Consider the following 111,524-nt stretch of genomic DNA (forward strand, 5'->3'; position numbering starts at 1 on the left):
CCGCCGAGGTCTGCGAGAGGAATGAGACAACGATGGAGGATCGGTCTTCCCGGCGCATGCGAACACTGGTGACCCGAATGGCCCGTTCGAGGCCTGTCCGCTAATTAGCTCGAATGCGCGCTGATATCCATGATGGCCCGGAGCACAACACGCTCCAATCAGAGGCCGGATACATTGATGCAAGACCGCATCTGCCAGGTTGACGAAACCTCTTGCAACGCGCGGCCGGACCATACATGTGGGTCAAAATGCGAAGAAGAGCAAATCTGGTCCGCCATGCCTCACTGAGCGGACCTCAACCGGTGCGTTGCTACTTCGCTGATGGGCCAGCAGCGGTCAATCGGCCGAGTCGGCCCAAGTCGTCCTGACAGGCTGGGCCAAAGAAGCAGCTGCACTGACCTTTGTTGAACTGTTGTCGTTTTTGAACCTTCGCTCGAATTGCAGGACTCACGTCAGTAGACGATGGGGATGGACTATGCCATCACAGCGTCGAGCGATTTTGGCTACCGTCACTCATCAGCGGCAGTTGCAAAGGACTTAGTTTCCGGGTTGCCAGCCTAAGCCGCACCAAGCCAGCGGATCGGCCGGTGAATATCGCGGAGGCAAAGAGATGTTTCCAGCGAAACTTGCGGCATCGTTGCTTGGCTCAGCGTTGCTACTGACACCCGTACTGGCACGTGACGATGGCCGATACGACCACTCTCCGCTGAAGCCATGGTTCGAAAGCTTGCAGAGCGAATTTGGGAAGTGCTGTACCGATGCCGACGGGTACATAGTGTCCGATGCGGATTGGGAGTCCACTCGTGGGCGTTACCGCGTCCTCATTGACGACGAATGGGTGATCGTACCTGATGGCGCGGTTATCACAGAACCAAACCGTTTCGGCCGCACAATGGTCTGGAGGCACTACATAGACGGCCATCCGCGCGTCCGATGCTTCATGCCTGGCAGTATGACTTAATGCCCTTTGAAAGGTAATCCGCTTCGGTCAAAGGCTGCCCTCTCCAGCCAGCATGGCCTTGGTCGGGTCAGTTGCCCGAAGCGGACATGCCCGCGCTCCGGGCTGAGGTCAGCCACGGGCCACAACCAGACCTCAGGGCCGACATTGGCGAGCGATGCCAGGGATCTTTCCGAGCAATCAGTTACCGCGCCGGGATCGCCAAAACCTGATGCCAGCAGATACTGCCCTGTCGTAAGCTGCGAGGGCCGCGTCGGTTGATATCTCGACCATCTCTCGGAACCGTGCGTCGCTCACCTGCGTGAAGCTTTGGCTTATGGCGTCGGTGAGTTCATCATCGCTGACCGATGGCTCCTTGGGGATTGTTCGCCCCGTGAGCTGACAGAGCAAATTTAGCCGGTAGGTGTCTGCCGCAACTTGCGAAGCCCAGTCTTGCAGGTCCACTGCCTTCCGCATCTTTCCAGCTGCCCAGAACGGTCGATCATTCGGTCAGAATATCCTCAAACTTTCCCATATCAACTATAAGGTTCTCATCCGTTTGGCCCAGGCTAAGCAACGACTGCCGCCATGTCGTCAATGCGTCTAACTCTCGGCTCATCTTCTTCCGGAAGCACAAAAGCTCTCGCATCACACGCTGAAAGCCGAATTGAAATGTTCGCTAAGAAAGCATCGTTGCCCAAGCCAAATTCACAGTACTTGACCTAGACACGCCCTTTTCAAGGTGGTCAGCTTCCATGTCGAAACGCTTTTCCTAGCGATAGTCAGGTCATCTGTCGTTTTAATCGCGGGGTAAGCCTACTGAGTCACGGAGCCTACCCGCTAGCGCGAGGCCAGTCCCTATGGTTTGATCTCTTGGCTTAGATCATAGGGGTCCTTCGTGGCGGGCGAACGCATCGAGCGTCGACTAGCAGCTGTTGTAGCCGCTGACGTGGCGGGCTATTCGCGGCTTATGCACAAGGATGAAGAGGCGACGCATACCAGGCTGGCATCTCTCTTAGCGGAGGGTGTAGCCCCCGCGATCGCGGAGCATCGGGGCCGCTTCGTGAAGAACACCGGTGACGGTTTCCTGGCGGAGTTTCCAAGCGCGGTTGAGGCGGTTCGAGCTGCTTTGCAGTTCCAGACTCGAACCAAGGAACTTACAGCCGGTGAGATTGAAGAAAGACGTATAGCTTTCCGTGTGGGCGTCAATATTGGCGACGTAATCATCGAGGCCCATGACATCTTTGGAGACGGCGTCAATATCGCGGCTCGACTTGAGAGCATCGCGGAACCCGGTGGCATTTGCATCTCGTCTTTTGCCTACGATCAGGTTCGTGGCAAGGTCCCGGTTGAGTTCGTCGATCTAGGCGAGCAGAACCTTAAGAACATCGACCGGCCTGTTCGTACCTACGCAGCAAAATTGAAGGATGGAGCGGTTTCTGTGCCCGACCCATGGGCCAAGAAGCCGCTGGCGCTGCCCGACAAGCCTTCTATAGCTGTCCTGCCGTTCGAGAACATGTTGGGCGGTCCCGGCCAGGAATACTTCACGGATGGTATGGTCGAGGACATCATCACCGCGCTCTCTCGGTTCAGATCGCTGTTTGTGATCGCCCGCAACTCGACCTTCATTTACAAAGACAGAGTCGTCGACATCAAACAGGTCGGACGTGAATTGGGCGTGCGTTACGTACTTGAAGGGAGCGTTCGAAAGGCAGCTGGCAGGATTCGCATTACAGGACAACTTATAGACGCCGTCACTGGTTCTCACTTATGGGCGGACAAATTCGACCATCACGTTGCCGATGATGTTGAGAATATTTTCGATCTACAAGACGGCCTTGTCGCTCGGGTAGTAGGCGCCATTGCGCCTCGGATAGAGCAAGCCGAAATAGAACGAGCGAAGCAGAAATCCACCATCAGCCTTGATGCTTACGATCTCTACCTGCGTGGACTCTCGAGCTGGAATCGCTGGACCAAGGATGATAATGACCAAGCAAAGAAGCTTTTCTACGCGGCGATCGATCATGATCCTGAATTTACAACGCCTTACGGGCTAGCAATTTCTTGCTACATTATGGATCGATCAAGCCATTGGTCCAACCATCAAGATAAAAGAGAAATTGCGCGGCTAATTCATCGAGCGCGAGACATTGGGATGGATGATCCAATTGCGCTTTGTTGGGCGGCGCATGCGATGGCGATGTTCTTCGGTGAGAATGACGAGGCCATCTCCCTGGTTACGCGGGCCACCGAGTTGGATACCAATCTTTCTGTAGCATGGGCCCGCGCTGGATGGATCAACGCGTACGCAGGCGATGCTGACCGGGCGATCGACAGTGTGCATCGTGCTATAAGGCTCAATCCCTTAGATCCGCGTATCTTTCTTGCTTATTCCGCTATGGCATTCGCTCACTTTATTGGACGAAGAGAAGCAGAGGCAATTGAATGGGCTATCAAGGCGTTGCGGCTGAAGCCCGACTGGCCTCCGGCGCTTCGAGTGATCGCGGCCAGCAATTCGGTACTTGGATTTTACAGCGAGGCACAACGAGCCATTGCGAAGCTGTGTGCATTGATTTCCGATGAACGGATCTCCACAGGTTTAGTCAACTATCTCAAGAGACAGCAAGATAAGGAACATTACTCCAACGCGCTGCGTAAGGCCGGCCTCCAAGCGTGAGACGGAGCGAAATCCTAGCCGTGGGTGACGATGCACGACCGGAAGAGCCAGTTCCTGATAAAGAACCCGATCAACCGTTACTTGATCAACTCTCCAATGTTGTCGGGTGAAGAAAGACGCGGGCGGCACGGTGACGCTCTACATCCAAAAAGACAGCCCCGGTGCGTACAAGGAAGCAAACTGGCTCCCGGCTCTAGACGAGGGATGGCTCCAGCAAAGTCCAATCGACTTGGTTGTCGTTGTCAGGGGGGGCTGATAGCTCCTGCATTCCCGCTTAGTGGCGCGTGGCGACGGAGGCGAACAGACAAAGCGCCCCGTTCACGACGCCGAACGCGGCGCGACGGAGGATGTATCAAGCGTAATGGAGGCACACCGCGGGCGCTTCGCTCAACTTCTTCCACCAGATCTCGAAGATCTTGCAACTCTGAGAGCTGAGAAGCGAGTTCGCTAAGTCGTTCGTAAAGGATTGCGCGAGATCCTCGCATAAATGTCCTCCCCACCACAAAAATCACTATCAGGACAGCATCAGAGCAAATGAGAAGACTAAATCAGCGACCGCGCTCGGCTTCATTAAAGCATGTGAATCCCGTCTGCGAACCCGAGTAGTTCCGGAAATTCGGAACCCCACTGTCTCCACTCAGGTAGGGGGCTGCCGTCTGCTCAAAATGAATTTCTTGACTGCTTCAATCGTGCGAGCAAGCTGTCGCGGCCGGCGCGACCTACGCGGCGGAGTGACTAGCACAACGAAGAGCAGGTTCAGCAGCAGCCAGCAGCCGACCGCGATGAAAATGTACTTCATAACTCCTCAGAGGTACCCTCGGCGCGCCTGCGCCCGACTTCGCGATCGCATCCGACGTGAGGGATGTCGACTGGAGTAGGCTACGGCAGGTCGCCGATGGCGCCGACCCGCCATCAGCTCTTGGCAATCAATGGCGTTCAGCGCGGATCTCTCCTGACACCTTCTAGCTCACCCCACGGAAGTCCCTCGCCATTGCACGATGAGTTCACCGCTACGCTAATGACGGGCGTAATGTGCTTAATCAATCCAAGCTCGCGAAGAAATTTGGACCAAAAGTAATCGAGTACTGTCCAGAATACGGGCTGTTGGACGTACACCGTGCCGCGAAAGACAACGAACGAACGATCTGTACCTGCAGCAAGATGCCGAATGAGATCCCGGTTCGAGCCATCGGGAATAAGTGTCGCGATCTGCAGATGGCACGAGGCTCTGCTCGCCCGGATAATCGGCGTGTAATTCACGACCTCGTCGGTCACGACGACGTCGAAGTGGTTGCGTTCAAAGAATTTGATAAGGTCGTCCTTTAAATAGTTTTGAGTTTCGGGCTGGCTTGCGATCTTCCATCCAATCGTCAACAAAAGCACGGCAGCAATAGACCACCTAAATGCGCTGGAATAGTTCACGCCTCACCCCAAGAACACTGAAGCCGACTATTAGGCCGAGTATGATTGTGTTGCCGACCGTGTCTCCCCATGATCCATGGACGGTGGCGTAATGCCATTGGCTCAAACCCATCAAACTAATCCGCGCGACGTTCACTGCTATTACTGAAACGCAGGCCAAAAGGCACCACAACACGTCGTAAGCGGATTTCTTGGAGCCCGCTAATTGGCTCACGGTAACCCAACACAGTACTGCAAGAGACACGTTCGCAAGCGAAGAACAAGCTGGCCAGATTACAAGAACTCCGGATCCGTCAGCAAATTCCACGATGTCCCCGGTCCGATGCGTCCCCAGTATCCAACCAACGAGGGACGCGTCGATTTGCAATATTAGGTTGGCAAAAAACTGAAATAGCAACCGGCTCCAAAGCATGGGCACGGTGATAGCCAGTAATATGAAAGCGCCCCGTCGAGATGAGACGACATCGGCGGAGATAATGATGTAGAGACTAAGAGCGGTTACTGCGAGCCAGCTCAGGGCTCCGATCGGAAGAACGACGAGAAAGAGAAAACCTGCCCCCAGGGCCAGCTCTGACGGACGCACCCCAAACGTTCGGTCTCGATGAACAAGAGATACCCCGGCGGCACACGAGATCCACACAATTATGCTAATCCCGAAGGTATTGAAAAGTGCCTCCGCCCATCCAAGCCGGTTAACTGATTGGATGATGCGTGATGCGAGGCCACTTACACAACCGAGAGCGAATAGTCCCGCAAAGAATTCTCCGCGTGACAACTGCCTCGATATTCGCAATGTACCACGTGCAATCCACTCCTTTGAACATGCGACCACAATCCAGTGCCTCGCCTCGTTTCAGCCGCCGAGTGTTTCCCAGACCACGATAGAGCCTTGCTTGAGAACCGAAATCCCTTGAACTCTGGCGTAGACGAAAGCGGACACAACGATTTCGTCCGGCTAGTATCAGCGGAGATTGCGATTAGCTAACTGCAACGCCTCGCCTGCGCGGCGTGCTCATTATAACAGGCTAGCAATCGCTCTCTTCGGGATTGGCGTGCACCCCCTTGCGACCGCTTGAAGTACCCACCGAAATGTCAGGTAAGACAGGCTGCCCCGGGGCAGGCGAGCTACCAATGTCAGCCAACCTTACGACGGCGTTTAACCAACCAGTAGACACCGTAGCCAATGGCGAGAATCGGAAGGCCGGTGCCAGCAATCGGACCGGGGGCTCCCTTCACTTGGCCGGGCGCGTTTTCGCAATTTCCATTGCCGTTGCAGGCTAGGGCGGGCGGCGCAGAAATTATTAGAGTGAAGGCCAGAGCTAATGCAGACAAAACTCCCGAGGCGATCTTCATTGTTCTGCTCCACATTTTTAAACGGGTCAGATCTTGTTTTGCGCATTTATTGCGAGTTAATTTGCATTTATTTATAATTAATGCCTACCACAACGTCAATAGCTGGAAAACCCCCGAGTGGCAGTCATGCTGACCTTTAAGCGGCTCCTGCAGGATATCGCCTTTAACAAGATGTCGATTGGAATCGCGCATGCGCATCGTTTCCCCCTGCTGCATGAGAAGCATGCGCTCCGCGAACTGCTCGTCTATCTCGACGCCGATTGCGTTTTTGACGTTGGCGCAAACGAGGGGCAATATGCCGAGTTGCTGAGGTCTATCGGTTATGATGGCCAGATTGTTTCGTTCGAACCTATCCCGCAACTTGCGAAGGCGCTGCGCGAAAAAGCTGTCTACGATGCGAGTTGGTATGTTGAGAGCGTTGCGTTGGATTCAACGCGACGGCATGTCGAGTTTAATGTAGCATCGTCGCATTCCCTATCGTCTCTGCATACGCCGCTGTCGGGTGGCGTGTTTGAGCGGGATATAGCCGCGTCAGAAAGAATCGGCATCGACACAGACACGCTCGATGATTACTTTCGCAAATATCAAAAAGCGCTTGGGTTCAAGCGTGCCTTTCTGAAAATGGATACTCAAGGGCATGACCTCTCCGTTGCCGCGGGAGCCGGCGAGATGCTCTCAGAATTCTATGGCCTCCAATCCGAAGTGGCAATCGCTCCGTTGTACCAAGACCAACCGAGCCTGAGAGAAGCCGTAACATTTTACGAAGAACGGGGCTTTGCCGTAAATGCAGTCCTTCCCACGCACTACGCCTTTCCCACGCTGATCGAGGTCGATTTCCTATTCATAAACAGGCGTCGCATCCACACTGGCCCAACAACGAGCTATCGACGGCAGCGCCGTAAATCCGCTGAGGTATGGGCAGGCGCGAACGAAACTGACAAGGTCGGATAGGGGCCCAGTCGTTTTGGCAGCCTTCAGCGGTGGTCCTTCCGCACGGTAGATCTAAACCATTCAACTGCAGGCCGCACCAGCTGCCATCCTCGCAACCCAAGAACCTTCTTGCAGGCGAGAAACCACCAGAAGCGGGCGGGACCGGCTGAACAAGAAACGGCTGGGAGTGAACTTTCGGGCTACTGCGAGCGCGCTGCTCTCGCACGTTTCAAGCGCGATCTTCTGGGCCAGCATGACGTCTCCAAGCACGTACACTTCCATTGGATTCAGCGGATATGAGGAGCCAACAATTAAGCCGGCAGTGTCCCACAGCGCATCAATGTGCGTAATGTCATGGACTGTCAGATTGGGAAGGCAACTAGAGATTTTCTCAAGAATGCCTTTTACACGCTCCCGAAACACGATGAACGAGGTCTTTAGGCGAGTAGCCTTCTCGACGTCCTTCGGGTCGACATTTTTGAAGACGCGGCTCCAAATTTCACACTCTCTAAAATCGCTTGTCATCGAATCATTGACCTACCGTCTGCAGTCCAATCTGCCGAACCCAACCTAAACGGGCAAGCCGCTGCCCAAGCAGGTGACCTACAACCTTCGAACATGCGAACCCGCTCGGCGCTTCGCGAGCTATGCATCACGGGCTCACGATTCCAAATTAGCTCTACGCTCTCACGTCACAGCCTCTTCTTCTATCCATGCAGAAACGAATCGCTGGGATTCCAAAGTGGGCATTGATCCACTGCCCATATTCGTATCAATTTCTCAGGAATGACGTACGTTTGTTCGGCATAGGTAAGGCGTTCGCTTTTGAGGACCTCTTCAGCGGCCAACATTGGCGAGGACAAGGACAGCGGCCGAAGACAGCTGCAGGCCATGAGCGTTTTGCGAAGCGCGCCGGCATCGACCTCGTCGGCACCTATCATGATGAGGCTGTGAAGGTCTCCGACCCGATAGACACCCGGCTTGGGTTTGCCGAGATGCTGGAGGCTTTGGAGGCCAGCGCGGGACCTTATGGTTCAAGAGGTAGGTTCGCGCCGCTCAAGGCGCGCGGCTTTGATCTGATCGCTGCTGATTTCCCTCGCCGAAGAGACGCGCGTTGGCTGGACCGTCTGGCTCACCAGCTCAGCAACGTTTACCCCGCCGTGTACCCCACGCCGGCAGGCCTCACTGACCCGAGCTAGGTTTCCTAAGTAAGTCCTTGAAAATGCTGGCAGGAGTGGCAGGGCTCGAACCTGCGACCCCCGGTTTTGGAGACCGGTGCTCTACCAATTGAGCTACACTCCTACGGACCCTGCGTTGCCGCCCGGATCAGGCCGCTTTGAAGCACAGGGGGCGGCCGGATTGCAAGGGTGAAGCGCGCTGGCCTCGCTTGTTTGTGCCGCGCCTTCTGGGCCACAGTCCGCTCCGAACAATAATAAGCAACTGGGAGTGCCCATGACTGCCCAAGCCTTTGCGACTGCCCAAGCGTCCGCGACAGCCGCCCACCGCCCCTCGACCTCGCCGAAGACCCCGCCTCTGCCGGAATCCCGCCCTGAGACGCTGGGGCTGTCGCGCACCCGCCTCCAGGCCATGTCGGACGCCTTCAAGCGCGAGATCGACAAGGGAACCGTGCCGGGCGTCACCGTGCTGGTGGCGCGGCACGGCCAGGTCGGCTGGTTCGAGGCGCTCGGCAGGCAGAGCCCGACGGGCTCGGCGCCGATGGCGCATGATTCGATCTTCCGCATCTTCTCGATGACCAAGCCGATCGTGTCGGTCGGCATCATGACGCTGGTCGAGGACGGCCACCTGATTCTTGCCGACCCCGTCGCGAAATTCATTCCGGAGTTCGCCGATCAAAAGGTCGGCGTGGTCAGCGGCGGCAAGCTGGAACTGGTTCCGCCGAAACGCCCGATGACGGTGCAGGATCTTCTCCGCCACACCTCTGGCCTGACCTACGAGCACCAGGGCGACGGCCCCGTGCACAAGATCTACCAGGAGTCGCGGGTGCGCAGCCGCAAGATCACCAATGCCGAGCATGCCACCCTGGTGGCGAGCTTCCCGCTGGTCTGCCATCCCGGCGACGAGTTCAACTACAGCCGCTCCACCGACATCCTCGGTCGCATCATCGAAATCGTCAGCGGCAAGTCGCTCGGCACCTACCTCTCCGAGCGCATTCTCGCGCCCTTGCAGATGGCCGAGACCGGTTTTGCGACAGCGGAGGCCAATGTCGGCCGGCTCGCCGAGCCGTTCGCGGCCGATCCCTGGACCGGCGACAAGGTCGCGCTGTTCAACATGCTCGAGCAGCCAATCATGGAGTCCGGCGGCGGCGGCCTCGTCTCCACCACCATGGACTATGCCCGTTTCGCGCTGATGCTGCGCAATGGTGGCACGCTCGACGGCAACAGGATCATCGGCCGCAAGACGCTGGAGCTGATGGCCTCCGATCATCTCGGGCCTCACGTCGTGACCAACGGCACTCTGCTGTCGCCCGGCCACGGCTTCGGCCTCGGCTTCGCGGTGCGCCGCGAAGCCGGCATCGCGCCCTTCCCCGGCAGCGTCGGCCAGTTTTTCTGGAGCGGAATTGCGGGGACGTTCTTCTGGATCGATCCGAAGGAGGATCTGTTCGTCGTGTTCATGAGCCAAGGCCCGGGACAGCGCGATTTTACGCGGACGCTGGTGCGGTATCTGGTGTACGCGGCGGTGGATTGAGGGCTTCGCCTGATCGCAGCGTCGCACCTCCACACTCTCTGTCATGCCCCGCGAAGGCGGGGCATCCGGTACTCCGTGTCGGATGTGGTGAGAGCGAGCTCTCCAACGCAGGCCGCGGAGTACTGGATCGCCCGCCTTCGCGGGCGATGACAGCTACTGGGGCCTCAACTGATCGTCGCGCCGCCGTCGATCACCATGGTCTGGCCGGTCATGAAGTCGCCGGCCTTCGAGCCCAGGAACACCGCAGCGCCCGCGATCTCGTCGGGGATGCCGATGCGCAGCAGCGGCGAACGCGCGGTCGAGGCTTTCAGATTCTCCGGATTGTCCCACAACGCTTTCGCGAAATCGGTCTTGATCAGACCGGGCGCGATGCAGTTCACGCGGATGTTGTGCGGGCCGTATTCGCAGGCCAAATTGCGCGCGAGCTGCATGTCGGCGGCTTTCGAGATCGCGTAGGCGCCGAGGATGGTCGAGCCTTTCAGGCCGCCGATCGAGGAGACGATGATGATCGAGCCGTCCTTGCGCTCGATCATCTGCGGCACCACCATCGAGATCAGCCAGTTGTTGGCGACGATGTTGTTGTCCAGAATCTTCCTGAACTGATCGTCGGAGATGCCGGCGAGCGGTCCGTAATACGGGTTCGACGCGGCGTTGCAGACCAGCACGTCGATCTTGCCGAAGGCGCGGTTGCTCTCGTCGATGAGGTTTTGCAGGTTTTCCTTCGACGAGATGTTGGCGGCAATCGCGACCGCCGTGCCCTTGCCGAACTTGTCGTTGATGCCCTTCGCGACCTGGTCGCAGACGTCGGCCTTGCGCGAGGAGATCACCACCTTGGCGCCGTGCTCGGCCATGCGCTCGGCGATCGCAAGCCCGATGCCGCGCGTCGAGCCGGTGATGACGGCGACTTTCCCCTTCATGTCGAACAAGGTCATGTTTCTCTCCCAGATTGATCTTCGTGTTCATTGTCATTCCGGGCGGCGAGGCCGAACCCGGAATGACTGCTCAGTCAGGCGAGCTTCTTGACTTCCGGTCCCGCGGGTTGATGCATCGCCGCGTGCGCATCGTCCGCGATCCACGGCTGCTGGTTCACCATCGGCAGCCGCCAGACATTGCGCTCGGGGCTTACGAAATAGTCGAGCCGCGTCACCGAGCAATTGTCGATATCGAACGCGAGCCCCCGCTCCGGCTGATTGTCGAGCGCCAGCCCCAGCGCCGCCTTGATGGTGCCGCCATGTGCGACGGCGATCACGTCCTGCCCGGCTGCCTCGAGATTGATCCGATCGATGACGCGGCGGGCCCGGTTGTAGAGATCCATGAAGCTCTCACCGCCGGGCGCGGGCTCGTTGATGTCGGCAAACCAGCTCGATCCAACGGGACGGCTGGCGATGAACTCGGCGCGATTCATGCCCTGCCATCGCCCGAGATTTTGTTCGGCGAGGTCCGCTTCCCATGTCATCGCCGCAGGCCTCGGGAAGCCGGCCGCCCAGATGGCTTCGGCGGTCTGATGCGTGCGCATCAGATTGCTCGAATACCAGACCGCCTTGCGTGGCAGCACCTTGGCAACAGCATTGAAGACGTAGGTATCGCTGGTGTCGCAGGCGAGATCAGACTGACCGTAGATGTTGCCGCCGTCATTGCGCACGGGCGCGTGACGGACCCACCACCAGCGTGTCGTCACCACTTTGGGCTTGTCTGCACCTGCCATCGAAACCCTTCCATCCCGTTTGATGTCGCTGTACGTCAGTAGCGAACGTGTCTCAAGACACTTTACCGTTTGAAATCTTGTTTGAAATTCCGTCGCGCGGCAAGCGTCGCGTGCGAACCAAAGGGAGAAACCGCATGGGCCGTCTGCAAGGCAAATCCGTCATCATCACCGGTGCCGGCAGCGGCATCGGCCGCGCGGCCGCGCTGCTGTTCACCAGAGAAGGCGCCAAGCTGATCGCGGTCGATCGCACCGAGGCGGTGAAGGAGACCGTCGACGAGGTGAAGAAGGCCGGCGGTGTCGCGGAAGCGATGATCGCGGATGCAGGTTCCGAACAGGACGTCATGGCCGTGATCGACAAGGCGGTGAAGACGCACGGCCGGCTCGACGTGATCTGGGCCAATGCCGGCGTCTCCGGCGGACTCGTCCCGCTCGGCGAGCAGACCGTCGAGCAATGGCAGGAGGTCTTGCGCATCAATCTGATCGGGCCGTTTCTCGCGGTGAAGCATGCGATGCCGCACATGGTGAAGCAGCAGTCCGGCGCGATCGTGCTGACCGCGTCCGTGGCGGGCCTCAAGGCTGGCGCCAGCGGTCATCCCTATGCCGCGAGCAAGGCCGGCGTCATCTCCCTGGTGCAGACCACGGCGTATTCGCTCACCGGCACCGGTGTGCGCATCAACGCGGTGTGCCCCGGTCTGATCGAGACCGGCATGACCAAGCCGATCTTCGACCGCGCCAAGGAGCGCGGCACCGCCGACAAGATCGGCCAGCTCAATCCGCTCAAGCGCCCCGGCCAGCCGCACGAGCTCGCCGCGATGGGATTGTTTCTGGCCAGCGACGAGGCGTCGTATGTCAATGGCCAGGCCTTCCCGGTGGACGGCGGACTGACGGCGTCGATGCCCTATACGGGAAAGCCGGTTTAGTTCACGCGCTCTCGCGTCGCGGACGCGCCGCAACGTTCTTGGCGTTGCGCAGCGTCCGCGGCACGAGACAGGAGTTTTGTCGCGCAACTGCTTCAGCACCGTCATTGCGAGCGCAGCGGCGCAGCGAAGCAATCCAGAGTCTTTCCGCGGCCGCCCAGCGTTGACCGACAATTAGGGAGTTTTGCCCGACGGGCAATACAACGTCTCGTAGCCCGGATGAGCGAAGCGACATCCGGGATTCCGACTACGAGCTGTCCCGGGTATCGCTTCGCTCACCCGGGCTACGGGACCGACATGTTGATTTGCTCACAGGAGCACGACGTTGGTATGGTTCGTGCAAGCATCTCAGCTTCCATCCCCCTGACAAGAACGTGAAAATGCCGAGCTCAAGACCCGACCGTATTCGCAAGCTGCTCGCCGACCTCGTCGGCTTCGACACGATCAGCGATCGCTCCAACCTGCCCCTGATCGCGCATATTGAAAGCTATCTCGCCGCGCATGGCGTCAAGGGTGAGCGCATCGTCGACGAGACCGGACAGAAAGCCTCGCTATGGGTCACCATTGGACCCGAGGACCGCCCCGGCCTGGTGCTGTCGGGCCATACCGACGTGGTGCCCGTGGTCGGCCAGGACTGGAGCCACGATCCGTTCAAGCTGGTCGAGCGTGACGGCAGGCTCTATGGCCGCGGCACCACCGACATGAAGGGATTCGTCGCGGTGTGCCTTGCCATGGTGCCCGAGATGCTGGAGGCAAAGCTTGCGACGCCGATTCATCTCGCCATTTCCTATGACGAGGAGATCGGCTGCGTCGGCGTGCGGCCGATGCTGCACGAGGTCGCAAAAAAACGGATCAAACCGCTCGGCGCCTTCATCGGCGAGCCGACCGAGATGAAGGTCATCATCGGCCACAAGGGCAAGCACGGCGTGCGCGCGACCTTCAAGGGCCTCGCCCGCCACTCCTCGATCGCGCCTGAGGGCGTGAATGCGATCGAATATGCGGCCGAGCTGATCGTCGAAATCCGCCGCCGCGCGCTGCAACTCGCAAGCACGAAAGCAACGAACAGCCTCTACGACGTTCCGCACTCGACGCTGCTCACCAGCATCGTCCATGGCGGCGCCGCGCTGAACATCGTGCCGGATAGCTGCACGGTGGATTTCGAATGCCGCGGCATCGGCATCGCCGAGTCGCGGGAGGTCACGGATGCGATCGTCGCCTGGGCCAAGGCGGAGATTGAGCCGGCGATGAAAAAGCAGAATCCGGAGTGCGGCATCGATTTCGAGGAGATCCTCGACTACCCCGCGCTCGACACGGCGGCCGATGCGACCATCGTCACGCTGGCCAAGAGCCTTGCGGGGCGCAACGACCACGCCAAGGTCGCATTCGGCACGGAGGCAAGCCTGTTCGCCAGCATGGCCGATATCCCGTCCGTCGTGATCGGCCCCGGTTCGATCGCACAGGCTCATACACCGGACGAGTTCGTGGAAATCGCGGAGCTGGAGAAATGCGCAGGCTTCGTGGAGAAGCTGATCGCGCATTGCGCGAAGGGGTAAAGCTTCTCCTCGTCATTGCGAGCGAAGCGAAGCAATCCAGAATGGTTCCGCGGGGGCAGTCTGGATTTGCTTCGTTGCAAGAGCTCCTCGCAATGACGGGAGTATGTGGGGCAGCGCGTATCCCACGTGAGCGGTGCGCCTCATCGCTCCTGCAACGCCAGCCGCACGCCAATCGCGCAGTAGATGGTCCCGACCACCTTGCCCTGCCACTTAACCACGGCTGGATGGCGGCGTAGCAAATTGCCGAGGCGGCCGGCGCCGACGGCGAACACCACCGTGCTGACGAGGCCAAGCAACACGAACACAGCGCCGAGCAGCGCGAGCTGCAGCGTCGTCGAACCATGTTCGGGACGAACGAACTGTGGCAGGAACGCAAGGAAGAACAACGCGGTCTTCGGATTGAGCACCTCGGTCAGCACGGCCTGCCGGAATGCCCGCGCCGCGCTAATCGCGGGCGCGCCGCCATTCACCTCGAGCGGCGTCTTGTCGAGCATGGCGCGAATGCCGAGGTAGATCAGAAAGCCTGCGCCCGCGTATTTGACGACGCTGAACAGCAGCGCTGACGTTGCGATGATCGCAGAGAGGCCGACGATTGCCATGGTGGTGTGGACCACGTCACCGGCCGCAATTCCCGCGCCCGTCGCGATGCCGACCCTGGTGCCCGAGCTCGCGGCACGCGCCATGGTGAGGAGTGTCGCCGGTCCGGGAATGAAGACGAAGCCGAGGACGATGAGGATGTAGGTGATGAGGGTGGCGTGATCAATCATGCGGCCAGCTCTCTCGTCATTCTGTCCCGTGTCCCGGACACGAGAGGAACGCAAGCAAAGGCGCGGCCATCAGCCGCGCCCCTTCGGATTCCTTAAACTGCGCCCGCCTTCTGCGCGTATTCCCATGACGACTTCGACAGCGGCACGGTGCGCTTGGCTGACTCCAGCGCCTTGGCGTTCGCGGCGGTGCCGTCGCGGACCCGGCCGGCGATTCCTTGCGTGATGCCGGCGAGGCGGAACAGGTTGTAAGCAAAATACCAGTTGAGATCAGGCACCGTCATCTTGGTGACGTTGCAATAGATCTGCGCGGCCTCATCCACGCTCGGAATGTTGAGCGCCTTGAGGTCGGCGCCGTCCAGGCCGGGCATGACCCACTGCATCAGCAGATAGGTGAAGTCGGCCATGGGATCGCCGAGGGTCGACAATTCCCAATCGAGCACGGCCTGCACGCGCGGTTCCGTCGCATGGAAAATCATGTTGTCGAGGCGATAGTCGCCGTGGACGATCGAGACGCGGGCCTGCTCCGGCACGGTCTTCGGCAACCATTCGGCGACCTTCTCGAACTCCGGGATGGTCTGGGTCTCGGACGCGCGATACTGCTTCGTCCAACGATCGATCTGGCGCGCGAAATAATTGCCGGGCTTGCCGAAGTCGCCAAGACCGATTGCGACGGGATCGAACATATGGAGCTTGGCCAGCGTCTCGATCTTGCTGGCGAAGATTTTTCGACGATCTTCCGGCGTCTGGCTCGGCAGTGTCGGATCCCAGAACACCCGGCCGTCTTCCATCGACATGATGTAGAAGGCCGAGCCGATGATGCTGTCGTCCTGGCACAGCGCATAGGCCTTCGCGACCGGAAAGCCCTGCTTTCCCAGCGCCGCGATCACCCGATATTCGCGATCGACCGCATGCGCCGACGGCAACAATTTGCCGAACGGTTTTCTGCGCATCACATAGGAGCGGTTCGGCGTGTCCAGCCGATAGGTCGGGTTGGACTGGCCACCCCTAAACTGGAGGACGACCAGCGGTCCCTCATAGCCTTCGACGTTGTCGCGCATCCAGGCTTCGAGCCGCATCTCGTCGATACGATGACGCTCCTCGACGGGCTTGGTACCCGAGAATTCTTCGTCTTTCCTGACGCCGTCAGCCACGATGACGCTCCCTCTTCAGTCCGGACATGATCCTAATCGGTAACCCCCAGCGCACTTGCGTCAAGCGGTCATCCGATCACGGATCATGCCCTGTCGTTTCTTCAAATCGGGAGCGCCAGCATGCTCTCCCGCTTAATGACTGGAAGAGTTTGCATACTTCCGAACCTCGAGCCTGGCAATGGCGCGATTGTGCACCTCGTCCGGGCCGTCGGCGAGACGGAGCGTGCGGATGTGGGCGTAGTCCTTGGCAAGGCCGGCTTCGTCCGAGACGCCTGCACCGCCAAAGGCCTGGATCGCCTCGTCGATGATCTTCAGCGCCATGTTGGGGGCTGCGACCTTGATCATGGCGATCTCGGCCTGCGCGGTCTTGTTGCCGACCTTGTCCATCATGTCGGCGGCCTTGAGGCACAACAGCCGCGTCATCTCGATATTGGTGCGGGCCTCGCCGATGCGCTGCTCCCACACCGAATGCTCGACGATCCGCTTGCCGAAAGCGGTGCGCGAGGTGAGCCGCTTCACCATCTTCTCCAGCGCCTCCTCGGCCTTGCCGATGGTGCGCATGCAGTGATGGATGCGGCCGGGACCGAGGCGGCCCTGTGCGATCTCGAAGCCGCGGCCCTCGCCGAGCAGGATGTTCTCCTTCGGCACCCGCACGTTCTCGAGCAGCACCTGGGCGTGGCCATGCGGCGCGTCGTCGAAGCCGAACACGGGCAGCATCTTCTCGACCTTGATGCCGGGGGTGTCGAGCGGAACCAGAATTTGCGACTGCTGCTGGTGCTTGGCCGCCTTGAAATCGGTCTTGCCCATCAGGATCGCGATCTTGCAGCGGGGATCGCCGACGCCGGACGACCACCATTTGCGGCCGTTGATGACGTAATGGTCGCCGTCCTTTACGATGCTGGTCTCGATGTTGGTGGCGTCAGACGAGGCCACCGCCGGCTCCGTCATCAGAAAGGCGGAGCGGATTTCGCCGTCCATCAGCGGACGCAGCCATTTGCGCTTCTGCTCCTTGGAGCCGTAGCGCATGAACACTTCCATGTTGCCGGTGTCGGGCGCGGAACAGTTGAAGACTTCCGAAGCCCAGGAGATGTGGCCCATCTGCTCCGAGAGCAGCGCGTATTCAAGATTGGTCAGTCCCGCGCCGCGGAATTCGTCGTCCTCATGCTCGTTCGGCGGCATGAACATGTTCCAGAGGCCTTCGGCCTTCGCCTTCTTCTTGAGATCCTCGAGAACCGGGATCACCTTCCAGCGTTCGCCCGTGCGATCCTGCTCATCATAGACCGGCACCGCCGGGCGCACGTGCTTGGTCATGAAAGACCGCACGCGGTCGAGCCATTCCTTCTGCTTCGGCGACAGATCGAAATCCATGGGACGCTCCTCGTCTTTGCCAACTTGTTTTGGCGAACTTGTTTTGCGCCGGACTGTCCACCCGCATTGTGCGACCCGCAAGTGCGAATGCGCGGCTTGCGGATGCTCCGGAACCCACTCGCGCATTTGCGAACGAGTCCCGATTGCGGATTGACTTTGCCGACCTTCAAACGATAGTTTCATACAACTGTTTGAATTGCAACTCCCTCCCCGAGGGGCTCCCATGGCCAGCGATCATACCCGGACTGCCATCCTCGCCGCCGCCGAACGGCTCTATGCCGACCGCGGGTTCGGCGACGTGACGCTGCGCGACATCGTCGCGGAGGCCAACGTCAACCTCGCGGCGGTGAATTATCATTTCGGCTCGAAGGACGAGTTGATCGCGGAGCTGTTCGTGACACGCTCGATCGCCACCAACCGCGAGCGCCTGCGCGAATTGAAGGCGGCGGAAGAACAAGGCGGCGGCCGCGCGCCGATCGAGGTGATCCTGCATGCCCTGGTCGGCCCGACGCTGCGCGGCTGCCTTGGCCCCGAGAACCAGCGCTCGACCGCGGCGCGCTTCATGATCCGCGCCTCGATCGAATCCGTGCCGCCGATCCGCCGCATCAAGAATCGCGAGATCGACCATTTGCGCAAGTTCGCCGGCGCGATGCGAAGGTCCCTACCCGACCGCAGCGACATCGATATCTACTGGGGTCTGAATTTCGCGCTCGCCATGGCGCACCACACTATACGCGAGAGCGAGCGGCTGACGAAACTGTCGGAAGGCAAATGCGATCTCGACGATGTCGAGGACGTGGTCGCGCGCGTCGTCAGCGTGGCGACGATGGCGCTGACGGCGGGACGGACGGAGGCGAAGGCACCGTCACGGCTGGCTGCGCGTTAGCGCAACTCGTTGCCGCACTAACGGTGCGCTCCCTCGCCCCGTTCTTACGGGGAGAGGGTTGGGTGAGGGGCCTCTCTCCGCGCATGAGATCGTCGAGGGACCTGCACCCCCTCACCCGGATCGCTGACGCGATCCGACCTCTCCCCGCGAGCGGGGCGAGGTAAGTAAGCGCGGTCACATCATCGCGATGCAGTCGATCTCGACGTCGAAGGGGCCGAACCATTCCGGCGTGCAGAGGAAGATCCGCGCCGGCGGATCGCGCGGGAAATAGCGCGCATAGACGGCGTTGAACGCGGCCAAGTGTTTGGTCGAGGTGCAGTAGACGTTGCACTTCATGACATTGTCGAGGCTCGCGCCCGCCGTCTGAAGGCACAGCTTCATCTGCTCCATGATCAGTTCGCTCTGCCGCTCGATCGGCACGTCCGCGATCTCTCCCGTCTCGGGGTCGAATGGCGGCAGGCCGGCGACGAAGATCATGTTGCCGGCGCGCGTGACCGGCGAGACCGGGGCTTTCCAGCGGTCAAGGAACGTCGAGATCGGGTCGACGTGGAGCGCTTCGCGTTTAATTTCGAGATTCATGGGCGGTCACCTTCGGTGCAAGCGAGATGACGGCTTGCTACATCATCATGCAGCCGTCATGCTTCGCTTCTGATCGAAGTTTGCCCGCCGAGCCGCCTAGGCGTGCTGCGGCATCTCCTCGGCCTCTTCCTTGGCGAGCAGCAGCAGCATCTCGATGCCCATGTCGCCTTCCTGCGGCGAGCGGATGAACTTTATTTCGTCGGCGCTTTGCCGCAATGCGGCAACGATCGCGACGGCTTGGTTGGCCGTTGCCGCCTCGGTCGCCAGAATTGCCTTCTGGTTCTTGGCCTGAAACCCGATCGTGTAGGACATGCGTTCCCTCCCGGACTGAGTGGACCGATCGAATCTGAGTCGCGCGCCAAGCGGAAGCCTGTGTGAGTACGGACCGGGATTATCTGGGGATTGCGCGCAAGGCTCGCACAAGGCCGCAGGCGCGTCATGCTGACGTCACTTTTTTATCCAAATGGCGATCAGGCCAAACTGCGAGGGCCGCTTCGCCGAAGCTAGATAATGCCCTGCTGCTTCAGTGCCTCGATCTTGCCGGCATCGTAGCCGAGCTTGCCGGCGAGCACCTCCTGGGTGTGCTCACCCAGCAGCGGCGGGGCGCGGTAATCCTTGATCGGGGTTTCCGAGAGCGTCAGGGCGTTGCGGATCAGCGAGAGATCGGGCTGGAAGGGATGGTCGACCTTCACCCGCATGCCGCGCGACTGGACGTGCGGATCCGAAAACACCTGCTCGAAATTGTTGATCGGGCCCGAGGGAACGCCGGCCTCCTCCAGCCTGTCCAGCCAGTAGGCGACCGGCTGCTTCAGGAACAGGCCGGCGAAGATCGCCATGATCTCCTTGCCGTGTACGACACGGTCGTTGTTCTTGAGGAAGCGCTTGTCATTGGCGAGCTCGGGCTCGCCGAGCACGGCGCAGGTGCGCTGGAACTGGCCGTCATTGCCGACCACCAGCATCAGCTCGCCGTCGGTGCAGCGGAACACGCCGGCCGGCATGCCGCCATTGCCCCAGGTGCCGCGGCGCGGCGGCGTCTTGCCGTTGACGAGGTAGATCTGCAGCCAGTGCGACAACGATGCGATGACGGTGTCGAACAGGCAAACGTCGATATGCTGTCCCACGCCGTCATTGGCGTCGCGATGGTAGAGCGCCGAGAGAATCCCGATCGAGGTGTTCATGCCGGTCATGTAGTCGACGATCGAGGGGCCGACCTTCATCGGGCCCTCGCCGGGCTCGCCGTCGATATGGCCGGTGACGCTCATCAGGCCGCCCATCGCCTGCAGGATGGCGTCGTAGCCGGCGCGCGGCGCATAGGGGCCGGTCTGGCCGAAGCCGGTCACCGAGCAATAGATAATGCCGGGATTGATCGCCTTGATGGTCTCGTAGTCGAGGCCGTAGCGCTTGAGATCGCCGACCTTGTAGTTCTCCATGAAGACGTCGACGTCCTTGGCGAGCTCACGGATGATCGCCTGCCCCTCGGGCTTGGCGATGTTGACCGTGACCGACTTCTTGTTGCGGTTGGCGCAGAGGTAAAACGAGTTGTTGTTGTTGGTTCCGCCATCAGGGTCGGTCAGATAGGGCGGGCCGAAGGCCCGCGCGTCGTCGCCGGTGCCCGGCCGCTCGATCTTGATCACCTCCGCGCCCAAATCGCCCAGCATCTGGGCCGACAAAGGCCCGGCAAGCACGCGGGTGAGGTCAAGGATCTTGATGCCTGAGAGCGGCAGGGCCGACATGTCGAATTCCTCCGGGAACTGGATCTTGGCGCGGCCGCGAGATCGCGGGCCGCGCTCCCTGCGGATACACCATTTTGGCGGCCCGAGCACTGCACTGTGGGCATACGGCCATCCGCCCGCCCGCCCGGCGCAGGTCATCCGCCCGGTGAATTTCCGCCGCGCGAATATTCTCAGGTTACGGCCGCTGCGGCCACCTGCGGCCGTCGGCGGCCGAGCAGGACCAGGATCAGCACAGTGGCGCAGGAGCAGACCAAGGTGAGACCGAGCGCGCCGCGGCTGCCGAACTGGGTGAGCAGGCCGACAAGGAGCGGCGGCGAGAGCGCGGAGGCGAGATTGAGCGGCAGTGCGATCATCGACATGGCCTTGGCGAACTCGGTCTGATCGTAGAACACGAGCGGGATCGTCGCCCGCGCCACCGCCATCGCGCCGCTGCCCGCGCCATAGAGCAGGATGAAGGCCGCAACCGCCCAGGTCGCGCCCTCGCTCGTCATCAGCAGCAGCATGGCGACCGGGAGCGCCGTGCCGGCGACGAGCCCGGTCGTGATTCCGTCCCACCGCCCTCCGCCGAGAAAATCGAGCCCGCGGGCGCTGACCTGGATCACGCCCAGCATTGAACCGAACGCAAGCGCCTGCGCCGGGGGAAGCCCCTCCGCCCGGAGCAACTCGATCATGATGGCGCCGATGCCGAAATTGACGAAGGCGTTCAGTGTGATCGCGGCGGCGACGAGGCTGAAGGTGCTCCTGGGAATCGCAGGCGGCGGCGAGGATTTCACCGGCTCACCGCCATGATCACCGGCGATTTTCCGGCGCGGTGCGAGGAATGCGTAGAGCGGAAGGTTGATGACGATCATCATCGCCGCGTAGACGAGGCACGTCCCGCGCCAGCCGAGCAGACCGCTGAGGAACGACGTCGTCGGCCAGAAGATGCTGCTCGACAGGCCCGTCACCAGCATCAGCGCGCCGATGGCATTCTTGGCCTGCCGCCCGGCGACCTCGTTCAGCATGATATAGGCGCCGGTCGAAAGCGTGGCGCTGCCGGCGATGCCGAGGACGATCCACGCCGCGAAATACAGCAACGGCTCGCGCGCGAGGGACAGCAGGATGAAGCCCGGCACGGTGAGGACCGTACCTGAGATCATCACCTTTCGTGCGCCGTGCCGCGCAAACGACTTGGCGAGCCAGGGCGCGCACAGCCCCATCGACCCATAGAGAACGGACGTCCCGGCGAACACCGCCGGCAGGCTCATGCCGAGATCGGCCGCGAGATCGCGTCCGACAATGGCGGGAAGGCCGATCGTCCCCCACCCGACAAGCTGGGAGACCGCGAGCACCAGCAGGACCCCGATGAGCCTGCTGTCAGATTTCAGAAACCGCATTCCAACTGTCGCCTGCCCGGCAGGCGCAGATCACGCCTGTGACGGCAGTCTTACCCGGAGACTCAGCGCACGGAAACGCCGGCCGACGAATGGCAGCAGGCGGCCGGGAGCATGTCAGGAGGCGGCAGGAGCTCCCTGCCCCGCGAGCCCGAGCAGGGATCGCGCCTCGGCCGCAGTCGCCACGCGCCGGCCGTGGCGCGCGACAGCCTCACCGGCGATGGCCACGAGCTCCGCGTTGCTGGCCGCAAGGCGTGCCTTGTCGATCCTGATATTGTCCTCGAGTCCGGTGCGGACCGCATCGGCGCCCCGCGCCAGCGCCCAGCCCATGACCTCGGCCTGGTGGCGTCCGATCCCGGCTGCCGTCCACGTCGCCTTCGGGATCAGGCGCCTGAGCTCTCCCAGCAGGATGTCGAGGACATGCTCGTCCGCAGGCATGGCGTTCTTGACGCCCATGACGAACTGCACGTGCGGATGCTGGTCGATCAGCCCCGCCTCGATCAGACGGCGAGCGCCATGCAGATGCGACAGATCGAAGATCTCGATTTCCGGCCGGATGCCATTCGCCTTCATCCCGGTGGCGAGCGTCTCGACCAGCGCGGCACTGTTCTCGTAGACGATGGTCGGAAAGTTCACCGATCCCGTGGACAGCGAGGCCATGTCCGGCTTCAGGTAGAGCGACGATCCGCGCGCCGAGGGATCGCGGCCCCGCCCGCCGGTCGAGAACTGAACGATCATGTCAGGACAGTGCTTCTTGATCCCCGCCTGCACCAGGGCGAAACGTTCGGGATCGGAGGACGGCGTCTCGTCATCGTTGCGCACATGGATATGGACGAGCGTGGCACCGGCTTCGAACGCCTGGTGCGTCGACTCGATCTGCTCGGACGGCAGGATCGGGACGGCGGGATTGTCCTTCTTGCGCGGAACGGAGCCGGTGATTGCGACGGCAATGACAGCAGGGTTCATCTTGCAACCTCATATTGATTGCGCTCACGCGCACAAATTCGGATCGGCAGCCTGACTATGCAGTGAGGCCCTGCCGCCGCGAACATCATCGATCGCGGCGGCAGTTGCCTCTATCATACGCGTCAGGTCCGAACCGTGGCAGCCCCGCTCACCGCATCGCCGGCGCGCTGACGGTCATAATCTGCCCGCGGCATCGGAACAGCATTGGGATTGCCGAGATCGTCGATCCTGATCCGATAGGTTTCCCGCGCGGTCAGGGCCGCCAGCGCGGCGATGATCGTGATAGCGAAGGCAATCGCCCCCACCGTCAACGGAATGTTGGTCGAGCCGGGAGGCGCGACGGTCGCAAACAGGGCGGGAAGCAATGCAGTGATTGTCGTGCCGATGTTCTGCGAGATCGCCATGGCCGACACGCGGGTGCGGGTCGGAAACAGTTCGGGGTAGAAGCTCGGGAAAATCGCGTTGTAGCCCTGATAGACGACGCCCCACATCAGCAGCGACACCAATATTGCGAGCGGCACATTCCTGATGCTGATGGCATAGAGATAACAAAAGGCGAGCAAACCGGAGAGAAGCGCGCCGACGATGATCGGAGGCTTGCGGCCGACCTTGTCGGAGAGATTGCCGACGAAGGGAATGACGAACACGGCCAGCATGTTTCCGAGGACCGGGATCCACAGATAGACGTCCTTGGCAAAACCGATCCCGTAGGCCGGCTGCACCGCATAGGCCGCGCCGAAGATGGTTGCAACGACAGGAATGACATTCATCAGCGCCATGCAGATGACCCTGAGCATGTCGCGCCAGCTCAGCTTGATAGCCTGAACGATGGGCGCGCGCGGAGCTTCTCCCCGCTCGCCCTCGCGGGCAAAAGCAGGGGTCTCGTCGACTTCGCGACGAATGATGTAGCCCGCGACGATGACGAAGAAGCTGAGGAGGAAGGGAATCCGCCAGCCCCAGCTGTTGAAGGCCTCGGTCGGCATATAGGCCGCCAACGGCAGGAAGATTGCTGCGGCGAGGATCTGTCCGGCCTGCACCCCCTGAAGGGCGAAGCTGGCATAGAAGCCCCGCCGACCGAACGGCGCGTGCTCCAAGATCATCGAGCTTGCGCCTGAGATTTCGCCGGCAACGGCAAATCCCTGCACGAGGCGCAGAATGACGAGCAGAATTGGCGCCAGGATGCCAACCTGCTGGTAGGTCGGCAGGATACCCACGGCCATCGTCGAGATGCCCATCAGGAACATGCAGATGATGAGAACCGTCTTGCGGCCATGGGTGTCGCCCCAATGTCCGAGCACGAAGGCACCGATGGGACGAGCCACATAGCCGACGCCATAGGTCGCCAGCGACGCAACGATCGCGACGGTGGGATTCTCCGACGGGAAGAAGATTTGCGGGAAGATCAGCGACGCGGCGGTCGCGTAGATGAAGAAGTCATAATATTCGAGAGCCGACCCGATCCAGCCGCTGGCAGCGGCTTTCCTGGACTGACTCATCTGATGGATCGCGGTCATCTCAAGATTCCTCCCTTGGGTTTTGCTGACGTCCCGTTGACGGGCTTCGCTCAAAATTGGGCAGCACTCTCCGGCCGCTCTGCGGAGTTTCGCGAGCGCTTGTCATTGCCGATGGGTGTCTGCTTGGTGGCGACGATAGGCTTTCGCCGGGCTAACACAATTACCCAGTTATGCGACAAACCTAACATGATGTTATTTGCGCGCCAGGCGCAGATCACGCCTCTAAGGTCCTCTTAGCTGCAAATCGCAGAATAGAGGAATGTCGGTTCCGAATGGTGTGGAGCGCTCTTCGCAGAACAGCGGGGTGAGGCGGTTGACATTGGACCATTGCATGGTCCATTTTATGAAACTTGAGGAAGGACAATGAGATGCGGGTCTCCGTCACCGACGCAAAAGGACAATTGACCGATCTTGTCCGCCGCGCAGAGGCCGGCGACGAGGTGATCCTGACGCGGCATGGACATCCCGCGGTGCGGCTCGTCCCGGTCAGGCTTCCGCCGGACCGCGCCGCCCGCCGGACCGTGCTCGAGGCGGCGCGAAGGACCGGCGGGGCCAAAGCTATCCCCGGACCGAGCGCCGCGCGCAGTCAGGACTTTCTTTTCGGCGATGACGGACTGCCGGAATGATCGCGCTCGATACCTCCGCGCTGATGGCGATCGTGCTCGACGAACCGCAGGCCGATGCTTGCATCACCGCGTTGGAAACCGCCGACGAAATCCTGATCTCGGCGGCCTCCATTGCAGAAAGCCTGATCGTCGCGGCACGGCGGGGCGTCGACGAAGAAATGAACAAGCTGATCAACGATCTCGGTTTGAACGTGATCTCGGTGACCCAAGCATCGGCCGAACGCGTGGCGCAGATCTACTCGCGTTGGGGCAAAGGCATTCGTCCTGCCGGTCTCAACTTTGGTGACTGCTTCGCCTACGATGTCGCCAAGGAGCATGGCTGCGCACTTCTTTACGTCGGCGACGACTTTGCCAAGACGGATATCGTTGCGGCGGCGTAAGTCGACGACTGCCGCGGCGGCGACTTACCGGCCGAACAGAAAAGCCGCGGGGCACCCGTCAGGCTGTATGGCCGGGATCGACGTGCTTCGGCGTTTTCTTGTCGCGTTGGGGCGTCATCTTGGCCGGATCCGGCGCATCCGGCACGCCACGCGGCCCGAGCTGGTCGCGCTGAATGTCGTCTTCGGAGCGGGAGGGTTCAATGCCGTTCGGCTCACGGGGCTTGGTCATCGCAGCCTCCTGAAGTGTTCTGCTCGGAGTGTCCGGTCAAATTCCCAGCGCGTTCTCGCCGGCTTCGCGGCCGGGCACGCTGACATGGACTTCGTGTCCCTCGCGAAGCGCCAGCGATGCTGCGGCAACCGCCGACTCGAAAGCCGCCTCCTTGGTGCTGTATCTGTTCTTGACGTCGCCGTCGTGCAGCACGCCCCATTCGTCCTGCACCGGCACGATCGTGTATTGCGCGAGGCCCATGGTGTAACTCCTCGAGATCTATCGCTGCGTGAGCTGCGGGTGCGCGGCGGTCACGCGCCAAACCGTGTTGCCGCTGTCGTCGGCGACCAGCAGCGCGCCGGTCTTGTCGATGGCGACACCGACGGGCCGCCCGCGCGCGTGGTTGTCGCTGTTGAGGAAGCCGGTGACGACATCCTGCGGCGGGCCGCTCGGCTTGCCGTCCGTGAACGGCACGAACACGACCTTGTAGCCGTTCAAGACCTGCCTGTTCCAACTGCCGTGCTCGCCGACGAAGGCGCCGCCGCGATAGGCGGGCGGCAAACTCGCGCTCGTGTTGAAAGCCATTCCAAGCGGCGCGACATGCGAGCTCAGCGCGTAGTCAGGCACGATCGCTTTGGCAACGAGGTCGGGTCGCTCCGGCTTGACGCGAGGATCGACGTGCTGGCCGTAATAGCTGTAGGGCCAGCCATAGAAGCCGCCGTCCTTCACCGATGTCATGTAGTCCGGCACGAGATCGGGACCGAGCTCGTCGCGCTCGTTCACCACCGTCCATAGCGACCCGGTCTGCGGCTCGAAGCTGAGACCGTTGGGATTGCGCAAGCCGCTCGCGAAGATGCGCCAGCGGCCGCTGGCACGGTCGACCTCGAGGATCGCGGCGCGATTGTGCTCGGCCTCCATGCCGTTCTCGGTGATGTTGCTGTTGGAGCCGACGCCGGCATACAACTTTGAACCGTCGGGGCTCGCGACCAGGCTCTTGGTCCAGTGATGGTCAATCGGTCCGCCCGGCAGCGGCGTCAGTACCGTGCCCGGCGCGGTGATCTTGGTATCGCCTTCGGTGTAGGGATATCTGACGATCGCATCGGTGTTGGCGACATAGAGATCGTTGCCGACCAGCGCGACGCCGAACGGCGAGTTGAGATGGTCGAGGAAGACGCTTTGCGTATCCGGGACGCCGTCGCCGTTGCTGTCGCGCAGCAGCGTGATGCGGTTGCTCTCGCCGGTGTCGCCGCCGGATGTCGCCCAGGACTCGACATATCCCATCACGATTTCCTTGGGCCGCTTGATCGGAGCACCCTTCGGCGCCTTGGATTCCACCACCAGCACGTCGCCGTTGGGAAGCACGTAGAGAAATCGGGGGTGCTGCAAGCCGGTCGCGAAGGCCTTGGCCTGCAAGCCCTGCGCAACGGCCGGGGTCTCGTCCTTTTTCCAGCCGACGATGCGGGCGATGTGCATCGGGGGCAGCCAATATTGCTGGATGTCGGGCAGCGTCGGGTTGGCGCCGGTTTGCGCCTTGGGATCGCCACTGCCGTCATTGCAGCCGGCGAGACACAGCAGCGAGGCGCACAACAGCGCCCTAGCGATTGCGGAGTTCATCGCGCAACTCCTACACCGTGGCGATACACCATGGCCCAGCCGAGCCAGCCGGTGACCGGCAGGATCAATACGGTGATGGCTGAAAGAATGAGCCCGGTCGGCCACACCGAGGTCCAGGCATCGCGCGTGTGGATCAACGCATTGATGGTTGCCAGGATCAGCGCCAGCGCGTTGCCGATCAGATGCGGCCAGGCTGGCGCTTGTGCCCGCACCAGGCGGTTGCCGAGGAAATCGGTCAGGCCGGCGATGGCGGCCAGCACGCCGAAGATGACGCCGACGACCAGAAGCCAGGCCGAAAAATCCGCCCACATGATCTCGGCACTGACGACATAGGCGATGTCGGTCAGCAGCGCCCCGATGAAGCACGCGATTGGGATCGGCACCAGCATCGGATGAATCGGATGGCCTGCGATTTGCGCGGTCGAGCGCACACGCAAATTGTCTTGCACGATTGACCTCGTGTGACTTTCGCCCCGCCCGACGGCCAACTCATGCTGGCGGTGAAGGTTCCTACGCTTGCGCAGTCACCGGCGTGCCGCCTGATACGCCGCGGACGCCCGCTTCCCCGGGCTAACCGACGATTTGCATCAGATGCACGCAGGCATCCGCCATGTCGTCGCGAGCTCGTGCCCTCGAAAAACGCAACGCAATTTGAACTCAGTGATCCCCGATCCCCGCAACGCCGATACCGGTTATCGCAATGCCGCCCACACCGTCACCGGCCGTCCTGTCGAAATGCCAAGCTCCAGCCGACATTGGGACTGACCTGCCCCCGGAGAGGGTCGGTCCATCGAGATGCAACAATTGTTGGGATGGAGCGGGTGAAGGGAATCGAACCCTCGTATTCAGCTTGGAAGGCTGCTGCTCTACCATTGAGCTACACCCGCGACAGGGGCTCCCTAACACGGCCGGGCGGCGGTCTCAACTGCCCAAGATCAACGGCCCAACACAAGATCAACTGCCCAAGAGTCGGCTTTCCAGCGCCTTCCCGGCCCTGCGAACAGCCGCTGGTTCCTCCCGACCCGCCTCCCCTTAACAACACCGGAATTGCTGCCTATATTGAAATCTTCCGCAACCAACGAAAGGAGGTGATCCAGTGTCTTTTACCAAGCGCTGTCACCTCGCTGGGATCGCCCGCTAAGCTTTGAATAAAGGCTTGGCATCGGGGCGCTCTCAGCCCTGGACCAGCGAGCAACAAATCGGGCGCGACGGGGGCCTCTCCGCCGCGCCTTTTTCGTTGGCATCGCGCCTGCTGTTCAGGGGAGCGCCTCGCCGGCGAGCACCTCGCGGATCCTCAGTGACAGGTCCGCCTTCCGGTACGGCTTCCTCAGCAACGCAACGCCGGAACCGAGATGACCCTCGTGGTCGAGGGCGTTGTCGGTATAGCCGGACGTATAGAGCACTCTCATCCCCGGGCGGAGGCGCCGCACGGCCTCGGCCAATTCCTGCCCGTTCATGCCGCCGGGCATGATGATGTCGGTGAACAGCAGATCGAATTGGGCGCCCTGCTGCACCAGCGCAAGCGCGGTTGCGCCGTCGCCGGCCGCGAGGGTGCGATAGCCGAGGCTGCCAAGCTGGGCGATGACATAGCCCTGCACCAGCGGATCGTCCTCGACGACGAGAATCGTCTCGTGCCCGCGTGCCGCCGCGGGCGCCTGCAGTGGCCCGGTCCTCGTCTGCGCTCCGCCCGCAGATCGCGGCAGAAACAGCCGAATCACGGTGCCGCGGCCTTCCTCACTCTCGATCGCAACGCTGCCGCCGCTCTGCTTGGCGAAGCCGTAGACCATGCTGAGGCCGAGCCCGGTGCCGCGACCGACCCCTTTGGTGGTAAAGAACGGCTCGAACACGCGGTCGCGGAGGTCGGCGGGGATGCCATGACCGGTGTCGGCCACCGCGACCATGATGAAGGCGCCGCACGTAGCGTCGCCGTCACCAGCACCATCCAATTCGCGGTTTGCCGTCTCGAGCGTCAGCGTGCCGCCGCCAGCCATCGCATCGCGCGCATTGACGGCGAGATTGATGATCGCCGACGACAGCTGCGACGGATCGGCCATCGCCGCCCAGGCGTCGTCCGCGAGGCGGGTGACGATTTCGACGTTTCCGCCCAGGATCGGCTTCAACAGCTTCGCCGTCTCGAGCACGAGGCCGTTGACGTCAAGCTCGCGCGGCTCCAGCGGCTGGCGACGCGCAAAGGTCAGGAGCTGTGAGGTGATCTCCGCGCCTCGCGCCGCCGCATCGTCGATGAGCTGGGCGATCGCGGCGAGGTCGGGCTTGTCCGCCAGCCCCTCACGGATGATCTCGATGGTGCCGGTGATGACAGTGAGCACGTTGTTGAAGTCATGCGCGACGCCGCCGGTGAGCTGGCCGATCGCATCCATCTTCTGCGACTGGCGAAGCCGCTCCTCGGTCTCGTGCTGCTCGGTCAGATCGGTGGCCGAACCACGATACCCCATGAAGCGTCCGTCGGCGCTGAACACCGGCCGGCCGTTGACGCTGAAATGGCGCGCGCGGCCAGCCGCATCGCGGCCGCGATATTCGAACTTGCGGAACGGCTCGTGGCGATCCAGCGTCGCCAAGTGAGCGCGCCATTTCTGGGGCTCGGCATCGCGGTCGAAGGCGGCGTCTGAACGGCGCCTCCCGATCAGCGCCTTGTGGTCCATGCCGAAAGCATCGGCCCGATCTGAAATGTAGGTGAACACGTGATCCGGGCCGGTCTCCCAGAACCAGTCGGATGCGGTCTCGGCATAATCACGGAAGCGCTGCTCGCTCGCGCGGGCGTTCTCCTCGGCGCGCTGCCGGATCTTCAGGTCACGCTCGAGATTCCCATTGGCCTCGCGCAGCTCGCCATAGGCATGTTCGAGGTTGGCGCACATGGCGTTGAAAGCAACGACCACCTTGTCCAGCTCGTCGGCCTCGTAAGGCGACCGGCGCTCCAGGCGCAGCGGCGGCGGCGGCCGTCCGAGGCTGTATTTGCCGACGTACTCGGCGATGGCGACGAGATGCCGGGTCACCAGCAGATGAAACATGTAGATGATGAACAACGAGACGAGGAACGTCTTTGCCGCCTGGCTTGCCAGAATGACGAGGGCCCTGTTCAGCAATTGCTGATAGACGTCGGTCAGCGTCGCCTCGACCCGCAGCGTGCCGATGGCGCGCGAGGTCCCCTGCACCATGGTGCTCAGCGGAAATTCCCGGGTCATGATCGAACGGGTGTTTCGCTCGCCGACTTCGACACGGATCGGATTGGGCCGATCGACGATCTCGCGGACCTCCGCCGCACGGATGTCAGGCAGCCGCAGAATGCCATCGAGCTGGAGCTTGAGCTGGTTCTGGTCGAGATTCCATAGGCTCTCTCCGAGGCTGCCCGTGGTGCTGCGGCCGATCTCGTCTAGCCGCGTCTCGATCAGTCCGACCTCACGATTGTAATCCAGATAGAGCTGGAGCGCAGTCAGGGTCAGCGTCACGACCGATGAGAACAGCAGCACGGCGGCAAGCAGCCGGGGCCCGACGCCGCTGCGCGACCAGTTGAAGATCCGCGACAGGAGCGCCGCGAACATCGGAGGCGCGAGCGCGGCGCCGATGCCGGTCAAATCCTGCTTCGCAGCCACCGGCGCAATGGCGCGGCGGCGCTTGGTATCATCGTCACCTGCGTTGCCCATGCACCACGTCCCCGAAAATGGCGGCACCTGCTCAGCCGGCCGACCGCAACCGCGAGCAAAGTGAACGGTTGAGGCCCTGCCTCAGCACGCGGTGCGCGTGGCGATCCTGTCGGCCGATGATCCTATCGGCCCTTGATCCTGTCGGCCCTTGGGCGGCCTGAGTTCGACGGGGTCATATCTTGCGCCCAGCAGCAGGATTCCCGGGCAAAGTACCACCTCGCGTGCTAGAATGACATCGGTGAAAGTCCGGAGCTCGCCCGCACAGCGGGAACGTGCTGTCAACGTTGCGGACTGGCGCAGCTGCCATCTCCGGTAGATCGCGCGGCCCCGGAATCCGATGTTAGCAGGGCACGCCCAAAAGGCATGGCCAGGGAGATGCGTCATGAGGCGGATAGTCGTGGTCTGCCTGTTGCTGCTCGCGGCAGGCCCGTCGCAGGCGCAAGAAGTCATCCGGCTCGCACGCATCGCCGATATTCCCGACCAATATGTCGGCGGCGAGATGCTCCGCGCGGTTTATGCCAGGCTGAACATCAAGCTCAAATTCGAGGATGTCCCCGGCAAGCGCGCGCTCGCGCTGTCGAGCACCGGCCAGGTCGACGGCGAGGTCCAGCGGATCGGAACGCTCTCTCGCGACTACCCGACGCTGATCCAGGTGACACCTGCGATCAATTACATCGAGCCCGCTGTCTTCACCACGAAACTGCAGTTCGACGTCGCCGGCTGGAATTCAATCAGGGACTACAGCATCGGCATCGTACGCGGCGTCGGCTCGTCGGAAGCCGGTACGCGCGGCATGACCCGGGTCACGGCGACGACAAGCCTCGACAACATGGTCAAGATGCTCGATGCCGACCGCTTCGACGTGATGGTCACCGACCTCTTCAGCGGGTTGGCTGCGGTGAAGAAACTCAATCTCCAGGCCAGGATCCATCCGCTCTCGCCGCCACTCGAGCGCATCAGCATCTACCACCATCTGCATGAACGGCATCGCGATCTCGTGCCGAAGGTCGGAAGGATGATCGAGCAGATGGAGACGAGCGGCGAACTCGCCCGGTTGCGGGAAACCCTGATCAAGCAGGTGCTGAGCGGGATGTGAGACGCGGTCAGTTCGTGCGAGTCTGCTCCCGCACCGCAACCGCGTCGGGTCTAGAAGCCGCAAACGCTCATTGCGCGCGGGCGCTTGCCGCGCCGGCTTTCGAGGATGCGCTCGCCGCCGCTCTCGGCCGAGCTGCCGTAATAGCGGTGGTGGCCGCTCTGGTCGTGCAGATCCGCGGCGTCCGACTTTCCCGCCCGACGCGCGTCGCAGATGATCTTGCAGATGATCTTGATGGTCGACATGGCCGCCTCCGAAGTGTTCTTAGTGGCCATCAGTCGCGCCGATTTCGAGCGGCGTTCACACCTTTCGGCCGCAATCGGGTTTCGGGAAGGTTTCGTCGCCGCACCCCGCGACGCAATATTTTCCTCAAGCCCATTGTCGGCTGCGACGGTGGTGATACGTCCTTCGGACGCGCGCAGCGAAAATCAACGAGGTGACGATGCTTTACGCCATCCTGGCCTATCACGTGGAAGACGAGATCTTGTCCTGGACGCCCGAGAAGGACGCCGCGGTCGTGGCCAAAGTCATCGAGGTTCAGGCACCGCTGCGGGCAAGCGGGCATTTTGGCCCGGCCGCCCGCCTGGATGAGACCCGAAAGGCCCGCACCTTGCGTGGCCCCGGCGCGGGCGTCGTGCTGGACGGCCCGTTTGCCGAGACCAAGGAGCAGCTTCTGGGCTTCCACCTCGTCGAATACGACACGGACGAGGAGGCGATCGCGGCCGCGCGGACGCTGCGTCAGGTCAATCCGTCAGCGGTCTACGAAATTCGCCCGGTCAAGCTTTACGTGCCGGCCGACGGGTTCGGCACGACGCAAGGCTGAGCCGCGGCCCTACGCGTCCGTCCCGGTCGGCCCGACATAGAAGCGCTGGATCAGCAGGCCGCCGAAGGCGATGAACCACACGAACGGCGCGACCTGCGGCGCGAACGCCGCAACGACCGTGCCCGGAATAAACACCAGCAGCGGAAACAGCGAGGCCATGATCTCGTGGCGCCAGCCGCCCAGGATCCTCCACCACAGCCAGGCATTGAGGCCGGCGATGGTGGTCAGGTGCAGGCCGTAGAGCACGGCGACCGCACTGCTCGTGGGGTAGTTGGTGTAGAGGCCGTTGGTCACCGGCAGCAGCACGATCGACAGCAGGAAAAACAGATTGAGGATCACCGCGCCGCGGCTGCCGACGGGCTGGCGCGCCAGCCGGCGGTGATGGCTGATCCAGAACACGCCGGCGATGATGAAGCTGAGCGCAAGACCCGCGAGCTTGCCGGAATAGACCCGGGCCAGATCGTTCCAGTCGGGCGCGCTTGTGAAGACCGCGGCCCTGGGCAGATCGTAGGCGAGCAGCGTCATGGCAACGCCAAAAATGGTGTTGCTGAGCGATTCCAGCCGTCGCATCTCGAACTGGTCGGATTTGAGCTCGGTCATGCCGGGTGGCGCTTTTCGGAATGGAACCTTGGGCCGTCTTGTCCCTAGGTCTTAACATCGGTCCCGTCCAGACGCATTGCGATTCGCAGCGGGATCGCCGAGTCTGGCTGTTTCACCGGGGCGATTCGTGGCGACATATCTGGACACGCTCAATGCGGAGCAGCGCCGCGCCGTGGAGCATGGTGTGGCCGATGGTGCGACCGTGGGCGCGCCCCTGCTCGTCATCGCCGGTGCAGGCTCCGGCAAAACCAACACGCTGGCCCATCGCGTCGCGCACCTGATCGTCGCGGGCAGCGATCCGCGCCGCATCCTCCTGATGACGTTCTCGCGGCGCGCCGCGGCCGAGATGGCCGGCCGGGTCGAGCGCATCGCCCGAAAAGTGCTTGGCGAGAACAACGCCGCGATCATGCGCGACGCGCTCAGCTGGGCCGGCACGTTCCACGGCATCGGCGCACGGTTGCTGCGCGAATATGCCGAGCGGATCGGCGTCGATCCTGCCTTCACCATCCACGACCGCGAGGATTCCGCCGATCTGATGAATCTGGTCCGGCACGAGCGCGGATTGTCGAAGACAGAGAGCCGCTTTCCCGCCAAAGGCACCTGCCTGTCGATCTACTCCCGCTGCGTCAATGCCGAGATGGAGATCGAGAAGGTTTTGGGGGCGCATTATCCCTGGTGCGCAGGCTGGGCGCCCGAGCTGAAGGGCCTGTTCGCGGCCTATGTCGAGGCCAAGCAGGCCCAGCACGTGCTCGATTACGACGACCTCCTGCTCTACTGGTCGCAGATGATGAGCGATGCGACGATCGCGGAAGAAATCGGCGGCCGCTTCGATCACGTCTTGGTCGACGAATATCAGGACACCAACCGCCTGCAATCCTCGATCCTGCTGGCGCTGAAGCCGGACGGGCGCGGCCTCACCGTCGTCGGCGACGACGCGCAGTCGATCTATTCGTTCCGCGCCGCCACTGTCCGCAACATCCTGGATTTTCCGCAGAGCTTCTCGCCGCGCGCCGAGATGATCACGCTCGACCGCAATTACCGCTCGACGCAACCCGTGCTGGCAGCGGCCAACGGCGTCATTGGCCTGGCGCGCGAGCGCTTTACAAAGAACCTCTGGACCGACCGCGCCGGCACGCAAAAACCACAGCTCGTCACCGTGCACGACGAGGCCGACCAGGCCCGCTACATCGTCGAGCAAGTGCTGGCCACTCGCGAGCAAGGCGCGCTGTTGAAGCACCAGGCGGTGCTGTTCCGAACGTCCTCGCATTCGGGCCCGCTGGAGATCGAGCTCACCCGCCGCAACATTCCCTTCGTCAAGTTCGGAGGGCTCAAGTTTCTCGATGCCGCGCATGTCAAGGACGTGCTGGCACTGCTGCGCTTCGCTGAGAATCCGCGCGACCGCGTCGCCGGCTTTCGCATCCTGCATCTGTTGCCGGGCATCGGACCTGCGACGGCGCAGCGTGTGCTCGACCAGATGGCGGAGAGCTCCGATCCGCTCGCCGCGCTCGGCCAGCTCCCGGTGCCGCCGCGCACCGGCGCGGACTGGACCGGCTTCGTCCGCACCATCGAAAATTTGCGCTATTCGGAATGGCCGGCTGACCTCGAACGCGTGCGGCTCTGGTACGAACCGCATCTCGATCGCCTGCACGAGGATTCCGAGACGCGCCGCGCCGATCTGATGCAGCTCGAGCAGATCGCGAGCGGCTATGCCTCGCGCGAGAAATTCCTGACCGAGCTCACGCTCGATCCACCGGATGCGACCAGCGACAAATCCGGGCCACCCTTGCGCGACGAGGATTATCTGATCCTCTCCACCATCCACTCCGCCAAGGGCCAGGAGTGGAAATCGGTGTTCGTGCTCAACGTCGTCGACGGCTGCATGCCGTCGGATCTCGGCGCCGGCACCAGCGCCGAGCTCGAGGAGGAACGCCGCCTGCTCTATGTCGCGATGACGCGCGCCAAGGACGACCTGCACCTCGTGGTGCCGCAGCGCTTCTTCACCCACGGCCAGGCAGCCAAGGGCGACCGCCACGTCTACGCCTCGCGCACCCGCTTCATCCCGGAGCAGCTGGTCTATCTGTTCGAGCGCACTGCCTGGCCGAAGGCCGGGGCAAGCGCAGCGCGCACCGCCGCGCAAGGCCCGAAGGTCGACATCGGCGCTCGAATGCGCGGAATGTGGCGGTAACGCCGGCTACGCGCCCAGCCGGTCGAACTGGACCTTGCCTGCCTTCATCACCATCGGGATGTGCTCGCCCTGGCCGAGCAGGCAGGCAACATCGCGCAGCGGATTGCCGTCGACCACCAGCAGGTCCGCAATGGCTTCGGGCATGATGCGCCCGAGCTTGCCCTCCATGCCGAGCACCTCGGCGCCGACCAATGTCGCGCTGGCGATGACGGCGCGCGGACCGAGAATCTCGGCGCGGATGCGGAATTCGTCGCTCTGCAGACGCTGCGACGGTCCGAGCAGGTCGCTGCCGAACCCCATCTTCACGCCGGCATCGCGATAGATCGTGAGCGAACGCAGGCCGGCGTCGCGGACATCGGCGATCTTGGCCACGCTTTCGGGCGGCAGGCCGTATTGGGCGCCCTCGTTGGCCAGCGCCTCGTAGGTGACGAGCGTCGGCACCACATAGGCGCCCTTCTCGGCCATCAGTTGCGCGGTCGGAGCATCGACCAGATTGCCGTGCTCGATGGTGCGCACGCCGCAGCGAATGGCGCGTTCGATCGCAGCAGCGGTGTAGGCGTGGGCGAGCACATAGGTCTGACGCCCGCGCGCCTCCTCGACGATGGCGCGGATCTCGTCCTCGGAGTAGCCGAAGGCGCCGACCGGGTCGGTCGGTGAGGCGACGCCGCCGGAGGCCATGATCTTGATCTGGTCGGCGCCCATCTGGAGCTCTTCGCGGGCCGCCCTTCGCACGCCATCGACACCGTCGGCAACGCGCGCCAGCGCGCCGACACGCACGCAGCACGGGCACGGTGCGTCGCTGGCGAGGTAGTCCGAGCGGGCCCGCATGTCGCCGTGGCCGCCGGTCTGGCTGAGCGCACGTCCCGAGACGAACAGCCGCGGTCCGTCGGTGAGCCCGGTCTCGATCGCCTGCTTCAGCGCATGGCCGGCACCGCCGGCGTCGCGCACGGTGGTGAAGCCCCGCCGCAGCATGCCGCGCAGCAGCAGCGTCGAGCGTAGCGTCACCAGCACGTTGGGCATGTGCACCTGCTGCGCCAGATTGAGTTCGACGGCGATCGCATGCACATGCAGGTCGATCAGGCCGGGCATCAGCGTCTTGCCCTTCAGATCGATCGTGCGGTCGGCTTCCACCTGGAGCGGCCGATCGGAGACCTCCTTGATCAGACTGTCCTCGACCAGCACGTGATGTCCCTCCAGGAGGTCCGGCTGGAGCGGATCGAGCAGAGCGGCGTTCTTGAAGAGCACACGGGACATGACGACTTCCTGTCTGATCAGGACTGGATGAGCAGCGCGGGCAGAGCGAGCTGGGCGAATGGAAGACACGCAGCGACATCGTCCTCGCCGTACCAGCCTGCTTCATGGAGCAGATTGAGCGAGCCGAGCGTGCGCCCGCGCCAGCGCACGGGCATGTTGAGCACGCTCGCGCAGCCGAGCGAAGCAATCAGCTCGTGATCGGAAAACACCTCGCGCAGATCGTCCCGGGTGCGGCCGATATAGGCCTCGCCGCGGTCCAGCACAGCCTCGGTCCACGGCCCCGGCGCCAGGCGTTTGCGTCCGCCCGCCGGGTAAGGTCCGGGGAGATTGGAATACACCCGCGCTGCTTCCCTCGTGTCGTCGTCATAGGTCAGGATCGTGAACAGCTTGTGGCCGATCGCCGATTTCAAGGCGTCGTCCAGCGCCGAGTACAGGGCATCCGGCTGATCCGCCCTGCCCTGCGCGGCCGCCACGGCGCAGAGCAGCGGATCGGACCGGCGTTTTGTTTCCCTCACGCGACTTCACCCGCCGCAATCTCTTCCAGCGAACGGCCGCGCGTCGGCACCCCCATCAGCACCACGGTGAGCGCGCCTAACAGCAGCACGCTTGTGGTGAGGCCGAAGACGCCGGCGAAGCCGAAATTGGGATAGAGATAGCCGACCAGGATCGGCGAGACGATCGCACCGATGCGGCCGATCGCGGAAGCGAGCCCGGCGCCGGTGGTTCTGACCGCCGTCGGAAATACCTCGGCGGTATAGGCATAGACGCCCGCATAGGTGCCGTTCATGAAGAAGGACAGTAGAATTCCCGCCACCATGATGTGCTGGTCGCTCTGCGCGAAGGCGAGGCCGAGCGCGCTTGCGCCGCCAAGCACCATGTAGGAGGCGATGGTCGCCTGCCGGCCGATGCGCTCGTTGAAATACGCGGCACTGAAATAGCCGGGAATCTGCGCGCAATAGATCGCGATCGAATAGGCGAAGCTCTTGGTGATGCTCATGCCGTTCTGGACCAGAAGGCCGGGGATCCAGACGAAGAAGGAATAGTAGCTGAACGTGATCGCAAGCCACATGATCCAGGTCATGATGGTGATGCGCGCCTGGCGGCCGGCGAGGAGCGCGGCGAAATTGGCAAGCAGCGTCCCACCAGTCACGGCAGGCGCCGCGGCTTCGACGACCGGTTGTGGCAGGACATGGCCTTGGCTCGCAAAGCCGGCCTCAATCCTGTCGAGCACGGCTGCGGCTTCCTTCTCACGGCCCCGGCTTTCCAGCCAGCGCGGCGATTCCGGCAGCGCCCTGCGCCACCACAGCAGCATGACGACCGGCACCGCGGTGATCACCAGAACGATGCGCCAGCCGTTCTCATAGGCTGGCACGATGAAATAGCCGAGCAAGGCCGACGCCACGAAACCGAAGGAGAAGAATCCGGCCAGCGCGCCGGTAAAGCTGCCGCGGTAACGCCGTGCGACGAATTCCGCCAGATAGGGCGCAATGATTGCGCTCTCCGCGCCGGTGCCCATGCCCGCGACGACCCGGGCGGCGAAGAAGGACGACCAGTCGTTCACCGCCGCGCTGACGATGGATGCGACGCAATAGAGCGCCAGCGCCGACATCATCACCGCACGACGGCCGATCAGGTCACCCAGCGTGCCCGCCAGCAGCGCGCCGAACAGGAAGCCGATATAGGTGCTGCTGCCGAGCACGCCGATCTGCACGCTCGACAGATTCCAGGTCGTGCGCAACACCGGCAGGATGAACGCCAGCACCGCTGCATCCATCGCGTCGAATGTATAGCCGAGCCCGCCCATCAGCAGCAGATGCTTATGGAAACGCGCGAATGGAAGGCGCTCGATGCGCGCCGAAATCATCGACATGAAAGTCCCCCTCTGTCTGGCGGCCGGCACTCCGCTCATCCCTGGGGGAACCATAGACAAGGAGATATTATCGTCATAATTTATAATCATGATCTAGTACATTACTGTGGTGAATGTTCTGTCGTTCCGAAAGCTCGACCTCAACCTGCTGAAAGTCTTCGAGGCCCTGATGACCGAGGGCAGCGTCACGCGCGCCGCCAACGCGCTTCTGATGACGCAGCCTGCGGTCAGCAACGCGCTCGCACGCCTGCGGGACGCGCTCGGCGATCCCCTGTTCGTCAGGTCCGGCACCGGCATCCGTCCGACCCAACGCGCCGTGGTGCTGTGGGAGCCGATCGGCGAAGCGCTCGAAACCGTCCGCGGCGCGCTCGACGAGCAGGTGTTCGACCCGCACCGTGCGCAGACAGAGTTCAGCCTGTCGATGTCGGATTACGTCGCCTCGCTGGTGATGCCGAACCTGCTGAACCATTTCGGCAAGGTCGCGCCCAAGGCGCGAATCCACACCGTTCCCAACACCGTCGTGGAGATCGCCGACCAGCTCGAGGACAATCGCGTTGATTGCGTGCTCAGCGTCTATGTCAACGAGGCGCAGCAACCGGCCGCCATCCGCTCGCGCTCGCTGTGGACCGTCGACTACGCCTGTTTCATGCGGCGCGGCCATCCGGTCGCGGCGATGAAGCGGCTGAGCACGCGCAGCTTCCTCAACGCGGGGCATGTCGATGTGAGCCTCGCCGGCAAGACCTTGCCGTCCTACGACCTCTTCCTCGCCTCGCGCGGGCTATCGCGCAACCTGGTCGCGACCGTCAATCACTACAGCGCCGCCTACGAGGTGGTGCGCCAGTCCGACCTGATTGCGGTGCTGCCGAGCGATTTGCGCTCGCAATCCCGGCACGCGCCGTTCCTGCTCGCCATGCCGCTTCCGCTCAAGGCGCCGCCGCGCATCGTCAGCCTGTTCTGGCACCAGCGCAACGACACCGTGCCGGCGCAGCGCTGGCTGCGCGAGACCCTGGTCGAGATGTTCGCCAGGTCCGACTGAAGCCGCGGCCCCCCCCGACACCAAGAAGAAAGGGAAACAATGGGTTTCTCGAAGCAGCATTGCGCATCAGACCCGGCTGCTTAGCTCCAACCAAACCAATCCCCTCCCCCAGTGACAGGCGCGCAAGCCGCGCCCGCAGAGACCTCATCAATGACCGCACCGCTTGAATTCGGACTGGACACCTTTGGCGACGTCACCACAGATACCTCCGGCGCGATGCTTCCGCACGCGCAGGTGATCCGCAACGTCGTCGACGAAGCGGTGCTGGCCGACGAGCTCGGCCTCGACTTCATCGGCCTCGGCGAACATCACCGCGCCGACTTCGCGATCTCCTCCCCTGAGACCGTGCTGGCCGCCATCGCGTCGGGGACCAGGCGCATCCATCTCGGTTCGGCCGTGACGGTGCTGAGCTCGGATGATCCGATCCGCGTCTTCCAGCGCTTTGCCACGCTGGACGCGCTCTCGAACGGGCGCGCCGAGGTGATCCTCGGCCGCGGCTCATTCACCGAATCCTTTCCGCTGTTCGGTTTCGACCTGCGGGCTTACGAAGCGCTGTTCGAAGAGAAGCTCGATCTGTTCGCAGCGCTGCTGTCGCAGAAGCCGGTGACCTGGGAAGGCAAGCTGCGTCCGCCGCTCAAGGGACAGCTGGTCTATCCCCCGGTCGCGAACGGCACGCTCAAGACCTGGATCGGCGTCGGCGGCAGTCCGCAATCGGTGGTGCGCGCCGCGCATTACGACCTGCCCTTGATGCTCGCGATCATCGGCGGCGATCCCGCGCGCTTCGCGCCCTTCGTCGATCTCTATCACCGCGCGTTCAGGGAGTTCGGCCGCCCGGCCCAGCCGATCGGCGTGCATTCGCCCGGCTATGTCGCCGAGACCGACGAACAGGCGCGCGAGGAGCTGTGGCCCGACTACAAGGCGATGCGCGACCGCATCGGCAAGGAACGCGGCTGGCCACCGATGGGCCGCGACGAGTTCGTCAATGAGGCCGAGCACGGTTCGCTCTATGTCGGCTCGCCGGAGACGGTCGCGCGCAAGATCGCCAAGACCGCCAAGGCACTCGGCATTTCGCGGTTTCAGCTGAAGTATTCAGCGGGCCCGCTGCCGCATGGGAAGCTGATGAAGAGCATTGAGCTCTACGGCCGGAAGGTGGTGCCGATGGTGCGCGAGATGATGGGGTAAGGCGATCGGATCCGCTCAGTCCGTCTTCGCCCTACGGGCTTCGCCGGACACCACGCTCCGTCCTTCGCGCATCACGTTGGCTGCGCCACGCGAAGCCCGAAGGGCGAAGCGTGGTGGGGGAGGCAGGACTCGAACCTGCGAAGCCATAAGGCGGCTGATTTACAGTCAGCTCCCTTTGCCACTCGGGACACTCCCCCGCTCGACGGCAGCACAATCGGGCCGGACCTTGCCGGCGACCGAAGACGGCCATGGAACGTGAAGGCCGCGACAGCCCGGATGGGGGCGCGACCGGGCGCGGTTATCGGCGAAGCGATGGGGTAAAGTCAACCGAGGCGAACAGCTAAAATCGCCCCCGACACCACCCAAATTGCCATATTCCGGGACCCGTGACACAAGCGAGCCCATGAAGGATCGAAAATTCAACCCGAGGGGCCCCCGCGGCGGGTCTAAGCCCTTCAACAGGCCCGGAAAATCGGCCGGTCGCCCGGCCCGGCGCGATCGCGATTCGGACACCGACGGTCCCGTCATCCTCTATGGCTGGCACACCGTCACCATGGCGCTCGCCAACCCCCAGCGGCAGATCCGCAAGCTGACGCTGACCGAGAATGCCGCAAGGCGTCTGGCGGACGAGAACATCGCAACCCGCATCACGCCCGAGATCGTCCGGCCCCAGGAGATCGACCGGCTGCTGTCGCCCGACGCGGTGCACCAGGGCCTGCTCGCCGAGGCCGATCCCCTGCCCTCGCCCGACATCGAGGATTTAGAGCAGGACGGCATCGTGCTGGTGCTCGACCAGATCACCGATCCGCACAATGTCGGCGCCATCCTGCGCTCGGCTGCGGCCTTCGCCGTGAAGGCGATCGTCACCACCGCGCGCCACAGTCCGGAAGCGACCGGCGTGCTGGCCAAGGCCGCCTCCGGCGCACTGGAGCTGGTGCCGATGGTGACGGTGCAAAACCTCGCCCGCGCACTGACCACGCTGAACGAGCTCGGCTTCCAGACCGTCGGGCTGGACAGTGAAGGCAGCGCGGATCTCTCCGAGGTCACCCTGCGCGAGCCGCTCGCCCTGGTGCTGGGTGCCGAAGGCAAGGGCCTGCGGCAATTGACGCGCGAGACCTGCAGCGTCGTGGCGCGGCTCGACATGCCCGGCGAGATCAAGAGCCTCAACGTCTCGAATGCCGCCGTGCTCTCGCTCTATGTCGGCGCCAGCCGGCTCGGGCTGATGAAGCGGTGACAAAACAAAACGCCCGTCCGCATCGCGGACGGGCGTCTCGTTGGTTTAACCGATCAAGCGATCAGTAATAGCGACGCAGCACGCGGTGGCCGCCGTAGTACGGCACATGGCGCGGGGCGTAGCCGTAGCGCGGACCGTAGCCGTAATGCGTGCGCGGCAGATAGCCGGCGCGCGGGCCGTAGCCGTAGCGATACGGACGGTAATACGGGCGGCGGTAGGGATAGGCGGCCGGGGCTTCGACCGCGGCGGCGCGATAGCCATAGCCGTGCCCATAGCCATAGCCACGGCCGTAGCCGTAATTGGCGGGCGCAACCACCGCGTCCTCACGGTAGGTCGGATACGGCGCGAAGGTGCCCGGACCGGTGTAGGTCGGGCCCTGGTTGACGTGATAATATTGCGTGGTGGGCTCGGCGAGACGCTCATAGGCGCCGTAGCCGTAGCCGTAGCCGGCCCCATAACCGCCGCAGCCGGTGTTGCAGCCGGAATAGACCGGCGCGACCGGCTGGCACGGATCGAAGCCGCAGGCCGCGGCGGGCGCGGTGGCGGCGAACATCACGGCAGCCGCCGCGACCAGTCCCGAAATCATCTGACGCATTACTCTCTCCTGTTGATTTCCGTTTTTTGGATTTTGTCGTTTCTTAACCCGGCGGTCTGCCGGGCATCTCTGTACGCGGCCGCGGCCGAGGACGCCGCGGATAGTCGTTGATCTCAGGCGCGAGGATCACCGGCGGCGGATTGACGGGCACGTCCATCTGCGGCGGCAGCGGCGCCGATTGCGCGCCCCAGCTCTGGTGATAGCTCTCGGCCGGCTTGGGCATTTTGCGGTTCGCGGGCGGCTCGACCTCGAGCCGGCCATAGCCGGGCCGCAGGCCCAGCGTCGGGTAATAATGGCCGACGTCCTCAGGCTGGCGCTCGGCGATATAGCGGCCGCCATAGATCGTGGGCTGCACCTGCACGTTCTTCCCCAGGCCCCAGGTCCCCTCGACCACGGCATAGGACGCGTCGATGTTGTTGATGATGATGGGCACGCCGGGGCGACCGGGAACGACGATATCGAAGCCGCCGCCGGCAAACGCCGACGCGGGCAGTCCGATCAGAAAGGCGGCGAGCGCAGATGCGCGCATGAGAGGATCCCATTTATCCGGCGACAACCTACCCGATGGCGACGCAGAGAGGGTTAAGGCCCTCTCTCCAATTGCCGGTAAGCCTAATGTGTAAGGATTGCGCGCCGCTCAAATGCTGCAAAGCGAACTAGTGAAGCATTAACGCCGCCGGACCCTGCAGTCCGGAACCATCGCGCGTGCTCACTTCCGTTTGACTGCCGCTCACGAAAATCCGCCGGTTTCAGCGGAACGTCCGGCGTCTTCGGCGTTTAGCCCCCGTCAACAAAACGGGAGCCAAACAATCATGAACGTCAAACTTCTCGGAGCCACGGCGATTGCGGCGACCCTCGTGACGGGCTCTGCCATGGCGCAGGCCGTGATCACCAATCCCGGCCGCTGCGCGGCGCAATTCCCCAACGCCAACTGCCAGAACGTCGGACCGGGAAATCCGTACACCGACAGCGGCTATCGGCATCGTCGCGTGTCCTATCGCCAGACCAACAACGGCGACTGGAATAACGACTGGAACAGGAGCCGCACCGGCTTCTGGCCGACCGACGTCGCCGCCGGCGCGGTCGGAACAGCCGCTGGCGTGGCCGGCGCAGCCATCGGGACTGCAGGCGCAATCGCAACCGCCCCGTTCCGTGCCACGAACGACGCCTACGCCTACGACAATGGCTGGGATAACCGCGGCTGGGACAATCGCGGTTGGGACACCCGCACCTACGCCCAGCGCAACGGCTTCGTCTGCACGCCCGGCACCTGGTTCAAGGGCGAAGACGGCCGCCGGCACATCTGCCAATAAGGCGATTCAACCGAACGCGACAGATCAGGCGGCCTTCGGGCCGCCTGATTCGTGTCTGCATCGGGCATCGCGGGTTCTGGCACTTTCCGGTCAAGTCTGGTATTGCGGCGCGCACGGGTGGACGGCTCCGGCGTATGCTGGTCCCTGCCCGCTTCTCCAGGCGTCGCCGGCTTAGCTCAGCGGTAGAGCAGCGGTTTTGTAAACCGAAGGTCGGGGGTTCAATCCCCTCAGCCGGCACCAGCCTTTGAGCGCAACGCTCACTTCGAATGCTTCGGTGCGCTGCTTTGCTGGAAGTGCTCAGCGCCTGATATTTCCACCCAGGCATGTTTCGACTGTTCGAAAACCGAGCGGATGGGCGCCGGGTAGTTCGGATCCGCGGTAGCGCCGACGGCAACGCCGACCATCGCAGGCAGATTGTCCGCCTTCCAATAGACCGTCGAACCGCACTCGGGGCAAAAATAGCTGCGGACCTTGCCGCCGCTTGCGGCTGTCCGGACGTATTCGTTCGACGTCCCCGAGATCGTGACGCCCTCCGCCGGATAGAACGCACCGACCCCGAACGGCGCGCCGGTTCGACGCTGGCAGTCAATGCAGTGGCAGGCGACGACGAGGCTGGACGGTCCCGGAAGCGACAGCGTGAGCGCGCCGCACCTGCATTGGGCATCGATCATCGGAATTCACTCCACTCTCGTTGGTCCTGTGGTTCGGATGGAGCGCAGCGCGAGCCGGGCTACAATTGATCCAGCGCCCACAGCCCGAGGCTCTTGTCGCGCCAGCCGCCACCGCCCTCCTCGCAATGCTCCTTGATCAGCTCGCGCGGTGCCGGCCAGTCGAACGGCGCCTTCTCCATGTTCAGCGCGCGCCAGTCGCCGTCCTCGCAATCGCGATTGTCGTCCCATTCGGGAAACGTCGTGACCAGCAGGAAATGCGCGCCGCTGGCGCGAAAGTTCGCGACGGCGCGGGCGATATTGCCGAAACTCAAATGCACCAGGCAGTCCCGGCACAGAACGACATCCGCGCGCGGCAGTGCATCGCGCGTGATGTCGGCAACGAGAAACCGGCCGGACAACTCGCCGCCCGCCACGCGCTGGCGATTGGCCGCGATCAGCGACGGAACGATGTCGATGCCGGTGTAGTCGAGATCCAGCCTCACGCGGCCGATCCAGCCCGCGTCCCCGCAGGGCGCATCGAGCAGCGAGCGCGCGCCGAGCCGTTGCAGCAGTGGAGGAAGCACCTCGCGGACCGCTGCGGTCGCGGGGTCCTCCGAGCCGAGGCCCGACACCGAACTAGCCGCGCCCCACAGGTTGGTCTGCTCGATCCGCTCGAACCGCGCGGCGAGGCCGAGGCCCGCGAAATTGTCGCGGTCGGCGGCGAACCGCTCATGGGCGAGCACGGGTGGACGATTGGCGGTCGTCGGGCGGACCTCAAATCAAGATTCCGTCGCGAACACACTAGCAGTTCAACTGCGCGTCCGAAATCGCAGGCCTCGTCCCTCAAGCCGGCTTCTGCCACTCCATGATGTGGAAAAAGGGCACCCGGCGATGACGGGCAATTCTGTCGGGATCACCGCCCGTAGGCTGCGGCTCAACGAACAGGCGCAACTGGAGTCCGTGATCGAGCAGCAGCGTCATGTAGGTGGAGAGCGGACGATGCCAGTTCTGGACGCGAATGCCGCGCCATGTCACCCAGGTCGGCCGCTCGTCCATGTAATGATCGATGACGAAGCGCAAGACGCCCTCGCCGTCACGTGTCCAGCCCTCGGACGGACCGGCGGTGTTGAAGCTGGTCAGGTTGGCGAACAAGAGCGTACCGCCCGGCCGCAGCGCCGCCACCATCCTCGCGACAGATCCAGCGAGATCGGGCATGTCTATCAAACTGAGATAGCTGACGACCAGATCGAACTCCGCGCCGAAATCCATCGTCTCGGCTCGGCCGAGCCGATAGTCGCCCTGCGGGTCTAACTCCATGGCACGCGCGAGCAGCGCTTCGGTTGGATCGACGCCAGTGGTGCGGATACCGGCGCGCTGCATGATGCGACAGAAGCGCCCCTCGCCGCAGCCGACGTCGAGCGCATTGCGGAAGCCTCGCCCTTCGATCCGCGCCCGCATCGGCGCGTCCAGCACGAAGCGTCGGCCATAGTCGCCGTCCTCGCCCTGCTCGACGATCCAGGCGACCGCGGACGCGGCCCAGCCGTCGCTGACATCCTCGTTCATGGATCGACCTTCCGGAATGCATGTTGGCCGCGCGTGTCGCGGGCGCGGCTACTGACCATAGATTGGATCAGAGTTCAACATGAGGTAGATTGCAGGACCGATGCGCCCCACCGTCAAAGAGAAGGCCAGGATCGCCGCCGGCGCGACGGCGGCCGTCGTCATGACGGCCGTGCTGTTCGCATTCGCAATGGGATTTCTGCTGGCGCGATGAGTGCGCAGCGCGGCGGACGAAGCCGCCGCGCCGGACTCAGGCGGCGCGCACCGTGTGGAGGAATTTCCCGACCTCATCCTTCAGCCGGTTGCTGTCGGTCGCCAGCATCTTGGCGGTGGAAAGCACCTGCGAGGAGGCCGAGCCGGTCTCGGCTGCACCGCGCTGCACGTCGGCGATGTTGGTGGAGACCTGCTGGGTGCCGTGGGCGGCCTGCTGCACGTTGCGCGAGATCTCCTGGGTCGCGGCGCCCTGCTCCTCGACGGCCGCGGCAATGGTCGACGACACTTCCGAGAGCCGCTCGATCGTCGCGGAGATGTCGCGGATCGCGTTGACGGATTCCTGGGTCGCGGTCTGGATACCGGAAATCTGCTGGCTGATCTCGCCGGTCGCTTTCGCGGTCTGCTCGGCCAGCGTCTTCACCTCGGCGGCGACGACGGCGAAGCCGCGGCCGGCCTCGCCGGCACGTGCCGCCTCGATCGTGGCGTTGAGCGCCAGGAGGTTGGTCTGGCCGGCAATGGTGTTGATCAGCTCGACGACGTCGCCGATGCGCGTCGCCGCAACCGAGAGCTCGCTGACGCGCACCGTCGTGGTGCGAGCCTGGGTGACGGCCTCGCCCGCCATCCGCGCCGATTCCTGCACCTGGCGGCTGATCTCGTTGACCGAGGAGGACAGCTCCTCCGTGGCCGTCGCAACCGACTGCACGTTGCTGGTCGCTTCACCCGACGCGACCGCGACGACCGAAGTGAGCTCCTGCGCACGCTGCGCGGTGGTGGCCAACGTCGAGGACGACGCTTCGAGCTCGGTGGACGCCGAGCCCACCGTCTCGATGATCTCGCCGACCGCGCGCTCAAAGCCGTCGGCAAGGTTGACCATGTCGCGCTTACGCTGATCGGCGGCCTGCTTCTCCACTTCAACCTGCGAAGCCTTGAGGCGCTCGACCTCGATCCCGTTGGTCTTGAAGATTTCGACCGTCCTGGCCATGTCGCCGATCTCGTCGCGGCGGTCCTTCTCGGGCACTTCGGTCTTGAGATCGTTGCGGGCAAGGCCCTCCATGGCGAGCTTGAGGCGGGCAATCGGCCGTGACATCGCATTGAGGCCGATGAACAGCGCGATCGCGATACCCATGATCAGGCCGCCGGCGCTGACGCCGATCACCGTCCAGGTCGCGGATCTGGCGTCGCGGTTGATGGCGTCCTTGCTCTTGGCGACCGCCTCTGCGGTCTCGCCCACGAACTTGGCAACGCGCCCCAAGGCCGCATCCATCACCGGATCGCACTCCTTGTGCGCACGCTCGGCCGCCTTGGCATTCTCTTCCGGGCTGCTCGCGAGCGAGCCTGCCTTCAGCACCGGATCGCAGCCGGCGAACACGGCTTTCAATTGGTCGCCGATACTCTTGATCTGGCTCGCGCGCGCGGGATCGTCCTGTTCGGCTGCCTCGAGGTATTGGCGGATCTCGTCGCGGTTCTGGGTCGCGGTCTTGAGGCGGTTGGCGTTGCCCGCCTCCGTCGCCTCGGTGAAGACCGCATAGAGCGCGGCATGATAGGTCTCGGCGCGGCGCTGGGCCCGCGTCAGGTTGAGCGCCGAGGATTGCGCGGCGGAAAGCTCGGCGAAGCCGTCGACAGTTGCCGAGAGTTCGCGCGTGCCGAAGCCGGCGACGGCGACCATGGCAAAGCCCATCACGGCGACGATCAGCGCGACCTTCCACACGATTTTCAGATTGTTCAAAACGCTCATTGCAGCCGCCCCAGTGATTTTCTGCCGATGCATATTCCCAGCACCGTGCATTGGAACCAGCTGACGTTAAGATTTGATGCCAAATGTCCCGGGTAGTCTTACGGAAAACTAACTATTTTGGCTTCCGCCGTAAGCTTCGCGTAAGCTTCGGCCTATTCCGGGGCGCGAGCCGGGCGTGGAATGCCGGAACCGGTCGCCGGTGTCCTCCGTTGTCGGCCCATGCGGATCAGGGAAGAAAACCGAAACATGTTTCTGCTGGCCACCGTGACGCTGTGCTGTAGCGCCTTGGCCGCGGCAATTGCGCTGTTCGAACCGGCTCCGGCAAAGCGGCAGGCTGAAACGGCGGCGATCGACGTGCCCGCTTCGACGCCGGTTCGGGTGGTCGGGGCTCCGTTCCGGCCCAACCTCAATCCGCGGGAGCGCTAGCCCTCACCCCGGCGAGACGTCGGCGCCTTCCTCGGGACGGCGTTTGGCGCGGGCCAACTCCTCAACGAACGCGATCACCTCCGCCCGTTTGTCGGGCGGCAGCGAGAGGAACGCGCGGACGAGCCTCAAGCCCTCGGCTTCGGCTGAATGGTCTGCTTTGGCATCCATTCCCCACTGTCGGGCGGCCGGGAAAAATATGCAATCCCCCACGCAACAGCTTCTTGATTCGGCCGGCCAGCTTTGCTGGAATAGCCCCGACAGGGGTGCACCATGAAGTGGATCACGGAACGCGACGCGCTGATCGCGCAGACAATGGCCTTCGTCCAATCGGTCACCGGCAAAAAGGATGACTTGCATCCACCGGAGATCCCGATGGCGACAGTGGCCGCGTCGGTGCAGATCGTCCCCGCCAACACCGTCGTCGAGACCGAGCCACTTCAGGCCGCTCCGCCGCAGCCCTTGCCTCTCCCGCCGCCGCGGGTGGCGAGCCACGACGTCCGCACCGAGATGCAGGCCCGCATCGCCAATTTCCGCAAGCATCAGGAGCGGTTCGAGCGCGAGCGCGAGGAATATTGCGCGGCCACTTTGACCAAACTGCGCGCCGCCATCCGCGACCCCTCCTCCCGTCCACCGGCTGACAAGTAAAGCCGGATCTCCCGTCGCTGGCCTAAAGCCAGGACCACACCAGCCAGAGATTGGCCGCGCAGGCGCCGAACAGGGCCAGCGTGAGGGGCAGCAGCATGCGCCCGCAAGAGGTTTTCAGGTCCGTCGTCATGGCCGAAAACATCCGCTGATTCCGCCAAACGAGTCCCGGGGATTCTTTTTTTCGGGATTCAGGACTCGTTAAGGACTCAGGACCCGACGACCCCGATCACGGCCGCGTGATCGACCGTCCGACCGGAACCCCTCCCCCGCAAAGTCGTTAATGCGCTTTCCGGGAGCGGGAAGAATGCCCTACGCCCTGTTCTGCAACGACGCCCAGATCAGCAAGGCCTATCCTGACGAGTCCGACGTCTGGAGCCTCGCGCAGCGAAGTGGCCTCGTCGTGGACGTAACCGCGGATGACGACCGCCCCGGGCCACGCCGGGTGCTCGACAACGATTACGAGATCAAGCCGTGCCAGGCCGCACAGGGCGAGGACCCCGCGAGGAACAAGGCGGAGGCCGATCGCCAGGCGAGGATGGAGCTCGAGCTGAATTCGTAAAGACGGATCGAAGCTGGGAAGCCGGAGCTCAGGAAAGCTCAGGGCGTCGCGGTGGCCAGCGAGGCCTGCTCGCCCGCCAGAGCCACGCAGGCCTTCCGGCGATGCAGCCCGCGGATCGCGCCGGTGACCTTCAGCACCTTGCCGGAGGAGCACGAGGCGTCCTTGACGAAGGCCACCTCATAGGGTGCCAGCATCAGAGGCTCGGATTTGAGGATTGTTTGGGCAGCGCACGGCAAACTGACGAAGCACGAGAGCACCACAGCCGACACCAAGATACGCATGTCCGTCGTCCCACCAGCCCGGTAATTCTCATATAACGCGTTCCGGCGCGCGAGTTCCGTAAGCTGCAAAAATTATTTTTGCTTTACCCGAGCTCCATGACGCGCGTGAGAAAGCGCGCGCCAAAACGTTTGCTTGCAAATGACGCGCCAGATGGTTGACGCAATGCAAACGACAGGAGGTGGCAACCGGAGCCCGGCAAACGAAAGGCCGGCGGGAGCCGGCCTTTCGTCAGATCGTGGTTGTTGGTGGCGCGTCAGTAGCGCGAGGCTGCCGGACCGCCCCAGCCAAAGCGGTAGTTCACGCCGACCTTGACGGTATGCTCGTCCTCCCGGCCGCGGACGCCGACAACGTCGACCGGACCGGAGGTGATCGTCGTGCTGCCGAAGTTGTAATACTGGTACTCGGCCTTGGCGGACCAGTTCGGCGCGAACATGTATTCGAGGCCAGCGCCAACGGTATAGCCATCCTTGCTGTTGCCGGTGGCGGTGAAGGGCTGCGGCACCCCGGCAATATTGACGCCGAGGCCGCCATTGCGCCAGGCATAACCGCCCTTGGCGTAAAGCAGCGCCGGACCCCAGGTGTAGCCGATGCGGCCGGTCACCGAGCCGAGCTGGTCGGTATTGGAGGTCACCTGCGTGCCCAGCGGGAACGTAGCGCCGCCGTTGTTGGTCGGCAGCCAGGAATACTGGGCCTCGACACCCATGACCCAATTGGGCGCGAACTGGTAGTCGAAGCCGCCCTGAACACCGCCGAGGAAGCGCGCGTCGCTCGACTGGAAGCTGCTGTCGCCGGCAAAGGCGCCGCCGACATGGCCGCCGATGTAGAAGCCGGTCCAGTTGTAGATCACCTGCGGCGGCGTGTAGGCCGGAGCCTTGGTGTAGGTGCGCGCCTGCATGTCGGCTGCTGCAGCCGGCGCGGCCAGCGCAAGCAGGGCAACTGCACCCAGCAAAATCCTTTTCATGATCATCCCCGTTCTTTCAAATTCGACACTCAGGAAACAACGTGGCGTGAATTGGGTTGCTTCGAGGCGATGCCGGAACGTTGATCGTTCGTGACTGTGACGGAGCGGCAACAACGCGATTTTGTTCCGTCCCGCAGGCGCGTGCCGACGGTTTTTTTTCCGTCGGAAACAGAACCCGCCGTAACGATTAGTCGCAACGCAAAACCACTTCGTTCAAAGCTCCCCGAAATGTGATCCGGCAGCTCCGGCGGGCTCTGTCCTATCACCAAGCGATGAAGGTGGGCTTTGCGCTACCGCGTCATCTTTTCAAGTTCCGGAAAGGGTACGTAAACCGCGCCCGCGCACAGCTCGCTGGCACGATCAACGACGCGGTCCGCCCGACCGTTGACGAAGATCACGGCGCGCTCCCTCATGGCCTTGTACGTGCCGTCGGTCTCGCGTGGGGTGAAGTGCAGGCAACTGACATAGAACTGCCGGCCTCCGACCTCGCGCTGCACCGGCTCAGCCATGCTGGCGTCACGCACGCCGACAGGATTGTTCAAATAGCTGCGCATCAAGGCCAGCGTGTCGCCACGGAAATTATCCGGGAACGGTTGTGGACCTCCGGCCTGAGTCCCGTCCATCAGAGTTGGACGGTCACCATCGCTGCCGAAACATCCCGTGAGCGCCAGCGGCAGTGCCAGCATCAACGCCAAGCTCACTGCGCGTTCCGCTAGTCGCCGCACCGCTTACGCTCTCCGCTCGATCAGTCTCGAAGACGTTCCAGCCCCAAGGTTGCAATGATGCATGTCTACAGGTGTTTTGCCCGACGAGTCAAACGGCTTCGTAAAATCCGCAGATGAGCCACCCGTCAAACCATTGATTTATCTACGACCCGCTACTGTGCATGGGGTTGTTTTTCGAGGTTTTGTTTGCGGCCGCCAAACCTGGGGCGTTGCTTGCGGGCTTCAGCATGGTCGTACCGGCCCGCCGCCAGCACCTCGAGCTTTCGCCCAAGGCGTGACGAACGGGCCGGTCCTGAATTCCTCACGCGGCGGTTGGGGCAATGCTAGGACGCCGCCGCGCAGGATCAGTCGTTAGCTGCGCTTCTCCATCGTCGCCGGCTTGGTCACGTCCGGCTGCGTCTTCAGCGACTTCTTCGCTGAGAGATGCTTGTGGTGGTGGCGATGCGTGCGCACGGTCTTGTGCTCGTCGGGAGTGACCGCGGCGTTGGCGTTCATCGCCTTCGACTTGGTGTCCACCTTGGCGTCCGCCTTGACGTCCGAAGCCTTGACGTCTGAAGCCTTGACGTCTGAAGTCTTGACGTCCGAAGCCTTGGCACCGGCCTTGAGGCCGGCATCCGGTTTCGCGGCGGTGGTCGACACCTTGGTCTGGCTCTGGTCTGCCTTGATCACCGGCGTGGTCGTGGTGGTCTTGCCGGCCTCGGCTGCGAAGGCCGGGGCTGCGATCACGGAAGCTGCGAGCAAGGCTGCGGAAATGGTCTTCAACATGGTTGGTCTCCTCTTGGAAGGATCTTGAGGCGGGCGCCCTCTCGCCAACCCTTTGATCGTAGGTTGGAGCCTAGGGGGCACGCACTGAACCCAATCTGAAGCCCGCAGCAGGCTTCCGTTCATCTGGATGACAAGTTTGTCATCCGCCCGCAGGGCGAATAGGCCAGGATGCCGGGAATGTTTTTGCCTGATGGGTGTTCCGGTCTTTGGGCAATCGTGTAGGATCGCCACGTTCCATACCGGAGAACTTAGATGCGCAAACTCTCAACGCTTCTTGTGCCGGGACTTGTCGCCATGACATTGGCGGCCGGGCCGGCTCTGACCAGCGCTTATGCCGCAGGTGGCGACACCCCCTCGTCGCCGCCATCGTCGGACACCTCGACCAAGAAGGGCAAGAAGAAGAGCTCCTCCATCAGCGATCCGAAATTCCTTGCTGCCTATCGCACCGCCTACACCACGATCTATGACAATCACGACTACACCGGCGCGATCGGCCAGCTGAAGTCGCTCAAGCGCGACGACGTCGCCGACGTCGCCAATCTGATCGGCTACTCCTATCGTAAGCTCGGCGATTACCAGTCGTCGAAGATCTATTACGAGCTGGCGCTGAAGGACGATCCGAACCACGTCCGCACCTGGCAGTATTACGGCCTCTGGCAACTCGAACAGGGCAATCGCGAGCAGGCGCAGTATCACCTGAACAAGCTCGCCTCGCTCGCCGGCACCGACAGCTCCGAGTATCGCTCGCTCGCCGCCGCGCTCGACAAGCCGACCGGGGCGACCCTCGTCTATTAAACGCATCGCATCTTCGCACGAGGCGAACGGGCACAACCGCAGGGTTGTGCCCGTTCTGCGTTCTCGGCTAGCTTGCCCACCAAACCTCCCCTCGCAAACCGGTGCGCAATGGACAATTGGCTGCGATCCGCGATCGACTACATCGGCTTCTGGATCGAATTCCAGCACACCACAATCCAGCAGCCCGGCGTCGTCATCGCATTCGCCCATCGCGGCGAAATCGTCGCCGAGCACGCGTTCGGCCTCGCCAATCTCGACACCGGCGAGAAGCTCACCCCGCGCCACCGTTTCCGCATCGCCTCGCACTCGAAGAGCTTTACCTCGGCCGGCATCATGAAGCTGCGCGAGCAGCGCAAGCTCCGGCTCGACGATCCCATTGGCCAATATGTCGGAGGCCTGCATCCGCGCGTCGCGGAAACGACGATTGCGCAAGTGCTGTCGCACAGCGCGGGACTGACGCGCGACGGCGCCGATTCCGGTCAGTTCATCGACAGCCGTCCCTATCTCGACGCGAGCGAGCTGCTCGCGGAATTGAAGCTGCCGACCGTAATCGAGCCGGGCACACGCTTCAAATATTCCAATCACGGCTTTGGGCTGATTGGTCTCATCATCGAGGCCGTGACGAAGGAGCCCTACCGGGTTTGGATGAAGCGCGAGATCATCGAACCTGCGGGCCTGCGCGAGACCGAGCCGGACGCGCCGCTTCCCAAGGGGGCGCCGTTCGCGCGCGGCCACACACGAAGGGTGCCCTACGGAGAGCGATGCGTGATCCCCGGCGACAATCCCACCCACGCGATGGCTTCCGCCACGGGCTTTGCCGCTACCGCCGCCGACACCGCCCGCTTCTTCGCGCAGCTCGCGCCCAACGCAAGAAAGAGCCTGCTGTCGGTCGCAAGCCGCCGCGAGATGACGCGACATCATTGGCGCATACCGCAGAGTTTCGAGGCCTATTACGGCTTGGGTATCGGCGCCGGCAGGCTCGACGGCTGGGACTGGTTTGGCCACGGCGGCCATTTCCAGGGCTATATCTCGCGGACCTGCGCCATTCCCGCCTGCGAACTCGCGATCAGCATCATCAGCAACTCCATCGACGGCGCAGCGCCGTTCTGGATGGACGGCGCGATGCAGATCCTGCGCGTTTTCCAGACCCGTGGCGCACCCGACCGCCGCGTGAGCGACTGGACCGGCCGCTGGTGGACGATCTGGGGCGCGACCGATCTGGTACCCGTGGGCAACCGCGTGCTGGTCGCCAATCCTCAGTTCAACAACCCGTTCATGGATGCCGGCGAGATCGAGGTCACCGGCCGCGATACCGGCAAGCTCGCCTGGGCCGCCGGCTACTCCAGCCACAGCGAGCCGGTGCGCCGCGTCCGCGACAAGCGCGGCAAGGTTAGTGACGTCTGGATCGCTGGCGCCAACATCAAGCCTGCGGCCGCCGTCGCCCGCGAGATCGCGCGGAGATACAAGCCGCGCAAGCGCCCGCCTACTCCCGAATGAGAGTCTCGACCTCGCTCCGAAGGGCCTGCCGCGAGCCGTCGCGCGAATAGAACATGTGGCCGCCGGGATAGACCACGAACTTGACCCGCTGCGTTGCGAAGGCCGGCAACTGGTCGAGCACCCGCTTCGATCCGAAATAGGGCGTGGCGAGATCGAACAGGCCGTGCGCGACCAGCACGTTCAGCTTCGCATCCGTGGCGAGGATCTGGCGCAGCTCGGAGACCGACTGCGGCGGGTTGATGCCGCGGCCGAAATCCCAGTGGCCTTCGATGGCGCCGTTCAACACCTCGTAGGAGCCATCGGGCCGCCAGTTGAGCTTGTGCGTCAACAGGTCAACCGCAGCACTCGTTAGCGGCGCCTGCAGCGCATCGCCGGAGGGATCACCGAACCGCGAGCTGCTGGAATCCGGATAGGGATCGAAGCCGCGCACCGAGGCGTCGTAGCGCCCCGTCACCTTGCCGTTCTTGCGGTCGAATTCGCGGCGGAATTCGCCGACGTCGAAGCGGCCCGCAAGCCGACGGCTCACCGACTGGTCGATGCCGGTGAGCTCGGCGACCTTGTCGGCAAGACGATTGGTCGCTTCCTTGTCCGCCTCACCCTTGACGAGGTCGGCCAGGAATTCGCCGCGCGCGTAAGCCTCTGCGTCGGCGAGATCGGCGCGTTTGACCGGACCTTTCGCCTCACGCGCCACCGCGACATAGCTCGGCAGCGTCGCGACATATTGCAGGAGGCTGGTGCCGGTGAACTCACGGAAGTCCAGGAGCGGCGACACCAGAATCAATCCCCTGACCCCGACGCCGTGCTGGAGCTGCAACTGGCGCACCACCTTCGGCCCGCGAATGCCGCCATAGCTTTCGCCGGCGACGTATTTCGGCGAGGTCAGCCGGTCGTGCTTCTCGAGCCAGCGGCGGATCACGAGCGCGATCGAATTGACGTCACCATCAACGGAGTAGAACGATTTGCGCGCGTCATCGCCGGTCGCGACGAACCGGCTATAGCCAGTGCTGACGGGATCGATGAAGACGAGATCGGTGAAGTCGAGCCAGGTCTCCGCGTTCGGCTTCACCTCGGGCGAGGCGGACGGCGACAGCGCTTCGCCATCGAGCGGCAGCCGCCAAGGCCCGGCCGCGCCGAACTGGAGCCATGCCGAGGACGCACCGGGCCCGCCGTTGAACAGGAACGTCACGGGGCGCGTCGCACGGTCGGCGCCGTCGAGCTCATAGGACGTATAGGCGATGTCGGCCACAGGCTCGCCCTTGCCGTCGAACACGCGGATCGATCCGGCGGTCGCTGCGAAATTGAGGGTGCGGCCGGGAAGATCGAGCGTCTGCTTCGTGGTCGAATCCGACGGAAGACGGTGCGGCTCGGCGGATGACGATGAATTTTGCGATGCGCCTTGTGCACCGCCGCGTCCGCCCTTCTGTCCGGCTGGTGCCGCCGCCTCGGCGCGCGGCTGCGGCGGATCGTCGGCGCGCGCCAATCCTGCGAGCGCGAAGGCCGACACCGCCAGCACCAGGGTCGCGCGGCGGAGCGCCGGCATATTCGTGGCCATGATCGTTCTCCCTGTCCGGCGACGACCGCCGGTGCGGACCGTAAGGGTAGCGCGGAATTGCGACGGTTTGGGGGATCATGGCTCCGGTGGTGCCTGAAGAGCCCGGTTGGGCACAAACCGACCCGGTTTCGTGCTCAAATCGGAATCGGCAGTTGCCGGTCTGCTGTGAAGGGCGGTCATCCTCGACAATCGGGGGCGAGATCGTTAGACGAGCCCGGCGGAACTTTCTCCAGCCAGCGGCCCTGCCCGGAAGCCATGACCAAGCCAGCGCGATACGACCGGATCGCCTTCGTCGCCAGCCCGAGCAGCGAGGCGCAAGCCGCCTTCGGCCAGCTCACCAGGGACTTCGGCAATTGCGATCCGAAGGACGCCGACATCGTGGTCGCACTCGGCGGCGACGGGCTCATGCTCCAGACGCTTCATCAGCACATGCATACGGGCAAGCCGATCTACGGCATGCACCGCGGCACCGTCGGCTTCCTGATGAACGAGTACTCGACCGTCGATCTTCGAGCCCGTCTCGAGGCGGCGCAGGAATCCGAAATCCACCCCCTCCTGATGCGCGCGACCGACGCCAACGACCGCGTCCACCTGCATCACGCCATCAACGAGGTCGCCCTGTTCCGGCAGACCTACCAGGCCGCGCGCCTGCGGATCCTGATCGACGAGCGCGAGCGCATGTCCGAGCTGATCGCCGACGGCATCATGGTGGCAACGCCGGCCGGCTCGACCGCCTACAATCTGTCCGCCCAGGGACCGATCCTGCCGATCAACGCCGCGCTCCTGGCGCTGACGCCGATCAGCGCCTTCCGCCCGCGACGCTGGCGCGGCGCGCTGCTGCCGAACACGGCTTATGTCGTGATCGAGGTGCTGGAGGGCGACAAGCGCCCCGTGGCGGCGGTCGCCGACCACGACGAGGTCCGCGACGTTCGCCGCGTCGAGGTGCTGTCCGACAGGACCATCTCGATGCGCATGCTGTTCGACCCCGGTCACAGCCTGGAAGAGCGCATTTTGCGCGAGCAGTTCGGCTCCTGAGCCGCCTCGCCGGACTGCCGATCGCAACCCTTCATTAACCCCCGGCGAGATATGGTTAACGAAAGTTGACCGCTCCGGCCCGGGCTCCATGTTCCGCATCGATTTCAACAAGCTGCGTTTCCTCGTCTGCGACGACAATCCGCACATGCGCCGCATCCTGCGGACGCTGCTGCATTCGTTTGGCGCGCGTGAAGTCTACGAGGCCGAGGACGGCGCCACGGCGCTGGAAATGTACAGCCATTACGTGCCCGACATCGTCATCACCGACTGGGCGATGCCGATCTTCGACGGGCTCGAGCTGGCGCAGATGATCCGGCAGCCGGAATCCAAGGGCAATCCCTACGCGCCGATCATCATGCTGACCGGCCATTCCGAGAAGCGCCGCGTCACGGTGGCGCGCGATGCCGGCGTCACCGAATTCCTGGCCAAGCCGATCTCGGCCAAGGGGCTCTACCAGCGCATCCTCAACGTGGTCGCCAGTCCCCGCCCCTTCATCAAAACCAAGACCTATTTCGGCCCGGACCGGCGCCGCAACATCAACTCCGCCTATATGGGCCCCGAGCGCCGCGTCGGCGAAAAGCACGAGGTGCTGCAGCAGCCCTCGCTGCTCGACAAGGCCCGCTCCACCATCTAGCGCAACGTCTCTCACGATCGAGGCCGATATCATGGCGAAGAACAGCGCAAGAGACATCGAGATCAAGGCCTTCGCCACGCATCAAATCATCACGCAGCCCAACCCGCTGCGGTCGGTCCTGCGCCGCGTCGAAGACAAGGACATGGACGATCCGGTCGGCCGCGCCGAACAGGCGCTCGCGGGCCTTGCCGGCGAGTTCAAGGACTGGATGGCGACCGAGATCAACCGGCTGTCGGCGGCCTACGTCGCCATCCGGCACGACGGCTTCACCAAGGACAGGCGCGACGAGTTGTTTCGCGCCGCGCACGACATCAAGGGCGATGCCGCGACTTTCGGCTATCCGGCGGCGGCGGGCGTAGCCGAGAGCCTGTGCCGCGTCATCGAGCACGCGCCCGATCTCGAAAAGGTGCCGGCCGAGCTGTTCACGCACCACATCAACGCCATCCTCGCCATCGTGCACGAGAACACCAAGCTCGACAGCATCAGCGTCTCCGCCGAGCTCAGCCGGCGCCTGCGCAAGGTCGCCGACGATTATCTCGCCGACGCCAACCGCGATCGCCCCGAGCATCTCGAGGTGATCCTGGCGCCGAGCATCGCGCCGGCGGGGTAGCTTCGCCGTTCGCGAGGTGTGGTAGGGTGGGCAAAGCGAAGCGTGCCCACCAGTCGCCATGAGTTGTGCGGAGAGACGGTGGGCACGGCGCAATGCGCCTTTGCCCACCCTACGTCGTCTCGTTACGCTGCAATCAGCTCGCCATACACCGGATCAACCATCTCCTCCGCGACCAGCTCGTCGCAGAACAGCCTTGCCTCTTCGCGTGCGGATTCGGTGGCGAAGCGGCGCAGCAGGACCATCAGCGGCTCGGTCGCGCCGCGGTCGGTCTCGCAATGGGTGAGCACGCGCTCGACCATGCGGCGGCGCAGCCTCGCCGCATTGTCATCGCTGTCGACGAAGCCCTGCTCGTGGCAGGCATCGAGCGCGACCTGGAAGGCCGCAAACGTCGCCTCGGGAAGCCCGGCGCGGCGGAGCAGCGCGTGCAGGCTATTGCCGCCGCGATCGTGCAGCAGCGCGGACACGCGCGCCAGCGGCAGCTCGGCGAGCTCAGCCAGCGCCGCATGGAAGAGATCCAGATTGCTCGACAGCAGCGCGCGCAGAATGAGACCCGCGGTGAGCTGGCCGGTGATGCGCAGGTGCCGAACAAGCCCTTCCATGTCTTCGCCGCGCGAGCGCGCCGCGATGTTCATGGTGGAGCGATCGCGGGCCTCGGTCGCGATGCGCTCGGCGCGGTCGGCAGTCAGCCAGTTCCGGGCGACGACGAATTGAGCCAGCGTCTCCGAGAGTTTTGCCACCAGCGCGGCGCGCGTTGCGGACGGCAGATCCTCCAGCACCAGCATCGCCTCGCGGATCGCGGCGAGATGGCCGTGACGCTCGACGATGCGATCCCAGGAGAACGGCGCAAGCTCGGCATGAGGATTTTCGATCAGCTCGAGCGCTGCCGCCGCGCAGCCGACTTCGGCAATGGCGGCGCAGACCGATACCGGCAGCGCGATGCGGCGCGCGACTGCGCACTGCACCTCGTCGTTGCCGGTCGCGACGATGTCGACGAGATCGGCGTCGATCAGCAGCGGAGAATGTTCGAGCACGGGCAACGCGACGGTCGGCTGGTCCCCCGACAGCGCCCGCACGATCGACGCGGGCGCCTCGGTACTGCGCGCAAACGCCTCGGCCATCGCCTGCCGCACCAGCGGCGAGGGATCGTCGAGCAGCATCAGAAGCGCGCCTTCAGCGGCAACACGGTCATCATGGGAAAGGTCTGAGATCAGCCAGGCCCGGGCCAGCGCCCGCGTTGCCTCGGCCCGCTCGCCAGCGGGCGCCGTCCTGATCCAATTGATGAACTGCCGAACAATCATGGTGCTTCCGGCTTACGCAACGAAGACGAAGCGGTGACGGCTTGTCACCTGCAACACAAAATAAACCACGACGCTTAACAAAGCGTTCACCATAACTGGCTGGTTTTATTGACGTTTTGTTAAGGGAACAAAGGCGGCCCGTTCACGCACCGGGACCTGCGCGCAGCGTTCACGCTGCGACGTATCCGAGACACGGGCGCGCGAATTAGCTTGAGAACGTGCCGCTGCGATCGCTGAAGAGATCAAGAGGCTGCGGCGGCCGGACGTCGGGCGTTGCCGACGCGGCCGAGGTCGCGGGTGCGACCGAAGTGAGCGAGGCATTGTTGCCCCACAATTTCTGCACGGTCGTCGAGACCGGCTGGGTGGTGTCGCCGGGCTGATAGATCGAGCGAAACACCGGCGTGCTCGGTGCATTGTCCGCGACCGTCGTCGGCGCCGTCGCGCTGACCGGCGTCACCGCGCGTGTGTTCGGAAAGGACTGGAGATACGCGGCATTGTCGATCAGCGGCGCGGCAGGCTGTACGCCGTTGGCGCTCGCGACCTGCGTGGTCGACGGCGTGCCGCCATACATCGCCATCGCGCTGCGGGTGGTTTTCGAATTTGCCGCGCCGGCGTAGCGTGCATCCAGCACCGAATAGACCTCGGAAACGCTGCGCGCGCGGCCGTCCTTGGCGTAGAAGATAGAGCGATTGGCGGACGCCGCGTTGGGAAACAAACGCGCGCCGACCGCTTGCGGATTGTCCTCGGCATTGGCGATCAGTTTCGCGGCGCCGCCGACGCCCATGAAATGCGCCATGTAGAGTTCGCTGTCGGACGGCCTGCGGCCGAGCAGGCCGGTGAGCTTGAAGCTGTTCGACTGCGTCAGCGCCGCCGCCATGCTGGAGGCGGCCTCCGGATCGTCGCGCAGCTTCATGATCGACCGCTTCATCGCGGGATCATCGACGGTGTAGGTGCCCGACGACGTCCTGGTGATGGCGTCGGAATAATTGCCATAGCCGAGCTGGGTGCCGGCTTCCTTCACCGTGCCGAGCCAGGTCTGGTCGATGAACTGGTAGAGCCCGTGCGCGGATGACGTAGTCGCCGCCGCCGTGGGATCGAAATCCGATTCCATCTTGGCGGTGGTCAGCATGTACTGGAAGCTGATGCCGGTCCGGTTGGAGACCTGATTGATCGCACCGGCGACGCGTGCCCGCGACGGATCGAGAACCGCCGTCTGAGAGGCACTGGAGTTGTCGACCGACATAATGAAGTGCCCGCACCGCACGGCGTTGAGTGGCGCCGGCAATTCGGCGCCCTGTCGTCTCACCGTGGGACAGGTATGGTTAATGCGGGGTTAATTCGGCCGTCAGCCCTACCCTCAATGACGGCAGGATTATTTCTTGTACACCGCGTCCGGATCGAACAGCCTGTCCGCATCGACAAAGACGAGCCTGGCGCCGCCGCCTTCGGCCTCGACCTTGCGGTAGAAGCAGGACCGGCGGCCGGTGTGACACGCCGCGCCGATCTGCTCGACACGGAGCCAGACCGCATCCTGATCGCAATCGGTGCGGATCTCGACCACGCGCTGGGTCTGACCTGAGGTCTCACCTTTTCGCCACAAGGCATTGCGCGAGCGGCTGAAGTACCAGGCCTCGCCGGTCGCGATGGTCTTGCGCAGCGCCTCGTCATTCATGTGCGCGACCATCAGCACGTCGCCAGTGGCGACGTCGGTCGCGACGACGGTCACGAGGCCGGCCGCGTCGAACCTGGGAAGGAAGGCGAGACCTTCCTCGGTTTCATGGGAGTGAGCAGACACAACGCCCTCGCCGGTCTATTCGCGAGGTCAGCGCTGCAGACCTCGCACCAGGGACAGAAAACGAGCCTGCTCCGCCGGATTGTCGCGGAACATGCCGGTGAAGCGGCTGGTGAAGGTGGAGGCGCCATGCTTGGCGACGCCGCGCACCGACATGCAGGTATGCTCGGCCTCGATCAGCACGGCGACGCCGCGCGGCTTGAGGATCTCGTCGATCGCCGCCGCGATCTGCGCGGTCATGTGCTCCTGGGTCTGGAGCCTGCGGGCGAAGATGTCGGTGAGGCGCGCAAGCTTCGACAGCCCGACCACGCGTTCCACCGGCGTGTAGGCGATGTGCGCCTTGCCGTAGAACGGCATCATGTGATGCTCGCATTGCGAGGTGAACTCGATGTCGCGCACAAGCACGAAATCATCATAGCCGGCGGTCTCGCCGAAGGTGCGATCGAGCACTTCGGCCGGGCACTGGTGATAGCCCTGATAGAGTTCGTCGAAAGCCTCGACCACGCGGCGCGGCGTGTCGAGCAGGCCCTCGCGGTTGGTGTTCTCGCCGATATAGGCGAGCAGCGTCTTCACTGCCTGCTCGGCCTCGGCGCGCGCGGGGCGCGGCTGGTCGGCCCGGACGGCGGCGGCGAGGAATTCGGAAGGATCAAGCTCCGCCGGACGGCTCTCGGGCTGCCGGTCGGAGGGCTTGTTGGGGCGGATGGATTTGATGGTAGCGTCCATGTCGACTCCGTTCGACGGCCTTGCGGCCGGAGTGTCACCGGCAGACGGGGCGGCGAACCGCCGGACGCCTGAGAGAACAGTTTCGGCGAAAAAATCTGCAAGCTGTAACGCCGGCAGCAGGGTTCTGCATCACACCACTGCTGCAGCGCTGGACTGTTTTTCCGCCAGTTCCGACCCTATATAAGGCCGTGGACGGCGCACGCCAAGGCCGATCCTGCTGGACTCCATCACATGCTGAACGACATTTATAACAAGCGGATCATCGAACTGGCCGGGAATATTCCGCGGCTCGGGCGGTTGCCGGATCCCGATGCCACCGCCACCGCCCATTCCAAGCTGTGCGGCTCGACCGTCAAGGTCGACCTCAAGATGGAGGGCGAGAAGGTCACTGACTTTGCCCACGACGTGAAGGCCTGCGCGCTGGGACAGGCTTCTTCATCCATCATGGCAAGTCAGATCGTCGGATCGACTGCGAGCGAACTCCGTGAGTTACGCGAAACTGTTCGCAAGATGCTGAAGGAGAACGGCGCGCCTCCTGAAGGCAAATGGGAAGAGATCAAGTTCCTCGAGCCGGTCCGCGACTACAAGGCGCGCCACGCCTCGACGCTCCTGACCTTCGATGCCGTGGTCGATGCCATCGGCCAGATCGAGGCGAAGGCGAAGCAGCCGGCTGCGGCGCAAGGCTGATTCCGGCGGAGGTTGATCCCGGGCTCGTCGCTGGGCCCGGATATAGATCAGAGATTCCGAGGCTACTTCTGCGATGCCGCGACCGGCGTGGCCACGCGGCCCGTCGGCACCAGGGCTTCCGCCGTCTTGGTCGACTTGGCAGGCTGCTCCGGTTCCGCACCGAACCTCGCCTGGGTCTTCGGTGCAAGCTCCGCCATTGCCGGCGCGGAGATATCGACATGCGGCAACACGTCGGCCACGAGATCCGTCGTCACGAGATTGGTAAGCTTGAGCTCGCCCGCATCGAGCTCGTGCAAATCTTCCCACGGCGGGACGCTGAGCGCGAGCGACAGCAGGTCGCCGGCACCGCCCATGTCGAACGTGTATTTGGCGAGCCGGCCGATATCGCGCTCCACGATCATCAGGTCCTGCGCGCTGTAGCTCGCGGCCTTGGCATCGTCGGCGCGATCACCCATCCAAATCTGATGGACCCGCACATGGGCCGCTTCCGGCACGTAGCGCTTCTTGCCCGCCAGCAGCAGGAACACGCACATGGATTCGCAATAGGCCTCGGGCGCGACCGCCGGCCGAACCGTCTGCCCGCCGCGGGTCTGAACGCTGATACCGACCGTGGTCAAAAGTCCGAGATTGCGAAAGCGCCGGCCGAGCGTGATCGCGTCGTTGACGGAACCGCCACTGGAATCGAGCACCACGGTGGCGCCGCCGAGCTGGCGTCCGCGGGAAAATTCTTCGAAGTCCCGGGGCGTATCGGCGGTGATGATACCCACCGCACTGACCCACCCGCGGCAATTCGGTTCGCAGGCGACCCAATTGAACTTCATCGGCAGCTTGCGTTCTTCGAGGGCAGCACCGGCCCGAGCCGACGACCCGAGCGTCGCGACGGCGCCAGCCAGCACGACCCCACAAGCGGCGGTTCCTACCAGCAACCAGCCGCGAAGATTGAGCGCCTTCAGAAGTTTCAAACTGGTCCCTTCCCCAAGCCCAAAGCAATAAGCCAAAGCCGATTCAGGCAAGCCCCGTTCTGACGTTCCATGAGTCTCACATGGGCGTCACAAAAATGGTATCCGGGGGAATACAGATCGTCCATAGGTACTTGCTGCACTGCTCCCAAAAAGCACGCAAAATATGGCGTGCAAACAACAGCTTACAGTTCCCTGCATCGGAACCACGCAAAACCTCGCCCACGATCTCTGCAAAGCGCCCATGAAGCAATCAGCCTGCGAGCACTGTTCCAATTCCGTCGCGGGCGCGCTCCGGCTTCCGCGCAGATTCGGCCGCGCGCTGATCTGGATCTACCGCCACACGCTCTCGCCCTTGGTTGGCTACAATTGCCGGCACCTGCCGACCTGCTCCGCCTATGGCGACGAGGCGATCGAAAGGTTCGGGCTGTGGGCCGGCGGCTGGATGACGCTGGCGCGCCTGCTCCGTTGCAATCCCTTCGGCACCTCGGGCATCGACAACGTGCCCCTCACCGCGCCACAGGGCGCGCGCTGGTACTCGCCCTGGCGCTACGGCCGCTGGCGCGGTGTCAATGCATCCTAAGCACGGCGCGGCGCCTCACGCGTCGCTACCTTGAGTGGAACCGAAATTCTCCCCTCGCGTTGATGTGATGCTCCCGCGGGAGGAAAAACAATGCGCTGGAAAATCAGCCCTCATTTTCACTTCAGGTCTGGACCGGATTCGCGGATTGGTTCGCGAGGCCACGATCCCAGAACCCTCGACATGCTCGCCATCATTGTCCTCTTGATGCTCGCGGTCGGCTCCGGCTGGTATCTGGCCACGAGCACTGCCACGCCGCCCAGTACGACGGCGTTCATCGTGCCGAGCCAGAGCGTGCACTGGTAGAGCTAGACTTTAGAGGTCCAGCACCAGCCGGTCGGCATCCGATCCGGCGACGCAGATCATGAGAAAGCGTTCGCGCTCATACGGCGACAAGACGCGGTCGCGGTGCACGGGCTTGCCCTCGATCCAGCCGACCCTACAGGCGCCACAGATACCGCCGCAGCAGGACGTCGATATATCGATTCCTCCTTCCTGCAAGGCCGCCAGCATGGTCTGGCCGGCGCGAACCGGGATTTCGGTCCCCGTACGCGCCAGCAACAGCGTGAAGGGCTTTGCGTCAGGGTCGATCACCGGTGGCGGCGCGACGAAACGCTCGATGTGAACATTGGCTGCGGGCCAGGCTGCGGTCAGGCGCTCGAACTCGTCGGTCATGCCTTCCGGCCCGCAGCAGGCGACCATCGTCTGCCCCCCAACTTCGCCGACCAGCGAAGCGAGATTCGGACGCCCGGCGCAGGACGTGCGGTGCACGACGACACGCCCCTCATCGATCAGCGGCGCGAGGTGTGCGGCAAGCGGCACCTCCTCGCGCACGATGAGGTGCAGCACAAAGCCTGTATTGCCAATCTGCAGGAGGTGACGGGCCATCGACAAGAACGGCGTTACACCGATGCCACCGGCGACGAACACATGATGCGCAATGTCCGCACCCGGCTCCAGCCCGCCGCGCGGCAGTGACACGCCGATGACGTCGCCTATGCCAACCTCGTCGTGAAGCGCGCGCGAACCGCCGCGCCCATCGGCCTCGCGTTTGACCGCGATGACGTAACGCGAGTTGTCGGCGGGCTCGTTGCACAGCGAATAGGTCCGCACGAGACCGTTCGGCAGATGCAGGTCGATGTGGGCGCCGGGCTTGAACGGCGGCAGGTCCCAACGGTCGGGATCGGCCAACGTGAACACCTTGATCCCCGCACCGGCCTCTTCGATGCCGGCGACAACCGTCTTGATCGTCGTTATCGGCCGTGCGCTCATGCCATGTTCCGCACGGTGTCGCCGACCCTGACGATGCCGCCTTGCAATATCCTGCAGTTGAGGCCCGAGCGGTTGATGAGCGGATCGAAGATCGCCTTGCCGGTGATCTCCTCGATATGCCGGCATGGGATCGATAATCGGGTTGCTTCCAGCAAGGTCTCACCTAACCAGAAGCGGCGGCCGACCAGATGGTTCAACGGCACGCCCTCGACCGTCACGTTGCGGCGATGCTCCTCGGGACTGAGTTCGATTCCCGCGTCGCGCTTGAGCGCAACCAAGGTTTCGAGCTCGAACAAGGTGACCTGCCGGCCCTCTTCGGGCTTGTGCGAATAAAATCCTTCCTCGCGCCCGATCATGTAGCGGTCGCCTTCTATCCCTTGGCCGGCGACGAGAACGAGCTGCTCCATCGCGCGCATTGGCAGGAACGCGCGTGGAGCGAGATGGAGGAAGCGGACCAAGCCAGTCCAGCCGAGGCGTGCTGTGCTATCGGCCGAGCCGGCGCCTATCTCATCGAGCATGACAAAATCCTTGTGAGAAGCGATGGCGCGCCGCCGGCAGCGGCGCGCCGCGGGATCAGGTCAGTTCCTTGTTCGCCATTTCCGGCGCGAACGTGGTCGCGGTCGCCGTGATGGCGGCGCAGCCAATCAGCAGCAGCGAAACCGGCCAGGTGGCGCCGCCACTCCAGCCCATCAGAGCCGCCGCAATCAGCGGCGTCAATCCGCCACTGATGGCGGCCCCGACCTGGAACCCGAGCGAGGCGCCGCTATAGCGCAGCCGCGCGGAAAACAGCTCGGAGTACCAGGGCGCGCCGATGCCGAACATCACCATCTGCCCGAAAGTAATCGCCACCACGATGGTCCAGATGACGATGGTGGGATCGCGGGTGTTGAGCAGCCAGAACAGCGGAAAGGCAAACAGCGCCGAAAACAGACAGCTCGCATAGAACATCTTTTTGCGCCCGACGATGTCGGACAGCCAACCGAACAGCGGAATGGCGAGCAGCGCGACCAGCGATGCCGCGAAGGCGCCGTTCAACACCACCGTACGCGATAAGCCAAGATTCGCGGTGGCGTAGGACATCACGAACACGCCGCCGATGCTGGCATAGGCGATCTCCGAGATCTTCAGTCCGACCGCGGTAAAGAAAGGACGGCGGTGATGCCTGAAGATCTCGACCAGCGGCAGACTTGCGACCTCCTTTTTGGCCTGGACCTGGCGGAAGGCCACGGTCTCTTCCATGTTGAGGCGGATGTAGAGACCGACGCCGACCAGCAAGATCGAGATCAGGAACGGAATGCGCCAGCCATAGGACATGAACTCACTTTCTGGCAGGCTCGCCACCAGCGCAAACATGCCGATCGCGGCGAGATTGCCGATGGGATTGCCGACCTGCACCATGCTGCCGAGCAGGCCGCGGCGGTGCGTCGGACAATTCTCCACCACCATCAGCACCGCACCACCCCATTCGCCGCCGAGGCCAATGCCCTGGAGGAATCGCAGGCCGATCAAGAGCAGCGGCGCGGCGATCCCGATCTGCTGATAGGTCGGAAGCAAGCCGATCAGAAAGGTGCCGATGCCCATCACCATGATCGTGATCGCGAGCATCGCCTTGCGGCCCACCCTGTCGCCGTAGTGACCGAAGATCGCGGCGCCAAGCGGTCGCGCCAGAAAGCCGACCGCATAAGTGCCGAAGGCCGCGATCGTGGCGAGCGCGGGGTTGCCGGCAGCGAAGAAGACCTTGTTGAAGACCAGCGCGGTCGCCGTGCCGTAGATGAGGAAGTCGTACCATTCGACCGCGGTGCCGATCACGCTCGACCACACGATCCGCCGCAAGCTCGCCGCCTCGTCCGGGGCTACGTTCAGGGTTACGTCGTCTGCTACGGTCATCGATGTCTCCAAAAAGTACCGGCGCCAGGGAAAGCAGTTGGTTCTGTCCGCGGAGCCCATCGGCAGCCGGACGGTAAAAATCGATCATGTTTACTGTTGGAAATCAACGGTGCGGAACGCGGCAAATGCCGTCCGGAGCGGCAAAGCACGCTTATTGCCCTTTAATTGAGCTGATTTAGGCGATAAACCAGAGTCTTTGCTTACAATATCTGCGACCTTGCTCTAAATTTCTGCACATATGTTTTCCTTTGGAATACAGCCGGCGCGTACACGGAAGGGACAGCGCGCACCCGCCGGACTGGCAGTCGAGCGGCATCTGTTGCAAAAGAGACGTCAGCAATTCGGGAGACTCATGCGTGCTTGACGTCAGCAAAGCGGCAGCCGTCGGGGCCAACATTCGCCAGGCGCGCATCGCCAAGGGCCTGACACTGGACCAGCTTGCCAAACAGAGTGATCTCACGCGCGGCTATATCTCGCTGGTCGAGCGCAACCTGAAGATCCCTTCGCTCGCCGCCCTGCTACGGATGGCAGCCGCGCTCGAGGTCAACGTCGCGACCTTCTTCGACCCGAACGCCGAGCCCGCGCCGCGCTACACGCTGTTCCGCCGTGAAGGCGGCAGCGTGCCGCTGTTTCAGGACACCTTTGGCGTAGTGCCACTGGCAACCGGCCGCACCCGCAAGATGATGGAGCCGTTCCTCCTGAGCCCGCCGCACAAGTCGGCGACGCGCGCCTCGCATGCGGGCGAGGAGTTGCTGTTTGTCATCAACGGCAAGATCGCGATCAAGCTCGACGGCGAAGAACTCGTCCTCGGCAAGGGCGATTGCCTATATTTTTCAGGCGAGACACCGCACGAGGTCAGGAGCCTCGGCCGACAGAAGGCGGAGGTCCTGGTTGTGGTCGCCCAGAGCCCGGCGGCGTAACGCCGGCCGAGCACCAGGTTTAGCGGGACCAGAAAAAGCGCCCGGGTGGCGGCGGGACCGGCTCGGGCGGACGTGGCCGCTTCGGACGCGGTGGTTTCGGCGAGGGCTCGGCGGACGAGGTGGTCTCCGCGCCGGGGGCTGTCTCGCTTGCCGGCACCTTCACCGCCAGCAGCAAGTTCGATTCGTGCATCCGCCAGCGGTAGCCGACGCCGAAATCGATCGGCTGGGCGCGCGTGAACAGCGCGGCGTAGCGTTCCTGGTAGCGGCCGGGAAATTCGCTGATGGGTCCGAGATAGCGGCCGAACGGGAAGAAGCGCCATTGCCGCGAATTGTAGCTCGAAAGCGGAATGCCGGAATCGTCCTGGACGATGGTCGCGCTGTTGGCGAGCAACCAGTCGCGCGCGACGGTGAAATTGCCGGAGTGCAGCAGATAAGACGCGCTCTTGATCAGGCTGTTGCCGGGGCCGAGCGTCTCGCAGAACTTCAGGAAGCCGGCTGCGCGTGCACCTGAATTGGAGAGATCGGTCGAGAAATAATACAGCGTGCGCGCCTCGCCGTCGGGGCCTGCAAAGGTGATGCGGGCGCCGCGCGTCGCGTTCGGTCCGGGGTTGTCGTTGCCGACATGCATCCCGCCCTTGTCGTCGAGTGCAACCATTTCGACATTGCGGATGGTCTTGCCGGAGCGGACGAGGAAGACGTAGAGGATCGGCAAGGTGCCGTTGACCTGGTTGGTGTGCAGGTCGACCTTCATTTGCTTGGTGATGAAGAAGGAAAAACTCAGGATCGAGCCGAGCGAGCGCTCGACATTGTAGAGCGCGGCGCCGACCGAACCGCGTGGCAATCGCGTCAGGTCAGCCACCGCACCGACCGGCTCCAGCGCGCCGAGCACGTAAGTGCTGGCCTTCGAATAGAAGGCGTTGGCGTAGAGGAAGTCGGGGCCGCTGAACAAATAAAACATGGTCGGTCTGGGCGCCGCCAGATTGACGTCGGCCCAGTTGCGGATCTTCGAGAGCTGGCGCTCCTCAAGCTGGGCGAAGGCGCCGTCGAAGAATCTCGCGTGGCGCTGCCAGCCCGGGTCCTTTGTGAGCGGCACCAGCGGCGAATCCGCCGAAGGCTGCATGCCCGCGAGGAAGCGCGCGGTGTCGTCGAAGGTTGCCTCGGCAGCACGTGCGGACGGGACGGCCGCAGCCAGCAAGGCGAGAGCCACGGCCGCAATTCTCATGGGTCGAAACATGTCTATTCGCGATTGTGTGACGTGCCAGCGGCGACCGGCCGCCTGCGGAAAACAGCATAAATCAACAGGCCCGAGAGCATGACGAGCATCCCCGACAGCGATTGCACGAGCCGCTCGGTCAACAAATAGTACATCATGAACCCGGTCACGAGCAGGAAAACGAGCGGCGTGAACGGGTATCCCCAGGCGCGATAGGGCCGCGGCAAATCGGGATCCGTGATGCGCAGCTTGATGACGCCGGCGACCGTGAAGAACGAGCAGAACAGCAGCGCGAACTGGATGAAGTCGAGCACGGCCTCGAAGCTGCGCGTGAACAGCAGCAGATTGGCGACGGCGAGCTGAAACAGGATCGCATAGGCCGGCGCGCCGCGCACCGATCTCTGCGAGAACACGCGCAGCGCCGGAATGTCCTCCCCCATCGTCATCATCACGCGCGGGCCGATCCACATCATCGCGCTGATCGAGGAGATCAGGCCGAAACAGATCATCGCGCCGACGATCCGGCCGCCGAGATTGCCGAAAATCGCGCTGCCGGCGACGCTGGCGACGTCGAGCTGACCCGCGAGCGCGCCGACCGGCGTCGAATGGAGAAACACCGCATTCAGCGCGACGTACAGCACGAGCACGATCAGCGTGCCCGCGAGCAGCGCACGCGGCAGGTCCCGCTGCGGCATGTTCATCTCGCCGATGATGTAGGTTGCGGCATTCCAGCCCGAGAACGAATACATCACGAAGACGAGCCCGATCGCGAAGGGCGCGCTGACGATATGCGCGAGATCGCCCGCCTGCGGCGTGAAGGCGATCGGCTGCGGCACGCCGACAATGAATCCTGCAACCAGGAAGGCAACGATCAGCACGACCTTCAGGATGGTCGAGATCAACTGGAAGGTCGAGGAGTGCCTGACCCCGGTCAGTTGCACGAGCGAGACCAGCCACACCACGGCGATGGCAAGCGGGATCGGCGGCACACCGGGCACGACCGATTTGGCGTATTCGCCGAAGGCCATCGCGGCGAGCGCGACGGGTGCTGCAAAGCCAACGGTCGCCGACACCCAGCCGGCGAGAAAGCCGAAGGCGGGATGATAGGCGCGGCCGAGGAAATTGTACTCGCCGCTCGAGCGCGGAAACATCGCGCCGAGCTCGCTGTAGGAGAATACCCCGCATAGCGCGACGATGCCGCCGACGGTCCACAGCAAGAGGATCGAGAAGCCTGAGGGGATGTCCTTGACCTGGAAGCCGAGGCTGGTGAAGACGCCGACCCCGATCATGTCGGCCACGACGATGGCGGTTGCGACCAGAACGGAGACCCCCGACCCGCGTCCGGTCAGCCGGCCGGTCCAGGGTGCAGTACCCGCATCTGATGCCGTCATCGCCGTCCTCAACCTCAGGCGTCACGCCTCGTGGGAAGCATCGTGCAGCTCGGTCCAGTCAATTCAAGCAGGGTTAACAAGGGTTAAATGAGGCGGGGCCAAATCGGTACTGCAGCACCATTAATGCACCATCCGGGCAATAAAGCTTCGTAAACACCGGGACATCCCGCCTCCCCCCCCCCACAATCACGACACGATTGCGTGGTCCCTTCGAGCGTTCCGGATGTGGGGAAGTTTCTCCGGACACTTAACGTCGCCTAAACGCCCGTCGGCTCAATTGCCTTAATGATTGCCGATGGACTTGTGGTCATGACTTGGGGTCATGGGTGAATGGTCGGGGCCGTTCCGAAACCGAGAGCTGACATCCGCGCCGACCGGACCACGTCCGGCGCACGCGGTCGTGCGCTTCGGACCGCTCTGATCTCAGCCTTGGTGCCGTTGTCGCTGACGCTGGTTCAATGCGGCAAGGCGCCCAATCCGGCAGCGCTCGCGGCGAACTCGCAGGCCAATGTCCAAGGCAACGTCCCAGCCAACGTCCAGGTCGTCGCGAAGACAAGCCAGCAAGTCGCAAGCGGCGACACGTTCGAGGATCGCTTCCCGGCCCCCCAGTTCAAGGAGCGCTTCCCATCCGCGAGCGAGGGTTTTCTGCAACGGCAGATGTCCGACTTCTCACCCAAGCGCGCCGTGCAGCAGCAGCCGGAGCAGGCGCCCTACAAGGTCGCTTCGCTCGCGCCGCAGGCCCCCTACCAGCGTCCGCCACGCGAGGACCTGACGACGCTCGTCAGCATGAAATCGTCAGCTTTCCCCTATTTCGGCAACAACCCTGCCTCCGACGCGCCATTCCTCAACATCTCCAAGGGCGACCGCCGCGGCCACCGCAGCTATTCCGGGCGCGTGTTCTGGCAGGACGAGACTTACAACGACAACCGCGTCTTGATGCACGTGCCCGAACATTTCGACGTGCGGAAGCCCGGCGTGATCGTGGTGTTCTTCCACGGCAATGGCGCGACGCTGGAGCGCGACGTGCGCGACCGCCAGCTGGTGCCGCAACAGATCACCGATTCCGGCGCCAATGCCATCCTGCTCGCACCGCAGATGGCGGTCGACGCCGCCGATTCCAGCGCAGGAAAATTCTGGCAGGCCGGCGGCCTCAAGCGCTTCATCGACGAGTCGGCGAACCATCTGGCCCGGCTCACGGGCGATCCCAACAGCGCCCGCGCCTTCGCCAACATGCCGATCGTGATCGTCGGCTACAGCGGCGGCTTCCTGCCGACCGCCTGGAGTCTCGAGGTTGGTGGCATCAGCGACCGCGTCCGCGGCGTCGTGTTGCTCGACGCCGTCTATGGCGAGATGGACAAGTTCGCCTCATGGATCGAGAGCCACCGCTCCGGCTTCTTCGTCAGCTCCTACACCCGCTACACCGCGCGGCGCGACCGCGAACTGATGAGCACGCTGCGGCAGAAGGGCATCACCGTCTCCGAAGACATGGACGGCCCCTTGCGTCCGGGCAGCGTGGTGTTCGTCGAAACCGGGGACGGCATCACCCATCGTGACTATGTCAATCGCGCCTGGACGCAATATCCGCTCAAGGACGTGCTGGTGAAGATGTCAGCGACGCCGGCACTGGCGCTGACGCGCGTCGCAGCTACGGCGTCATCCGCATCGAGTCGCTGATTGGACGTGACTCGCTAAGCCTACGTCTGTCGCTCAGCTCTTTGGCAGCTTCGGAATGCTCTCGGCAAACCCATTGAAGCAGGCCAGCCGCTCGTCCTCTTCCTTGAAGAAACGGCAATCGGCGTAGCCCTTGGCCTTCGCCGGCTTCGGCTTTGGCGCCGGGGGGATCACGGCGTCGTAGCAATTGAGCCGGTCCTTGGTGCCGTCATCGAGGTCGAGGCAAGCCTGGAGCCGCGCCGCGATCGATTGTGGCTTGCCCTTCGGCGCCGCGGCCGGCTTGGCCGCCGCCTCCTTGGTCCCCGCCTTGGTGCCCTTGGGCTTGACTTGCACCAACGGCTTGTCCCCGACCATCGGCGGTGGCTTGTCGGCTTGCGCGAAAGCGGAGGCTGAATAGAGCACCGCGACAACCGCCAGAATCATCCTCATTTCAGTCAACCCTCTTTGGTCCCCATGCCTCGCCTTCTAGCGCTCCCGCGCGCGGTTTGCCAAGCACCTTGCGCACACGGACACGCTTCCGTTCAGGCCGGGGCGGCAGTTGCCGGCTGGGGCCGGGTCAGGACCACCAGGATCAGCGCGACCACGACGAAACCGACCGCGACGAAGCCGAGCGTGTGCAGGAGCCCGCGGGCGAACAACAGTCCACCGACGGCAGAGCCGATCGCCTGGCCGATATAGAGGACGGAGGTGTTGAGTGCGACAGTCGCCGATGCCAGCGATGGTGCGGCCGAGACCAGCCGCACCTGCTGCATCGAATTGGTCGAGGCAAAGCCGAGGCCCCAGATCGCGACCGCACCCGCCATCAACGCGAGCGTACCGGCGCCGAGCGCCCAGCCCGTGATCCCCGCAAGCAGCAGGCAGGTGAACAACAGCGAGGTGCGATAGGGTCCTGATGTGTCGACGATGCGGGTCGCGATGACAACGCCGAGGAAGCCACAGACGCCATAGAGAGCGAACACCAGGCCGATCGCATCGGGCCCTGCGCCGGTCAGCTTGTTGAGCAGCGGCCCCATGAAGGTGAACACCACGAACTGCCCGGACATCTGCAACATCGTGATCGCAAGCAGCAGCAGGATCGTTCTGTTGCGACCGACCGCGCTCCAGGTCTTCAGGTCCACCGGCGCCCCCTTCAAGCCCGCCGGCAGCCGCATCAGCAACAGCAGCAGGCTGACGCAACCGAGCGCGCCGATCCCGCCATAGGCCGCGCGCCAGCCATAGCGGCTGGCGATGAAGGTGATCAGCGGCAGGCCGACGGCGGCAGCGAGCGACCAGCCGAGAAAGATGTAGGCAATCGTGCTGCCGCGACGCTCCACCGGCACGATCAGCGCCGCCGTGCCGGCGGCCTGCGGCGTGTAAAGCGCGCCGACCGCGAGCAGCACCAGGCGGATGACGAGGAGGCTTGCATAGTCGGGCGCAAAGGCCGAAGCGAGGTTGCCAAAGGCGAGCACCGCCAGCGTCGTGGTGAGCAGCGCCCGGCGCTCGATGCGGCTGGTGAGCCAGGCCGTCAGCGGCGAGCCGATGCACAGGATGACAGCCCCGAAGGTGATCAGGAGCGCGGCCGCATGGATGCTGACGTCGAGCCCCGTCGCCAATTCCGGCAGCATGCCGGCCGGTGCCAAGACCGAGCAGCCGGTGACGAGATTGCCGAGCATCAGGGCGGTTGGCGCGAAACGGCCGGCGCGTGCATTTTCCATGCAAACGCATGTAGAACCGCCTTGCGACCAGTTAAAGGGCATTGCCCGGAATAGTTCGTGCAGCGCCCCCGCTTTTGCGCGCCGTTTTCTTGGAAATGCCGGATTGCGCAGGCCGAATCGCCTGATATATCGCTCGTTCCCGCTTACCTGCGCTCGTTCGCAGGAGTGAGCCTCAGGAGACATGCCATGACCGACCAGCCCACGGACCAATCCAAGGACCAATCCAAGTCCGAGCAGCCCAAATCCGAATCCGGCTTTCAGTACAGCCTCAGCAATTTGAGACCCGTGACCCCGCCGGAAAAAATCACCCTCACCTTCCCCGACGGCGCCCGGCGCGAATACGCCAAGAGCATCACCGGCCTTGAACTTGCCAAGGGCATTTCGCCGTCGCTGGCCAAGCGCACGGTCGCGATGGCGCTCGACGGCGTGATCTCCGACCTCGACGATCCCATCGAAGCCGATGCCAGGATCGAGCTGATCAACCGCGACGATCCGCGCGCGCTCGAGCTGATCCGCCATGACTGCGCCCACGTGCTTGCCGAAGCCGTGCAGACGCTGTGGCCGGGCACGCAGGTCACCATCGGCCCCGTGATCGAGAACGGCTTTTATTACGATTTCTTCCGCAACGAGCCGTTCACGCCGGAAGACTTTGCCGCGATCGAGAAAAAGATGCGCGAGCTCATCGCGCGCGACAAGCCTTTTACGAAGGAGGTTTGGGATCGCGAAAAGACCAAACGGGTGTTCCGCGACAAGGGCGAGGCGTTCAAGGTCGAGCTGGTCGACGCCATTCCCGGCAACGAGCCGATCAAAATCTATTACCAGGGCGACTGGTTCGATCTCTGCCGCGGCCCGCACATGACCTCGACCGGCAAGGTCGGCAACGCCTTCAAGCTGATGAAGGTGGCCGGCGCCTATTGGCGCGGCGACAGCAACAACCCGATGCTGACTCGCATCTACGGCACGGCATTCGCCAAGCAGGAGGACCTCGACGCTTATCTGAAGCAGATCGAGGAAGCGGAGAAGCGCGACCATCGTAAGCTCGGACGCGAGCTCGACCTCTTCCACTTCCAGGAGGAAGGCCCGGGCGTCGTGTTCTGGCACGCCAAGGGCTGGACCATCTTCCAGCAGCTGATCGCCTATATGCGGCGACGCCTCGCCGGCGACTACAGCGAGGTCAACGCCCCGCAGATCCTCGACAAGTCGTTGTGGGAGACCTCCGGCCATTGGGGCTGGTACCGCGAAAACATGTTCGCGGCGCAGTCGGCCGGCGAGGAGGCCGAGGACAAGCGCTGGTTCGCGCTGAAGCCGATGAACTGCCCCGGCCACGTGCAGATCTTCAAGCATGGCCTGAAGAGCTACCGCGACCTGCCGCTGCGGCTCGCCGAGTTCGGCGTGGTGCACCGCTACGAACCGTCCGGCGCGATGCACGGATTGATGCGCGTGCGCGGTTTCACCCAGGACGACGCGCACATCTTCTGCATGGAGGATCAGCTCGCCGACGAGTGCCTGAAGATCAACGAGCTGATCCTGTCGACCTACGCCGATTTCGGCTTCACCGGCGATCTCACGGTGAAGCTGTCGACCCGGCCGGAGAAACGCGTCGGCACCGACGCGATGTGGGATCACGCCGAGCGCGTGATGGCGACGGTGCTGCGCGAGATCCAGTCGCAGAACAATCACATCAAGACCGAGATCAATCCGGGCGAAGGCGCCTTCTATGGGCCGAAGTTCGAATATGTGCTGCGCGACGCCATCGGCCGCGACTGGCAGTGCGGCACCACGCAGGTCGACTTCAACCTGCCGGAACGGTTCGGTGCGTTCTACATCGACCACGACAGCGGCAAGAAGCCGCCGGTCATGGTGCACCGCGCGATCTGCGGTTCGATGGAGCGCTTCATCGGCATCCTGATCGAGCACTATGCCGGCAACTTCCCGCTCTGGCTGTCGCCGGTGCAGGTGGTGGTCACCACCATCACGTCGGAAGCCGACGAGTACGCCAAGCAGGTGTTGGAGCAAGTCCGGCGTGCGGGACTTCGGGCCGAGATCGACCTGCGCAACGAAAAGATCAACTACAAGGTCCGCGAGCATTCGCTGGCCAAGATTCCGGCACTGCTCGTGGTCGGCAAGAAAGAGGCCGAGACGCAGTCGGTCTCGATCCGCCGGCTCGGCAGCGACGGTCAGCAAGTGACGACGACGGCGGAGGCCATCGCCGCCCTCGTCGACGAGGCGACCCCGCCGGATGTGAAGCGGAGCCGCGGCGCGGCCTGACATCTGAAATCGGTCTAAACTCGCTTTCGGTTGCGGGCGTGCATTCCTATGTGGGGACTGCACGCCCGACGACCAGCCGAAGAGGAAACCGCAGTGCCCGATGCCATCGAACTCCTGAAGACCCGCCGCTCGGTCAAGCCGCGCGAGATGTCCGGACCCGGCCCCTCCCCGGCCGAGCTCGAGACCATCCTCACCATCGGCGCGCGCGTGCCCGACCATGGCAAGCTCGCGCCCTGGCGCTTCATCATCTTCGAGGGCGATGCGCGCCAGCGCGCCGGCGAGGTGATCGCGAAGGTGTTTGCCCGGAAGAATCCCGGCGCGGCGGCGGCCGATGTCGAGACCGAGCGCAAGCGCCTCACGGATGCGCCGCTGGTGATCGGCATCGTCAGCTTCACCAAGCCGCATCCGAAGGTGCCGGCCTTCGAGCAGGAATTGTCGGCCGGCGCCAGCGTCATGAACATCGTCACGGCCGCGACCGCGCTCGGCTACGGCGCGTGCTGGCTGACCGGCTGGTTCGCGTTCGATCGCGACGTGCTGGATGGCCTCGGCCTCAAACCGGACGAGAAACTCGCCGGCTTCGTCCATATCGGCAAGCCGACCAGGCCGAGCGAGGACCGTCCGCGACCGGTCCTTTCCGAAATCGTGACGCGATTTTAATCGAAGGCGTGTTGACGCCTTCGACGTCTTGCGGCTTTGATCCCGGCAAGGGAGGAAGCCCGGATGAAGCGTCGTGAATTTCTGGTCGGAGCCGCGCTGCTGGCCGGCACGATGGCGCGGGCCCGCGCCGCCGACATCCCCGCTCCGTCGTCCGAGGGGCTCGACCGCATCACCGCGTACTTTGACAACGAGGTGACGAGCGGCCGGCTGCCGGGCGCCGTGGTCCTGGTCCAGCAGCACGGCAAGCCGGTCTATCTGAAGACTTTCGGCGTGCGCGACACCAGGACGGGCCTCGCGATGACGCCCGATACGATCTTCGCCATCCACTCGATGACCAAGCCGGTCACGTGCCTTGGCGCGATGATGCTGATCGACGAGGGTAAGCTCGCGCTCACCGACCCGGTGTCGAAATACGTTCCCCTCTTTGCCGATACCAAGGTGGGACTTGAGGTCACCAATCCCGACGGCACGTTGCATCTGGATCTCGTGGCGCCGATCCGTCCCGTCAACATCGAGGATCTGCTGCGGCACACCTCCGGCATCAGCTACGACTACATCGGGGGCAAATGGGTCGAGCAGGCCTACAAGGCCGCCAATATCTTCGAAGGTCAATTCGACAACAGGGAATTCGCCCAACGCATCGCGAAGCTGCCGCTGGCGCGGCAGCCGGGGACCCTGTGGCGCTACGGTCATTCCACCGACGTGCTCGGCAGCGTCATCGAGATCATCTCGGGCCAGACGCTGTACGCATTCCTCAAGCAGCGCATCTTCGATCCGCTCGGCATGAGCAGCACCAAGTTCGCGCTGGCGACCGAGGACGAGCTCGCGCGGATGGCGCGGCCGCTGCCGAACGACAACATCCTGCTCGCCGCCGAGCGCGAGCGCCTCGACCATCCCGAATGGCAGTCCGGCGGCGGCGGGCTGCTCTCGACCATCACCGACTATCAGCGCTTCGCGCAGATGCTGCTCAATGGCGGCGAGTTCGACGGCAAACGCTATCTGAGCCCCGCCGCGTTCAAGGCCATGACGACCGATCACGTCGGGCCGGGCTCGGGCGTCGGACGCGATTACTTCTATTTTCCGGGCGACGGCTTCGGCTATGGCTATGGCCTCGCGGTGCGGACCGATCCCGGCAACGCCAGACCGCCGCCGCCGGGCTCGCTCGGCGAGTTGAAATGGGACAGTGGCAGCGGCACCTATTTCGGCGTCGATCCCAAGCTCGACATGGTCTACCTGCTGATGCAGCAGACCCAGAACGAACGCAGCCGCATCACGCCCGCCTTCAAAGCGCTGGTCTATGATTGTTATCCGTCCGAGTTACGCCGCCCGTGAAGCACGCTGGCCGAAATCGGCGAGCAGCTTTGCGATCTCGGCCGCGGGCCGCGCAGCGCTGAACAAGAAGCCCTGCACTTCGTTGCAGCCTTCGGCGCGCAACCACGCGAGCTGATCCTCGGTCTCGACGCCTTCCGCGGTCGTGGTGATGTTGAGGCTGCGGCCAAGCCCCGAGATCGCGCGAACGATCGCGACGCAATCGGGCCGCCCTGCCAGATCCTTGACGAAGGAGCGGTCGATCTTGATCTTGTCGAAGGGGAAGCTGCGGAGATAGCTGAGGCTGGAATAGCCGGTGCCGAAATCATCCATGGAGATGCTGACGCCGAGCTCGCGCAACTGATGCAGGATGGCGAGATTGGCGTCGGTCTCGGCCAGGAAGATCGACTCAGTGATCTCCAGCTCGAGCCGCTTCGGCGACAGGCCGGACTGCGCCAGTGCCGAGATCACGACCTGAACCAGATTGCGGCTTCGGAACTGCGCCGGCGACAGATTGACCGCGACCTTGACGTCGACGGGCCATTTCACCGCCTCGGAGCAAGCTACGCGCAGCACCCACTCACCAAGCTGGGTGATCAGGCCGATGTCCTCGGCGACCGGAATGAACTCCGCCGGCGAGATCATGCCCTTGTCGGGGTGATGCCAGCGCAGCAGCGACTCGAAGCCGGAGATGCGGTCGGAGGCGATCGAGACCAGCGGCTGGTAGTGCAGCTCGAACTCGCCATTGGCAAACGCGCGGCGCAGATCGAGCTCCATGTCACGGCGCTTCTGCGCCTGCAGATCCATCTCGCGCTCGAAGAAATGATGCACGCCGCCGCCGTCGGATTTCGCCCGGTACAGCGCCATATCGGCGTTGCGCATCAACTCTTCCGACGTCGTACCGTCGCCCGGCGATAGCGCGATGCCGATGCTGGCGCCGATCACCATCTCCTGACCCTCGATCTCGTAGGGCGCCTTCAGCAGGTCGATCAGCAAGCCCGCGCAGGCGCTGGCCTCGTTGGGCGTGACGTCGGCCGCCAGGATCACCGCGAACTCGTCACCGCCGAGCCGGGCCGCGAGATTGGCGCCGCGGACCGCGGTGCTCAGACGGGTGGCAACCTCCTTCAACAGGCGGTCGCCCACCGGATGGCCGAAGGAATCGTTGACGTTCTTGAACAGGTCGAGGTCGAGGTAGAGCACGCCGACCCGCTTTCCGCTGGCCTGGTCGAGCGCCTGCTTCAAGCGCTCCTGGAAATATTCGCGGTTCGGCAGATCGGTGAGCCCGTCATGGTGCGCCATGTGGGCGATCCGCGCCTCGGCCTTGCGCCGTTCGGTGATGTCGACCACCGCGACCAGATATCCGTCGCGATCGTCGAAGGCGACGCGGCGGCCGAAGGTCAGCACCTCGATCTCGCTGCCGTCGGCGCGCAGATGCCGCCAGTTGCGCGAGGAGTGATAGGCGTCGCCGACGCGTTCGAGCGCCTCGGCGTGGCTGCCCCATTCGTCCTGCGGCCAGATTTCGTGCAATTTCATGCGCAGGAAGGTGGCGCGGCTGTAGCCGTAATGCTGGACCGCGGCGTCGTTGACGCTGAGAAACTGCTTGCTCGCGGCGTCGAACACCCACATCGGCATCGGGTTGTTGTCGAACAGCAGGCGGAAAGAGGCGTCGCGCCGCTTCAACACAGTGACATCCGAGATCGTCAGCGAGACCACGTCGGCAAACGCGGTGGCGCTCAGCCGGAGATGGCGTCCGTCGCTCTCGATCTCGAGCTGCTCGCCGCGACCGCCGGAGACGGCTTTGAGCAAGAATTCCATGACTTCAACCGAGGCCAGCAGCGTGTCCCCCTCGCCGATGCGGCGCCACAGCAGGCTCGCCCCTTCGGCCTTCAGCAGCAGCGCCGCACTCTTGTTGTGGTGCACGACCTGGAGATCGAACGGCTTGCCATCCGCGTCGCGCAGCGTCGCCAGCGAGACCACCGCGTCGTCGGTCGAAGCGAAGATCGCGTCCAGGAGATTGTATTGCGCGCCGCGTTCGTTGATGTAGGCGCCGACCAGCGTCGCGCCCCAGCGCGATGCGGTCGGAAGCGCCAGCACATCAAACGTCCTGACCATGCCGTCGCGCACGCAATGGGCGCTGGCCAGGTGTGGCCGCCCGTTGGCGAGCGCGCTCGCCGCGGCTTCCAACAGCGCGGTAGCGCAATCGGGCGAGAGCGCGGCAACCGGGATGTCCCAGCGCTCTTCGCCGAGCCATTTCTGCACGTAGCGTCCGCTGCGCGACAGTTCGAGCGCGCCGTCGCCCTTGAGCAGCGCGATGTGGTCGGCGAGCCGTCCCAGGCTGCCGAGCATCACGTCCTCGTAGCGCGGCAGCCGTTCGCCCGGCTTCAACGCGGCACGCCATTTGCGCTGAAGCACCGGGATGTCGTCGAACATTTCGGCGGCCGGTTTTCCCGACACTTTCTTCACGGCACTCATGGCAGTCCCCAACGCACTTTCCGCTGCATCCAATGCAGCCGCGCTTAACGGCGTGTAAAGAGCGCACGAGCGCGGGTTCCGTTCGGCGATTATGACAGTTTAAAGTCGGGCGTTGGTTAGTGGGCGTTAGAGACTGTGACGGTTTTGCGAAGGCGTTGCGTAGGAGGCGCGTGAGACCGAAGCTTTGGCGCACCGCTGCATCAGCATCGTCATTGCGAGCGCAGCGACGCAATCCAGAATCTCTCCGCGGCGGCAGACTGGATTGCTTCGCTGCGCTCGCAATGACGGAGTCTCTGGGCGGCAGCGTCACGCTTCCATTCACATTTTCGATCGCAGACGCACCTTCGCATCCTCGCGGCGCATTCGCCCGAGCTTTGCTTCGATGCCTCACCCTCAAATGAAAAGAGGGCGCAGGGAAGACCGGGTGCCGGCTGGCACCCGCGGTCCACTGTGCGAGATTGTCGTAAGAACATTGCACAGCGGCATACAGGTGAAGCCTGAACATCCGGCCTTCCCTGCGCAGTGGTTTTACGGCTTTATGTCGCGCTCTCCCCGGGGAGCGATGCACTATTGCCCCCGTCGCCTTGCGGATGGCTGATGCACGCGCCCCGGTTGGGCCGCGACATCACCGCAACGCTTGGCGCACAGACCCCGGGCGCCAGGACCACACGATTTCGCCGTACGCCGATCACACCGGTCGTGTGCGCGGCGGCTTCGCTCACGGTTGCCCGCCCTGCGAAACCCTTCGCGCCGATGTGGCCCACGTCCACCGCCGTCCGGCCCGCGTTCGTGACGATCGCGATACGCCCCTCTTCCTTGGGCCGGAGTGAGGCGAAATATACGTAATTCCGAAATTCGGTAAAGTGGAATATTTTGAGCCACGCGGGTTGACCGGCAGCTTGGGTGTTTTGCCCGACGGGCAACGCGATATCTTGTAGCCCGGATGAGCGAAGCGACATCCGGGATTCCTACCACGAGCTGTCCCGGGTATCGCTTCGCTCACCCGGGCTACGAGACCTACCGGACTGCACGCGAGTCGCGACTAGTCCTCGCTGGACGTCGCCAAGCGATTGCGCAGATGGGCCTGCGACAACAGGAAGAACAATGCGCGCTCGCCATGATATTTGGCGGACGGCCGGGTGCGCTCGAAGCCATCGGCAAATTTCTTGCCGGATTGGTCGCACACCTGCCACCGCCAGCCGAACCGCTTACGCCTGGTGAGGATCACTTCGAACATGCCGACGAGCTTGGCCCCTGCTCCTTGCCGGTCTCGCAGACGCACGAGCCTGCTCCGGCCTCCCCCGTTGGAGTGATGTCCGACATATAACGCGGCAGGATGGAAAGCGAATAAAATTGATTATCGGAAATAGGTATCTTGCACCGGCTGTGAGCAAGTCGCGGCGACGCTGGAATAAGCCGGCGGTGCCGGTGTTGATCGGTCCTGCTTGGTAGCGCTGACAAAGCTACTCAAATCGCAACACCAAACGGAGCAGCGGAGAGCATCTGCTTTGCACACGGGACTGGCGGTAATGAGATATGGGGGATCCGTGCGCTGAATGAGAAGCGTTCACCAGACACGGAGATCAGCGTCAGGCCGCATGCGGTATCACCGCTCAAGCACTACCGCGCGACGACTTCCACCTCGCCGTCGACGCCGTTGACGACGTTGAAACCGCGCTCGTAGACCTTGCCCTCGTTCTTGGCGATGGCGCGGTATTCGCCTTCGGAGAGCACGACGCGCGGAAAGGCGCCGATCGATTCCTTGATGACGTCGCCGCCCGGGGTCAGCACCGACCAGGCAGTGTTGGCGAGCGCTTCGCCGCCCCTGTCGCTGACGAGCTTGAGCGTGATGACGGCGGCGCGGTGGGTGATGGTGACGTCGGTGAGCTTGCTGGCCTGGACGCGGATGTCCGAGCGCACCACCGAATTGGCGTCGCCGTAATTCGAGATGATGTAGTAGGTGCCCTCCGGCAGGAGCACGACGTCACCTGCGGCGACGTTCGGCACCAGGGAGGCGCGCTCGCCGGATTCGAACTGGCTGCCCTTGTAGATCGCGAACGAGATCTGGTTCTGCGGAATGCGGCTGGTGCCGACGCGGCCCTCGATGCGCAAGCCGCCGGCGGGCAGCACGAAGGATTCCCGGTCGGTTTCGGCCTTCAGGCTGACGGTGCGCACCGCGCTGACCAGGCCAAAGGCGACGTGCACGACGTAATTGCCGGGCGGCAGCACGATGTTCGGCGTGGCATTGCGGTCCTCGCGGATCAGCTTGAAGGTGCCGTTTTCGTCGGGACGATCGGCAAACACGCGCCAGACCAGGCCGCTGGTGATCGGCGGGGTGTCCTTGCCGTATTTGGCCGTCAGCGACAGCACGCCCTGTCCGGGCACGGCCGCGTTGAGCGGCGGGGCGGACGGCACGGTCGTGACCGCGGGCGGCGGCATGCTGGGCGTGGTCGGCTGCAACAGGGTCGGCGGCAGGCTCGGTGGTCCGGCACCCGGGCCGGAGGGCGGCGCCAGGCTGACGGCACCGCCGGGATCGGGCACTGAAGCCGGCGGTACCGGCGGCGGACGATCGGAGAAAAGCTGCGCCTGCGCAGCATTTTGGCCAAGGGTATAGAGGCAGGCAGCAAGGACCAAGGCCGGCAGCAGCGATGCGCTGCGCCGCCATCCGATGATGCCGTCACCCCCGAGAATCATGCCACCTGCTTTTCACCGAAAACGCGGCAAATTCAAGCCTCTGTCCCCCTGAGAAATACGGCCCGACAGGTTTTGGAACCCGGTTGACGCCTGCGTGATTACCCGAGAGGCAGCCGCGCCTCGCCATACTCCTGCCCCGCGCGCTTCCCAAACCGGCATAAACCATGCTTCGGCCCGGTTCTGGCGGAGCGCGAGTACGGTGCCTAGTCTGATGGCGGGTCCCGGCGTAGGAGAGTTTCGGTGCTGGACATATTGAAGGGTCGGGGTTCGAACAGCGATAAGGTCACCGAGAAAGTCGGCCTGGGCAGCATCCGCCGGCCGGTCATCGGCCTTGCGCTTGGCGGCGGCGCGGCGCGCGGCTTCGCTCATATCGGCATTATCCGGACCCTGCTCGCCAACGGAATCGTGCCCGACGTCGTGGTCGGCACCTCGATCGGCGCGGTGGTCGGCGGCCTCTATGCGGCCGGCCGGCTCGATACGCTGGAAGAATGGGGCCGCAGCCTGCAAGGGATGCGCAACATCCTCGGCTACCTCGACATCCGCCTCAACGGCTCCGGCCTGATCGGCGGCGAGAAGCTGGCGACCCGGCTCGAGGCCGCCTGCGGCCAGAGCCAGATCGAGGACCTCCCGGTCAAGTTCGCCGCCGTCGCGACCGAGGTCCGCACCGGCCACGAGATCTGGCTGACGCGCGGCCGCGTGGTCGACGCGATGCGCGCCTCCTACGCGCTGCCGGGCATCTTCTCTCCGGTCCTGATCGGCGATCGCTGGCTGGTCGACGGCGCATTGGTGAACCCGGTGCCGGTCTCGGCGGCCCGCGCGCTCGGCGCGGAAATCGTCATCGCCGCAAATCTTTCCAGCGACATCTTCACCTATTCGACGACGGTCTATTCGCACGGCGCGATGCCTGAACCGGTGATCCCCGCGGCCGAAGAGCCGCCGTCAAAGCGGCGCTTCCCGAGATTCTTCTCGCCCGAGAAGACGGTGAAGCGCGAGTTCTTCGGCGGCGGCAGCGCCCGGCCCGGCCTCTCTTCGGTGATGGTCGACGCCTTCAACATCATGCAGGACCGCATCACCCGCGCCCGCCTCGCCGGCGATCCGCCCGATATGCTGATCACACCGCGGATCGGCCAATTCGGCTGGTTCGATTTCCACCGCTCCGAGGACCTCATAGCCCTGGGCACCCGCGCTGCCGAGCGCGCGCTGGAGTCCATCCAGGAGGCAATCCACGAACTGGCACCCGCGCCCGAGGGCGCCGCGCCCAAAGCCGACCAGCAGGCCTGATCAGGCGGTCTTACTGATCAGGCGGTCTTGATGTAGTCGCGCAGAGCTTCCTGCTCGGACTCGTATTCCTGCACCCGGCGCTTGACGATGTCGCCGATCGAGATCAGGCCGACCACCTTGCCATTGTCGACCACGGGCAGATGGCGGAACTTTCCGGTGGTCATCATCTCCATGAGCTCGGCGACCGTGTCGGTCTCCTTGCAGGTGACGACCTTGCGGGTCATGACCTGAGCGACCGGCTCCTCGAGCGCGCCGGCGCCGCGCTCGCCGATCACCCGCACGATGTCGCGCTCCGACAGGATGCCTTCCAGCCGGCTCTGGTTCATCACCAGCACCGCGCCGATCTTCTTCTCGCCGAGCAGTTTGACCGCGGCCGCCAGCTTCGCGTCCGGCTCGACGCTCATGATCTGGTGGCCCTTGGTGTTGAGAATCGAACGTACCGTCATTGTCGCCTCCCTAAATCGGAACCGTCCGCTGTTCGCGGTCCGGACTTGTTCTTCGAGTCTTCAACTAACAGTTTCAGCGCCGGTTTCACGCTCAGGCGCTTTGCGAAGCATCGCCTCTAGCGGCCTGTCGCTTCGGAACATTCTTCTCGGGAATGATGGATGAATTCGGGCGGCGCCGCAAGCGCCGGTTCAAATACGGCCCGAAATGTCCTGCGATGACGCATCCGCAGCATCGCTTCGCACGCGCGGCACGGGATCAAACAGCGTGAACAGCAACAGGCCGGCAAGGAAGCCGCCGATATGCGCCTGCCAGGCAACGCTCGTGGTCTCGCTATCTACGCCGATCGCGCCGACGCCGAAGACGATGTTGACGCCGAACCACACCGCGAGGAAGCCGAGCACCCGCCCGTCGCGCAACGCGCGCGACAGCGGCAGCGCCGGAACTCTTGCGGCGGTATCGGCATCCGATCGGCTGAATGACAGGAAGCTGCCGCGAACGAAGGCGAAGCGAATCGCCGCCGCCATCGCGCCCGACACCGAGGCCGAGGCGCCGATCATCGGCGCCACCGCGTGCTCGTGGGTGACGAGATGGGCGAGCGCGCCGGCCGCCGCCGTCACCGCGAGGAACAGGAAGAACCTGATGGCGCCAAAGCGCCGCGCCAGCGCGCTGCCGAACGGCAACAGCCACAACACGTTGAAGCCGATATGGGTGAGATTGGCGTGGAGCAGCGAATAGGTGACGAAGGTCCAGACCTTGGCGCCGGCCCCGCCGGGGATCTCCAGATTCAGCAGCGAGGAATCGTAACGCTTGGGGATGAAACCGAAGACGTCGATGGTCCAGTTCTCGAGCTCCGGCGGCAGCAGCACCCGCAGATGGATCACCGCGAGCAAGAGGATATAGGCCGTCAGCGCGAACGGCAGCGTCAGGATCGGCTCGCGCGGAGCCTCCTCAACGACGGCCGGCACTGCCAGCGAAGCATCTTGCGACGGAGGATCTTGCGGCGGAGAATTTGGCGGGGAATCCAAGGCGGCTTCGCTTTCAGGCGCGAACGGAGCGACAGGCTTGACGACAGGCCTTGGAGATAGTCGCCTTTGCCCGCCCTGCGCAAGTGCACAAAAGGAAAAGGCAGGGCCCTGGGAAAGCCCTGCCTATCCGTGTCGGACTTCCGGTACCCAGAGAGACGGGAATATCCCCACCCCTCCCCGCGGCCGGTGACCAAACTGTTTGACGCCTGTGTACAGGCCTCGCCGAGAACCTGGAGAAAAGCGGCGAAGCTTGCGACCGCGATCACCATAGCAGCGGCGTGGCGCGCGGAAAGCGCATAGTTAACTTAACGTTAACGACGCAAAGGCAGCGCCAGGGACGCCGAAAACGCCGCTGCGGCATGGACGCTGCAAAGCCCCTCCTGCACAACAACACAGGGATCGCGGCTGCACTGAAGCGGGACAGGTTTGTCCCGCGAGGTTGCGCCCCGGGGTAAGCGTTCAGTCATGAAACATCCGTCAAGCCGCGAATTCTTCGCATATTGGAACGAAAAGCGCGGCACTGCGCGGGCGCCAGACCGGGCCGATATCGATCCGGCTGCCGTGCGCGGCCTGCTCGGAGACATCTTCGTGCTGTCCTGCGAGCCCCATCTCGGCTTCCCGTTCCGCGTCGCCGGCACGCGCGTTTGCGCGCTCGCAGGGCGCGACCTCAAGGACTCGAGTTTTGCGGCGCTGTTCAACGAGGCTAGCCGCCGCGAGGTCGAGGAGATCACGACCATCGTCGCCGACGAGAGCCTCGGCGCAATCGCCGGCGTCACCGCCGCGCGCGAGGACGGCAGCAAGGCGCATCTCGAGCTGCTGCTGCTGCCGTTCAATGCCCGCCCGCATACACCGGTGAGCGTGACAGGCGTGCTCGCGCCGTTCGACGACGAATGCGGCGCCCTTGGCCCGTTCGCCCTCACCTCCTGGCGCTATCTGCACCAGCCGGAAAAACTGCTGCCACGCGCGATCCGCAAGCTGCAAATCGCACGCGGGCTGATGGTGTATGAGGGGCTGCGCTAGCAGTGCACCCTGCTCACGGCATCGCCAGATGCCAGGCACCGTTGAGAAAGCCGTCGCCGGTGACGTCGCCGGGCTTTGTGTCCTTGGCGAAGGTGTAGAGCGGCTTGCCCTTGTAGGCCCACTGCTTCGAGCCGTCGTCGCGCGTGATGACGGTGTAGCCGTCGGCGGCGGCATCGCTGGCCTCGGCTTTCAGCACCGGCCAGTTGGTCGCACACGGACCATTGCAGGCCGACTTGCCGTCAGCATCCTTGTCGAAAGTATAGAGCGACATGCCCTTGGCATCGGTGAGCACGTTGCCTTTGTCGGTCTTGCCGGTCTTGGCCGGCGGTGCCGCGAAAGCAGTGGGAGCCAGCGCCAGCGATATTGCGAGCGTGAGCGCGAGGCGGATCGAGGTTGTGGTCATGGTCTCTCCTGTCATGCAATGGGCTTGCATCGATAGGACGCCGCGCGAGCCGTCGTATTCCTGAGATGGCGGCAAAGATATTTTTCGCTGCACGCATCGTCGCATCGGAATAAACTGGAAATGATTGAGACGGAACGACGGATCGACATGAGCAAGCCGCATTGGCGTCCCGGGCGCGCCTCCGATCTGCCGGCGATCAGCACGATCGCAGTGCGGATCCATCCTGATCTGCCTGAACGCCCCGAGGTGCTCGCGGAAAAAATGCGGCTCTATCCCGACGGCTGCCGCGTGCTCGTCGCGGACGACGGGATCGTCGGCTACGGTCTCGCGCATCCCTGGATGCAGCACCGGATTCCCCCGCTCGACGGCTTGCTCGAGCAATTGCCCGACGATGCGGATTGCCTCTATTTGCACGACGTCGCGGTGCTGCCTGATTTTCGCGGCGGTGTCGTGCGCGATTATGTGCTGGCAATCGAACAGCTCGCGCGCGCGTCAGCGATTGCGACGCTCGCATTGGTGTCGGTCTACGCCACGCGGCCGCTGTGGGAGCGTCTCGGCTTTCGGTCCGTCACGACTGATGCGAAGCTGCGGGCAAAGCTCGCGACCTACAGCGACAGCGCAACATACATGCTGCGCGACCTCGCTGCTCAGACTTGATTTCCGAGATAATGCCGCCGGTGAAATCCGGCAGCATCATTGCCGTCCGCGCCGTGCAGCTGCAGTCAGGCGCGATACTTCTTTTTCGTCTTCGGCTTTTTCCCGGGAGCGCCCTTCTCAGACCACGACGTGACCGAGGGCTCAGCATAGCCCGGCTTGTTCTTGTGCTTCTTCTTTTTTGCGAAGGAAGGAGCATCGTCGAATTTCGGCGTACGCTCGCCGTATGGCTTTTCGTGCGATTTGCCGTGTGTCTTGCCGTGTGGCTTGCCTTGCGGTTTGAACCCGCCCGGCTCGCGCGGGCGATCGTCGCGGCGTTCACGATGGTCGCTGTCGCTGCTCTCGCGCCGCGGCGCGTGGGACCGCTCTTCCGAAGATGCCTGCCGTTGCGGCGCATCCGCCATGGACTCGATGCGAATGTTGTCTTCCTTGTCCGGACGCTTGATCTTGGCGGCGAAAGATTCCACGACCCGCTCGGAAATCTCGAACTCGGTCGTGGTGTCCATGATCTTGATCGCGCCGATATCGTTCTTGTCGATGCCGCCACGGCGGCAGATCATCGGCAACAGCCAGCGCGCTTCCGCATTCTTTTTTCGTCCGATGTTGGCCCGGAACCAGACGCTGCCATCGGCCATGCCATGTTTCGACGATTTCCCCGATTTGGCCCGAGCCCTTTCGGGGCGGTCATCGCCACGCGAAGCGCGGACATCGTCGCGCGGAGCGCGCGTATCGTTGCGACCGCGATCCTCGCGCGGCCGGCCAGCTCGCTCGCCGGGATCCATGATGTCTTCGGGCGACGGCAGCCGCGCGCGATAGAGCCGTGCGAGAGACGCGGCGATCTCCTCAGCCGACCGCTCGGCCAATAGCGCCTGCGCCAGCGCCAGATCGTCGGCGGTCGTCTCCTCCGTGAACAGCACGTCTTTCATGCGCTCGTGATCGAGCTTGCGGATCTCATCCGGCTGCGGCGCGGTCCCCCAGACCGCGTCGATGCCCGAGACGTTCAGCAGCATTTCCGCACGCCGCCGCCGCACGGGCGGCACCAGCATGACGCTCGTCCCCTTGCGGCCCGCGCGGCCGGTGCGGCCGGAGCGATGCTGCATGACCTCGGCGTCGTTGGGCAGGTCGGCATGAATGACGAGATCGAGGCTCGGCAGATCGATGCCGCGGGCGGCGACATCGGTCGCCACGCAGACCCGCGAGCGTCCGTCGCGCAGCGACTGCAGCGCCGTGGTCCGCTCGTTCTGCGTCAATTCGCCTGACAAGGCGACCACGGAGAAGCCGCGCTCCAGCAGCGCCGCCTGCAAATGCCGGACGCCATCGCGCGTGCTGCAGAATACCAGCGCGCTCGGCGCCTCGTAAAAGCGCAACACGTTGACGACGGCGTGCTCGGCATCGCCGGGCGCGATCCGGATCGCGCGGTACTCGATATCGGCATGACCGCCTTCGTCGCCGGCGACCTCGATCCGGAACGCCCGCTGCTGATACTGCTTGGCCAGCGCGACGATGCCGCGCGGGAACGTCGCCGAGAACATCAGGGTGCGGCGGGTGTCCGGCGTGGTCTTGAGGATGAACTCCATGTCCTCGCGAAAGCCGAGATTGAGCATCTCGTCGGCCTCGTCGAGCACGACCACTTTCAATTCCGAGATGTCGAGACGGCCGCGGCGCAAATGATCGCACAACCGGCCGGGCGTGCCGACGACGATATGAGCGCCGGCCGCAAGCTCCCGCTGCTCGCGCCTGGGGTCCATGCCGCCGACGCAGGAGACGACGCGCCCGCTCGCATGCTCGTACAGCCACGCCAGCTCGCGATGGACCTGCAACGCGAGCTCGCGGGTCGGCGCCACGATCAGGGCGAGCGGTGCACCCGCCCGCTCGAACCGCTCGGCGTCACCCAGCAGGTCCTTGGCCATGGCCAGCCCATAGGCCAGCGTCTTGCCGGAGCCGGTCTGGGCCGAAACCAAGAGGTCGCGGTCAGCGGCCTCGTCCGTGAGCACTGCGAGCTGAACGGGGGTCGGACGGTCGTAGTTGCGCTCGGCCAAAGCTCGGGCGAGCGGCGCACTCATGGTCGGAAAAGACACGGGATAAACCTTGGTTGGTCCAGGCGCGGAACGTCGAGCCGCGCGACCTGAAGCTGCGTAGGCGGCAAATGGTCCAGCCGCACGCGTGGTGATTTGATTTGGACGCTCTTTACGCCAAGTGCGGGCAAATCACCATGCCTATGACGCATGGCTTTGGCGATGCCGAGAATAAGCTTACTGGCCAGCTCGACCCACTACATCCAGCGTTTTCGAGCCGTTTTGCTGCATATAGCGGGATTTTGGGGCGAGGCTGCAGATTTTCACGGCCACCTCGCTTAAATTATGCACGGTTGGAGCTGCCGGAGACGCACAACAGGGCTAAGCTCAGGCCGATTGGACTAGGGAGCACGACGATGCGATTGGCAGTCATTTCCGATATCCACGGCAACCTTGCCGCGCTGGAGGCGGTGCTGGCCGACATCAAGGCGCGTGGCGTCGATCGTACGGTCAACCTGGGCGATTGCGTCACCAGTCCGTTGTGGCCGAAAGAGACTTTCGAAGCTCTCGAGGCGCTGTCGTTGCCGACCGTACGCGGAAACCATGATCGCTGGATTGAGGAGTTTCCGGACGACAAGCTCTCGTCCGCAGGCCTGTTTGCGCGCAACGCATTGACTGCGGAGCAACGTCTCGCACTCCACAGCCTGCCTTCCCAAATACGGCTGGACGATGGTATCCTGGCCTGCCACGGCACGCCCGACAACGATACGACATGCCTGCTGGAAGAAACGCTCGACGACGGCCGCTTCGTACCGGCACGCCGCGACGTGCTGGCAATGCGCCTCGCGAGTGAGCCGACGGCGCGTGTGGTGCTGTGTGGTCATAGCCACCGCCAGGCCGTCGTTCACGGACCTCATGACTGTCTGGTTCTCAATCCAGGGAGCGTTGGTTGCCCGGTCTTCGCAGACATTCCCGTTGCCGCAAACCTGGAATACCGCTCGCCGCACGCGCGATATGCAATCCTCACGAAGCGACAAAGGGGCTGGCAGGCCGAACTCTTGGCCCTCGAATACGATTGGGACGCCGCATCGTCCCGTGCCCTCGCCAACGACCACCCGAAATGGGCGCGGGCCATATCGTCGGGATATGTCAAATAGCTGCTGGCATCGCTCGACCCAAATCGTGCCGCACGGAAGAACGGGAGAACACATGGCCGACGGCATTTCGCTTGCCGACAAACTCGCGACTTTTGGGGATTTCTGGTCGCCACGCACGATCACGACCTTCAACGATTGCGACGTGATGGTGGTGAAGGTGAAGGGAGAATTCACCTGGCACAAGCACGATGACACCGACGATTTCTTTCTCGTCCTGAAAGGCAGTCTGGACATCGAATTGCGGGATCGCACGGTGACGCTCGGTCCGGGCGAACTCTATGTCGTGCCCAAAGGTGTTGAGCATCGACCGGTCGCGCGCGAGGAGGTTCATCTCCTGCTCATCGAGCCGACCGGCACGCCGAATACGGGCGACAAAGCCACCGCCGCGGCCCGCAAGCTCGCATAGAGGGCAACTCGCCCAGCGCAGCTCTATGCCTGCAGCCCTAATCCCTGGAGGTCACCAGGCTGCTGAAGCCGCCGACCAGTCTAGCTCTTGCCCGCACAAGAGTGTCCCTGGCCGCGCGGCTCAGTGCGCGGATGGCGCGCCAGGCGTCGGTTGCCTGCAGCCACGCCTTCACCTCGGAGTACTTGCCGTACGTCCAGGCAAATGCCGGAATCCGCATCAGCTTGTCACGCGTGAGATGGAACAGGCGCTCGACCAGGACGAGCTTGAGCAGCTCGCCGACGATGAACGTCACGGCCCCGCTCACGATCTGGCCGGTTGCCGCGAGATAGGCCGCCACGGGCTTGACCGGCTCCAGGATAATGACGGGCACGGAAAACAGGGCAAGCGAGCAATAAGGCGACAGCGATCTGATCCAGCCGCGCAATCGCTTCAATTGGAGATGCCGCTCGATCCAGCGCGAGATTGGCCTCGCCACGGCCATGAAGACCGCATCCACCAGGAAGTAGATGGCGGCCAGGATGTAAGTGACGGGTTTCAGGATCCGCTTCACGATGATCTCTCCCGTGAACTGAAAGCCGAAACCCGGGCCTAAGTTTCACCCCGGCGTGAATAACTCGCGGATTTTCTGTGGAACTTTTCGTGCACAGCCCCGCAGCTGCGCGGTTCAGATCTCCGCATAGACCTCCAAGAGATTGCCGTCAGGGTCGCGGAAGAACAGCGTCCGGTGCCCGAACGACTGGTTCGTCGGCGGTGACAGCAGCGCCACGCTGTGGCGTGCGAGTTCGTCGGCACATGCATCGACTTCGGCCGCGGACACCTTGAAGGCCAGTTGCAGCGAGGCGCTCCTGTGCGGCACAGGCGCGTCAGTCGCAGTCCGGCCCGGCTTTGCGAGAGCCAACGTGTTAGGGCCCAGGCCGTACTCGATCCAGTTCGCCGACAACTCCCGCAGCACCGGAAATGCGAGAACCTCCTCGTAGAAGCGGCGCATCGCCACCATATCGCGCACGAAGATGACGGTGTACTCGATCGCGCGGATAGCGCGGAAGGGTGAGCGGGTGCGCTGGCCTGGTTCGGTCGTTTGTTCGTTTGTCATCTCGTCCTTCATTCCAAACGCCGGCCCCGTAGCCCGTATGGAGCGTAGCGGAATGCGGGGAGCCGCAGGCGAGAATCCCGGATTGCGCTGCGCTCCATCCGGGCTACGGATCATCTAGCGCAGCAGCCCGCCACCATAGCGCAGCTCGTAAAGCAGCGCGCCATCCTCCTGCGCAATCGTCTCGATGCCGTGGAAACGATCGAGCGAGCCTTCGACCTCGTTACGGTAAACCATGCCGTCCTGCTCAAACAGATGCGGCCCCCGGTACGGCTCCTCCACGGATCCGGCCAGTAGTGCCTGGCGCAGGAATTTGTAGATCGCAAGGAAGGTGTCTCGCCCCGTGATCTCCGCGCGGACGCCCCCGCTGTAGCTCATCGACCAGATGACGCGCCCATCCCGGGACACGGTCTCCTGCCCGACGAAGAACCCCATCCCGAAATAGATATCGCGATAGGCATAAGGCGACGCGCGATGCTCGAGCTGCTTGGAGCCTCTGAGCAGCGGAGCGGCCACGGTGGCGTCGTCGTCCAGCCCCGCATAGGTGCGGCGCTTGGATTCGACCAGAAACGCCGCGAGCTCGTGCGGGATCGATGCCATCGCTACTCCACCAGCTCCGGCCACGGCACGATGGTTGACTTCACCGTCTTCATCGCCATCGCATCCCTGACCGCCTGCGCGACGCCTTCTTCCGTGAACGGATAGATCGTCTGCATCTTCAGCCAGGGATATTTGTCACGGGTGCGATAGAGCATGTCGACGCCGAGCGGCAGATCGTTGGCGGTAAAACCCCAGGAGCCCAGCACATTGAGGTCCTTGGTGCAGATGCGGTGCCAGGAGGTCTCGATCGAGCCGGCGTCGGTGAACTGGCCCATCTCGACATAGGTGCCGCCGTCGCGCAGCATCTCGATGCCTTCGGGGCCGGCGGAGGGATGGCCCGAGCAATCCATCACCAGATCGGCGCCGAAGCCGCCGACGATGTCGCGTACGCGCGCGATGCGTGCCTCGGGCGATTTCAGTTCGTCGATGTTCACCGTCGCCTCGGCGCCGAACTCACGCGCGAGCTTGAGCCGCGGCTCCTCCGGCGCACCGACGCAGATGACGCGCCCTGCTCCCATCTCCTGCGCGGCGGCAACCGCGAGAATGCCGATCGGGCCCGAGCCCTGGATCACCACCGTGTCGCCCCAGGTGAAACCACCGGCGCGGCTGGCGCGATTGAAGGCGCGGATGCAGGAGGTCAGCGGCTCCGACAGCGCCCCCAGCCGCAGCGACATGTCGTCAGGCAATTTGTAGATCTTGGTGCCCGGCAGCATATCGAGATCGACATAGACATATTCGGCCCAGCCGCCCCACATGTGAGGCGCCTTGTCGAAGCCGAGATAGCGGCCGTAATAGACCGGCGTCAGGCACTTGTTGGCGACTTGCGGAAAATGGATGCAGTAATAGCAACGGCCGCAGGGCATCAGCGGCGGGATCATCACCTTTGATCCGACCTTCAGCGGCTTGCTCATGAAGTCCTCGGTGAATTCGTCGCCGCATTCGACGATGATTCCGCCGAGCTCATGGCCGAGCGTGAACGGCCACGGCAGCGGCTTCGGCCAGTGCCCCTTCAAAATGTGCAGGTCCGTGCCGCAGACGCCGCACGCACCGACCTTGATCAGCGCCGCCTTCCGGCCGACCTTCGGCCACGGCACGGAGCGGATGACGGGTTCGCTGCCGGGCCCTGCGTGGGTGCAGACGCGGATCTGGTCCATGGAGGTTTCCTCGATGCCCGCTTTTACTATGGCTGATTGGTGCGAGCTGACGAGCAGCGTATGTGAGATGCACGGTCGTGCCAAGCCGCGGCCTCGTAGCCCGCATGAGCGAAGCGACATGCGGGGCCGGCGTTCCCGGATATCGCTTCGCTCATCCGGGCTACGGGACCGCTGTCCTCACACACCCAAGTGTCTTGAGCGCTCGACGGCGAACGTGTAGGCACGGCGCGAAAAGTCCCACCCCAGGTGCCCGCTTGAACCCCCTCCCTCAGAATCCTGTCGTCGCGTCCGGCTCGTTCGCGGCGATGAAATCCGTGCCGTACCGCCTCCAGTTCATCGCTTACGTGCTAGCGATGATGGCGGACAATATCGAGCATGTGATCAGCTATTGGGTGGTGTTCCAGAAATTCCATTCGCCGGCGCTGGCGGGTTTTGCCGTGCTGTCGCACTGGCTGCCGTTCCTGCTGTTCTCGGTCGCGGTTGGCGGGCTCGCCGACCGGGTCGATCCGCGCCGCATCATTCAATGCGGCATGCTGGTGTTCATCGTTGCTTCGGCCGGATGGGGTTTCTTCTTCATCACCGACACCATCGAGATGTGGCACGCCATGCTGCTGTTGGTGATCCATGGCTGCGCCGGCGTGTTGTGGCAGACGCCGAACCAGCTGCTGCTCTATGATCTCGTCGGCCCCGCCGATCTTCCGAGCGCGGTGCGGCTGAATGCGATGGCGCGCTATCTCGGCATTTTGGTCGGACCTGCCGTCGGCGGCATCATCATGCTGACGCTCGGCACCTCGCATGGCATCATCTTCAACACGCTGTTCTATCTGCCGATGCTGCTGTGGCTGTTCTGGGCGCCGGTGCGGGACAAGAGTGTCGCTGTGCGGCGCTTCGCCGTGCGCGGCCTTGCCGACATCATGCTGACGATCCGTGCCATCGGCACGCAGCCGGTGCTGACGGCGATGACATGGCTTGCCGGCCTCACCTCGTTCATGATCGGCAACGCCTATCACGCACAGATGCCCGGCTTTGCCGGCGATCTCGGCCACGGCGATCCCGGCATCTCCTATAGCGTGCTGCTCGCGGCCGATGCTGCCGGCGCGCTGCTCGCCGGCATCGCGCTGGAATCATGGGGACGGCTCAAGGGCACGCCGCGCACCGCGATCTTGCTCGCCATGCTGTGGAGCGTGGCGCTGCTCGGCTTCGCCTCGGTGCGGATCTATCCGGTCGCGATCGTGCTGCTGTTCTTTGCAGGCTTCTTCGAGCTGTCGTTCAACACAATGGCGCAGGCGCTGGTGCAGTTGAACGCGCCGTCCGATATTCGCGGCCGCGTCGTCGGCCTCTACAACATGGCCGGGCTCGGGATGCGAGCCTTCAGCGGCATCACGGTCGGCCTGTTCGGTGCGGCGATCGGCATTCACTGGTCGCTCGGGCTCTCGGCCGCGGTGCTGCTGGCGCTGCTATGTCTCCTCTATCGGCGTGCGACGAGGAAGTCGTAAGCTCAGAGCTTGCGGTTGACTCCGGCGTCTCCCCACCGCACGCTCGATATAGGGTTTGGGGAGATGAAGCGTTGCGCAATCGCTGGGGCATACTTGCGATCCTGTTCGTCGTTCGCCTCACCATCGCGTTCCAATTCCAGAGCGTGGCCGCGGTCGCGCCGCTGCTGCAGCAGAGCTTCGGCGTCGGACTCGCCGATATCGGCATCCTGATCGGACTCTATTTCACACCGGGCATCGTGCTGGCGCTGCCGGGCGGCGCGATCGGCCGGACGCTTGGCGACAAGCCCACCACGATCGTGGCGCTGCTGCTGATGACAGCGGGCAGTCTCGTCATGGCCACCACCGACGTCTGGGGCTGGCAGATGGCGGGCCGGCTCGCCTCCGGTGCCGGCGGCGTGCTGCTGACCGTGCAGCTCACCAAGATGGGCACCGACTGGTTTGCGGGTAAGGAGATCGCCACCGCGATGGCGATCTTCGTCAACTCCTGGCCGGCCGGCGTTGCGATCTCGCTGCTGGTGCTGCCGGCGATCGGCACGGCGTATGGCGCCGGCGCCGTGTTCCTCGTGGCCGGCGCGCTGACCGCGATCGGCATCGTGCTGATCATTTTCTACCAATCGCCGCCGGGAGCAACCGCCAGCGCGGCCGGCTCCAGGCTGCTTGATCCGCTCGCGCTTCTGGCGGTGATCGTCGCGGGTGCGATCTGGGGCCTTTATAATATCGGCTTCGCCATGATTTTCTCGTTCGGCCCCTCATTGCTCGTCGAGCGCGGCTGGAGCATTGCGGCGGCAGGCTCGGCGATCAGCCTCGTGATGTGGCTGTCGGTGATCTCGGTGCCATCAGGCGGATATCTCGCCGATCGCACCAAGCGCCCCTTTGTCGTGGCGATCGCGGCGAGCCTCGTGGTGGCCGCCCTGCTGGCCTGGCTGACCCGGTCCGACGCTGTGATCGCGATCCTCGTCCTGGGCGGCTTGATCGGCGGCCTTCCCGCCGGCCCGATCATGAGCCTGGCCGCCCGCGTACTCGCGCCGGAGACACGAGCGGTCGGGATGGGCGTGTTCTACACTCTCTTCTATGCCGCGATGATGCTGGGGCCGGCGGTGGCGGGTCGGCTCGCCAAATCGGCCGGCACTGCCGCCGTCGCGCTCGACCTCGGCGCGCTGACGGTGCTGGCCTGCCCGCCCCTGATGTGGCTTTTCGAACGCATCGTGTCTGTTCGTCATCGCCGCGCCCGATCCTAACGTAGCATTAACCCTGTGCACCTTAGGGTGGTCCCGGACTCCGCCAGGCGGGGGGTCGGGTTGTGAAAATGGCGTTGGCGCACAAAAAATTTCTTCCGGCCGCCGAGGAACGTCGGCGTTTCCAGCGGGTGAAGGTTCACCTGCTCGGCCGCTACATGTTGCCGGACCGCCGTGAATTCCCCTGCCAGGTGATCAACATGTCGCCGGGCGGGCTGGCGCTGCTGGCCCCCGGCATCGGCAATGTCGGCGACCGCGTGGTCGCCTATCTCGACCATATCGGCCGCGTCGAGGGCAAGATCACCCGCATCATCGACAATGGCTTCGCCATGACGGTCGGTGCGACGCCGCGAAAGCGCGACAAGCTTGCGGCACAGCTGACCTGGCTCGCCAACCGCGACATCCTCAATTTGCCGGAAGACCGCCGCCACGATCGTATCGTGCCGCGCAACCCGATCGCGGTGCTGACACTCGAGGACGGCACCAAGATGACCTGCCGCATCATCGACCTCTCGCTGTCGGGCGCAGCCATCGCCGCGGAAAACCGTCCCCCGCTGAAATCGACGGTTCTGCTCGGCCGGGTGCAGGGTCGCGTGGTCCGAAACCTCGAAGACGGCTTCGCGCTCGAGTTCATGCATTCGCAGCCGATTGAAACTCTCGAAGAGAGCGTTACCGCGCGGTAAAGCGCGAAGGCACCAAAACCACTGCATTTCCAGTACTGAAGGCGGCCTCCGCGATGCGGACGCCGCCTTTTTCATGGTCGTGACGGGCCTCGCGCGGGTTAACGCGGAGGTCGCGGGTGCGTGCAAACAACGGTTCCGCCAGCGTTTCCGCGTTAATCGATAAAATTTGAACCAATTGCAGTCATATCGAATTTTATTCAAGTTTGACTCAAGTATAGATCGAATTCGCCGCGCGTTTTACTTGTATTCGTCTCGACTTGACTTGACTGACTTAGCGGCAACTCAAAAGCTCCCTGCGCAATGTGGTCCCAACAAGAAACGGGGGCCGCAATGTTTGATTTCAGGGGACAGGGGAAGAGAATGGCGCTGGCCGCCATGCTCTTCGGAATGAGCGCGGCAGCGCAGGCCGGCGAAGGCCGTCTGCTCTACGCAAGCCTCGGCGACACCACGCGTGCGCCGATCGGCTGGGTCGAGTTCTGTGCGGACAATGCCGCTCAGTGCCAGGGCGCACCGACGCAACCGCGCGACATCGTGATGTCGCAGGCTGCATGGCGCGACCTCGTCAAGGTCAATCGCTGGGTCAACGAGACCGTCAAGCCTTTGACCGACCAGGAGCACTGGGGCGTGATCGAAAAGTGGTCGCTGCCGTCGGACGGCTACGGCGACTGTGAAGACTACGTGCTGTTGAAGCGCAAGATGCTGATCGATGCCGGATGGCCGCGCGAGGCCCTGCTTATCACCGTCGTGCGCGACAAGAAGGGCGAAGGACACGCGGTGCTGACGGTGAAGACCGACAGGGGCGAGTTCGTTCTCGACAATCAGAACGAGAACGTCGTTGCCTGGACGGAGACCGGCTACCGCTTCGTCAAGCGCCAGTCGCAGAGCGATCCGAATGTCTGGGTCTCGCTCGGCGACACCAAGCCGGCGGTCTCCACCGCCAGCGCAAGGGACCAGTAGCAGATCAGTAGAGACAAACGAAAGAGATACGCGACCCGGTCACATCCCCACCCCTCCCCGTCCCAGACCGGTTCGCGCGCGCCCAGCCATCCCCCAATGGCTGGGCGCAACTTTTTTGGGGACGTACTTCGCTTAGTCCTGCGGCGTCTGCCGCGACCAGGGCACGCGCGCGGCAGTGAAATCGCGCCATGTGCTTTGCAGGGCGGGCTGCACCCCGACCGACGCGCGCGCCTGCCAGCCGGCGATCGCCGCCGCGGCAATGGCACCCTCCGGCCCGGCACCAAGCCTGTCGAGCAACGATGCCGTCACCACCATGTCGTTGAAGGCGCCGAGCTGCTCCTGCAAGCCGGCGAGCCTGCGCGCGAATTTTCGCGCGGATTTGCGGTCTGCGAACAGCGGCAGCAGAAACTCGCTGAGATAGCGCAGCCGCTTGGTCGCGAGCCGCACGCGGTGCAGACCTTCGGCGGGAAGCGACTTGAAGCGGCGGCCGCGCCTGAGCACCTTCGCATATTGCTCCGACAGAATGCGCTGCGCGAAGTCGACGGCGGGGTCGGCGAGCTGGCCGAGATCCTGCGCGGCGATGTCGTTGCGCCAGCCCCGCGTCTCGATCCACCCGCCGAGGCTGATCAGGAACATCGCGCAGCGGCGATCGTCGAGCGCATCGTGCGCCTTGCGATAGGCATCCGACTGGCGTTCGGCCGCAACCTGGCCCAGCGCGTCAAAGCCCGCGACCGACGGACAGGCTGTTGCGATCGTCGGCAAAGTATCGAGCCGGAACACATCCCAGTCGCGCGCGGCGGACAAATCCTGCGCCAGCCATCTGGCTTCGGTTCGCAGCGTGTCGACGTTGCTCGACACGCCCGCCGAATGCATCAGATCCAGCACCGACCGCAGCCGGCGCAGCGAGACGCGCAACTGATGGATTCCTTCCGGATTGCGGCCGTCCTCGGCAGCCGGCAGCGACTGAAGCAGATGGAGGAAGCAGGAGCGCAGGATCGTGGCGAAGGCCTCGTCGAGCGTGACCGACGCATCGAGACGAAGTTTTCGCGGACGTCGAGCCGAGGGCGGCTTGTCGGCGGCAAGATCGAACCCCCGTGCCGATTTGGTGCGGATCGACGGCTTTACGTCACCGTGCTCCGCGAGCCGCAGCGCGATCTCGTAGATCGCGCCGGCGCTGCCGCTCTTGAGCTCCAGCTCGATCTCGTTCACCGGCAGTGAACGGTCGCCGGCCGTCAACTCACCCCGGTCGAAGGCGATCTCGACCGCGCCTGACGGCAGCTCGATCAGCCGCGCATGGCGATGGACATCGGCGGTGAAGACCGCTTCGAGCGGCTGCGCTTCCAGGTGGCCGCGAAGCTTCTCAGGAATGAAGGGCATTGCCAAAGCGAGGTCGGGCGCAAGCGAAGGCACGCTCGCCTCCCACTCGCCACGGCGGAGTGGATCGTCCACCGCATCGGTCTTCACGGTTTGAACGAACCGCGCACCGCTCTGACGAACGCGCAGGCTCAAGCCGTTGCGCCGAAGTGTCCGCTCCGGCGTGTCGTAATAGACGGACTTGAGATGTTTGCGCGTGCCCTTGTTGCGCGCGTTCGTCGCGATCACGGGCGCAGCGTTGAAATGCGCCATGCGATCGGCATCGACGAGAAGCTTGAGTTCGATCTCACCGGCACCATGCGCGGCAGCACTCGACCGGAGTGGTTCCGTTGCCGGTTCCGCGTCTTGCGATGGCGTCTGATCGATCACAGCGCCCTCGACGATCACAGGTTCCGCGGCGGGTTCGCGTTGCCTGAGGAAGCCGGCGACGGCTTGCGTTCTCTTGTTGTCCTTCGCAACAGGACTCCCATCCCGCGCGCTCGGATGCTTGCGGACCGGCGTTGCGTCTGACTTCAGCATTTGAGGTAACATGACAGTTCAATGACAGAGCGACAGCGTATAGCCGCTGCCGCCCGCGAGGAATAGTCACCTTACGTCGCAGTACCCCACCGTCCACACGAGGCCGCGAGCGGCTTGACCACAGGAACTAAATTGCCGCCGGGCGCAGCAAGCGATCGAATTGACTGCGAATTCCGCTCTACTCGAAACCGAGATGAACGCGTCAGCGAGCTTGACTCATGCCAGCCTTCCCGCAATCGGTGGCGATGGCGTCGAGCGCGCTGCCCTGTCCCTCCGGGTTGCTTCATCGGCTACCGGCACGGCAATCACAAGGAGCTGCCATGACGTCGTTCCGTCCCGTCATCGCGTTGTCCAGGGGCCTCGAAGTCTTGCGGGTGATCAACCAGGAACGTCAGTCGACCGTCGGCTCGCTGCACAAGGCGACGGGGCTCAACAAGGCGACGATCGTCCGCATGCTCGAGACGCTGGAGCATGAAGGTTATGTGGTGCGCCGTACCGAACCGGCCAGCTACGCGCCGACGGGACGCGCGCTGCTGCTCAGCGCAGGCTATGACGAACCGACCTGGATTGGCGGCATCGCCGAACCCATCCTGAACAAATTCCGCAAGCAGATCCATTGGCCGTCAGACATCGCGGTGCTCGATCAGGAATCCATGGTCATCGCCCACACAACGCGCGTGGATGGATCGCTGCTGTTCAGCCGCCCGCCGGGTTTTCGCTTTCCCGTCCTCGGCACCTCGATGGGACGGGCCTATCTCGCCTTCTGCGAGCCTGCCGAGCAGGAGCGCATTGCCGCGCGGCTTGCCCTCGGTCCCGAGCCCTGGAACGATCTGGCGCGCAATCCCGACAAGCTCACCAAGGCGCTGCGCACGATCCGCAAAGCCGGGTTCGCGGTGATGGACGACAGCTACAGCCGCAGTGTCTTCGGCGGCGCAGTCTGGGCGCTTGGCGTTCCCGTCGCGCTTCAGAACCGGCTGTTCGGCAGCATGAACGTGATGATGCTCCGCGAAGCGGTCAGTCCGGAGGAAGGCATACGCCGCTTCGTACCTCCGATGAAGAAGGTCGCTTCCGCACTTGCCGAGGCGCTCGGCGCCAAGCTTGCTGCGCCAGGCTCTCCTGCAGGCCGGCCGTGACCATTTCACACAGTGAAACGATATTTTGATTTCTTGACCCTCCTCCTTGCCCATGTGACACCTCGTTGCGGCGGCTGCCGGCTGCCCAATGACACACGGAAAAGGGGAGGCCGAAGTGCGGACATCCGCGAGAATTTGGGCTGCCGCGATTGCATGCCTGACGCTGGCCGCTTCTGAAACGGCTTGGGCCGAAGCCTGGCCGACCCGGGCAATCAAGATCGTCGTCTCCACACCGGCAGGCGGCATCACCGATGCCTTCGCCCGCGCCTATGGCGACTACATCTCGCAGAAGCTTGGCCAGCCGGTCATTGTCGAAAACAAGACCGGAGCCAGCGGCGCGCTGGCGGCACAGTCGGTGAAGGATTCCCCGGCCGACGGTTACACGCTGATGTACACGATCTCGTCCACCCTGCTCGGTAACCGGCTGCTGCTGAAATCGCTGGCCTATGATCCGGACAAGGATTTCACGATCGTCGCGGTGACGCCTTCGGGGCATCTGCCGTTGGTGGTCCATTCCGCCACCAATGCAAAGACGATCGAAGAGTTCGTCGCGTACGCACGTAGCAACAAGGTCACGGCTGGCTCGTACGGGATCGGCTCGTTCGCGCACATTGCGATCGCCGAGCTCAACCGACAATTCGGTCTCGACATTTCCATCGTGCATTATCGCGGCGAAGCGCCGATGTGGCAGGATCTTGCCGCCGGGGTGATCCAGGCGGCGGTCGGAAGCTATCAGGCCGCGCTGCCGGTGCTCGATACCGGCATCGGCCGCCCAATTGCCGTGCCGACACCGGTGCGCATGAAGAAGCTGCCCGAGACCAAGACATTTGCCGAGCAAGGGGTCACCGGCAATGTCTTCCAGCTCATCAGCTTTACCGCGCTGGTGGCGCCTGCTGCGATGCCTGCAGACCGGATCGACATGCTCGCCAAGCTGATGGTCGAAGGCGGCAAGACGGAGCGCGTGCAGAAGCTGCTCGATGCCTTCGGCGTCGACCAGCCGGCCATGGATCGCGCCTCCTCGATTGCGCTTTACGAAAAAGAAGGGCCGATCTGGCTCGAGTCGATCAAGACTCTCGGATTGGAGCCGCAATAGATTCGGGGCGGCTCCTCACTGCGCGAGACTGTTCTTGTAAATCCTGCCGCCCTTCATGATCAGCACAAAGTTCTTGGCGGGATCCTTGACCAGGGCGATGTCTTCGAGCGGATTGCCGTCGACGAGCAGGAGATCGGCCAGCGCGCCCTCCTCGACCACACCGAGCTTTCCGGGATAGGGATTGCGCAGGCCCGACAAGCCCAGCAATTCGGCATTGGTCGATGTCGCCATGGTCAGCGCCTCGGCCGGCGTATACCAGCGCGTCAGCGCGGCCAGCATCGCGCCCTGCTTGTCCGCCAGCGCCTGCGAGAACAGGACGTCGGTCCCGAACGCTGTCTTGATGCCGTACTTTTTCGCCAGCGCGTAGACGCGGTCGGTGCCGGCAACCACCTGCCGCATCTTGTCCTGCTCCGCTGGTCCCAGCGCGGCGGCGCCGGAGATATCCAGGAATGGCTGCGTGCTCAACCAGATCCCCTTTTCCGCCATCAGCCGTGCACTCGCCTCGTCAATGAGGTGGGCATGCTCGATGCATCTCACGCCGGCCGCGATCGAGCGCTGGATCGCGACCGGCGTGTAAGCGTGGGTAGCGACATAGGTGCCCCAATTGTCGGCGGCCTCAACGGCGGCGCGCAGCTCGGGCTCGGTGAAGGTGGAGACGTCAAGTGGGCTGAACGGCGACGCGACACCGCCGCCCGCCGTGAGCTTGACCTGCGAAGCCCCCTGCATCAGCTGTTCGCGCGCCCGCACGCGGACTTCGTCGGGACTGTCGGCGACCATGCTGCCGCCAATCCGCTCCATGCGGCTGAGCATGCCGCCGATCGTTCGCGGCAGATCGGCAAGCTGGCGGAAGTCGCCATGGCCGGCAGTAATGGTGATCATGGCGCCGGAGGGATAGATGCGTGGACCCGCAACGAGGTCCTCGTCGATGGCCTGCTTCAATCCGAACGAAGGTCCTCCCATGTCACGCACTGTGGTGAAGCCGCGCATCAGCGTGGCCGCTGCCTCAGTGGCAGCGAGCAGATTGTTGTAGCCGACGTCACCTGCAAGCACGGCCATCGGGGTCGGCCGTACCAGCATCGCGTGCCAATGCGCGTCGATCAGCCCCGGCATCAGCACGCGGCCGCCGCCGTCGATCACCTTGGCTTCTGCCGTGATGTCCGTGGCCGAGATCTTCTCGATCGTCTTGTTCCTGACGAGAACATTGGATGAGGCAGAGAGCGCGCCGTTCTTTCCGTCGAATATCCGCACGCTGCGGAACAGAACGGCGGAGTCCTGCTGGGCCATCGCAGGCGACGGGCTGAAGATGCTCATCGTCCCCAACGTCAGCAGAACGGCAGCTCTCGCGAGTCCAGCCCGCGAACCCAAACCCCGCATCTTCGCTCTCCGCATCCGGTGCGCGCGCTAGGCAGCGGCAGCTGCAGGCCGCCATGCAAGGCTCAGCCATCCGATGCCGTGGGACAACAGGTCAATGCCGAGCAGCAATCCCAGGACCCAGAGCCCCGTGAGCGGAAAGCCGGTGAGGATGATGAGACCTCGCCGGCGCCTAGACCTGTCCGCTGGTTCCGACGACGCAGACCCCGAACAGCTCGCTCGGAACGCGGGCGAGCGCAGGGTAGACCTGCGAGTTTGTTCCGTCGCGATTGATTGAAACCGCCGCTGCGCCTCGTTCACCAGCGCTTGCACAATCTCGGGAGCGGGCAAGTGGCCGGTCGAAACGTAGGCGGTCTCTCGTTCGTCAGCCAGAGCTCGCGCCATGGCAGCACTCCGCAGAACGGATTCACCTGATGTCGGCTCCGTTCTAGAACTCGACGCTCACGCTTCAGTTGATTCCCATCATCGCCGCGAGTCAATTTACAACCATAAGGCGATTTTGCATTTCAGCCATACGACTCTATGAGACATGGATGACTGCACAAAACGCCGGGAATTTTCGGTACGTGTGTAAGCGCTACTGTCGCGCTTGCATCGAACTCAAATCAAAAGAGCGAAGAGCAACTCTCAACGCGAGATTGCAATACCCGTGCGCTGGAATACGATCGGCCACGGGCTACGCGAGAGGGTCATGGGCGAAGGGAGACGCGAGGACAGCCCTACATCAAGTGAACGAGGCGCAACATGGTAGCACAAACGAGTGACGGATATGTCCTGCTGGTCAAGAGCTCGGCGGGCTCTTCGCAATCATCCTCGGATGCCTGCTGACCGCGGTCGGTGTAACCTTCGAATCCGGCGGCACGACTTTCTTCGGCGTTCTCTTCCTGGTTCTTGGCGCAGGTTTGCTGGTGCTGAAGATAGTCAGGCGAAACGAAGGATCTCCGTCGCCATAAGCCGCCGGCGCAGCTTGCTCACGCGCCCAGCACGTCCGCGAGCCGCAACTCGTCGGCTGGATCCTTCAGGAACAGCTCGGCCTCGATCTCGTTCAGATGCGACAACATCTGCGCGCGCGCGGCTTCCCTGTCGCATTTGCGAATCGCAGCGACGATGCCGGCGTGATGATCGGTGCCGCAGGCCGGCGTGTCGTGCCGGCGGTAGAGCAGGATGATGAGCGACGAGCGCGCGATCAGCTCCTTGAGAAAACCGAGATAGATGCTGTGGCCACTCATCTCGGCGACGAGTCGATGGAAATCGCCGGAGAGGCGGACCGAAGCACGCGCATCGCCACGCAGCTCCGCCTCGCGTTCCTCGGCAAGATGCCGCTGGAGACGCCCGATCCAGGCCGGCGACACAGCGTCAACGGCGTGGTCGACGATCGTCGGCTCGATCAGGCGGCGCGCCTCGAACACTTCGCGGGCGTCCGCAGGCGTCGGCCGCGCGACGAAGGCGCCGCGGTTCTTCTCGATGTTGACGATGCCCTCATGCGCGAGCTGTTGAAGCGCGGTGCGAACCAGCGTTCGGCTCGCGCCGTAGATCTCGCCGATCTCATCCTCGCCGAGTTTCGTGCCGGGCAGCAGGCGATGCTCGAGGATCGCCGCGGTCACGCCTTCCCGGATGCGGCTGACGCGATCGCTCGCATCTGGCGCGTCGGATTTCGGTCGGGACTTGGCGGCCATGGGGGTGAGGACTCGATCGTCGAAGATGGCGTCGAATCCTAATCGACCAGCTGTATCCAATCACAGGCGAAACTTTATACAATCCGCGCCTGTTTTGTGTGCACGCAGCTGCGAAGGCAACGAGCCGCCCACGCCCGAGGGATTCGATCTAACGATCTGACTCCGCTGCACTGTTTTGGAATTCGGCCGGCCGAGAACGATTCAAGCGCGATTGGCATGGACCTTGCGGAGAGAGGCGCAGCATCGCCCTCGCCCCGGACACGCCATGGCCACTCCCGCCGCCCTCGAACTGGTCGCCGTCACCAAGCGCTACGACACGACGCTGGCGGTCGACACCGTCAATTTGAAGATCCCGGCCGGCACCTATTGCTGCCTGCTCGGCCCCTCCGGCTGCGGCAAAACCTCGACCTTGCGCATGATCGCCGGCCACGAGGCCGTCAGTGAGGGCGACATCATCCTGGGCCCGCAGAACGTCACCGATCTCGAACCCGCCAAGCGCGGTACGGCGATGATGTTCCAGTCCTACGCGCTGTTTCCACACCTCACCGTGATCGACAACGTGGCGTTTGCCCTGAAAATGCGCGGCATCGACCGGGCGACGCGGCACAAGCGCGCCGGCGAGCTGCTCGAGCTGGTGGCGATGACGCCCTACGCGGCCCGCCTCCCCGCACAGCTCTCCGGCGGCCAGCAGCAGCGCGTCGCGCTGGCCCGCGCGCTGATCACCGAGCCGCAGATCCTGTTACTCGACGAGCCGCTCTCGGCGCTCGACCCATTCCTGCGGGTCAGGATGCGCGGCGAACTGAAGCGGCTGCAGCGCGAGCTCGGCATCAGCTTCGTTCAGGTCACGCACGGCCAGGAAGAGGCGATGGCGCTGGCCGACCACATCGTCGTGATGAACCAGGGCAGGATCGAGCAGCAGGGAAGCGCCCGCGACATCTTCCATCATCCCCGCACCGAATTCGTGGCGCGCTTCATCGGCGGCCACAACGTCCTCAGCGACGCAGGCAAACTCATCGCCGTGCGCGCCGATCAGCTCGGCATCGTGCCGATCGCCGACGGCGTGGTCGGCGCGCCGGCGCTGCTGACCCAGACCGAGTACCAGGGCTCCTACATCGCCGTCTCGCTCACGCTCGAAGACGGGACCGCCCTGTTCTCCCACCTTCCCGAGGCCGCCTTCGACGTCCACCAGTTCCGGCCGGGCGATCGCGTGCTGGCCACCTGGGATCCCGCCAAGGCGCAACGTCTGCAATAGCGCCGATCAATCACCGGAATGCGCAACAGAGGAGTCAGTGATATGACCGAAACGACCAGGAAGAAGGGCCTTAGCCGCCGCACGCTACTGAAGAGCACCGCGGGTCTCGCCGGCCTTGCCGCCGGCTCCGGCGCCATCACCGGATTTCCCTACGTCATGTCGGCCGAGCCGAAGGTGCTGCGCTATCTCGGCACCGCGGTTAACGAGGGCGACGAGATCTCCAAGCAGTGCCTGAAGGACACCGGCATCAAGATCGAATACATCACCGCGACCACCGACGACGTCACCAAGCGCGTGATGACCCAGCCGAACTCCTTCGACGTGCTCGACACCGAATATTTCGCGCTGAAGAAGATCGTGCCGTCGGGCAACATCCTTGCCCTCGATGCCAGGAAGATCAAGGAATTCGACAACATCACGCCCGTCTTCACCAAGGGCGTCACTCCCGGCGGCAAGAAGATCGGCGGCCAGGGCACCGCGCCCTGGAAGGTGCTCTATCTCGAAGGCAAGGACTCCAAGAAGTTCGCGACCTCGGCAACCGAGTTCGTCACGCTCATCCCGACCGTCTACAACGCCGACACGCTCGGTATCCGCCCTGATATCATCAAGCGTCCGATCAGCTCGTGGGCCGAGCTGCTCAATCCCGAGTTCAAGGGCAAAGCCTCGATCCTCAACATCCCCTCGATCGGCATCATGGATGCCGCGATGGTCGTGGAAGCCACCGGCAAGTACAAATATGCCGACAAGGGCAACATGACCAAGGAAGAGATCGATCTTACGATGAAGGTGATGACCGAAGCCAAGAAGGCCGGTCAGTTCCGCGCCTTCTGGAAAGACTTCAACGAGAGCGTCAACCTGATGGCCTCGGGCGAGACCGTCATCCAGTCGATGTGGTCGCCGGCGGTGACGAAGGTCCGCTCGATGGGGATTGCCTGCACCTTCCAGCCGCTCAAGGAAGGCTATCGCTCCTGGGCGTCCGGCTTCTGCGTCTCCAAGGGCGTCTCGGGTGCGAAGCTCGAATGGGCCTACGAGTTCGTCAACTGGTTCCTTTCCGGCTATGCTGGCGCTTATCTCAACCGCCAGGGCTACTACTCCGCCGTGCTCTCCACCGCGAAGGCGCATATGGAGCCGTACGAGTGGGCCTACTGGATGGAAGGCAAGGCGGCAGAGAAGGACATCAAGGCGCCCGACGGCTCGCTGCTCGAGAAGGCCGGCGCCGTGCGCGACGGCGGCTCCTACGAGGACCGCATGGGCGGCGTCGCGTGCTGGAACGCCGTGATGGACGAGAACGACTACATGGTGCGCAAGTGGAACGAGTTCATCGCAGCGTAATCTGATGGACACGTCGGAGGACATTTTGCAACAGGCATCCCCGGACCTGGTCCGGGGATCGGAGACGGCGCGCCGCAGCAAAGCGGCGCGCCTGTCACCCTCCTTCATCTCCTGGCTTCAGGCCGGGCCGATGATGCTGGTGTTCCTCGCCTTCTTCCTGATCCCGCTCGTCTTCGTCGTCATCGTCTCGTTCTGGGACTACAACGAATACCAGTTGCTGCCGGCCTTCTCGGGCCGCGGTTACACCGACACGTTCGAAGGCTGCATCGCGCAGCTCCCCGATCTCTGCACGATCGCCAAGACTTATCTGAAGACGCTGAAGCTGTGCTTCCTCGTGTGGGTCATCACACTTTTCATTGGCTTTTGGGTCGCCTACTTCCTCGCCTTCCACGTCAAGTCGAAGACCTGGCAGATGGGACTGTCGCTGCTCTGCACGATCCCGTTCTGGACCTCCAACGTGATCCGCATGATCGCCTGGATTCCGCTGCTCGGACGCAACGGCCTTGTCAACTCAGGCTTGGTGAAGACGGGGCTGATCAACCATCCCGTTGAATGGCTGCTGTTCTCCGAATTCTCCGTGGTGCTGGCACTTGTGCATCTCTTCACCTTCTTCATGGTGGTGCCGATCTTCAATTCGATGGTACGCATCGACAAATCGCTGATCGAGGCTGCCTATGACGCCGGCGCGACCGGTTTCCAGACCCTCGTCAACGTCATCATTCCCCTGGCAAAACCTGGCATCGTGATCGGCTCGATCTTCGTCATCACCATCGTGATGGGCGATTTCATCACCATCGGCGTGATGGGCGGGCAGCAGATCGCGGCCGCCGGCAAGATCATCGAGACGCGGGTGAACGCGTTGCAATTCCCCGCAGCAGCGGCCAACGCCGTGATCCTGCTCGTCATCACCTTCCTGATCATCACCATGATGTCGCGCATCGTCGACATCAAGAAGGAGCTCTAGAGCATGAAGGAAGGACGCCCGCGCTCTTTCTACGTGCTCGCGATCTTCTTCGCGGCCTACACGCTGTTCCTCTACGGCCCGATGATCGCGATCTACGTGCTGTCGTTCCAGGGGCCGCAGGGTGGCCTCACCTTCCCGATGAACGGTGTGTCGACTTTCTGGATCGCAAAACTGTTCCAGGGTACCGGCATCGTCGATCTCGGCGCGGCCTTTCGCCGTTCGCTGCTGCTCGGCATTATCGTGATGATCGTCACCGTCGTGCTGTCGGTCGCCGCGGGCATGGCGTTTCGCCGCAAGTTCAAGGCGCAAAGCATCCTGTTCTACTCGGCGATCGCGAGCCTCATCGTGCCCTCGATCATCACCTCGCTCGGCATCTCGCTTGAATTCCGCATCATCGACGATGTGATCAAGGGCACCTTCAACGAGAATTTCGAGACCTCGATGGGCCTGCTCACTTCCGGCCTCGGCGCGCATCTGACCTGGACGCTGCCGTTCGGCCTGCTCATCATGTTCGCGATCTTCAACCGCTTCGATCCCAGGCTCGAGGAAGCCGCGCGCGATCTCGGTGCGACGCCGTGGCAGGCGTTCCGTCATGTCGTGCTGCCGATCATCCTGCCCTCCGTGATCGGTATCGGCCTGTTCGGCTTCACGCTGTCCTGGGACGAACTCGCGCGTTCCAGCCAGGCGATCGGGGCCGTGAACACGCTGCCTCTCGATCTCCAGGGCCTCACCACCACCGTGACCAACCCCGACATCTATGCGCTCGGCACCGTGATCTCGGCCGTCTCGTTCACGGTGATCGCGCTTGCGCTTGGCACCATCCACATGCTGAACAAGCGACAGGCGGC

At 63.6% G+C, this 111,524-nt stretch carries 111 protein-coding genes, 4 tRNA genes and 1 pseudogene (1 of these 116 running past the window's edge); 50 read left to right on the top strand and 66 right to left on the bottom strand.

Annotated features, from left to right (window positions below; genetic code table 11):
- Positions 1-610: 610 nt before the first annotated feature.
- The 3 genes and pseudogenes from FXB41_RS40995 to FXB41_RS41000 all read left to right on the top strand — a co-directional run.
- Positions 611-961, top strand: coding sequence for a hypothetical protein (locus FXB41_RS40995; RefSeq protein WP_246649192.1), 351 nt, complete (start codon positions 611-613; stop codon positions 959-961).
- 874 nt (positions 962-1,835) lie between these two features.
- The gene (locus FXB41_RS26045) at positions 1,836-3,614 is read left to right on the top strand and encodes an adenylate/guanylate cyclase domain-containing protein (protein ID WP_311985909.1); all 1,779 of its coding nucleotides are present in this window, start codon (positions 1,836-1,838) and stop codon (positions 3,612-3,614) included.
- Positions 3,615-3,638: 24 nt separating this feature from the next.
- A pseudogene (locus FXB41_RS41000) lies at positions 3,639-3,813 on the top strand (DUF1214 domain-containing protein); the annotation flags it as partial.
- 737 nt (positions 3,814-4,550) lie between these two features.
- On the opposite strand, the gene FXB41_RS26050 reads toward FXB41_RS41000, so the two are convergent.
- The gene (locus tag FXB41_RS26050; RefSeq protein WP_219683744.1) at positions 4,551-5,036 is read right to left on the bottom strand and encodes a hypothetical protein; all 486 of its coding nucleotides are present in this window, start codon (positions 5,034-5,036) and stop codon (positions 4,551-4,553) included.
- Positions 5,037-6,170: 1,134 nt separating this feature from the next.
- The gene (locus tag FXB41_RS26055; RefSeq protein ID WP_219683745.1) at positions 6,171-6,389 is read right to left on the bottom strand and encodes a hypothetical protein; all 219 of its coding nucleotides are present in this window, start codon (positions 6,387-6,389) and stop codon (positions 6,171-6,173) included.
- Positions 6,390-6,515: 126 nt separating this feature from the next.
- On the opposite strand from FXB41_RS26055, the gene FXB41_RS26060 reads away from it, so the two are divergent.
- Positions 6,516-7,340, top strand: coding sequence for an FkbM family methyltransferase (locus FXB41_RS26060; RefSeq protein WP_219683747.1), 825 nt, complete (start codon positions 6,516-6,518; stop codon positions 7,338-7,340).
- Between the two features lie 60 nt (positions 7,341-7,400).
- On the opposite strand, the gene FXB41_RS26065 is transcribed toward FXB41_RS26060, so the two are convergent.
- Positions 7,401-7,844 (bottom strand): HD domain-containing protein, encoded by a 444-nt coding sequence (locus FXB41_RS26065; protein ID WP_219683864.1) that lies wholly within the window; start codon positions 7,842-7,844, stop codon positions 7,401-7,403.
- Between the two features lie 188 nt (positions 7,845-8,032).
- Between FXB41_RS26065 and FXB41_RS26070 the strand changes: the two genes are divergently transcribed.
- Complete coding sequence (locus FXB41_RS26070) at positions 8,033-8,518, top strand: hypothetical protein (RefSeq protein ID WP_219683749.1); 486 nt, start codon at positions 8,033-8,035, stop codon at positions 8,516-8,518.
- A gap of 27 nt (positions 8,519-8,545) precedes the next feature.
- On the opposite strand, the gene FXB41_RS26075 is transcribed toward FXB41_RS26070, so the two are convergent.
- Positions 8,546-8,621, bottom strand: a tRNA-Trp gene (locus tag FXB41_RS26075).
- 150 nt (positions 8,622-8,771) lie between these two features.
- Here FXB41_RS26075 and FXB41_RS26080 point away from each other — a divergent pair.
- Complete coding sequence (locus tag FXB41_RS26080; RefSeq protein ID WP_219683751.1) at positions 8,772-10,025, top strand: serine hydrolase domain-containing protein; 1,254 nt, start codon at positions 8,772-8,774, stop codon at positions 10,023-10,025.
- Between the two features lie 164 nt (positions 10,026-10,189).
- Here FXB41_RS26080 and FXB41_RS26085 read toward each other — a convergent pair whose 3' ends face one another.
- Complete coding sequence (locus FXB41_RS26085; RefSeq protein ID WP_219683752.1) at positions 10,190-10,957, bottom strand: SDR family NAD(P)-dependent oxidoreductase; 768 nt, start codon at positions 10,955-10,957, stop codon at positions 10,190-10,192.
- 74 nt (positions 10,958-11,031) lie between these two features.
- On the bottom strand, positions 11,032-11,730 hold the full coding sequence (locus FXB41_RS26090) for a histidine phosphatase family protein (protein ID WP_219683753.1): 699 nt from the start codon (positions 11,728-11,730) through the stop codon (positions 11,032-11,034).
- Positions 11,731-11,864: 134 nt separating this feature from the next.
- Here FXB41_RS26090 and FXB41_RS26095 point away from each other — a divergent pair, with 134 nt between their 5' ends.
- Both FXB41_RS26095 and argE read left to right on the top strand, forming a co-directional pair.
- Positions 11,865-12,650, top strand: a complete 786-nt coding sequence (locus tag FXB41_RS26095) for an SDR family NAD(P)-dependent oxidoreductase (protein ID WP_219683755.1) — start codon at positions 11,865-11,867, stop codon at positions 12,648-12,650.
- A 377-nt stretch (positions 12,651-13,027) separates the two neighbouring features.
- Positions 13,028-14,200: an acetylornithine deacetylase gene (argE, locus tag FXB41_RS26100; RefSeq protein WP_219683758.1), complete on the top strand. Its 1,173-nt coding sequence runs from the start codon at positions 13,028-13,030 to the stop codon at positions 14,198-14,200.
- Between the two features lie 140 nt (positions 14,201-14,340).
- Here the strand turns inward: argE and FXB41_RS26105 are convergent, their stop codons facing one another.
- The 3 genes from FXB41_RS26105 to FXB41_RS26115 form a co-directional block, all read right to left on the bottom strand.
- Positions 14,341-14,967, bottom strand: coding sequence for a LysE family translocator (locus tag FXB41_RS26105; protein ID WP_219683760.1), 627 nt, complete (start codon positions 14,965-14,967; stop codon positions 14,341-14,343).
- Positions 14,968-15,059: 92 nt separating this feature from the next.
- Positions 15,060-16,118: a phosphotransferase family protein gene (locus FXB41_RS26110; protein WP_007602931.1), complete on the bottom strand. Its 1,059-nt coding sequence runs from the start codon at positions 16,116-16,118 to the stop codon at positions 15,060-15,062.
- A gap of 132 nt (positions 16,119-16,250) precedes the next feature.
- Positions 16,251-17,486 (bottom strand): acyl-CoA dehydrogenase family protein, encoded by a 1,236-nt coding sequence (locus FXB41_RS26115; protein WP_219683761.1) that lies wholly within the window; start codon positions 17,484-17,486, stop codon positions 16,251-16,253.
- A 223-nt stretch (positions 17,487-17,709) separates the two neighbouring features.
- Between FXB41_RS26115 and FXB41_RS26120 the strand changes: the two genes are divergently transcribed.
- A complete protein-coding gene (locus FXB41_RS26120) occupies positions 17,710-18,372 on the top strand; it encodes a TetR/AcrR family transcriptional regulator (RefSeq protein ID WP_219683762.1) in 663 nt (220 codons plus the stop codon).
- A gap of 174 nt (positions 18,373-18,546) precedes the next feature.
- On the opposite strand, the gene FXB41_RS26125 is transcribed toward FXB41_RS26120, so the two are convergent.
- The 6 genes from FXB41_RS26125 to FXB41_RS26150 form a co-directional block, all read right to left on the bottom strand.
- The gene (locus FXB41_RS26125) at positions 18,547-18,951 is read right to left on the bottom strand and encodes a RidA family protein (RefSeq protein WP_219683764.1); all 405 of its coding nucleotides are present in this window, start codon (positions 18,949-18,951) and stop codon (positions 18,547-18,549) included.
- Positions 18,952-19,047: 96 nt separating this feature from the next.
- The gene (locus tag FXB41_RS26130; protein WP_007602925.1) at positions 19,048-19,263 is read right to left on the bottom strand and encodes a hypothetical protein; all 216 of its coding nucleotides are present in this window, start codon (positions 19,261-19,263) and stop codon (positions 19,048-19,050) included.
- Between the two features lie 191 nt (positions 19,264-19,454).
- Positions 19,455-20,684, bottom strand: a complete 1,230-nt coding sequence (locus tag FXB41_RS26135; protein WP_219683765.1) for a CaiB/BaiF CoA transferase family protein — start codon at positions 20,682-20,684, stop codon at positions 19,455-19,457.
- Positions 20,685-20,854: 170 nt separating this feature from the next.
- Positions 20,855-22,060 carry an MFS transporter gene (locus FXB41_RS26140; RefSeq protein ID WP_219683766.1) on the bottom strand — a complete coding sequence of 402 codons (1,206 nt, stop codon included), beginning with the start codon at positions 22,058-22,060 and terminating at the stop codon, positions 20,855-20,857.
- A 114-nt stretch (positions 22,061-22,174) separates the two neighbouring features.
- Complete coding sequence (locus tag FXB41_RS26145; protein ID WP_219683767.1) at positions 22,175-23,023, bottom strand: 3-oxoadipate:acetyl-CoA acetyltransferase; 849 nt, start codon at positions 23,021-23,023, stop codon at positions 22,175-22,177.
- Between the two features lie 122 nt (positions 23,024-23,145).
- Positions 23,146-24,537 (bottom strand): MFS transporter, encoded by a 1,392-nt coding sequence (locus tag FXB41_RS26150; RefSeq protein WP_219683769.1) that lies wholly within the window; start codon positions 24,535-24,537, stop codon positions 23,146-23,148.
- A 368-nt stretch (positions 24,538-24,905) separates the two neighbouring features.
- Here FXB41_RS26150 and FXB41_RS26155 point away from each other — a divergent pair, with 368 nt between their 5' ends.
- Positions 24,906-25,163 carry a type II toxin-antitoxin system Phd/YefM family antitoxin gene (locus FXB41_RS26155; protein WP_007602915.1) on the top strand — a complete coding sequence of 86 codons (258 nt, stop codon included), beginning with the start codon at positions 24,906-24,908 and terminating at the stop codon, positions 25,161-25,163.
- Complete coding sequence (locus FXB41_RS26160; protein ID WP_007602914.1) at positions 25,160-25,543, top strand: type II toxin-antitoxin system VapC family toxin; 384 nt, start codon at positions 25,160-25,162, stop codon at positions 25,541-25,543. The genes FXB41_RS26155 and FXB41_RS26160 overlap by 4 nt, the downstream gene beginning before the upstream one ends.
- Before the next feature lie 58 nt (positions 25,544-25,601).
- Here the strand turns inward: FXB41_RS26160 and FXB41_RS26165 are convergent, their stop codons facing one another.
- The 6 genes from FXB41_RS26165 to FXB41_RS26190 form a co-directional block, all read right to left on the bottom strand.
- Positions 25,602-25,772, bottom strand: coding sequence for a hypothetical protein (locus FXB41_RS26165; protein ID WP_219683770.1), 171 nt, complete (start codon positions 25,770-25,772; stop codon positions 25,602-25,604).
- 36 nt (positions 25,773-25,808) lie between these two features.
- On the bottom strand, positions 25,809-26,012 hold the full coding sequence (locus FXB41_RS26170; protein ID WP_007611681.1) for a hypothetical protein: 204 nt from the start codon (positions 26,010-26,012) through the stop codon (positions 25,809-25,811).
- Positions 26,013-26,030: 18 nt separating this feature from the next.
- A complete protein-coding gene (locus tag FXB41_RS26175) occupies positions 26,031-27,365 on the bottom strand; it encodes a PQQ-dependent sugar dehydrogenase (RefSeq protein WP_219683772.1) in 1,335 nt (444 codons plus the stop codon).
- Complete coding sequence (locus FXB41_RS26180) at positions 27,362-27,814, bottom strand: DUF2231 domain-containing protein (RefSeq protein WP_219683774.1); 453 nt, start codon at positions 27,812-27,814, stop codon at positions 27,362-27,364. Before FXB41_RS26180 ends, FXB41_RS26175 begins: the two co-directional genes overlap by 4 nt.
- Before the next feature lie 364 nt (positions 27,815-28,178).
- A tRNA-Gly gene (locus tag FXB41_RS26185) sits at positions 28,179-28,252 on the bottom strand.
- Positions 28,253-28,621: 369 nt separating this feature from the next.
- Positions 28,622-31,024, bottom strand: coding sequence for an ATP-binding protein (locus FXB41_RS26190; RefSeq protein ID WP_219683775.1), 2,403 nt, complete (start codon positions 31,022-31,024; stop codon positions 28,622-28,624).
- Between the two features lie 382 nt (positions 31,025-31,406).
- Here FXB41_RS26190 and FXB41_RS26195 point away from each other — a divergent pair, with 382 nt between their 5' ends.
- Entirely contained in the window at positions 31,407-32,120 is a 714-nt protein-coding gene (locus tag FXB41_RS26195; protein ID WP_219683776.1) for a substrate-binding periplasmic protein, read from the top strand.
- Positions 32,121-32,170: 50 nt separating this feature from the next.
- On the opposite strand, the gene FXB41_RS26200 is transcribed toward FXB41_RS26195, so the two are convergent.
- Positions 32,171-32,362, bottom strand: coding sequence for a hypothetical protein (locus FXB41_RS26200; RefSeq protein ID WP_219683778.1), 192 nt, complete (start codon positions 32,360-32,362; stop codon positions 32,171-32,173).
- A gap of 197 nt (positions 32,363-32,559) precedes the next feature.
- Between FXB41_RS26200 and FXB41_RS26205 the strand changes: the two genes are divergently transcribed.
- Complete coding sequence (locus tag FXB41_RS26205) at positions 32,560-32,940, top strand: YciI family protein (protein ID WP_007602906.1); 381 nt, start codon at positions 32,560-32,562, stop codon at positions 32,938-32,940.
- Between the two features lie 9 nt (positions 32,941-32,949).
- Here the strand turns inward: FXB41_RS26205 and FXB41_RS26210 are convergent, their stop codons facing one another.
- A complete protein-coding gene (locus FXB41_RS26210) occupies positions 32,950-33,540 on the bottom strand; it encodes a TMEM175 family protein (protein WP_007602905.1) in 591 nt (196 codons plus the stop codon).
- A gap of 127 nt (positions 33,541-33,667) precedes the next feature.
- On the opposite strand from FXB41_RS26210, the gene FXB41_RS26215 reads away from it, so the two are divergent.
- Positions 33,668-35,725, top strand: a complete 2,058-nt coding sequence (locus tag FXB41_RS26215; RefSeq protein ID WP_219683779.1) for an ATP-dependent helicase — start codon at positions 33,668-33,670, stop codon at positions 35,723-35,725.
- Positions 35,726-35,731: 6 nt separating this feature from the next.
- On the opposite strand, the gene FXB41_RS26220 is transcribed toward FXB41_RS26215, so the two are convergent.
- Genes FXB41_RS26220 through FXB41_RS26230 form a run of 3 tightly spaced genes read right to left on the bottom strand, consistent with a single transcriptional unit; the run spans position 35,732 to position 38,849 of the window.
- Complete coding sequence (locus FXB41_RS26220) at positions 35,732-36,979, bottom strand: metal-dependent hydrolase family protein (protein ID WP_219683781.1); 1,248 nt, start codon at positions 36,977-36,979, stop codon at positions 35,732-35,734.
- Positions 36,980-36,996: 17 nt separating this feature from the next.
- A complete protein-coding gene (locus tag FXB41_RS26225; RefSeq protein WP_219683782.1) occupies positions 36,997-37,494 on the bottom strand; it encodes a GAF domain-containing protein in 498 nt (165 codons plus the stop codon).
- Positions 37,491-38,849, bottom strand: coding sequence for an MFS transporter (locus FXB41_RS26230; protein ID WP_219683784.1), 1,359 nt, complete (start codon positions 38,847-38,849; stop codon positions 37,491-37,493). Before FXB41_RS26230 ends, FXB41_RS26225 begins: the two co-directional genes overlap by 4 nt.
- 106 nt (positions 38,850-38,955) lie before the next feature.
- Between FXB41_RS26230 and FXB41_RS26235 the strand changes: the two genes are divergently transcribed.
- Both FXB41_RS26235 and FXB41_RS26240 read left to right on the top strand, forming a co-directional pair.
- Entirely contained in the window at positions 38,956-39,885 is a 930-nt protein-coding gene (locus FXB41_RS26235; RefSeq protein ID WP_311985910.1) for a LysR family transcriptional regulator, read from the top strand.
- A gap of 150 nt (positions 39,886-40,035) precedes the next feature.
- On the top strand, positions 40,036-41,067 hold the full coding sequence (locus tag FXB41_RS26240; RefSeq protein WP_219683788.1) for an LLM class flavin-dependent oxidoreductase: 1,032 nt from the start codon (positions 40,036-40,038) through the stop codon (positions 41,065-41,067).
- Between the two features lie 111 nt (positions 41,068-41,178).
- On the opposite strand, the gene FXB41_RS26245 is transcribed toward FXB41_RS26240, so the two are convergent.
- Positions 41,179-41,264: transfer RNA gene (locus FXB41_RS26245), tRNA-Tyr, on the bottom strand.
- 206 nt (positions 41,265-41,470) lie between these two features.
- On the opposite strand from FXB41_RS26245, the gene rlmB reads away from it, so the two are divergent.
- Positions 41,471-42,301, top strand: a complete 831-nt coding sequence (rlmB, locus tag FXB41_RS26250; protein ID WP_219683789.1) for a 23S rRNA (guanosine(2251)-2'-O)-methyltransferase RlmB — start codon at positions 41,471-41,473, stop codon at positions 42,299-42,301.
- Positions 42,302-42,362: 61 nt separating this feature from the next.
- On the opposite strand, the gene FXB41_RS26255 is transcribed toward rlmB, so the two are convergent.
- Both FXB41_RS26255 and FXB41_RS26260 read right to left on the bottom strand, forming a co-directional pair.
- Positions 42,363-42,896: a hypothetical protein gene (locus FXB41_RS26255; protein ID WP_219683791.1), complete on the bottom strand. Its 534-nt coding sequence runs from the start codon at positions 42,894-42,896 to the stop codon at positions 42,363-42,365.
- A 43-nt stretch (positions 42,897-42,939) separates the two neighbouring features.
- Complete coding sequence (locus FXB41_RS26260) at positions 42,940-43,425, bottom strand: hypothetical protein (protein ID WP_219683793.1); 486 nt, start codon at positions 43,423-43,425, stop codon at positions 42,940-42,942.
- 283 nt (positions 43,426-43,708) lie between these two features.
- On the opposite strand from FXB41_RS26260, the gene FXB41_RS26265 reads away from it, so the two are divergent.
- Both FXB41_RS26265 and FXB41_RS26270 read left to right on the top strand, forming a co-directional pair.
- Positions 43,709-44,209 (top strand): hypothetical protein, encoded by a 501-nt coding sequence (locus FXB41_RS26265; RefSeq protein ID WP_007602678.1) that lies wholly within the window; start codon positions 43,709-43,711, stop codon positions 44,207-44,209.
- Between the two features lie 165 nt (positions 44,210-44,374).
- Positions 44,375-44,449, top strand: a tRNA-Thr gene (locus FXB41_RS26270).
- Positions 44,450-44,466: 17 nt separating this feature from the next.
- Here FXB41_RS26270 and FXB41_RS26275 read toward each other — a convergent pair.
- The 4 genes from FXB41_RS26275 to FXB41_RS26290 form a co-directional block, all read right to left on the bottom strand.
- The gene (locus FXB41_RS26275; RefSeq protein ID WP_219683794.1) at positions 44,467-44,880 is read right to left on the bottom strand and encodes a GFA family protein; all 414 of its coding nucleotides are present in this window, start codon (positions 44,878-44,880) and stop codon (positions 44,467-44,469) included.
- A gap of 59 nt (positions 44,881-44,939) precedes the next feature.
- The gene (locus FXB41_RS26280) at positions 44,940-45,602 is read right to left on the bottom strand and encodes a class I SAM-dependent methyltransferase (protein ID WP_219683796.1); all 663 of its coding nucleotides are present in this window, start codon (positions 45,600-45,602) and stop codon (positions 44,940-44,942) included.
- Between the two features lie 100 nt (positions 45,603-45,702).
- The gene (locus FXB41_RS26285) at positions 45,703-46,422 is read right to left on the bottom strand and encodes a class I SAM-dependent methyltransferase (RefSeq protein ID WP_219683797.1); all 720 of its coding nucleotides are present in this window, start codon (positions 46,420-46,422) and stop codon (positions 45,703-45,705) included.
- A gap of 247 nt (positions 46,423-46,669) precedes the next feature.
- Entirely contained in the window at positions 46,670-48,367 is a 1,698-nt protein-coding gene (locus FXB41_RS26290; protein ID WP_219683799.1) for a methyl-accepting chemotaxis protein, read from the bottom strand.
- Between the two features lie 246 nt (positions 48,368-48,613).
- Between FXB41_RS26290 and FXB41_RS26295 the strand changes: the two genes are divergently transcribed.
- Positions 48,614-48,793, top strand: coding sequence for a hypothetical protein (locus FXB41_RS26295; RefSeq protein WP_198288282.1), 180 nt, complete (start codon positions 48,614-48,616; stop codon positions 48,791-48,793).
- Between the two features lie 3 nt (positions 48,794-48,796).
- Here FXB41_RS26295 and FXB41_RS26300 read toward each other — a convergent pair whose 3' ends face one another.
- Positions 48,797-48,961 carry a hypothetical protein gene (locus FXB41_RS26300; RefSeq protein WP_007602663.1) on the bottom strand — a complete coding sequence of 55 codons (165 nt, stop codon included), beginning with the start codon at positions 48,959-48,961 and terminating at the stop codon, positions 48,797-48,799.
- Positions 48,962-49,063: 102 nt separating this feature from the next.
- On the opposite strand from FXB41_RS26300, the gene FXB41_RS26305 reads away from it, so the two are divergent.
- The gene (locus tag FXB41_RS26305) at positions 49,064-49,438 is read left to right on the top strand and encodes a hypothetical protein (protein WP_219683801.1); all 375 of its coding nucleotides are present in this window, start codon (positions 49,064-49,066) and stop codon (positions 49,436-49,438) included.
- Positions 49,439-49,742: 304 nt separating this feature from the next.
- Positions 49,743-49,997, top strand: coding sequence for a hypothetical protein (locus tag FXB41_RS26310; protein ID WP_219683802.1), 255 nt, complete (start codon positions 49,743-49,745; stop codon positions 49,995-49,997).
- A 38-nt stretch (positions 49,998-50,035) separates the two neighbouring features.
- Here the strand turns inward: FXB41_RS26310 and FXB41_RS41785 are convergent, their stop codons facing one another.
- The 4 genes from FXB41_RS41785 to FXB41_RS26330 all read right to left on the bottom strand — a co-directional run bounded on the left by FXB41_RS41785 (position 50,036) and on the right by FXB41_RS26330 (position 52,730).
- On the bottom strand, positions 50,036-50,278 hold the full coding sequence (locus FXB41_RS41785) for a hypothetical protein (protein WP_018455389.1): 243 nt from the start codon (positions 50,276-50,278) through the stop codon (positions 50,036-50,038).
- Between the two features lie 254 nt (positions 50,279-50,532).
- Positions 50,533-51,240, bottom strand: coding sequence for an outer membrane protein (locus tag FXB41_RS26320; protein ID WP_219683804.1), 708 nt, complete (start codon positions 51,238-51,240; stop codon positions 50,533-50,535).
- Positions 51,241-51,530: 290 nt separating this feature from the next.
- On the bottom strand, positions 51,531-51,926 hold the full coding sequence (locus FXB41_RS26325; protein WP_035961651.1) for a hypothetical protein: 396 nt from the start codon (positions 51,924-51,926) through the stop codon (positions 51,531-51,533).
- A gap of 390 nt (positions 51,927-52,316) precedes the next feature.
- Complete coding sequence (locus FXB41_RS26330) at positions 52,317-52,730, bottom strand: His-rich protein BRANT (RefSeq protein ID WP_219683805.1); 414 nt, start codon at positions 52,728-52,730, stop codon at positions 52,317-52,319.
- Positions 52,731-52,982: 252 nt separating this feature from the next.
- On the opposite strand from FXB41_RS26330, the gene FXB41_RS26335 reads away from it, so the two are divergent.
- Positions 52,983-53,525, top strand: a complete 543-nt coding sequence (locus tag FXB41_RS26335; RefSeq protein ID WP_219683806.1) for a tetratricopeptide repeat protein — start codon at positions 52,983-52,985, stop codon at positions 53,523-53,525.
- A gap of 108 nt (positions 53,526-53,633) precedes the next feature.
- Positions 53,634-55,022, top strand: coding sequence for a serine hydrolase domain-containing protein (locus FXB41_RS26340; protein WP_219683808.1), 1,389 nt, complete (start codon positions 53,634-53,636; stop codon positions 55,020-55,022).
- On the opposite strand, the gene FXB41_RS26345 is transcribed toward FXB41_RS26340, so the two are convergent.
- Positions 55,009-56,574, bottom strand: a complete 1,566-nt coding sequence (locus tag FXB41_RS26345; RefSeq protein WP_219683810.1) for a S10 family peptidase — start codon at positions 56,572-56,574, stop codon at positions 55,009-55,011. The genes FXB41_RS26340 and FXB41_RS26345 overlap by 14 nt on opposite strands.
- A gap of 255 nt (positions 56,575-56,829) precedes the next feature.
- Between FXB41_RS26345 and FXB41_RS26350 the strand changes: the two genes are divergently transcribed.
- From FXB41_RS26350 to FXB41_RS26360, 3 genes are all read left to right on the top strand, one after another.
- Entirely contained in the window at positions 56,830-57,609 is a 780-nt protein-coding gene (locus FXB41_RS26350; RefSeq protein WP_007602648.1) for an NAD kinase, read from the top strand.
- A gap of 88 nt (positions 57,610-57,697) precedes the next feature.
- On the top strand, positions 57,698-58,243 hold the full coding sequence (locus FXB41_RS26355) for a response regulator (protein ID WP_007602647.1): 546 nt from the start codon (positions 57,698-57,700) through the stop codon (positions 58,241-58,243).
- A gap of 31 nt (positions 58,244-58,274) precedes the next feature.
- Positions 58,275-58,853 (top strand): Hpt domain-containing protein, encoded by a 579-nt coding sequence (locus FXB41_RS26360; protein ID WP_219683812.1) that lies wholly within the window; start codon positions 58,275-58,277, stop codon positions 58,851-58,853.
- Positions 58,854-58,975: 122 nt separating this feature from the next.
- Here FXB41_RS26360 and FXB41_RS26365 read toward each other — a convergent pair whose 3' ends face one another.
- From FXB41_RS26365 to folE, 4 genes are all read right to left on the bottom strand, one after another.
- Entirely contained in the window at positions 58,976-60,151 is a 1,176-nt protein-coding gene (locus tag FXB41_RS26365; RefSeq protein WP_219683814.1) for a DUF2336 domain-containing protein, read from the bottom strand.
- 205 nt (positions 60,152-60,356) lie between these two features.
- A complete protein-coding gene (locus tag FXB41_RS26370) occupies positions 60,357-61,436 on the bottom strand; it encodes a lytic transglycosylase domain-containing protein (RefSeq protein ID WP_219683816.1) in 1,080 nt (359 codons plus the stop codon).
- Positions 61,437-61,523: 87 nt separating this feature from the next.
- Positions 61,524-61,946 (bottom strand): phosphoribosyl-AMP cyclohydrolase, encoded by a 423-nt coding sequence (gene hisI, locus FXB41_RS26375; protein ID WP_219683818.1) that lies wholly within the window; start codon positions 61,944-61,946, stop codon positions 61,524-61,526.
- A gap of 27 nt (positions 61,947-61,973) precedes the next feature.
- Positions 61,974-62,666: a GTP cyclohydrolase I FolE gene (gene folE / locus FXB41_RS26380; protein ID WP_007602630.1), complete on the bottom strand. Its 693-nt coding sequence runs from the start codon at positions 62,664-62,666 to the stop codon at positions 61,974-61,976.
- Positions 62,667-62,897: 231 nt separating this feature from the next.
- Between folE and FXB41_RS26385 the strand changes: the two genes are divergently transcribed.
- Positions 62,898-63,353, top strand: a complete 456-nt coding sequence (locus tag FXB41_RS26385) for an iron-sulfur cluster assembly scaffold protein (protein WP_007602629.1) — start codon at positions 62,898-62,900, stop codon at positions 63,351-63,353.
- Between the two features lie 62 nt (positions 63,354-63,415).
- On the opposite strand, the gene FXB41_RS26390 is transcribed toward FXB41_RS26385, so the two are convergent.
- On the bottom strand, positions 63,416-64,315 hold the full coding sequence (locus FXB41_RS26390) for a COG3904 family protein (protein WP_219683820.1): 900 nt from the start codon (positions 64,313-64,315) through the stop codon (positions 63,416-63,418).
- 241 nt (positions 64,316-64,556) lie between these two features.
- Here FXB41_RS26390 and yidD point away from each other — a divergent pair, with 241 nt between their 5' ends.
- Together yidD and FXB41_RS26400 are read left to right on the top strand one after the other, a co-directional pair.
- On the top strand, positions 64,557-64,895 hold the full coding sequence (gene yidD, locus FXB41_RS26395) for a membrane protein insertion efficiency factor YidD (protein ID WP_035994626.1): 339 nt from the start codon (positions 64,557-64,559) through the stop codon (positions 64,893-64,895).
- Positions 64,896-64,985: 90 nt separating this feature from the next.
- Positions 64,986-65,198 (top strand): hypothetical protein, encoded by a 213-nt coding sequence (locus tag FXB41_RS26400; protein ID WP_007602626.1) that lies wholly within the window; start codon positions 64,986-64,988, stop codon positions 65,196-65,198.
- 9 nt (positions 65,199-65,207) lie between these two features.
- Here FXB41_RS26400 and FXB41_RS26405 read toward each other — a convergent pair whose 3' ends face one another.
- The 3 genes from FXB41_RS26405 to FXB41_RS26415 are packed head-to-tail and all read right to left on the bottom strand — an operon-like array spanning position 65,208 to position 68,051.
- Positions 65,208-66,164: a PDR/VanB family oxidoreductase gene (locus FXB41_RS26405; protein ID WP_007602625.1), complete on the bottom strand. Its 957-nt coding sequence runs from the start codon at positions 66,162-66,164 to the stop codon at positions 65,208-65,210.
- On the bottom strand, positions 66,161-66,682 hold the full coding sequence (locus tag FXB41_RS26410; protein ID WP_219683822.1) for an MOSC domain-containing protein: 522 nt from the start codon (positions 66,680-66,682) through the stop codon (positions 66,161-66,163). The genes FXB41_RS26405 and FXB41_RS26410 overlap by 4 nt, the downstream gene beginning before the upstream one ends.
- Positions 66,683-66,737: 55 nt before the next feature.
- The gene (locus FXB41_RS26415) at positions 66,738-68,051 is read right to left on the bottom strand and encodes an MFS transporter (protein ID WP_219683823.1); all 1,314 of its coding nucleotides are present in this window, start codon (positions 68,049-68,051) and stop codon (positions 66,738-66,740) included.
- Positions 68,052-68,407: 356 nt separating this feature from the next.
- On the opposite strand from FXB41_RS26415, the gene FXB41_RS26420 reads away from it, so the two are divergent.
- Entirely contained in the window at positions 68,408-68,971 is a 564-nt protein-coding gene (locus FXB41_RS26420) for a helix-turn-helix domain-containing protein (protein WP_007602622.1), read from the top strand.
- Positions 68,972-68,990: 19 nt separating this feature from the next.
- Here FXB41_RS26420 and FXB41_RS26425 read toward each other — a convergent pair whose 3' ends face one another.
- The gene (locus FXB41_RS26425; RefSeq protein WP_219683824.1) at positions 68,991-70,205 is read right to left on the bottom strand and encodes a hypothetical protein; all 1,215 of its coding nucleotides are present in this window, start codon (positions 70,203-70,205) and stop codon (positions 68,991-68,993) included.
- Between the two features lie 2 nt (positions 70,206-70,207).
- Complete coding sequence (locus tag FXB41_RS26430; RefSeq protein WP_007602618.1) at positions 70,208-71,575, bottom strand: APC family permease; 1,368 nt, start codon at positions 71,573-71,575, stop codon at positions 70,208-70,210.
- Positions 71,576-71,905: 330 nt separating this feature from the next.
- Between FXB41_RS26430 and FXB41_RS26435 the strand changes: the two genes are divergently transcribed.
- On the top strand, positions 71,906-73,249 hold the full coding sequence (locus FXB41_RS26435; RefSeq protein WP_007602614.1) for an alpha/beta hydrolase family protein: 1,344 nt from the start codon (positions 71,906-71,908) through the stop codon (positions 73,247-73,249).
- Between the two features lie 33 nt (positions 73,250-73,282).
- On the opposite strand, the gene FXB41_RS26440 is transcribed toward FXB41_RS26435, so the two are convergent.
- Both FXB41_RS26440 and FXB41_RS26445 read right to left on the bottom strand, forming a co-directional pair.
- Positions 73,283-73,675 carry a hypothetical protein gene (locus FXB41_RS26440; RefSeq protein ID WP_219683825.1) on the bottom strand — a complete coding sequence of 131 codons (393 nt, stop codon included), beginning with the start codon at positions 73,673-73,675 and terminating at the stop codon, positions 73,283-73,285.
- Between the two features lie 92 nt (positions 73,676-73,767).
- On the bottom strand, positions 73,768-74,940 hold the full coding sequence (locus tag FXB41_RS26445) for an MFS transporter (RefSeq protein ID WP_219683826.1): 1,173 nt from the start codon (positions 74,938-74,940) through the stop codon (positions 73,768-73,770).
- A gap of 186 nt (positions 74,941-75,126) precedes the next feature.
- On the opposite strand from FXB41_RS26445, the gene thrS reads away from it, so the two are divergent.
- The 3 genes from thrS (at position 75,127) to FXB41_RS26460 (ending at position 79,197) form a co-directional block, all read left to right on the top strand.
- Entirely contained in the window at positions 75,127-77,208 is a 2,082-nt protein-coding gene (gene thrS, locus FXB41_RS26450) for a threonine--tRNA ligase (protein ID WP_219683827.1), read from the top strand.
- A 93-nt stretch (positions 77,209-77,301) separates the two neighbouring features.
- The gene (locus FXB41_RS26455) at positions 77,302-77,865 is read left to right on the top strand and encodes a nitroreductase family protein (RefSeq protein ID WP_007602608.1); all 564 of its coding nucleotides are present in this window, start codon (positions 77,302-77,304) and stop codon (positions 77,863-77,865) included.
- Positions 77,866-77,928: 63 nt separating this feature from the next.
- The gene (locus FXB41_RS26460) at positions 77,929-79,197 is read left to right on the top strand and encodes a serine hydrolase domain-containing protein (protein ID WP_007602606.1); all 1,269 of its coding nucleotides are present in this window, start codon (positions 77,929-77,931) and stop codon (positions 79,195-79,197) included.
- Here the strand turns inward: FXB41_RS26460 and FXB41_RS26465 are convergent.
- The 4 genes from FXB41_RS26465 to FXB41_RS26480 form a co-directional block, all read right to left on the bottom strand.
- Entirely contained in the window at positions 79,183-81,645 is a 2,463-nt protein-coding gene (locus FXB41_RS26465; protein ID WP_219683828.1) for a putative bifunctional diguanylate cyclase/phosphodiesterase, read from the bottom strand. The genes FXB41_RS26460 and FXB41_RS26465 overlap by 15 nt on opposite strands.
- 536 nt (positions 81,646-82,181) lie before the next feature.
- On the bottom strand, positions 82,182-82,604 hold the full coding sequence (locus FXB41_RS26470) for a hypothetical protein (RefSeq protein ID WP_219683829.1): 423 nt from the start codon (positions 82,602-82,604) through the stop codon (positions 82,182-82,184).
- Between the two features lie 83 nt (positions 82,605-82,687).
- On the bottom strand, positions 82,688-82,927 hold the full coding sequence (locus tag FXB41_RS26475; protein WP_007602597.1) for a hypothetical protein: 240 nt from the start codon (positions 82,925-82,927) through the stop codon (positions 82,688-82,690).
- A 338-nt stretch (positions 82,928-83,265) separates the two neighbouring features.
- Positions 83,266-84,339, bottom strand: coding sequence for an RgsD C-terminal domain-containing protein (locus FXB41_RS26480; RefSeq protein WP_219683830.1), 1,074 nt, complete (start codon positions 84,337-84,339; stop codon positions 83,266-83,268).
- Between the two features lie 240 nt (positions 84,340-84,579).
- Between FXB41_RS26480 and FXB41_RS26485 the strand changes: the two genes are divergently transcribed.
- Positions 84,580-85,620 carry a patatin-like phospholipase family protein gene (locus tag FXB41_RS26485; protein ID WP_219683831.1) on the top strand — a complete coding sequence of 347 codons (1,041 nt, stop codon included), beginning with the start codon at positions 84,580-84,582 and terminating at the stop codon, positions 85,618-85,620.
- Between the two features lie 17 nt (positions 85,621-85,637).
- Here the strand turns inward: FXB41_RS26485 and FXB41_RS26490 are convergent, their stop codons facing one another.
- Positions 85,638-86,066, bottom strand: coding sequence for a CBS domain-containing protein (locus tag FXB41_RS26490; RefSeq protein WP_219683832.1), 429 nt, complete (start codon positions 86,064-86,066; stop codon positions 85,638-85,640).
- A gap of 189 nt (positions 86,067-86,255) precedes the next feature.
- Positions 86,256-87,092: a rhomboid family intramembrane serine protease gene (locus FXB41_RS26495; protein ID WP_035995689.1), complete on the bottom strand. Its 837-nt coding sequence runs from the start codon at positions 87,090-87,092 to the stop codon at positions 86,256-86,258.
- 465 nt (positions 87,093-87,557) lie between these two features.
- Between FXB41_RS26495 and FXB41_RS26500 the strand changes: the two genes are divergently transcribed.
- On the top strand, positions 87,558-88,112 hold the full coding sequence (locus tag FXB41_RS26500) for a PAS domain-containing protein (RefSeq protein WP_219683833.1): 555 nt from the start codon (positions 87,558-87,560) through the stop codon (positions 88,110-88,112).
- A gap of 13 nt (positions 88,113-88,125) precedes the next feature.
- Here the strand turns inward: FXB41_RS26500 and FXB41_RS26505 are convergent, their stop codons facing one another.
- Entirely contained in the window at positions 88,126-88,515 is a 390-nt protein-coding gene (locus tag FXB41_RS26505; protein WP_219683834.1) for a COG4315 family predicted lipoprotein, read from the bottom strand.
- Positions 88,516-88,662: 147 nt separating this feature from the next.
- On the opposite strand from FXB41_RS26505, the gene FXB41_RS26510 reads away from it, so the two are divergent.
- Positions 88,663-89,172, top strand: coding sequence for a GNAT family N-acetyltransferase (locus FXB41_RS26510; RefSeq protein WP_007602586.1), 510 nt, complete (start codon positions 88,663-88,665; stop codon positions 89,170-89,172).
- A gap of 65 nt (positions 89,173-89,237) precedes the next feature.
- Here FXB41_RS26510 and FXB41_RS26515 read toward each other — a convergent pair whose 3' ends face one another.
- A complete protein-coding gene (locus FXB41_RS26515; protein ID WP_219683859.1) occupies positions 89,238-91,232 on the bottom strand; it encodes a DEAD/DEAH box helicase in 1,995 nt (664 codons plus the stop codon).
- Positions 91,233-91,600: 368 nt separating this feature from the next.
- Between FXB41_RS26515 and FXB41_RS26520 the strand changes: the two genes are divergently transcribed.
- Both FXB41_RS26520 and FXB41_RS26525 read left to right on the top strand, forming a co-directional pair.
- On the top strand, positions 91,601-92,341 hold the full coding sequence (locus FXB41_RS26520; RefSeq protein WP_007602584.1) for a metallophosphoesterase family protein: 741 nt from the start codon (positions 91,601-91,603) through the stop codon (positions 92,339-92,341).
- Between the two features lie 52 nt (positions 92,342-92,393).
- Entirely contained in the window at positions 92,394-92,747 is a 354-nt protein-coding gene (locus tag FXB41_RS26525) for a cupin domain-containing protein (protein ID WP_219683835.1), read from the top strand.
- A 37-nt stretch (positions 92,748-92,784) separates the two neighbouring features.
- Here FXB41_RS26525 and FXB41_RS26530 read toward each other — a convergent pair whose 3' ends face one another.
- The 4 genes from FXB41_RS26530 to FXB41_RS26545 all read right to left on the bottom strand — a co-directional run bounded on the left by FXB41_RS26530 (position 92,785) and on the right by FXB41_RS26545 (position 95,591).
- Complete coding sequence (locus FXB41_RS26530) at positions 92,785-93,297, bottom strand: hypothetical protein (RefSeq protein WP_219683836.1); 513 nt, start codon at positions 93,295-93,297, stop codon at positions 92,785-92,787.
- A 114-nt stretch (positions 93,298-93,411) separates the two neighbouring features.
- On the bottom strand, positions 93,412-93,840 hold the full coding sequence (locus tag FXB41_RS26535; protein WP_246649198.1) for a VOC family protein: 429 nt from the start codon (positions 93,838-93,840) through the stop codon (positions 93,412-93,414).
- 114 nt (positions 93,841-93,954) lie between these two features.
- Positions 93,955-94,437 (bottom strand): DUF5680 domain-containing protein, encoded by a 483-nt coding sequence (locus FXB41_RS26540; protein WP_219683838.1) that lies wholly within the window; start codon positions 94,435-94,437, stop codon positions 93,955-93,957.
- A 2-nt stretch (positions 94,438-94,439) separates the two neighbouring features.
- Complete coding sequence (locus FXB41_RS26545; protein ID WP_219683839.1) at positions 94,440-95,591, bottom strand: zinc-binding dehydrogenase; 1,152 nt, start codon at positions 95,589-95,591, stop codon at positions 94,440-94,442.
- A 254-nt stretch (positions 95,592-95,845) separates the two neighbouring features.
- Here FXB41_RS26545 and FXB41_RS26550 point away from each other — a divergent pair, with 254 nt between their 5' ends.
- The 4 genes from FXB41_RS26550 (at position 95,846) to FXB41_RS26565 (ending at position 99,962) form a co-directional block, all read left to right on the top strand.
- Positions 95,846-97,087 carry an MFS transporter gene (locus tag FXB41_RS26550; RefSeq protein ID WP_283843465.1) on the top strand — a complete coding sequence of 414 codons (1,242 nt, stop codon included), beginning with the start codon at positions 95,846-95,848 and terminating at the stop codon, positions 97,085-97,087.
- Between the two features lie 71 nt (positions 97,088-97,158).
- Positions 97,159-98,325: an MFS transporter gene (locus FXB41_RS26555; protein WP_007602574.1), complete on the top strand. Its 1,167-nt coding sequence runs from the start codon at positions 97,159-97,161 to the stop codon at positions 98,323-98,325.
- 68 nt (positions 98,326-98,393) lie between these two features.
- Entirely contained in the window at positions 98,394-99,005 is a 612-nt protein-coding gene (locus tag FXB41_RS26560; protein ID WP_007602573.1) for a PilZ domain-containing protein, read from the top strand.
- Positions 99,006-99,335: 330 nt separating this feature from the next.
- On the top strand, positions 99,336-99,962 hold the full coding sequence (locus FXB41_RS26565) for a transglutaminase-like cysteine peptidase (protein ID WP_219683840.1): 627 nt from the start codon (positions 99,336-99,338) through the stop codon (positions 99,960-99,962).
- Between the two features lie 132 nt (positions 99,963-100,094).
- Here the strand turns inward: FXB41_RS26565 and FXB41_RS26570 are convergent, their stop codons facing one another.
- The gene (locus tag FXB41_RS26570; protein ID WP_219683841.1) at positions 100,095-101,855 is read right to left on the bottom strand and encodes a CYTH and CHAD domain-containing protein; all 1,761 of its coding nucleotides are present in this window, start codon (positions 101,853-101,855) and stop codon (positions 100,095-100,097) included.
- A gap of 320 nt (positions 101,856-102,175) precedes the next feature.
- On the opposite strand from FXB41_RS26570, the gene FXB41_RS26575 reads away from it, so the two are divergent.
- Both FXB41_RS26575 and FXB41_RS26580 read left to right on the top strand, forming a co-directional pair.
- Complete coding sequence (locus FXB41_RS26575; protein ID WP_219683842.1) at positions 102,176-102,988, top strand: helix-turn-helix domain-containing protein; 813 nt, start codon at positions 102,176-102,178, stop codon at positions 102,986-102,988.
- Between the two features lie 115 nt (positions 102,989-103,103).
- Complete coding sequence (locus FXB41_RS26580; protein WP_219683843.1) at positions 103,104-104,081, top strand: Bug family tripartite tricarboxylate transporter substrate binding protein; 978 nt, start codon at positions 103,104-103,106, stop codon at positions 104,079-104,081.
- 15 nt (positions 104,082-104,096) lie between these two features.
- Here the strand turns inward: FXB41_RS26580 and FXB41_RS26585 are convergent, their stop codons facing one another.
- Together FXB41_RS26585 and FXB41_RS26590 are read right to left on the bottom strand one after the other, a co-directional pair.
- On the bottom strand, positions 104,097-105,392 hold the full coding sequence (locus tag FXB41_RS26585; protein WP_246649203.1) for a metal-dependent hydrolase family protein: 1,296 nt from the start codon (positions 105,390-105,392) through the stop codon (positions 104,097-104,099).
- A gap of 1,031 nt (positions 105,393-106,423) precedes the next feature.
- A complete protein-coding gene (locus FXB41_RS26590; protein WP_219683845.1) occupies positions 106,424-107,128 on the bottom strand; it encodes a GntR family transcriptional regulator in 705 nt (234 codons plus the stop codon).
- A 265-nt stretch (positions 107,129-107,393) separates the two neighbouring features.
- Here FXB41_RS26590 and FXB41_RS26595 point away from each other — a divergent pair, with 265 nt between their 5' ends.
- The 4 genes in view from FXB41_RS26595 to FXB41_RS26610 are tightly spaced (at most 42 nt apart) and all read left to right on the top strand, a layout consistent with a single transcriptional unit that may run on beyond the window.
- Entirely contained in the window at positions 107,394-108,380 is a 987-nt protein-coding gene (locus FXB41_RS26595; protein WP_219683846.1) for an ABC transporter ATP-binding protein, read from the top strand.
- Positions 108,381-108,422: 42 nt separating this feature from the next.
- Positions 108,423-109,712, top strand: a complete 1,290-nt coding sequence (locus tag FXB41_RS26600) for an ABC transporter substrate-binding protein (RefSeq protein WP_007602563.1) — start codon at positions 108,423-108,425, stop codon at positions 109,710-109,712.
- Between the two features lie 4 nt (positions 109,713-109,716).
- Positions 109,717-110,676 (top strand): ABC transporter permease, encoded by a 960-nt coding sequence (locus FXB41_RS26605; protein WP_007602562.1) that lies wholly within the window; start codon positions 109,717-109,719, stop codon positions 110,674-110,676.
- Between the two features lie 3 nt (positions 110,677-110,679).
- Positions 110,680-111,524 carry the 5' portion of an ABC transporter permease gene (locus tag FXB41_RS26610; RefSeq protein WP_007602561.1) on the top strand. 34 nt of this gene lie beyond the right edge of the window, so only the first 845 of its 879 coding nucleotides appear in the window; the start codon lies at positions 110,680-110,682; its stop codon lies off the right edge, out of view.

This window comes from Bradyrhizobium canariense, from assembly GCF_019402665.1.
GTDB classification, from domain to species: Bacteria; Pseudomonadota; Alphaproteobacteria; order Rhizobiales; family Xanthobacteraceae; genus Bradyrhizobium; species Bradyrhizobium canariense.

Coding starts and splice junctions, on each gene's coding strand:
- FXB41_RS26115 (WP_219683761.1), bottom strand. CDS start 17,486: ATGGATTTCGATCTGTCGCCGAAGCAGAAGGAATGGCTCGACCGCGTG.
- FXB41_RS26595 (WP_219683846.1), top strand. CDS start 107,394: ATGGCCACTCCCGCCGCCCTCGAACTGGTCGCCGTCACCAAGCGCTAC.
- FXB41_RS26505 (WP_219683834.1), bottom strand. CDS start 88,515: ATGACCACAACCTCGATCCGCCTCGCGCTCACGCTCGCAATATCGCTG.
- FXB41_RS26465 (WP_219683828.1), bottom strand. CDS start 81,645: ATGAGTGCCGTGAAGAAAGTGTCGGGAAAACCGGCCGCCGAAATGTTC.
- FXB41_RS26400 (WP_007602626.1), top strand. CDS start 64,986: ATGCGCTGGAAAATCAGCCCTCATTTTCACTTCAGGTCTGGACCGGAT.
- FXB41_RS26285 (WP_219683797.1), bottom strand. CDS start 46,422: ATGAACGAGGATGTCAGCGACGGCTGGGCCGCGTCCGCGGTCGCCTGG.
- FXB41_RS26255 (WP_219683791.1), bottom strand. CDS start 42,896: ATGCGTCAGATGATTTCGGGACTGGTCGCGGCGGCTGCCGTGATGTTC.
- FXB41_RS26065 (WP_219683864.1), bottom strand. CDS start 7,844: ATGACAAGCGATTTTAGAGAGTGTGAAATTTGGAGCCGCGTCTTCAAA.
- FXB41_RS26590 (WP_219683845.1), bottom strand. CDS start 107,128: ATGGCCGCCAAGTCCCGACCGAAATCCGACGCGCCAGATGCGAGCGAT.
- FXB41_RS26515 (WP_219683859.1), bottom strand. CDS start 91,232: ATGAGTGCGCCGCTCGCCCGAGCTTTGGCCGAGCGCAACTACGACCGT.
- FXB41_RS26325 (WP_035961651.1), bottom strand. CDS start 51,926: ATGCTGGCACTGCCGCTGGCGCTCACGGGATGTTTCGGCAGCGATGGT.
- FXB41_RS26160 (WP_007602914.1), top strand. CDS start 25,160: ATGATCGCGCTCGATACCTCCGCGCTGATGGCGATCGTGCTCGACGAA.
- FXB41_RS26440 (WP_219683825.1), bottom strand. CDS start 73,675: ATGAGGATGATTCTGGCGGTTGTCGCGGTGCTCTATTCAGCCTCCGCT.
- FXB41_RS26560 (WP_007602573.1), top strand. CDS start 98,394: ATGGCGTTGGCGCACAAAAAATTTCTTCCGGCCGCCGAGGAACGTCGG.
- FXB41_RS26525 (WP_219683835.1), top strand. CDS start 92,394: ATGGCCGACGGCATTTCGCTTGCCGACAAACTCGCGACTTTTGGGGAT.
- FXB41_RS26300 (WP_007602663.1), bottom strand. CDS start 48,961: ATGGATGCCAAAGCAGACCATTCAGCCGAAGCCGAGGGCTTGAGGCTC.
- FXB41_RS26570 (WP_219683841.1), bottom strand. CDS start 101,855: ATGCTGAAGTCAGACGCAACGCCGGTCCGCAAGCATCCGAGCGCGCGG.
- FXB41_RS26130 (WP_007602925.1), bottom strand. CDS start 19,263: ATGTCCTACACGATCGGGTTTCAGGCCAAGAACCAGAAGGCAATTCTG.
- FXB41_RS26080 (WP_219683751.1), top strand. CDS start 8,772: ATGACTGCCCAAGCCTTTGCGACTGCCCAAGCGTCCGCGACAGCCGCC.
- FXB41_RS26605 (WP_007602562.1), top strand. CDS start 109,717: ATGGACACGTCGGAGGACATTTTGCAACAGGCATCCCCGGACCTGGTC.
- FXB41_RS26435 (WP_007602614.1), top strand. CDS start 71,906: ATGGTCGGGGCCGTTCCGAAACCGAGAGCTGACATCCGCGCCGACCGG.
- FXB41_RS26125 (WP_219683764.1), bottom strand. CDS start 18,951: ATGAATCTCGAAATTAAACGCGAAGCGCTCCACGTCGACCCGATCTCG.
- FXB41_RS26365 (WP_219683814.1), bottom strand. CDS start 60,151: ATGATTGTTCGGCAGTTCATCAATTGGATCAGGACGGCGCCCGCTGGC.
- FXB41_RS26565 (WP_219683840.1), top strand. CDS start 99,336: ATGTTTGATTTCAGGGGACAGGGGAAGAGAATGGCGCTGGCCGCCATG.
- FXB41_RS26345 (WP_219683810.1), bottom strand. CDS start 56,574: ATGGCCACGAATATGCCGGCGCTCCGCCGCGCGACCCTGGTGCTGGCG.
- FXB41_RS26240 (WP_219683788.1), top strand. CDS start 40,036: ATGACCGCACCGCTTGAATTCGGACTGGACACCTTTGGCGACGTCACC.
- FXB41_RS26320 (WP_219683804.1), bottom strand. CDS start 51,240: ATGAAAAGGATTTTGCTGGGTGCAGTTGCCCTGCTTGCGCTGGCCGCG.
- FXB41_RS26190 (WP_219683775.1), bottom strand. CDS start 31,024: ATGGGCAACGCAGGTGACGATGATACCAAGCGCCGCCGCGCCATTGCG.
- FXB41_RS26275 (WP_219683794.1), bottom strand. CDS start 44,880: ATGATCGATGCCCAATGCAGGTGCGGCGCGCTCACGCTGTCGCTTCCG.
- FXB41_RS26260 (WP_219683793.1), bottom strand. CDS start 43,425: ATGCGCGCATCTGCGCTCGCCGCCTTTCTGATCGGACTGCCCGCGTCG.
- FXB41_RS26405 (WP_007602625.1), bottom strand. CDS start 66,164: ATGAGCGCACGGCCGATAACGACGATCAAGACGGTTGTCGCCGGCATC.
- FXB41_RS26155 (WP_007602915.1), top strand. CDS start 24,906: ATGCGGGTCTCCGTCACCGACGCAAAAGGACAATTGACCGATCTTGTC.
- FXB41_RS26470 (WP_219683829.1), bottom strand. CDS start 82,604: ATGTCGCTTCGCTCATCCGGGCTACAAGATATCGCGTTGCCCGTCGGG.
- FXB41_RS26195 (WP_219683776.1), top strand. CDS start 31,407: ATGAGGCGGATAGTCGTGGTCTGCCTGTTGCTGCTCGCGGCAGGCCCG.
- FXB41_RS26480 (WP_219683830.1), bottom strand. CDS start 84,339: ATGATTCTCGGGGGTGACGGCATCATCGGATGGCGGCGCAGCGCATCG.
- yidD (WP_035994626.1), top strand. CDS start 64,557: ATGAAGCAATCAGCCTGCGAGCACTGTTCCAATTCCGTCGCGGGCGCG.
- FXB41_RS26055 (WP_219683745.1), bottom strand. CDS start 6,389: ATGAAGATCGCCTCGGGAGTTTTGTCTGCATTAGCTCTGGCCTTCACT.
- FXB41_RS26085 (WP_219683752.1), bottom strand. CDS start 10,957: ATGACCTTGTTCGACATGAAGGGGAAAGTCGCCGTCATCACCGGCTCG.
- FXB41_RS26535 (WP_246649198.1), bottom strand. CDS start 93,840: ATGACAAACGAACAAACGACCGAACCAGGCCAGCGCACCCGCTCACCC.
- FXB41_RS26205 (WP_007602906.1), top strand. CDS start 32,560: ATGCTTTACGCCATCCTGGCCTATCACGTGGAAGACGAGATCTTGTCC.
- FXB41_RS26585 (WP_246649203.1), bottom strand. CDS start 105,392: ATGAGCATCTTCAGCCCGTCGCCTGCGATGGCCCAGCAGGACTCCGCC.
- folE (WP_007602630.1), bottom strand. CDS start 62,666: ATGGACGCTACCATCAAATCCATCCGCCCCAACAAGCCCTCCGACCGG.
- FXB41_RS26510 (WP_007602586.1), top strand. CDS start 88,663: ATGAGCAAGCCGCATTGGCGTCCCGGGCGCGCCTCCGATCTGCCGGCG.
- FXB41_RS26425 (WP_219683824.1), bottom strand. CDS start 70,205: ATGTTTCGACCCATGAGAATTGCGGCCGTGGCTCTCGCCTTGCTGGCT.
- argE (WP_219683758.1), top strand. CDS start 13,028: ATGCCGAGCTCAAGACCCGACCGTATTCGCAAGCTGCTCGCCGACCTC.
- FXB41_RS26210 (WP_007602905.1), bottom strand. CDS start 33,540: ATGACCGAGCTCAAATCCGACCAGTTCGAGATGCGACGGCTGGAATCG.
- FXB41_RS26120 (WP_219683762.1), top strand. CDS start 17,710: ATGGCCAGCGATCATACCCGGACTGCCATCCTCGCCGCCGCCGAACGG.
- FXB41_RS26600 (WP_007602563.1), top strand. CDS start 108,423: ATGACCGAAACGACCAGGAAGAAGGGCCTTAGCCGCCGCACGCTACTG.
- FXB41_RS26140 (WP_219683766.1), bottom strand. CDS start 22,060: ATGCGGTTTCTGAAATCTGACAGCAGGCTCATCGGGGTCCTGCTGGTG.
- FXB41_RS26490 (WP_219683832.1), bottom strand. CDS start 86,066: ATGACGGTACGTTCGATTCTCAACACCAAGGGCCACCAGATCATGAGC.
- thrS (WP_219683827.1), top strand. CDS start 75,127: ATGACCGACCAGCCCACGGACCAATCCAAGGACCAATCCAAGTCCGAG.
- FXB41_RS40995 (WP_246649192.1), top strand. CDS start 611: ATGTTTCCAGCGAAACTTGCGGCATCGTTGCTTGGCTCAGCGTTGCTA.
- FXB41_RS26145 (WP_219683767.1), bottom strand. CDS start 23,023: ATGAACCCTGCTGTCATTGCCGTCGCAATCACCGGCTCCGTTCCGCGC.
- FXB41_RS26540 (WP_219683838.1), bottom strand. CDS start 94,437: ATGGCATCGATCCCGCACGAGCTCGCGGCGTTTCTGGTCGAATCCAAG.
- FXB41_RS26150 (WP_219683769.1), bottom strand. CDS start 24,537: ATGACCGCGATCCATCAGATGAGTCAGTCCAGGAAAGCCGCTGCCAGC.
- FXB41_RS26135 (WP_219683765.1), bottom strand. CDS start 20,684: ATGTCGGCCCTGCCGCTCTCAGGCATCAAGATCCTTGACCTCACCCGC.
- FXB41_RS26295 (WP_198288282.1), top strand. CDS start 48,614: ATGTTTCTGCTGGCCACCGTGACGCTGTGCTGTAGCGCCTTGGCCGCG.
- FXB41_RS26095 (WP_219683755.1), top strand. CDS start 11,865: ATGGGCCGTCTGCAAGGCAAATCCGTCATCATCACCGGTGCCGGCAGC.
- FXB41_RS26060 (WP_219683747.1), top strand. CDS start 6,516: ATGCTGACCTTTAAGCGGCTCCTGCAGGATATCGCCTTTAACAAGATG.
- FXB41_RS26290 (WP_219683799.1), bottom strand. CDS start 48,367: ATGAGCGTTTTGAACAATCTGAAAATCGTGTGGAAGGTCGCGCTGATC.
- FXB41_RS26310 (WP_219683802.1), top strand. CDS start 49,743: ATGCCCTACGCCCTGTTCTGCAACGACGCCCAGATCAGCAAGGCCTAT.
- FXB41_RS26385 (WP_007602629.1), top strand. CDS start 62,898: ATGCTGAACGACATTTATAACAAGCGGATCATCGAACTGGCCGGGAAT.
- FXB41_RS26330 (WP_219683805.1), bottom strand. CDS start 52,730: ATGTTGAAGACCATTTCCGCAGCCTTGCTCGCAGCTTCCGTGATCGCA.
- FXB41_RS26355 (WP_007602647.1), top strand. CDS start 57,698: ATGTTCCGCATCGATTTCAACAAGCTGCGTTTCCTCGTCTGCGACGAC.
- FXB41_RS26165 (WP_219683770.1), bottom strand. CDS start 25,772: ATGACCAAGCCCCGTGAGCCGAACGGCATTGAACCCTCCCGCTCCGAA.
- FXB41_RS26445 (WP_219683826.1), bottom strand. CDS start 74,940: ATGGAAAATGCACGCGCCGGCCGTTTCGCGCCAACCGCCCTGATGCTC.
- rlmB (WP_219683789.1), top strand. CDS start 41,471: ATGAAGGATCGAAAATTCAACCCGAGGGGCCCCCGCGGCGGGTCTAAG.
- FXB41_RS26105 (WP_219683760.1), bottom strand. CDS start 14,967: ATGATTGATCACGCCACCCTCATCACCTACATCCTCATCGTCCTCGGC.
- FXB41_RS26230 (WP_219683784.1), bottom strand. CDS start 38,849: ATGTCGATGATTTCGGCGCGCATCGAGCGCCTTCCATTCGCGCGTTTC.
- FXB41_RS26545 (WP_219683839.1), bottom strand. CDS start 95,591: ATGGACCAGATCCGCGTCTGCACCCACGCAGGGCCCGGCAGCGAACCC.
- FXB41_RS26460 (WP_007602606.1), top strand. CDS start 77,929: ATGAAGCGTCGTGAATTTCTGGTCGGAGCCGCGCTGCTGGCCGGCACG.
- FXB41_RS26200 (WP_219683778.1), bottom strand. CDS start 32,362: ATGTCGACCATCAAGATCATCTGCAAGATCATCTGCGACGCGCGTCGG.
- FXB41_RS26220 (WP_219683781.1), bottom strand. CDS start 36,979: ATGTCCCGTGTGCTCTTCAAGAACGCCGCTCTGCTCGATCCGCTCCAG.
- FXB41_RS41785 (WP_018455389.1), bottom strand. CDS start 50,278: ATGCGTATCTTGGTGTCGGCTGTGGTGCTCTCGTGCTTCGTCAGTTTG.
- FXB41_RS26175 (WP_219683772.1), bottom strand. CDS start 27,365: ATGAACTCCGCAATCGCTAGGGCGCTGTTGTGCGCCTCGCTGCTGTGT.
- FXB41_RS26500 (WP_219683833.1), top strand. CDS start 87,558: ATGAAACATCCGTCAAGCCGCGAATTCTTCGCATATTGGAACGAAAAG.
- FXB41_RS26350 (WP_007602648.1), top strand. CDS start 56,830: ATGACCAAGCCAGCGCGATACGACCGGATCGCCTTCGTCGCCAGCCCG.
- FXB41_RS26090 (WP_219683753.1), bottom strand. CDS start 11,730: ATGGCAGGTGCAGACAAGCCCAAAGTGGTGACGACACGCTGGTGGTGG.
- FXB41_RS26520 (WP_007602584.1), top strand. CDS start 91,601: ATGCGATTGGCAGTCATTTCCGATATCCACGGCAACCTTGCCGCGCTG.
- FXB41_RS26070 (WP_219683749.1), top strand. CDS start 8,033: ATGCAGAAACGAATCGCTGGGATTCCAAAGTGGGCATTGATCCACTGC.
- FXB41_RS26410 (WP_219683822.1), bottom strand. CDS start 66,682: ATGCTCGATGAGATAGGCGCCGGCTCGGCCGATAGCACAGCACGCCTC.
- FXB41_RS26305 (WP_219683801.1), top strand. CDS start 49,064: ATGAAGTGGATCACGGAACGCGACGCGCTGATCGCGCAGACAATGGCC.
- FXB41_RS26265 (WP_007602678.1), top strand. CDS start 43,709: ATGAACGTCAAACTTCTCGGAGCCACGGCGATTGCGGCGACCCTCGTG.
- FXB41_RS26340 (WP_219683808.1), top strand. CDS start 53,634: ATGGACAATTGGCTGCGATCCGCGATCGACTACATCGGCTTCTGGATC.
- FXB41_RS26430 (WP_007602618.1), bottom strand. CDS start 71,575: ATGACGGCATCAGATGCGGGTACTGCACCCTGGACCGGCCGGCTGACC.
- FXB41_RS26170 (WP_007611681.1), bottom strand. CDS start 26,012: ATGGGCCTCGCGCAATACACGATCGTGCCGGTGCAGGACGAATGGGGC.
- FXB41_RS26335 (WP_219683806.1), top strand. CDS start 52,983: ATGCGCAAACTCTCAACGCTTCTTGTGCCGGGACTTGTCGCCATGACA.
- FXB41_RS26575 (WP_219683842.1), top strand. CDS start 102,176: ATGACGTCGTTCCGTCCCGTCATCGCGTTGTCCAGGGGCCTCGAAGTC.
- FXB41_RS26360 (WP_219683812.1), top strand. CDS start 58,275: ATGGCGAAGAACAGCGCAAGAGACATCGAGATCAAGGCCTTCGCCACG.
- FXB41_RS26415 (WP_219683823.1), bottom strand. CDS start 68,051: ATGACCGTAGCAGACGACGTAACCCTGAACGTAGCCCCGGACGAGGCG.